A 103,685-nucleotide genomic window follows, 5' to 3' on the forward strand; every position below is an offset into this window, starting at 1 on the left:
GATGTGGCTGGACGCGGACAAGCTGGTCGCGGCGGCGCTGACGGACCTGGCCCACGGCAAGACCCTGTCCGTCCCGGACCCGCGGTACAAGGCGCTGATGGGCCTGGTGAAGGTGGCACCGCGCGGCCTGCTGGGCGGGATCACCTCGAAGACGGGCCGCAAGTACGGACCGCAGTGACGGTACGCAGGTGACGGTGCGGAGGTGACGGAGGCGCCCCGGTGGGAAAATGGCACCGACGGAACACCAGACCGGGCCAGGGGACCGGAGGCGCGTCATGACCTTCGTACAGCTCATCGACTGCAGGACGAGCCGATTCGAGGAGATGAACCGGCTGCTGGACGACTGGGTCGAGAAGACCGGGGGCAGGCGGACCGCGACACACACGGTCGTCGGCAAGGACCGGTCGGACGGGGCCCACGTCGTCGAGCTGGTGGAGTTCCCGTCGTACGAGGAGGCGATGCGGAGCTCGAACCTGCCGGAGACCGACGAGATCTTCCGGGGCCTGGTCGCCCTGTGCGACGAGATGCCCACGTTCACGGACCTGGACGTGGTGCGGGACGAGCAGCTCCACGAGATCGCCGTGCGCCGTTTCTACGGCACCCTGACGGCCGCCGGTGAGCTGCCGCCGCTCAACGACCTGATCGACGAGGACTGCCACAGCCACGACCCCGTCAACCCCCAGGTCACCATCGGCCTGGACGCCATCCGCCGCGACTTCCGGATGTGGCGCGACGCCTTCGACGCCTCGTTCACGGTCGAGGACCTGATGGCGCAGGGCAGCCGGGTCTGCGCCCGCTGGACCTGGACCGCCACGCACCGGGGCGAGTTCCTCGGCATCGCGCCCACCGGCCGGCAGGTCAGCATGACCGGCATGACCGTCTTCCGCTTCGGCGACAACGGCAAGGTCGCCGAGGCGTGGTGGCAGCACGACCAGCTGGGGCTGCTGCAACAGCTGGGGGCGCTGGACGAGTTGGAGCAGTAGACAGGTTGCCCCCGACCGGGTACTCCCGACCCGCCGCCAAAATCACCGGGTGGGGCGGAAGCGGACGGCGGCGTCGACGACCGCGATGAAGGGCGGTAAGGGGGCTCAACGGCTCCCTACCGCCCCTCGGCCACGTCAACCGTGTACGGCCATCCGCACGAACGCCGTCCACTGGTCGGCGGGAACGTTGAGAACCGCCGCGTCCGGCCGCTTGGAGTCGCGGATCAGCACTGCCGGACCGGCTCCCGCGATCTCGACGCAGTCACCGCCGCTGCCTGAGCTGTAGCTGCTCTTGTAGTGGGGCTACGGCACACCCGTCCACGACGCCGTGGAGCTGGTCGTCGCCGAGCTGGCCGCGAACGCCGTCACCCACGGCCGGGTCCCGGGCCGGGACGCCGAGCTGCGGCTGAGCAGGGAGGGCGACGGGTGTGTACGCGTCGAGGTCAGCGATGCCCGGGGTGAGCGGCTGCCCGCGGTATGGGACGCCGGAACCGGGGAGGACGGCGGCCGGGGGCTCCTCCTCGTCGTCTCCCTCGCCAAGGAGTGGGGAACGGTCCCGAGGCCCGGCGCCCCCGGCAAGACGGTCTGGGCCGTCGTGGCCACCGGGGCTCCGGAAACACCGGCACCGCCGACCTCGCCAGGGGACGACGAGCACGCCCGGCGTGCCGCGGCCGATGAACTCACCGCCCTGAGCCAGGAGATGAGGCTGATCTGACCGGTGGCGGCAAAGGCGCCGGACTGCGGCCGAGCCGGGGGAAGACCGAACACATGGACGTCAGTAGTGGTACCGGGCCTTGATGATCACGATTTCCTTCTCCGTGGCCCGGTAGACAAGGCGGTGCTCGTCGTCGATCCGGCGTGACCAGTAGCCCGACAGGTCGCCCTTCAGCGGCTCCGGTTTTCCGATACCGGTGAAGGGGTCGCGCTGGATCTCGCCGATCAGACGCACGAGCTTGCGGAACAGGTTCTTGTCGGCGGACTGCCAGTACAGGAGGTCCTCCCACCCGCTGGGGCGGAACCGTACGTCCCTCACTCCCCGTCCTCCGCCAGAGCCTCCAGCTCGTCCATGCTCTTGGTGATCATCGGGGTGTCGGCGGCCTTGTCCGCGGCGACGGCTGCCATGAGATGGGCGGCGTTGGCCGGCGAACGCAGCAGATAGACGGTCTCCTGCCAGGAACGGAAGTCGTCGGCGGACATCAGTATGGCGTTGCCGCCCCTGGAGGTAATCTCGACGGGCTCATGGTCGTCGTTGACCTGCTGGATCAGCGGGAAAAGCCTGGCTCGGGCCTCGCTGGCGGTGATGGACATGGGACCCCTCCTCCAGGTCTCGTACGGACTCGTACCGCCCCGTACAGGCTCGTATCGACTCGTACAGAAGAACCGTACCACTCGACCGGTACAAGTTCCTGGTACCAGTCGGGTGGACTCATGCTTCCCCGGCCCGGGTCGGCTCGCGTGCCGGAGGTCATCAAGGAGCGGGTGCCGAAGGCCACGCCGAGAAGGCGCCGTGTGACGGTTCCCAGACCGAGCAGTCGTGGGCGAAGAGCACGCGTCGGGGATCGAAGTCGGTGAGCCGGTCCAGCCAGGGCCGGTAGGCGGGAAGCGGTTGTTCGGCGGCGTCGAGTGCGGCCTGGCGAGCCAGGTGGTCCGACGCGAACTCGGACGCGAAGTCGTGTGCCTGGCCGGCAAGGACCACGGTGCCGTCGCCTTGGCGGAGAACCAGGGACTGGTGCCCCTCGGTGTGTCCCGGAGTCGGAACGATCCAGACTCCCGGCCAGATCTCGGCCTCGCCGGTGAGTTCCTCGTAGGTCGCGCCGGGAAAGTCGATCAGCTCGTCGAAGGTGTAGTCGCCTCGGCGGGCCGTGGCCAACTCCGAGTCCTGTACCAGGATGGGTTTGCCGCTCAGCAGAGGATTCCCGCCGCAGTGGTCGAAGTGCAGGTGGCAGTTGACCACGAGTGAGATGTCGCCGGGGGCCGCTCCCGCCGCCGCCAGGGCGTCTGGCAGCACACGGCGTCGGGGCCGGTAATGCGCTTCGGTCTCGGTGTCCGCGGAGCCCATCCCCGTGTCGAAGAGGATCAGACCCCGGTCGTGCTGCACGAGATAGGCCAGCACGGGCTCCACTCGCGGGTGCGGGGTCTCCGTCTCGACTGCGGGCCGGATGAAGTACCCCAGGTCCATTCGGCGCACGGGCATGTTCTTCCTCATGCCGTGATTCTGACGGCCCGTCATCCGTCGTCCAGGCGCTCTCTGCCGACAGCAGATGCAGCTGTACCTCTAAGGTTCGCAGGCGCCGTCCGTCGTGGTGATCGCGATCGAGTCGTAGCCCAGGGCCATTTTCTGTTTCAGGGCGAACACGTTGAGGCACAGGGTGGTGTCCGTGCCGTCTGCCGTGACGGTGTAGTCGGCTCGTTCCGGGCCACCGTTGAGGAGGTCGGGCTCCGGGCGCTGGGAGGCCCGGGTGACCGACAGGGTGTCGCGTGTGCCGGGACCGTGTTGGGCGATGGTGTCGCGCAGGACGTCCTCGAAGGGGGTGAAGCTGCTGGGGCCGAGGTACGCGTCACGTGACAGTTCCGCGCTCGCCGCGGCCACGGCGGACCGCAGTTCGCCGTCGTTCCATTTGCCGGAGTCCGTGAGCAGGTCCGGATGGTAGAGGAGGTACATCGCGGACACGGCGAAGATCAACGTGCCGACGATGAGGGCACGGCCCACGGGGTTGTGCGGGTTGTAGACGTAGCGGTTGGTGCCCCATCTGCTGCGGATGAACACACGGTCCGCGTGGTCGCGGTCGTCCGTCATGCTCCCCGCCGGAAATCTGCGTCCACCCGCATGCGCATGCGGATCACCATGTCCATGCCTATGTTCACGGCGGAAGTCAATCAGACGTCGGGCGTCAAAGCACCGGTGCCCGGCGCCCCCGTAGGGGCGCCGGGCACCGGTGGTTCGGCTCAGCTCAGCGGAGCGCTCAGTGGCCGTGGCCGTGGCCGTGGCCCGCGGCGGCCGGCTCTTCCTCTTCCTTCTTCTCGACGACCAGGGTCTCGGTCGTGAGCAGGAGGGAGGCGATGGAGGCGGCGTTCTCCAGGGCGGAGCGGGTGACCTTGACCGGGTCGATGACGCCGGCCTTGATCAGGTCGCCGTACTCGCCGGTGGCGGCGTTGTAGCCGCTGCCCTTCTCCAGCTCCGCCACCTTGGAGACGATGACGTAGCCCTCGAGGCCGGCGTTCTCGGCGATCCAGCGCAGCGGTTCGACGGCGGCGCGGCGGACGACCGCGACACCCGTGGCCTCGTCGCCGGTCTTGTCGAGGTTGCCCTCCAGGACCTTCACGGCGTGGACGAGCGCGGAGCCACCACCGGAGACGATGCCCTCCTCGACCGCGGCGCGGGTCGCGGAGATGGCGTCCTCCAGACGGTGCTTCTTCTCCTTCAGCTCCACCTCGGTGGCGGCGCCGACCTTGATCACGCACACGCCGCCGGCCAGCTTCGCGAGGCGCTCCTGGAGCTTCTCGCGGTCCCAGTCGGAGTCGGTGTTCTCGATCTCGGCCTTGATCTGGGAGATGCGGCCCTCCACGTCCTCCTTGTTGCCGGCGCCGTCGACGATCGTGGTGTCGTCCTTGGTGACGGTGACGCGGCGGGCGGAGCCGAGGACGTCAAGACCGGCCTGGTCGACCTTGAGACCGACCTCCTCGGAGATGACCGTGGCGCCGGTGAGGACCGCCATGTCCTGGAGCATCGCCTTGCGGCGGTCGCCGAAGCCGGGGGCCTTGACGGCCACGGCGTTGAACGTGCCGCGGATCTTGTTGACGACCAGGGTCGACAGGGCCTCGCCGTCGACGTCCTCGGCGATGATCAGCAGCGGCTTCGAGGCGTTGGCCTGGATGATCTTCTCGAGGAGCGGGAGCAGGTCCGCGATGGCGGAGATCTTGCCCTGGTGGATCAGGATGTACGGGTCGTCGAGGACGGCCTCCATACGCTCCTGGTCCGTGACGAAGTACGGGGACAGGTAGCCCTTGTCGAAGGCCATGCCCTCGGTGAAGTCCAGCTCCAGACCGAAGGTGTTGGACTCCTCGACGGTGATGACGCCGTCCTTGCCGACCTTGTCCATCGCCTCGGCGATGAGCTCGCCGACCTGCTGGTCCTGGGCGGACAGCCCGGCGACGGCGGCGATGTCGGACTTCTCGTCGATCGGGCGGGCCGAGGCGTGCAGATCGTCGGAGACGGCCTTGACCGCGGCGTCGATGCCCTTCTTCAGCGCGGCCGGGGAGGCGCCCGCGGCGACGTTCTTCAGGCCCTCGCGCACGAGCGCCTGGGCGAGCACGGTGGCGGTGGTGGTGCCGTCACCCGCGATGTCGTTGGTCTTGGTCGCCACCTCCTTCACCAGCTGGGCGCCGAGGTTCTCGTACGGGTCCTCGATCTCGACCTCGCGGGCGATGGTGACGCCGTCGTTGGTGATGGTGGGCGCGCCGAACTTCTTGTCGATGACGACGTTGCGGCCCTTGGGGCCGATCGTCACCTTGACCGTGTCGGCAAGCTTGTTGACGCCGCGCTCGAGGGCGCGACGGGCGTCCTCGTCGAACTTCAGGATCTTCGCCATGGCAGCGGGAGCCCTCTCGGAATCTGGTGGTAAGACACTGCGCCCCGGGCGCCCGGCTTCTTATCGGTCGCGGGGGGCCAGGGGCGCAGCTCAGAATTGCCTCTGCTTCGTGAAGAAGCGGGTGAACTACTTCTCGATGATCGCGAGGACGTCGCGAGCCGAGAGGACGAGGTACTCCTCGTTGTTGTACTTCACCTCGGTGCCGCCGTACTTGCTGTAGAGCACGACGTCGCCGACCTTCACGTCGAGCGGAAGACGGTTGCCGTCCTCGAAGCGGCCCGGGCCCACAGCCAGGACGACGCCCTCCTGGGGCTTCTCCTTCGCAGTGTCCGGGATGACCAGGCCAGAGGCCGTGGTCTGCTCGGCGTCCAGCGGCTGGACCACGATGCGGTCCTCGAGCGGCTTGATGGCAACCTTGGTGCTGGCGGTCGTCACGATCCGACCTCCCCCTTCGGAGATCTCACGGGGTTAACTGTCTGAGGTGGCGACCAGGTCGATCCGTCGTCGCGGGTGCCGGACCTGCCCGTCGCTGTGTTGGCACTCTCCAGGGGGGAGTGCCAGACCTGAGACTATGACCGTCGTTAGCACTCGGTCAAGCGGAGTGCCAATTGCCTCGTGGCGCGTCGGCGGTGGGGGGTGCTTTTTGCCCACGTCTGTGCAAGGTGCCCCCTGCTGTGGTGACCGGCCCTGGGGGCTGGCCCCCAGGGCCTCCTTCGGCCTGAACGGCCTTGTCCTCAATCTCCCCCAAGCTCTTCGAGCAGGGGGGACCCCCAGACGGGCTTGTTGATGCCGAACTCGGCCGAAAAGCTCAGAGGTAGTCCTGCAGGCGGCCCACCGTCAGGCCGCTCTCCTGGATTCTGCGGAGCAGGCGGGTCGTGCGGTCGCGCAGGGGCGGGCCGTCGAGGTCGTCGTCGCCCGAGGCGACGAGGAGGATGTCGCCGGCGCGCAGTTCGTGGGGGCCGTGCCGGAAGCGCAGGCCGTTGTCGGTCGTGACGCCGCGCCACAGGACCACCGCCGAGACCCCGCAGTCGGCGGCGGCGCGCAGGGTCGTCCTGTCGTACCTGCCGTAGGGCGGGCGGAAGAGGCGGGGGCTGACGCCGAAGCGGGAGCGGATCCTGTCCCGCTGGCCGCAGATCTCGGCGCGCTGTCCCCCGTAGGGCAGGCCGCGCAGCGAGGGGTGGTCCAGGGTGTGGTTCTGGAGGTCCGCGCCGGCCGACATCAGGCGCGCGAAGTGCCCGTACCCCGGCCCGACGACGCTGTCCGTGAGGAACATGCTGACCGGCAGCCGCAGTTCACGGACCATGTCGACGAACCGCGGGTCCTTCTCCGCGCCGTCGTCGTAGGTGAGGAAGACGACCGGGTCGGAGGTCGCGACGCGGTCCACGACCTCGGGCGGTCCGGCGGGCGGGGTGGCGCCTGCGGGCCGGGGTGGACGGTCCGGCGGCTTCGGCGGCGCCGGCAGCGGCGCCTCGAGTCCCCAGCGCCGGTAGGTCCGGTCGGCCGACGGGCTCGGCGGTCGTACGCCCTGCGCCGCCTTGCGACCGAGCCGTTCGATGGGGTCGACGGACGTGGCACAGCCGGCCAGCAGCGCGGCGGTGAGCAGGGCCGCGGCCAGCTGCCACGGCCGGGCGGGCCGCGGTCTCACAGGTAGTCCTCCAGCCGGGCCACCGCGTACCCGTCGGCCGTGACCCTGTTCAGGAACCGGCGCATGTCGTCGGCCATCGTGCCGTGCCACTGGCGGCGGCCCCGGAAGTGGGTGAGCACGATGTCGCCGTGCCGCAGCCGCTGGTCGCCCTGGCGGAACTCCCCGTGGTCGACGTCGACCTCCTCGTTCCAGATGGGCGTGTCCTCGATGCCGCAGGACTTGGCGGCGCGCAGGGTGTCCTGGTTGTAGTCGCCGTAGGGCGGGCGGAACATCCTCGGGCGCTTGCCGAACCGTTCCTCCATGATGTCCTGCATGCCGCAGATCTCGCTCTTCTGCTGGTCGTAGGACAGACCCGGCAGGTAGGGGTGGTGCAGGGTGTGGTTGTTGAGGGTGACCCCCTGGCCCTGCATCCTCCAGAAGTAGCCGTAGTCGCTCCTGATGAGGTCGTCGGTGAGGAACGCCGTGTAAGGGATCTTCAGGTCCCGCATCATCCGCAGGAACTCCGGATCCTTCTCCGCTCCGTCGTCGATGGTGAGGAAGACGACCTTGTCCTTGGTGGGGACCGTGGTGAAGACCGGGGGCAGGTTCCAGTCCCGCTGGTGTTTCACCTCGAAGCCGGCGCGGGCGGTGGCCTTCCGCTTCGTCCTGGGCGGCTGCGGGGGGACCAGCGGGACCCGCCGGCGAATCAAGAACCTTTCCGGGTAATTTTTATCATTTTGTACCACCACTCCCATGGTGCCGAATCCTCGCAGGCGACCGCCCCGAAGCCGGGGCGACACCGCGGCCGGAGGCACACCGTCCACCGACTGGCCCACAATGAGCCGGTGAACGACCACCTCCACGCCTTCGCCTCGCTGCTCACCCCCGAGGGCCGCGCCCTCCTCGACGAGGTGCGCGGCACCGGACCCGCCGACGAACTCGCCGTCGCCACCCGGCTGCGCCGTGAGCACCCCGCCGAACTGGTGTCGGCGGCGCTCGGCCAGGCCCGGCTGCGGCAGCGGGCGGCCGCGAAGTTCGGGGCCGAGGACGCGGGGCGGATGTTCTTCACGCCGAACGGGGTGGAGCAGTCGACGCGGGCGAGCGTGGCGGCGTACCGGGCGGGCCGGCTGCGGGAGTCGGGGGTGGCCTCGGTCGCGGACCTGTGCTGCGGGATCGGCGGCGACGCGATCGCCTTGGCCCGCGCCGGGATCCGGGTGCTCGCCGTGGACCGGGACCCGCTGACCGCCGCCGCGGCCCGCGCGAACGCCGAGGCGCTGGGGCTGGCGGACCTGATCGAAGTGCGGGAGGCGGACGTCACGGAGGTCGACACGGCGCCGTACGACGCGGTGTTCGTGGACCCGGCCCGCAGAGCGGGCGCAGGACGGGGTGGCGGCCGGATCTTCGACCCCGAGGCGTACTCGCCGCCGCTGTCCTGGGCCGTCGATGCCGCGCTCCGGGCACCCCGCGCGGCCCTGAAAATCGCCCCCGGCATCCCGCACGAGGTGGTCCCGCCGCAGGCCGAGGCCGAGTGGATCTCCGACGGCGGGGACGTGAAGGAGGCGGTGCTGTGGTTCGGCACCGAGCCGGGCCTGATCCGGGCCACCCTGCTGCCCGGCCCGCGCACCCTGCGCGGCCGCGGCCTGCCCGACCCCCCGGTGCGCACCCCGGGCCGCTACCTGTACGAGCCCGACGGCGCCGTCATCCGCGCCCACCTGGTCGCCGAGGTCGCCCGGGAACTCGACGGCGGTCTGCTCGACGAGACCATCGCCTACGTGAGCGCCGACGAGCTGCGCCCCACCCCGTACGCCTCGGCCTACGAGATCACCGACCGGCTGCCCTTCAACGTCAAGAAGCTCAAGGCCCTGCTGCGGGAGCGGGAGGTGGGCACGCTGACCGTGAAGAAGCGGGGCTCGGCGGTCGAACCGGAGGAACTGCGCAGGAAGGTCCTGCCGAAACCGCACGGCAGGAACGCGGTGACGGTGTTCCTCACCCGGGTCGCCGGGGCGCCGACCATGCTGCTCGGCCACCCGGCGGGCTGACGCCGCTCACCGCAGCGACGTCCACAGGTCGTCCGCGTCCGGCTCCTTCGCCACCACCCGGTTGGGGTTCCACGGGGCCGTCACCACCGGCATGGTCACCGTCTCCACGTTCTGCGCCGACAGGCCCCTGAGGCTCTGGCCGAGGGTCGTCAGTTCGCCCAGCGAGTCGAGTCCCGTGTCGGTGGTCAGGCTGCCGGTCACCGCGTCGGCGACCCGGTAGAGCCCGGCGGGGTCGTCCAGCAGGCCGGAGTCGGAGATCTCCTCCAGCAGCGCCTTGACCAGCGTCTGCTGGAGGCCTATGCGACCCAGGTCGCTGCCGTCGCCCACGCCGTACCGGGTGCGGGCCAGGGCGAGGGCCTCGGTTCCCTTCAGGTGGTGGGTGCCGGCCTTCAGATGCAGATGGCTCTTGTCGTCGTCGATGTCCTGCTCGGTGGTGACGGTGACCCCGCCCATCGCGTCCACCAGCTTCGCGAAGCCGGAGAAGTCGATCTCGACGTAGTGGTCCATGCGGATGCCGGTGAGCGTCTCGACCGTCTTGACCGCGCACACCGGTCCGCCCACCGAGTACGCGCTGTTGAACATGGTGTAGTGGGCCTCCGCCGTGGAGCCGCCGGAGTCCAGCGGGCAGGACGGGCGGGTCACCAGCGTGTCGCGCGGGATGCTCACCACGGTGGCCGAGGTCCGGCCCGCGTCGATGTGCACGATCATCGCGGTGTCGGAGCGGGCGCCCTCGCTGTCGCCGCCGCCGAGTCGCTTGTTCTGGTCGCCGCTGCGCGAGTCCGAGCCGAGGACCAGGATGTTGAGGGCTCCGCTGGGCAGGGTGGCCGTCCCGGCCGACGGTGCCGTGTCCGCCCTCGGCGGACGGTCGTCCCCGAGCGCGCTGTTGATGTCGACGCCCTTGATGTTCTGGTTCAGGTGCCAGTAGGCGAGGCCCGCCGCCGCGACGCCCAGTGCCAGGACGCCCGCCAGGCCGAGGCCCACGGCCTTCAGGGCCCGTGACCGCCGGCCGGCCCCTCCGCCCGCGTCCCCTCCACCCGCGTCCCCGCTGTCGCCGTCGCCCCGACCGCTGTCATGTCCCCTGTTGTGTCCCCTCACGGGGAGGAACATACGTCCGACTCATGAGGAGCCCGACAGGGGGAGGCGCCCACGACCGATTTCTTCGGAAAATCTCATCTTCTTTGAAACTTTCGGCACTTGGGCCTCACTTCGCGGGCGGCGCCGTGCTGCTGCGCACCACCAGGGTCGTGGCCAGCTCCACCCGGGTCGCCACCGACGCCTCCTCGCGCCCGAGGTCCAGCACCAGCTTCGCCGCCGCCTCCGCCATCTCCGTCAGCGGCTGGCGCACGGTCGTCAGCGGCGGCCCGACCCAGTGCGCCACCGGCAGGTCGTCGAAGCCGACCACGCTCAGATCCTCCGGGACGCGCAGGCCCAGTTCGCGTGCCGCCTCGTACACCCCGAGCGCCTGGAGGTCGTTGCCCGCGAACACGGCGGTCGGCCGGTCCTCACGGCGCAGCAGCTTCAGGCCCAGCCGGTAGCCGGCCTCGTGGTGGAAGTCGCCGGTCACGATCAGCGAGGGGTCCACCGGAAGTCCGGCCGTCTCCAGCGCGGCCCGGTAGCCGTCGACCCGGGCGCGGCTGCACATCATCCGGGACGGCCCGCTGATCGCGCCGATGCGGGTGTGCCCGAGTTCCACCAGATGCCGGGTGGCGGCCAGCCCGCCCTGCCAGTTGGTGGCGCCGATCGAGGGCACGTCGGCGCCCGGGTCACCGGCCGGGTCCATCACCACGAACGGGATGGAGCGGCTGGTCAGCAGCGCCCGCTGGGACTCGTCGAGCCCGGACAGTACGAGGATCACCCCGTGCGGGCGGCGGGCGGCGACCTGGTCGGCCCAGGTCCGCCCGGGGGTCAGCCGGCCCGCGCTCTCGGAGAGCACGACGCTCAGCCCCGCGTCCCGCGCCGCGTTCTCCACGCCCCGGATGACCTCCATCGCCCAGGCGCTCTCCAGCTCGTGGAAGACCACGTCGATCAGCGGCGAGCGGGTCGCCTCCGCCCGCCTTCGCCGGTAGCCGTGAGCGCGCAGCAGCTCCTCGACCCGAGAACGGGTGGTCGGGGCGACATCGGCACGGCCGTTGAGAACCTTCGAAACAGTCGGAGCCGACACCCCGGCCTCGCGGGCGATCTCGGCGAGCGTGGCAGTCTGCGTTGCTGCGGTCTTCGTCGGCTTCATGGCGGCGATCGTATCTCTGCGCGACCTCTTGACGAACCCCCTCCCCGGCCATAAGTTCCCGGAACATTCGAAGTACCACACGAAACATTCGGACATTCGGACACACGACATTCGTGAGAGGTGCCGTCAACATGGAGTCCTACAGCAGGCGCTGGTTCCTCGGCGCCGGCGCCACCACCCTCATCTCCGCCGCAGGACTCACCGCCTGCGGTTCAGGCAAAGGCTCCGGCAGCTCGGGCGACACGCTCACGGCGATCGTGTACGGCGACGACGAGGCGAAGCTGCAGGCCACGGCCGTCAAGCGGTTCAACGCCTCGGCCGAGGCCAAGAAGGCGAAGGGCACGGTCAAGCTGGAGAAGGTGCCGGCCTCGGACTACCCGGCCAAGCTGCGCACCGCGATGGGCTCGCCCCACGCCCCGGACATCTTCTTCAACTGGGGCGGCGGCTCCATCAAGGCGTACAAGGACGCCGGTCAGCTGATCGACCTCACCGACCTCATCGAGTCCGACGCGGTCCTCAAGGACGGCTTCCTGCCCTCCGTGCTCGCGGCCGGCGCGCTCAGCGGCCGCAACTACGGCATACCGATGCGCGGTATGCAGCCGGTGATGGTCTTCTACAACAAGACCCTCTTCGCCCAGCACAAGCTCCAGCCGCCCACCACCTGGAACCAGCTGCTCGACATCAACGCCAAGCTGAAGAAGGCGAACATCACCCCGTTCGCACTCGGCGGCGCCGACATCTGGCCCGAGCTGATGTGGCTCGAGTACCTCGTCGACCGCATCGGCGGCCCCGACGTCTTCGAGAAGATCAAGAACGGCGACTCCGCCGGCTGGGGCGACCCGGCCGTCCTCAAGGCCGCCGAGACGGTCAAGCAGCTCGTCGACGACGGCGCCTTCGGCAAGGGCTACAACTCGGTGGCGTACAACGACCACGGCGCGCCCGCGCTCCTCGCCAAGGGCAAGGCGGCCATGCACCTGATGGGCTCGTGGGAGTACTCCACGCAGCTCGGCGTGTTCCCGGACTTCGCCAAGAAGGACCTGGGCTGGTTCGCGTTCCCGGAGTACGAGGGCGGCGCCGGCGACATCCGCAACGTCGTCGGCAACCCGACCAACTACTGGTCGGTGAACTCCCGTACGTCCAACAAGGACGCGGCGATGGCCTTCCTGCGGACGTGCGCCTCCGAGGAGTACGCCAAGGAGCTGATCGCCAACGGCAGCATCCCGACCACGTCCAACGCGGCCAACCTGCTGGACGCCTCCCCCAACCCCGAGTTCGCCAAGTTCCAGTACCAGATGGTGCAGCAGGCGCCCGCCTTCACCCTGAGCTGGGACCAGGCGGTCGACCCGAACATCTCCACGCCGATGCTCACCGAGATCAACAAGCTGTTCGTGGGCAAGTCGAGCCCGAGCCAGTTCGTATCCGCGCTCCAGGGGCTGAAGTGAGCTTGACGGTCTCCACCCGGACGAAGGGCAGGCCCGGGAAGGGCGTGCGGGCCGGTCGCCCGCACGCCGCCTGGGCCCTGCCCGGCGTTCTGTTCTTCGCCTTCTTCGCCGTCGCCCCGATGGCCCTGGCCTTCTACCTGTCCTTCACCAAGTGGAACGGCCTGGGCGACCCCGAACCGGTGGGCCTGGACAACTGGCAGAAACTGCTGCACGACCCGCGCCTGACCCAGTCGCTGACGGTGACCGTGCTGCTCACCGTCGTCAGCTGGACCTTCCAGACGGTGATCTCGCTGCTGCTGGGCGTGTGGGCGGCGGGCCACCAGCGCAACCGGGCGGTGCTGTCGGCGATCTTCTTCACGCCATTCCTGCTGTCCTCGACGGCGATCGCGCTGCTGTTCTACGCCCTGCTCAACCCGAACTTCGGCATCATCCACGCGGACACGTTCGGCTCGACGTCCGGCGCCTTCCTCGCGATCGTCTTCGTCGGCGGCTGGCAGTTCATCCCCTTCCACACCCTGATCTACCAGGGCGGGGCCCGACAGATCCCCGAGGTCCTCTACCAGGCCGCGGCCATCGACGGCGCCGGCCGCTACCGCCAGTTCTTCTCGATCACCCTGCCCCAGCTGCGCAACACGGCGACCACGTCCAGCGTGCTGATGATCGTCGGCTCGCTCACGTACTTCGAGACCGTCCTGATCCTGACCCAGGGCGGCCCGGGCACGGACACCGCGATCCTGCCGTACCTGATGTACGAGGCGGGCTTCAAGAGCTACGACTTCGGCTACGCGAGCGCCGTCGCGTCCTTCCTCGTCGTGGCCGCCACCGCGCTGTCGCTGCTGCTGGTCCGGCTGACCGGCTTCGGCGCCATGCGCAGTACCAGGGAAGGAATGTGACGAGGTGTCACACGACACGCTGCCGCGCCCTCCGATGCGGAGCACCCGGACGCCGGTGACCTCGGGCCCCGCGCACCGGCGCCACCGCCACTGGACGAGGCGTCCCAACCCGCTGGCCGGCCTCGGCTCGATCGTCTGGCTGATCGTCGTGATCGTCCCGATCTACGCGATGATCGCGACGTCGCTGACCCACCAGGACGAGAGCCTGGGCGGCAGCGCCCTCGACCCGCCCAGGCACCCCACCCTGGAGAACTACAACACCGTCCTGCACAACGGCTTCGGCCACCTCCTCGCCAACACGATGATCGCCGCGGCGGCGGTCGTGGCCATCGTCCTCGTGCTGTGCGTCCCGCTCGCCTACGTGGCCGTCCGCACCCGCAGCTTCTGGTCGGGGGCGGCCTTCCGGCTGTTCCTGCTCGGGGTCGCGATCCCGGCCCAGGCGGTCGTCGTCCCGCTCTACCTGATGATCGCGAAGCTGGACCTCTACGACAGCCTGCTCGCGGTCATCCTGCCGACGGCGGCGTTCGCGATGCCGGTCTCGACGCTCATCCTCACCGGCACCCTGCGGGACATCTCCGAGGAGATGTACGAGGCGATGGCCCTGGACGGTGCCTCCCCCACGCGGATGCTGTTCCAGCTGGTCATCCCGATGTCCAAGGGCGGCATCAGCACGGTCGTCGTCTTCTCGGCCCTCCAGGCCTGGAACGGCTTCCTCTTCCCGCTGATCTTCACCCAGTCCGACGGCCCGCGCGTGCTGACCCTCGGCCTGTTCAACTACGTCAGCGAGTTCGGCGTGAACATCCCCGCCCTGCTCGCCTCCGTCGTCCTCTCCGGCATCCCGATCTTCGCCGTCTACCTGGTGGCCCGGCGTGCCCTCGTGGGCGGCCTGATGGGCGTGGGCGGCAAGTGACCGTGGCCGGACCGGGGCGGCCGAATCCCCCCTCTGCAACAGACCCGACAGGAGTTTCATGACCACCGCCCCCTGGCGCGACCCCGCCCTGCCGGCCGCCACCCGCGTCGACGACCTGCTCTCCCGGATGACCCTCGAGGAGAAGGTCGCCCAGCTGTACGGCGTGTGGGTGGGTGCCGCGACGGACGGCGGCGGTGTCGCTCCGCACCAGGAGCAGATGAACACGGACTACGACTGGGACGAGCTGATCACCCTCGGCCTGGGCCAGCTCACCCGCTCCTTCGGTACCGCCCCCGTGGACCCGACGCTGGGCGCGCAGGCACTGGCCCGCGCCCAGCGCCGGATCACGGAGGCCGGCCGCTTCGGCATCCCCGCGGTCGCCCACGAGGAGTGCCTGGCGGGCTTCACGGCCTGGGGCGCGACCGCCTACCCGGTCCCGCTGGCATGGGGCGCCACGTTCGATCCCGCGCTGGTGGAGGAGATGGCCGGCCGTATCGGCCGGGACATGCGCGCGGTGGGCGTGCACCAGGGGCTCGCGCCCGTCCTGGACGTGGTCCGCGACCTGCGCTGGGGCCGGGTCGAGGAGACCATCGGCGAGGACCCGTACCTGGTCGGCACGGTCAGCAGCGCCTACGTGCGGGGCCTGGAGTCGGCGGGCATCGTGTCCACCCTGAAGCACTTCGCCGGGTACGCCTCCTCGTCGGGCGCCCGCAACCTGGCCCCGGTCCGGGCCGGCACCCGGGAGTTCGCGGACGTCACGCTCCCGCCCTTCGAGATGGCGCTGCGCGAGGGCGGCGCGCGCTCGGTGATGGCCGCGTACACGGAGACGGACGGCGTCCCGGCCTCCGCGGACCCGTACCTGCTCACCGAACTCCTGCGCGATCAGTGGGGCTTCACCGGAACGGTGGTCTCCGACTACTTCGCCCTGGACTTCCTGCAGACCCTGCACCGGGTCGCCGGCACCCCCACCGAGTCCGCGCACCTGGCCCTGGCCGCCGGGATCGACGTCGAACTGCCGACGCTGAAGTGCTACGGCAAGGAGCTGGTGGCGGCGGTACGGGAAGGCGCGGTCGCCCCGTCGCTGGTGGACCGTGCGGCCCGCCGCGTACTGCTCCAGAAGTGCGAACTGGGCCTGCTGGACGAGGACTGGGCCGCGGACGCCCCGCCCGAGTCCGTCGACCTGGACTCGGCGGGGAACCGGGCCGTGGCCCGCCGCGTGGCCGAGGAGTCGGTGGTGCTGCTGACCAACCCGGACGGCCTGCTGCCGCTGGCGCCGGAGACCCGGATCGCGGTGGTCGGCCCGCGGGCGGCGGACGCCCTGGCGATGCTGGGCTGCTACTCCTTCCCCTCCCACGTGGGCACGCAGCACCCCGAGGTGCCCATGGGCATCGAGATCCCCACCGTGCTGGACTCCCTGCGCGGCGAACTGCCCGACGCGAAGGTGACGTTCACGGAGGGCTGCGGCGTCTTGGAGCCGGACACCTCCGGCTTCGAGGAGGCAGTCGCCAGGGCGCGGGAGGCGGACGTGTGCGTGGCCGTCCTCGGCGACCGCTCGGGCCTGTTCGGCCGGGGCACGTCGGGCGAGGGCTGCGACGTGGCGGACCTCGCCCTGCCCGGCGTGCAGGGCGCGCTGCTGGACGCGCTGGTGGAGACGGGCGTCCCCGTCGTCCTCGTCCTGCTCACCGGCCGCCCCTACGCGCTCGGCCGCTGGGACGGCCGGCTCGGCGCGGCCGTCCAGGCGTTCTTCCCGGGCGAGGAGGGCGGCCCGGCGGTCGCGGGCGTCCTGTCGGGCCGCGTGAACCCCTCGGGCCGGCTGCCGGTGAGCGTGCCGCGCGGGCCCGGCGGCCAGCCGTGGACGTACCTCCAGCCGCCGCTGGGCCTGGCGGGCGAGGTGAGCAGCCTCGACCCGACCCCGCTGTACCCGTTCGGACACGGGGTGTCCTACACGACGTTCGCGTGGTCGGACTTCCAGGGCAACGATGTCATCGGGACCGGCGCGGAGATCGGCACGGACGGCTCGTACGACGTGTCGCTCACCGTGCGCAACACCGGTGACCGGGCCGGGGCGGAGGTCGTGCAGCTGTACCTGCACGACCCGGTGGCCTCGGTGACCCGCCCGGACGTCCGCCTGGTCGGCTACCAGCGGCTGGAGCTGGACCCCGGCGAGTCCCGCCGGGTGACCTTCCGCTTCCACGCCGACCTGTCGGCGTTCACCGACCGCACGGGCCGGCGGGTGGTGGAGCCGGGCGCCCTGGAACTGCGGCTGGCCGCCTCGTCGTCGGACGTCCGCCACACGGCGCACCTGACCCTGACGGGTCCGGTGCGCGAAGTGGGCACGGAGCGCCGCCTGCACTGCGAGACGGACGTCTCGCCGACGCCCTGACCCACCCCTGGGGGCAGCCGCCCCCCGGACCCCCGCTTCGGCCTGAACGGCCTCGTCCTCCATCGCCGGACGGGCTGAAAAACCAGCCCACCCGGCGATGGAGACGGGCAGGGGAAGCGGGGGTGCAGGGACCAGAGCCCCCGCCGGGGCCGGGGGCGGGGCCCCGGGGGTGGGACCTCTCAGCCCACCGAGACGGGTGGGTGGGCGAGACCGTAACGAAAAACCCCGCCCCGGACGAACCGGAGGCGGGGTTTCATCGAGCGCCGGGCAGGCCTTGCACCTGCATTTCCCCGCAGGAAGCGGGGCGTCTTTCCTTGGACCACCAACGCACTGCTCGCGGGCCTTTGTTGGCCGCTTGCGTGTCATGATCATAGCCCACCGGGAGGGCAGCAGGCCAATCAGCCGCCCTGGCCCCCGCCGACCGACTCGAACCGCCACCGATGCACGGCCCGCGTGACCAACTCACCCTCCGGCTCGGGAAGTTCCGGCAGGGCGGCGGTGAACTCCGCGTCCCACCAGGTGATGACCAGGACCCGGTCCTGCGGGGCACGGAAGGTCTCCCGTCGCAGGGGCGGCGGCACGAGCTCCTTCCGCCGCGCCCAGGCGAGGAGTTCCTCCCCCCGGCCCGCGGCCGCCCGCGCCTCCCACATCAGCGCCACCGTCACGGGTACAGGTTCTCCTTGCTGACCTCGTGCACATGGTCGTGCGTGTGCCCGGTGCCGTGCCCGGTGCCCGGCACATGCGGATCCGTCACGGGCAGGGACGAGTCCGCCGACAGGTCCCAGTCGGAGGCCGCACGGCCCCGGCTGACCATCTCCGCGCCCAGCGCAGCCACCATCGCGCCGTTGTCCGTGCACAGCTTGGGCCGGGGCACCCGCAGCCGGATCCCGGCCGCCTCGCACCGCTCCTGCGCCAGGACCCGCAGCCGCGAGTTCGCGGCCACGCCGCCGCCGATCATCAGGTGGTCGACGCCCGCGTCCTTGCAGGCCCGTACGGCCTTGCGGGTCAGCACGTCCACCACCGCCTCCTGGAAGGACGCGGCCACGTCACGCACCGGCACCTCCTCGCCGGCCGCCCGCTTGGCCTCGATCCAGCGGGCCACCGCCGTCTTCAGACCGGAGAAGGAGAAGTCGTAGGCGGGGTCGCGCGGACCGGTCAGCCCGCGCGGGAAGGCGATCGCCCCCGGGTCGCCCTCCCGCGCGTACCGGTCGATGACCGGCCCGCCCGGGAAGCCCAGGTCCAGCACGCGCGCGATCTTGTCGAAGGCCTCGCCCGCCGCGTCGTCGATCGTCGCCCCCATGGGCCGTACGTCCGCGGTGATGTCCGTGGACAGCAACAGCGAGGAGTGCCCGCCGGACACCAGCAGCGCCATCGTGGGCTCCGGCAGCGGGCCGTGCTCCAACTGGTCCACGCAGATGTGCGAGGCGAGGTGGTTGACGCCGTACAGCGGCTTGCCCAGGGCGTAGGCGTACGCCTTGGCCGCCGAGACGCCGACGAGCAGGGCGCCGGCCAGACCGGGTCCCGCGGTGACCGCGATGCCGTCCAGGTCACGGGCGCTGACCCCCGCCTCCTTCAGCGCGCGCTCGATGGTCGGCACCATCGCCTCCAGATGGGCCCGGGACGCCACCTCCGGGACGACCCCGCCGAACCGCGCGTGCTCGTCCACGCTGGAGGCGACCGCGTCGGCCAGCAGGGTGGTGCCGCGGACGATGCCGACGCCGGTCTCGTCGCAGGAGGTCTCGATGCCGAGGACGAGCGGCTCGTCCCTCAAGTCAGTCATGGATCTCGGTTCCTTGTACACCGTTGACGGAGGTTGCCGGGTCGGACAGGCGCATCACCACGGCGTCCACGTTCCCCGGCTGGTAGTAGCCGCGCCGGAAGCCGATGGGCTCGAAGCCGAAGCGCTCGTAGAGCTTCTGCGCGCGGACGTTGTCCACGCGGCACTCGAGCATCACCTCCGCGCACTCGAAGGCGGTCGCGGCCCGCAGCAGCTCGGTCAGCAGCCGGGCGCCGAGCCCGGTGCCCCAGTGGTCGCGGGCGACGGCGATGGTCTGCACGTCGCCCTGCCCGCCGGAGGCGACCAGTCCGGCGTACCCGACGAGCCGGCCGTCCTCCTCGGCCACCAGGTAGCGCCGGGTCGCCTCCGGGCCCCTGGAGTGCGCCAGCTCGGACCAGAACATGCCCCGGGACCAGGCGTCCTCGGGGAACAGGTCCTTCTCCAGTTCCAGCACCGGGTCGATGTCCCACCAGCGCATCTCGCGCAGCACGCACCGGGCGGACCCGGTCGTCGTCTGTCCCGTCACTTCGGGGTGACCACCTTGTAGTTCTTGGGCACCTGGGCGTCCGGCCTGCGCAGGTACAGCGGCCGGGGCGCGGGCAGTTCCTGCCCGGCGGCCAGCCGCTCGGCGGCCAGTGAGGCGAGGGCGGCGGCCGACACGTGCTCGGGCTCGTGCGCCTGCGGGAAGGTCTCGGGGTACAGCAGCGCGCCCGCGCCGACCGCGGGCAGCCCCCTGACCCGGTCGGCGATGTCGGCGGGCCGGTCCACGGCCGGGTCGGTGACCCGGGTGCGCGAGTCGGTGTAGCGGGCCCAGTAGACCTCCTTGCGGCGGGCGTCGGTCGCCACGACGAAGGGGCCGGGGAGGTCGGCCGCGTAGGCGAGGCCGTCGAGCGTGCAGACGCCGTACACGGGCACGCCGAGGGCGAGTCCGAGGGTGTCGGCGGTCATCAGGCCGACACGCAGGCCGGTGTACGGGCCGGGCCCGACGCCGGCGACGACGCCCGTGACGGCGTCCAGCTTGAGCCCGGCCTCGGCGAGCACCCGGTCGACGGCCGGCAGCAGGAGCTCTCCGTGCCGGCGCGCGTCCACCTGGCTGGAGGAGGCGATGACGGCCGTGCCGTCGTGCAGGGCGACGGTGACGGCGGGGGTGGCGGTATCCAGAGCGAGCAAGAGCACGCAAACAGCCTACGGCTCCCGCGCCCGCGGCACGGCCGCCCCGGTCGGGCGGATCGCGGCTGCTACGGTCGCCGCGAGGCAGCTCGCACGACCGAGGCGGAGGTGGACGACCGTGGCACGGAGCAGTTCGGGGTTCGTGGCCGGGCTCACCGCCGCGGCCGTCGTCGTGGTCGGCTTCCTCGGCCACGAGGCGCAGGCGAACGCTCCGCGGAGCCTGAGCGGCCGGCCCGGCCCGACGGCGACGCACGCGGCGGGCGCCTCCAAGGCACCCCGGGACGAGCGGCACGCGGCCGCCCTGCCCGACGGCTCCGGGACCGGCGAGCGGGTCGTGTACTCGCTGGACGACGACCGGGTGTGGCTGGTCGGCGCGGACGGGACGGTCCAGAACACCTTCGGGGTCAGCCCCGGCAACGTCGACCCGGCGCCGGGGACCTACGCGGTCGCGTCCCGTTCGAAGTCGATCACCGGGACGGACGGCGTCCCGGTGGAGCACGTCGTGCGTTTCACCAGCGCGGACGGTGTGGCCGTCGGCTTCAGCGCGGCGGTGCACGGCTCCTTGCCGACGCCCGACCCGGCGCTCAAAACCGGCGGCATCCGTGAGTCCCGGACGGACGGCGAGACGATGTGGATGTTCGCGACGATCGGCCAGAAGGTCGTCGTCATTCGCTAGGGCCTGTCACGACCAGCCACCGGATCAGAGCCTCCACCGGAGCGCGCCTGCCGCCGGTTCGGACCCTCCGCGAGCGCGCGGTGCCCGCCGGGCGCGCCGCCGCCGGAGCCCGTCGGCCGACAGTCATCCGATCGGGTTACGCCGCTTCACGGGTCTCCTCCGCCGTGCGGGGACCGGCCGGCTCGGCCGGGTCCGGGGCGCGCGGCGGCAGGGAGACCGCGTCGGCGGCGGCGCAGGAGGCCAGCAGGTCCCGCATGGACACACCGCCCGCCGGATACGGCCGCGGTTTCGGCTGGTGCCGCCGCTGCTGCCGCTCGTTGTTCTCCATGGCCGACACGGACGCCTCCTGGGGGCCGGGGGCGGACGTGGTTAGGCACGCCTAACCACGAACTGAACACCATGTGACCACGCCCGGAGCACGCGCGCAAGGATTTACCGACGACCTGTCGGAAAGTCCGGCGGCGCTCAGGCGGTCAGAACGCCCAGGTCGGCGGTGGCCCAGCGGTCCCCGATCCCCGTCACCGTCACGTGCCGCACCTCGTCGGTGGTGTCCCCGACGGCCCGGTGGATCAGGACCTGGAGCCGCTCGTCGGTCAGTTCCTCGACCTTGCCCTCGCCCCACTCCACGACGACCACCGAGTCGGGCAGCGACACGTCGAGGTCGAGGTCCTCCATCTCGTCCAGCCCGCCGGACAGCCGGTAGGCGTCGACGTGGACGAGCGGCGGCCCGTCGCCCAGCGACGGGTGCACACGGGCGATCACGAAGGTCGGGGAGGTGACGGCGCCGCGCACGTCCAGCCCCTCGCCGAGGCCGCGGGTCAGCGTGGTCTTGCCCGCCCCCAGCTCCCCGCTGAGCATCACGAGGTCGCCCGCGCGCAGCAGCTTGGCCAGACGGCGGCCCAGCTCGCGCATCTGCTCGGGGGCGTTGACGGTGATCTCCACGGACCCGGGGTCAGCCGGGCTGTGCGGTGCTGCTGGTGCTTCCATGGTCCCCCACGGTAGTGCCTGCCGGGACGGCACCCGCGCGGGCGAGCAGGTCGGCGAGGCGGTCCGTGACGACCTCCGGACGCTCCAGGATCACCAGGTGCCCGGCGTCCGGGACCAGGACCAGCTCCGCGTCGGGGAGCAGTCCTGCGATGGCCTCGCTGTGCTCGCTGGGCGTGACCAGGTCCTGCACCCCGGCCAGGACCAGCACGGGCATGTCCGCGAAGAGGGCGAGGGCCTCGGTCTTGTCGTGGTCGGTGAAGGCCGGGTAGAACTCGGCGACCACGTCGATCGGCGTGCTCTCGATCATCCGCTCGGCGAAGCGGGCGACCGCCGGGTCGATGTCCCGGCCGGCGAACGAGTACCGCTTGATGATGCCGGCGAACAGGTCCGCGGTGGCCCGCCGTCCCCTCTCCACCAGCTCGGCGCGCTGCCCTAGCGCCTTGAGCACGCCGGGGAGCACCCGGCGCACCGCGTTGACGCCGGCCACCGGCAGTCCGAAGTTGACCTCGCCGAGCCGCCCGGAGGAGGTGCCCACGAAGGCGGTGGCGACGACCCGCTCGCGGATCAGCTCGGGATACTGGTCGGCCAGCGCCATCATCGTCATGCCGCCCATGGAGTGCCCGACCAGCACGATCGGCCCCTCGGGCGCGGCGGCGTCGATGACGGCCTTCAGGTCGCGGCCGAGCTGGTCGATGGTCAGTTCCACGCCGTCGCGGGCCTGGGCCATGCCGCGCGCGGACCGGCCGTGGCTGCGCTGGTCCCAGTGCACGGTGCGGACGACGCCGCGCAGGGCGGCGCGCTGGAAGTGCCAGGAGTCCTGGCCGAGGCAGTAGCCGTGGCTGAAGACGACGGTGACGGGGGCGGGGGCCTTGCGGCCGAAGAGCCGCCGGCGGCGTGGGCCGAGGTTCGCGGTGGAGTCGGGGTCGATGTCGTCGACCTCGTAGTGGAGCTCGGTGCCGTCGTCGGCCAGGGCCTTGCCGGGTGTGCCGCGCAGGGCGCCGTAGGGGCCCACCGAGTCCAGGGCGAGCCGGGCCCTGCGCCGTATCCCGCGGCCGACGGTCATCCGCTCGATGGCGACCCCGGCGGCGGCGCCCGCCGCCACCACGCCTATCGCGGCGCCCGCGATGCCGGTCGCCCGCCGCCAGCCGCCGGCCGCCTCCGCGGCAGAGGCGACGGCCGCCGTGGCGGCTCTCGCGACGCCCCCCGCACTGCTCTCGCTCACGTACCGCTCCTCTGTTGCCGTCCTGCTGCCGTACTGCTGTTCGCTTCCGTGGCCGGCACCGGTCCCGGTGGGTGGGGAGGGTGCCGCCGCCCCGCGCGGGGTGCCGTGCCGCGGCCGGGTGTCCGCGTGGTTCAGCCGTCCCGCGTGTCCCGCTCCCCGCCCTCTGCCCGCTCCGGCCGCTCGTCGACCGCGCCGACCTCGTCGACCTCGTTGACGTAGACGCGAGGGACGCGCGTGCCGATGCGCGTGACGATCTCGTACGCGATGGTGCCGGCGGCCTGCGCCCAGTCCTCGGCGGTCGGTTCGCCGCGGTCGCCGGGGCCGAAGAGCACGGCCTCGGAGCCGATCTCCGGCTCGTCCCCGCCCAGGTCGACCACGAACTGGTCCATGGCGACCCGTCCCGCGACCGTACGCCACTTGCCGCCGACCAGGACCGGCCCGGTACCGGAGGCGTGGCGCGGGACGCCGTCCGCGTAGCCGACGGGCACCAGGCCGAGGGTGGTCTCGCCGGGGGTGGCGTAGTGGTGCCCGTAGCTGACGCCGTGGCCGCCGGGCACGTGCTTCACGAGGGCCAGTGAGGCGGACAGGGTCATGGCGGGGCGCAGCCCGAAGTCGGCCGGGGTGCCGAGTTCGGCGCTGGGCGAGACGCCGTAGACGGCGATCCCGGCGCGGACGAGGTCGAAGTGGCTCTCGGGGAGGGTGAGCGCGGCGGGCGAGTTGGCGATGTGCCGCACGTCCGGGCGCAGACCGCGCTGTTCGGCGTGGGCGATCATGTCGCGGAAGAGGGCGAGCTGCGCGGCGACGGAGGGGTGGCCCGGTTCGTCGGCGCAGGCGAAGTGGGACCACAGCCCGGTGACCCGGATCAGCCCCTCGGCCTCGGCGCGCAGCGCCTCGGCGACGAGTTCGGGCCAGTCGGCGGGCTGGCAGCCGTTGCGGCCGAGTCCGGTGTCGGCCTTCAGCTGCACGCGTGCGGGACGGCCGGCCTGCCGGGCGGCCTCCCGGACCTCCGCGAGGGCCCACATGCCGCTCACGGACATGTCGAGGTCGGCCTCGATCGCCTCCCGCCAGGGCCCGCCCGGCGTCCACAGCCAGCACATGATCCGTGCCCGTGCGGGCGACAGACCGGCGGCGCGCAGGGCGAAGGCCTCCTCCGGCGTGGCGGTGCCGAGCCAGGTCGCCCCGGCTTCGACGGCCGCACGGGCGCACGGGACCGCGCCGTGGCCGTAGGCGTCGGACTTGACGACGGCCATGACGGCGGCGCCCGGCACGCGGCCGCGCAGGGCCCGCACGTTGGCGCGCACGGCGGCCAGATCGATCTCGGCACGGGCACGCAGCGGCGCCGTCGGTGGGTGTGCTGTGTCGTTCATCGCGCCCCCAGTGTCTCAGAGCCACCGGACGGCCTTTCGAGAACCGGGTCGGTGACCAACCCGCCCGCGTACCACAAGTCGCCCCTTCGACCCACCGTCACACCCCGTCGGCACCACGTCCGCGGCCCGTCCGCAGCTCAGCCCCGCACATCAGCGGCCCGTCCACGCCCCGCCCGCGGCCCGTCCGCGGCCCGTCCGCGGCTCAGTCGCGCACGTCCCGCACGTCCCGCCAGGCCAGCGGGATGGCCTCCGCCACGTCGTGGGCGCCGATCGGGGCGCCGTGGGCGGCGAGGCGGCCGGCCAGCCCGTGCAGATAGGCCGCCGCGCTGCCCGCGTCGCGGGCGCGGAGACCGGCGGCCAGCAGGGAGCCGGAGAGGCCTGACAGGACGTCACCGCTGCCGGCGGTGGCGAGCCACGGCGTGCCGGTCGGGTTGACCCGTACCGGGCCTCCGTCCGGGTCGGCGACGAGTGTGGTGGAGCCCTTGAGGAGCACCGTGGCCCGGTAGCCGGCGGCGAGTTCGCGTACGGAGGCCAGCCGGGCGCCCTCGACCTGCTCGCGGGACACGCCGAGCAGGGCTGCGGCCTCCCCGGCGTGCGGGGTCATCAGGGTCGGGGCGGTACGGGCGCGTACGGCGTCGCGGTCGGCCAGCCGCAGCCCGTCCGCGTCGATCAGTACGGGCACGTCGGTCTCCAGCACCTCGGCCACGGTGGCCGCGTCGTCCCCGGCGCCCGGTCCCACCACCCACGCCTGCACGCGGCCCGCCTTGTGCGGCCCCTGGTCGGACACGAGCGTCTCCGGGAAGCGGGCGATGACCGCGTGCCCGGCCGGCCCCACGTACCGCACCGCGCCCGCCCCGCCGCGCAGCGCGCCGGACACGGCGAGCACGGCCGCGCCCGGGTAGCGGGCCGAGCCCGCCGCGATGCCGACGACGCCCCGCCGGTACTTGTCGCTCTCGGCGGCGGGCCGCGGCAGCAGCGCGGCCAGGTCGGCGTGCTGGAGCGCCTCCAGTTCGGGTTCGGCGGGCAGCTCGGGGCCCAGGCCGATGTCGACGAGGCGGACGGTGCCGGCGTACTCGCGGGCCGGGTCGACGAGCAGCCCGGGTTTGTGGGTGCCGAAGGTGACGGTCAGGTCGGCGCGCACGGCGGCGCCCAGCACCTCGCCGGAGTCCGCCTCCACCCCGCTCGGCAGGTCCACGGCGACGACGGCCGCCCCGGAGCGGGCCGCGCGCTCGGCCAGCGGCGCGGCGTCGGCGCGCAGGCCGCCCTTGCCACCGATGCCGACGATGCCGTCGACGACGAGGTCGGCCCGGTCGATCGCCTCCTCGGCGCCGCCGGCCGGGGCCACGCCCCCGCCCGCCCGGCGCAGCGCGGCGAGGCCCGCGGGGTGGGTGCGGTCGGGCGCGAGCAGCACGGCGGTCACCCCGGCGCCGCGCCGGGCCAGCCGGGCCCCGGCGTACAGCGTGTCGCCGCCGTTGTCGCCGCTGCCGACCAGCAGCACCACCCGGCGCCCGTACACCCGCCCGAGCAAGTCCGCGCTCGCGGCTGCGAGTCCGGCGGCGGCCCGCTGCATGAGGGCGCCGTCGGGGAGCCTCGCCATGAGCGCGCGCTCGGCTGTCCTGACCGTCTCAACGCTGTACGCGGTACGCATGCCGTCGAGTCTGCCCCGGATCCGTCCGGTCCCGCACGCGGACCCGGCGGGCGCGCCGGCGCCGGGGCGTCAGCCCTCCGCGACCACCACGGCCGAGGCCACTCCCGCGTCGTGGCTCAGGGACACGTGCCAGGAGCGGACGCCCAGTTCCGCGGCCCTGGCGGCGACCGTGCCGGTCACCCGCAGCCTCGGCCGGCCGGAGTCCTCGACGTAGACCTCCGCGTCGGTCCACAGCAGTCCGGCCGGCGCGCCGAGCGCCTTGGCGAGCGCCTCCTTGGCGGCGAACCGGGCGGCCAGCGACGCCATGCCCCGGCGACCCCCGCCGGGCAGCAGCAACTCGCTCTCCACGAACAGCCGCTTCGCCAGCCCGGGCGTCCGCTCCAGCGACGCCGCGAACCGATCGATCTCGGCCACGTCGATACCGACCCCGATGATGCTCATGCGGAGCACCTTACGGGCCGCACCTCACCTACCGCAGTGCTCCCGAAGCGTGTGCACCACCAGGGCGTTGGCCTGCCCGTGCCCGGCGTTCACCACGTCACGTCCTCACCGTCAGTCGGCTCCAGAGGCCGGGAACAGCCCTGCGCCGCCGAACTCGAACGGCGTCCGCAGCAACACGCCCTGGCACACGTCTCCCGGCGCGAAGTCGCGGAAGTTGCGCGACACGTAGACCTCGGCCCGGGCGAGGATCGCGCACCCCAGGTGGATCGCGTCGAGCCCCTTGATCTTCGGCTTCTCGGCAGTGATGTCGTTGGCGATGAGGCCGACCCGGCGGGTCACTTCCACCAGCGTGATGTAGGGCTCCTGGAGCAGGGTCCGGATATGGAGCCGATGGACACTGGCAGTGGTGCCACGCGCCTCGGCAAGAGTGACGGTGGATGTGTAGAGCCGCACATACCCGGCTTTGGCGGCCCGCAGCATGCTTTCGGCCTCGCGCGCGCTGCCTGTGCCCTGCGCCCAGTCGATGAAGCAGTTGCTGTCCAAGTAGACCGACTCGGGGCGGTCAGTTTCCCCCACGCAGAGCCTCCACATAGTCCACCGCGTCCTGGCCGCCGGTCATGTCCGGCCAGAACCCCGCCCGCAGCTCGTCGTCCGAGAGCTGCGGCTCTGTCGGAAGGAGCTCGATCTCCGTCGCACGCACCTGCACCACCTGCCCGTGTGCGTTCTCGGTGATCTCGCCGGTGACCTCCACCCGGTCACGCCGCCAGGCCCGCCGCAGCTCGGTGTCCAGATCATCACCGAAGTAGACGGGAATCACTTCCCCTCCGACCTCGGTGCGCAGCACCGCCCGGGGACGGCGGTGCTTTCCCTCCACCAGCCCGCTGAGACGTCCCCGCCGCGAACCGAACATGCGCAGGCGGGCACGCGTGGCGGCTTGCAGGTTGAACGCGGTCCTCTGTGTGACCTCAGCCGTCCGGACTTCGACGCCGTCCGCACGTACCGCGACGAACATGCCAACATCCGGCGATGCTCCGAGGGAGCGGGCGACCTGTTGCCCCAGCGACGCCGCACGGGCGGTCCAACCGGTCGGAATGCGTTCTGCGATCTCGGCTTCGCCCAGCCCGGCCACGGCGGTACGCAGCACCCGTTCCACGACCTGGTAGTCGGAGTGCTCGGCGATGCGCAGCGGCTCAAGGACACAGGTCACGCTGCCCAGCCTGAGTTCGTTGAAGGACCAGCGGGTGCCATGGCGGCTCGACTGCGCGGTCTCACTGTTCTCCAGCTCGCGCAGCAGCGACAGCACACTCTGCACGGTGCGCAGCGACTCCTGGGCGTCCATGCCGGCGTGCGGACCCCGTAGCCTCAGTTCGAGCTCAACGCTCATGCCGCACCTCCTCCCCCTCATGGGCTAGCGACGTCACGGTACTCAGAGCCCGACTCCATGGTGCCGCTCACCCTCCACGTTTTCACCCGGAAGAGACGCCGTCGAGGAGGGGAGACGGCGCCTCCACTACGCGGCGACCAGTTCGCACCACACGACCTTGCCTCGGTTGCCCTCCCGCGCCAGCGGTTGCCAGCCCCACAGGTCCGCGCAGGCCCGGACCAGCGCCAGCCCCCGCCCCTCCTCCGACTCGGCCACCCGCTCCAAGGGCACCGGCGGCTCCGGGGGTGCGGGGTCGGCGTCCCACGCCCCGATCCGCAGCACCCCCGCGGCCCACCGCAGCCGGAGCGCGGCGGGCCCCTTGGTGTGCCGTACGGCGTTGGAGACCAACTCGGTCGCGAGCAGCTCGGCCACGTCGACCAGACGGATCAGCCCGTGCATGGTGAGGATCAGCCGGAGGGTCCGTCGGCTGACGGTTACGGCGCGGAGGTCGTTGGGGATGTAGAGGCAGTATTCCCAGGGTTCGGCAGCGGTTTCAGGCATGGCTCAACTCCGTTCGGGTGGCGAGGGTCGCAAACCGCTCCGCAGCGTGTGCGTTGCGTGACCGACGGTAGGGCTAATTATTTAAGTTCTGCAAGCCGGTCGCGTAGTCTGCCCCCGAACGAGTCGCGCAGGCGGACGTGTTGGGAGGAGCAGGCGGTGGCGTTGAGACACAGCCCAACGGCACGTCAGATGCGGCTGGCCATAGAGCTACGAAGACTCCGCGATGGTGCCGGCCTCACATCCCGCGAGGCGGCAGCACTACTCGGCGTGAGCCCCGCGCAGATCAGCCAAATCGAGGCCGGCCTCGCCGGCGTGAGCGAGAAGCGTCTGCGCCGGCTCGCAGCCCACTACGCCTGCACGGACGACGAGTTCGTCAATGCCCTCGTCCTCCTGGCCACCGACCGGACGCGCGGCTGGTGGGAGAAGTACGGAGGCATGCTTCCGACGATGTACTTGGACCTCGCCGAACTCGAACACCACGCCACGTACCGGGCTGACGTCGAGTTCCTCTACATCCCCGGCCTCCTCCAGACGGAGGACTACGCCCGTGCCGCCTTCTCCTACCAGGTACCAGCGCTACCCGAGGACGAGGTGGCTTTGCGGGTCCGGCACCGTATGGACCGCAAGGTCGTCATCGACGGGCCGACTCCCGTCCCGTACAAAGCAGTGATCCATGAGGCGGCGTTGCGTATCAGGGTCGGCGACCGCACTGCTGCACGGACCCAACTCGTCCGTGTGCTGGAGCTGTCCGAGGCGGACCACGTCAGCGTGCGGGTCGTCCCCTTCGACCTGGACGGTTTCGCGGGGGCCTGGAGCAACATGATGCTGGCGGGCGGCGCTGTACCCAGGCTGGACACAGCCGTTCGCGATGCACCCCACGGCACGGCATTCATCGATTCCGAGGCACAACTCAGCGTCTTTCGAACGCTCTTCCGTAAAGTGGAGGAGGTATCACTCGACCCCGACCGATCGCGTGACTTCATCCACAGGCTGGCCAAGGAATTGTGAGGCTCATCGTGACCACCCCGGTCAACTGGCGAAAGTCGTCCTACTCCGGCGGCGGCGAGGGCAACAACTGCGTCGAGATCGCCAGCTCCCCCACCCACATAGCCATCCGAGACTCCAAGACCCCTGCCCGTGCCACCCTCACTTTCCCGGCCGGAGACTTCACCGCCTTCGTCAAGGCCCTGAAGAGCACCGGCTTCCCGGAAGGCTGAGGCCTGCCGTGAGGACGCGCACGAGCAGTGGGATGGTCGCCGTCCCGCCGGGGCGGGTGACGCTGTCGGACCGCCGGACACAGCGGAGTTGGCCGGTCGACGTCGCGCCGTTCTGGATGTCGGCGTTCCCGGTCACGCAGGCGCTGTACGCACAGGTCATAGGTAAACGGCCGAGCACCGCCCATGGGGACCAGCTGCCCGTCGAAGGTGTGTCCTGGTGGGACGCGGTCCGGTTCTGCAATGCGTTGTCCCGGTCCGAGGGGCTGACACCCGCCTATCACCTGGGAATCCAGGACGACGAGTCGGCCGAATGGGACACCTCCGCCGACGGGTACCGGCTGCCGACCGAGGCCGAGTGGGAGCACGCGTGCCGTGCCGGTTCCACGGGCCCGCGGTACGGCCCGCTCGACGAGGTCGCCTGGTACCGGGGGAACTCGGACGAGCGGATCCACCCGGTGGGCGGCAAGCGACCCAACCGGTGGGGCCTGTACGACATGCTGGGCAACGTGTGGGACTGGTGCTGGGACGTCTACGACGCCGAGGTGTACGGCGCCTACCGGGTGCTCCGCGGCGGCGGCTGGTCCGACCAGCACTGGAGCTGCCGGGCGTCCGTACGGCGCCGCAGCCACCCCACCTTCCGGATCGACGACGTGGGATTCCGCATCGCGCGGCTGATCCGCCTCCGCCCCGGCACATATCTCTGAAACCGCAGAAACTGAACCGGTTTGGTGTCCTCGGTTCCGCGCACCACCCCCGTCGGCAGGGTTGCCGGCGGGAGGGTCCGGAAATGTTTGTCCGAGCACCGGCCAGTCCGGCGAGAATGAGCGGATGATCGCTACGTCGCCTCAGGGACCCGTCGAACCTCCTCGTGTCGTCATGGAGCTCGCGGCGGGAGGGCCGGTGCGAGCCGTGTGGAAGAACGAACTCGGTGGTCTGACGTTTCAACTGGGCCTGGGCGACACACGGCGGTTCGTGAAGTGGACACCGGCCGGCAGCGGTATCGACCTCTCGGCCGAGGCGGCACGCCTGCGCTGGGCAGCGAGGTTCACAGCGGTGCCGCACGTACTCGACGAGGGCGCTGACGAAACCGGTTCCTGGCTCGTCACACGCGGCCTGCCCGGACGCATGGCGGTGGACGACCGTTGGAAGGGCGACCCCGCCGCCGCGGTACGCGCGATCGGCAGCGGGCTACGCGCGTTCCATGACGCGCTGCCCGTGGTGGACTGCCCGTTCGACTGGTCCGCCGGAACGCGCCTGGAGACCGTGCGGTCACGAGCGGCGGCGTGTCGGATCGATCCGGCAGACTGGCATCAGGACCTTCAGCACGTCGGCACCGTGGAGCGCGCCCTCGGGGTGCTCCACGACATCCCGCCGGCCGACCGGCTCGTCGTCTGCCATGGCGACGCCTGTGCTCCCAACACCCTGGTCGGGGACGACGGCACGTGCAGGGGACACGTCGACCTCGGCGCGCTCGGTGTCGCCGATCGCTGGGCGGACCTCGCCGTCGCCACGTGGAGTACGCAGTGGAACTACGGCCCAGGGTGGGAGGAGCCGCTGCTCGACGCCTACGGAGTCGAGCAGGACCGGGACCGGATCACGTACTACCGGCTGCTGTACGAACTGTCAGCCTGAGCACCGCGTCGCGCGGCGATGTGGTGCGGTTCGGCCGGGCGCCGGAGCGTGAGGGTTACTCCACCGTCACCGACTTCGCCAGGTTGCGCGGCTGGTCCACCTCGTTGCCCCGCGCGGTGGCGAGTTCGCAGGCGAAGACCTGCAACGGGACCGTGGCGACCAGCGGTTGGAGCAGCGTCGGGGTGGCCGGGATGCTGATCAGGTGGTCGGCGTACGGGGCGACCGCCTCGTCGCCCTCCTCCGCGATCACGATCGTGCGGGCACCCCTCGCGCGGATCTCCTGGATGTTGGAGACGATCTTGTCGTGGAGGAGGGACCGGCCCTGCGGGGACGGCACCACCACGACCACCGGCAGGTCCTCGTCGATCAGCGCGATCGGCCCGTGCTTCAGCTCGCCCGCCGCGAAGCCCTCGGCGTGCATGTACGCCAGCTCCTTGAGCTTCAGGGCGCCTTCGAGGGCGACCGGATAGCCCACGTGCCGGCCGAGGAACAGCACCGTGTCCTTGTCCGCGAGCGAGCGCGCCAGTGCCCGCACCGGCTCCATCGTCTCCAGGACCCGCTCCACCGCGCCGCCGATCTGCGACAGGTCGCGGATCACCACCTGGATCTCGTCGCCCCACTTGGTGCCGCGGACCTGGCCGAGGTACAGCGCCACCAGGTAGCAGGCGACCAGCTGGGTCAGGAAGGCCTTGGTCGAGGCGACCGCGACCTCCGGGCCCGCGTGGGTGTAGAGGACCGCGTCCGACTCGCGCGGGATGGTGGAGCCGTTGGTGTTGCAGATGGCCAGCACCTTGGCGCCCTGCTCCCGGGCGTGCCGAAGCGCCATCAGCGTGTCCATGGTCTCGCCGGACTGGGAGATGGCGATGACGAGGGTCTGGGCGTCCAGGATCGGGTCCCGGTAGCGGAACTCGCTGGCGAGTTCCACCTCGCACGGGATCCGCGTCCAGTGCTCGATGGCGTACTTGGCGATCATGCCCGCGTGGAAGGCCGTACCGCAGGCGATGATGACGACCTTGTCCATCTCACGCAGCTCGGCGGCGGAGATGCGGACCTCGTCCAGCGTCAGGAAGCCGGCCGCGTCGATGCGGCCGAGGAGCGTGTCGGCGACCGCCTTGGGCTGCTCGGCGATCTCCTTGAGCATGAAGTAGTCGTAGCCGCCCTTCTCCGCGGCCGCCGCGTCCCAGTCGACGTCGTAGGAGCGGACCTCGGCGGGCCGCCCGTCGAACCCGGTGACCGTCACCCCGTCCCGGCGCAGCTCCACGACCTGGTCCTGGCCCAGCTCGATCGCGGAGCGGGTGTGGGCGATGAACGCGGCGACGTCGGAGGCGAGGAAGGCCTCGCCCTCGCCGACCCCCACGACCAGCGGGGAGTTGCGGCGGGCGCCCACGACCACGTCCGGCGCGTCGGCGTGCACGGCGACCAGCGTGAACGCGCCCTCCAGGCGGCGGCACACCAGCCGCATGGCCTCCGCGAGATCGGCGCTCGACGAGAACTCCTCGGCGAGCAGGTGCGCCACGACCTCGGTGTCGGTCTCGGAGTACAGTTCGTGCCCGCGCTCGGCCAACTCGGCCCGCAGCGCGGCGAAGTTCTCGATGATGCCGTTGTGGACGACGGCGACCCGACCGGAGTTGTCCAGGTGCGGGTGGGCGTTGCCGTCGGTGGGCCCGCCGTGGGTGGCCCACCGGGTGTGCCCGATGCCCGTGGAACCGGTCGGCAGCGGCCGGTCAGCGAGTTCCTTCTCCAGGTTGACCAGCTTGCCGGCCCGCTTCGCCGCCGCCAGCCCGCCGTCGGCGAGCACGGCGACACCGGCCGAGTCGTAGCCCCGGTACTCCAGGCGCTTCAGACCGGCCGTCACGACGTCGAGCGCCGACTGCGTCCCCACGTATCCCACGATTCCGCACATGGGCGGCAGCCTACGGGCCCACTCCCGCCGAAAGCGGCTACTTCGTGCCCGAAATCGGAGATTCCCACCGGGGCAGGAAGGGCCCCGGTGGGTCTCCCGGTCACTTCAGCTTGGCGAGCTGCGCGTCGACGATCTCCGTGGGGAAGTCGAAGTCCTCGCCCGAGGCGAGCGACGCGAGGTTGACGGCGGGGAAGTAGGCCAGGGTGGCGCCCTTGCGGACGACGACGCCCTTCACCGGCGCCTTGACGCCCTCGGCGTTCAGGGTCTGCGTCACGGCGAACGCCTCGTCGGAGCCCCCGGGCGTCTGGGTCACGGCCACCTTGTCGATCCCGGTCTTGTTGCCGGCCGCGGTGTAGGAGTACCCGCCGGCGCACTTCCCGGCGGCCGTTTGAAGGTCCTTCATCGCCTGCTCGGCGCCGCCGTCGTCGTAGGAGGCGAGGGTCACGACGACCTTCGACCGGTCGAGTCCGGCCAGCAGGACGGCCTGGGGGTCGGCGCCCGCCGCGGGCTTCTGCGCGTCGCCCAGCCACGACCGCTTCACGGTGGCCGCGGGCGTGCCCACGTAACTGCCGGCCTGGAGGAGGGCGAGCGGCGTGCAGGCGGTGTCGCCGGTCGTCACCTTGTCCTGTGCGACGTCGTCCGTCGCCGGCACCTTGACGGTGACCTTGCCGGTCCTGACGTCCGCCTGGGCGAGCGCGGCCTTCTCCAACTCGGCGGCGTCGAGCGCCTTGGCCGGGGCGGCAGTCTTGTCGGCCTGCGCGGTGCTGCCGTCACCGGCCTTCCCGTCTCCGCTGCCGGAGGAACCGCCGCAGGCGGTGGCGAGCAGGACCAGAGCGGCGGTGGACGCGGCGAGCGCGGTACGGCGGACCACGGGGGAACTCACGGAAGGGCACTCTTTCTCTTCACGACCGGCGGACGGTCTCCGCGGCGGGTTACCGCGCACCCTACGTGCCGCGAACCCGATGATGATCATGAATCGGCCGCCCGGTGCCCGACCGTGACACCGACGTGACCCGCGCTCCCCCGCCGACGTGACACACCCCACCCCGCACGCCGTTCAAACTCCGTTCACAATGGAATGTGATCTCTCCGGTCTCCTCGATGCCCCGGAGCGCCCACCGGTCCCGGCCGGAGGCGACTCCCTACGTCGACCTCACCCGCGCCGAATGGAGCGCGTTGCGTGACAAGACGCCACTGCCGCTCTCCGCCGCGGAGGTCGAACGGCTGCGCGGTCTCGGCGACGTGATCGACCTCGACGAAGTGCGCGACATCTACCTCCCGCTGTCCCGGCTGCTCAATCTCTACGTCGGCGCCACGGACGGGCTGCGCGGCGCGCTGAACACGTTCCTCGGCGAAAAGGGGTCCCAGTCGGGCACGCCCTTCGTGATCGGCGTGGCCGGTTCGGTCGCCGTGGGCAAGTCGACCGCCGCCCGGCTGCTCCAGGCCCTGCTGTCCCGCTGGCCCGAGCACCCCCGGGTCGAGCTGGTCACCACCGACGGGTTCCTGCTGCCCACACGGGAGTTGGAGGCGCGGGGGCTGATGTCGCGCAAAGGGTTCCCGGAGTCGTACGACCGGCGGGCCCTGACCCGGTTCGTCGCCGACATCAAGGCCGGCAAGGACGAGGTGACCGCGCCCGTCTACTCCCACCTCATCTACGACATCGTCCCCGACGAGAAGCTGACCGTACGGCGGCCCGACATCCTGATCGTCGAGGGCCTGAACGTCCTCCAGCCCGCCCTGCCCGGCACGGACGGCCGCACCCGGGTCGGACTCGCCGACTACTTCGACTTCAGCGTGTACGTCGACGCGCGCATCGAGGACATCGAGCGGTGGTACCTGGACCGGTTCGGCAAGCTGCGCACGACGGCCTTCCAGGACCCGTCCTCGTACTTCCGCAAGTACACCCAGGTGTCCGAGGGGGAGGCCCTCGACTACGCCCGCACGATGTGGCGGACGATCAACAAGCCGAACCTGGTGGAGAACATCGCCCCCACCCGGGGCCGTGCCACGCTCGTGCTGCGCAAGGGCCCCGACCACAAGGTGCAGCGGTTGAGCCTGCGCAAACTGTGACGTCTACGCTGCCGCCATGCTGCATCTGCGCCTGATCACACCGTCCGAACAGACCGACGACGTGGTGCGTCTGATCGAGACAACGGTCGGCACCGCGCACCTCGTCGTGCTGCCCTCCGCCGCCCGCAACCCGGCCGGTGACGTGGTCCTGTGCGACGTCGCGCGCGAAGCCGGCGACGAACTCCTGAACGGACTGCGGGCCTTGGGGATCGAACGGAGTGGCTCCATCTCCGTCGAGAGCCCTGATCTGACGCTCTCCGACCAGGCCGAGCGGGCGGAGAAGGCCGCCCCAGGCGAGGCCGCGGACGCGGTGCTGTGGGAGGAACTGACCGAGGCCACGCACGAGGAGTCGACCCTGTCGGTCACCTACCTCGCGTTCCTCACGCTGGCCACCATGATCGCCGCCTGCGGCGTGGTGCTCGACAACGCCGTCCTGATCGTCGGCGCGATGGCCGTGGGACCCGAGTTCGGCCCCCTGGCGGGCATCGGCACGGCACTCGTGCAGCGGGCCCCGCGGCTGGCCCTGCGCTCGCTGATCGCTCTGCTGGCCGGGTTCGCGCTGGCCATGGCGGTCACGGCGGGCTTCGCTGTGTTCATGGACGCCGTCGGGCTGTTCAGCAAGGCGAAACTGGAGGGCGCCCGGCCCAACACCGCCTTCGTCTACGCCCCCGACGCGTTCTCCTTCGTCGTGGCCGTCCTCGCCGGAGCCGCCGGCACGCTCTCGCTGACGTCCGCCAAGTCCGGCGCCCTGATCGGCGTGGCCATCTCGGTGACCACGGTCCCGGCCGCCGCCAACGCGGCCGTCGCGCTCGCCTACGGCGACACCGCCCAGACCAGGGGCTCGACGGTCCAGCTCCTGCTGAACATGCTCGGCATCGTCCTGGCCGGCACGCTCACACTGCTCGCCCAGAAGTGGTTCTGGGCGAGGCAGCGCGAGCGCCTGGCCAGGGCCGGCCAGAGCATGCTCTGAGACCGGCGGGGACTGCCGGCCGAGCGGGCGGGGACTGCCAGGGCCTGTTGCGAAAGTCCCGCCTGCCTCGCGACGCCATGCACGCACTCTCGCCGCACCGGGCCCTGACCCAAGTACATCCAGTACGAGAGCCAGGGCCCGGCACGCCGAGAGCACGCACCTGACGCCGCGAGGCCCGCCCTCCGGGCGGACGACAGGACTTTCGCAACAGGCCCTAGCCGAGCGCCGACTTCACCGAATCGGCCAGGCGGCCCGCCACCGAGCGGGCCTGCTCGATGTCCGCGGCCTCGACCATCACCCGGACCAGCGGCTCGGTGCCCGACGGGCGCAGCAGCACCCGACCGGTCCCGCCCAGCTCCCGCTCCGCCTCGACGACCGCGGCGGCGAGGTCGGCGGAGGTCTTCACCCGGGTCTTGTCCACGTCGGGGACGTTGACGAGGATCTGCGGCAGGCGCTCCATCACGGAGGACAGCTCCCGCAGCGTGCGGCCGGTCCCGGCGACCCGGGCGGCCAGCATCAGGCCGGTGAGCGTGCCGTCGCCGGTGGTGGCGTGGTCCAGGATGATGACGTGGCCGGACTGCTCGCCGCCGAGGGCGTAGCCCTTGTCCTTCATCTCCTCCAGGACGTAGCGGTCGCCGACGGCGGTCTGCACGAGCTGGATGCCCTCGCGCTCCATGGCCAGTTTGAAGCCCAGGTTCGACATCACGGTCGCGACGACGGTGTCGCAGCGCAGCGCGGAACGCTCCCGCATCGCCAGCGCGAGCACGGCCAGGATCTGGTCGCCGTCGACCTCCTCGCCGGTGTGGTCCACGGCCAGGCAGCGGTCGGCGTCGCCGTCGTGGGCGATGCCGAGGTCGGCGCCGTGCTCGACCACGGCGGCCTTGAGCTGGTCGAGGTGGGTCGAACCGCAGCCGTCATTGATGTTGAGGCCGTCCGGGTCGGCGCCGAGGGTGACGACGTCGGCCCCGGCCTGCCGGAACGCCTCCGGGGAGACGCCGGACGCGGCGCCGTGCGCCTCGTCCAGCACGATCTTCAGGCCGCCGAGCCGGTTCGGCAGGGCGCCGACGAGGTGGGCGACGTAGCGGTCGAAGCCCTCGCCGTAGTCGCGGACCCGGCCCACGCCGGCGCCCGTCGGGCGGCTCCAGGGCGCGCCGGTGCGGTGCTCCTCGTAGACGGACTCGATCCGGTCCTCCAGCTCGTCGGCGAGCTTGTGACCGCCCCGGGCGAAGAACTTGACACCGTTGTCCGGCATGGCGTTGTGGCTGGCCGACAGCATCACGCCGAGGTCGGCGCCGAGCGACCCGGTCAGGTACGCCACCGCGGGCGTCGGCAGCACGCCGACCCGCAGGACGTCCACACCCGCGCTCGCCAGACCCGCGACCACGGCCGCCTCCAGGAACTCCCCGGACGCGCGCGGATCCCGCCCGACCACCGCCGTCGGCCGATGGCCCTCGAAGGTGCCCGCCTCGGCCAGCACGTGCGCCGCGGCGACCGAGAGGCCGAGCGCCAGCTCGGCGGTCAGGTCCGCGTTGGCGACACCACGGACGCCGTCCGTGCCGAAGAGTCGTCCCACTTGTCCTCCTGAGGAAGCGTCAGTTCAAGAAGGGGGCCGGTCCGTGGGCCGGTCCATGGCATTCGACGCTCCGGGCATCCGATCACACCAGCCGTTGAGCACCTTGTGCCGTTATACGCCCCAGCTTTGCGATAAACGAACGCCCCGGAGGCACATAGGCGTGCCGCCGGGGCGTTCGGAGTACGTGCAGGGGCGCCGTTGAGATTAGCGCTTGCTGTACTGCGGGGCCTTGCGGGCCTTCTTCAGACCGGCCTTCTTGCGCTCGACCGCACGGTCGTCACGACGCAGGAAGCCCGCCTTCTTCAGCGCGCCGCGGTTGTTGTCGACGTCGGCCTCGTTCAGGGCGCGGGCGACACCGAGGCGGAGGGCGCCGGCCTGGCCGGAGACGCCGCCACCGGCGATGCGGGCCACGACGTCGTAACGGCCCTCGAGCTCGAGCACCTTGAAGGGCTCGTTGACTTCCTGCTGGTGCACCTTGTTCGGGAAGTAGTCCTCGAGGGTGCGGCCGTTGATCTTCCACTTGCCGGAGCCCGGGACGATCCGGACGCGGGCAATGGCGTTCTTGCGGCGGCCCAGGCCGGCGGCCGGCTGCGGCTCGCCGAAGTGGGAGGCCATCGACTCCGAGGTGTACTCGCCCTCGACGGGGACCTCGGACTCGGTGGTGTAGCTGTCGATGTCAAGCTCTTCGAGCGGCTGCTCGGCAGTGGTCTCGGCCACGATTCTCCTCAGATTCTCTTCAGTCTTAGGGGGTGGCCGGACTTACTGCGCGACCTGGGTGATCTCGAACGGCACCGGCTGCTGGGCGCCGTGCGGGTGCTGGTCACCCTTGTAGACCTTCAGCTTCGAGAGCATCTGACGGCCCAGGGAGTTCTTGGGGAGCATGCCCTTGACGGCCTTCTCGATGGCCTTCTCCGGGTTCTTGTCGAGCAGCTCGTCGTAGCGGACCGAGCGCAGACCACCCGGGTAGCCGGAGTGGCGGTACGCCATCTTCTGGGTCCGCTTGTTGCCGGAGAGGTGGACCTTGTCCGCGTTGATGATGATGACGAAGTCACCAGCGTCGACGTGCGGCGCGTAGATCGGCTTGTGCTTGCCCCGCAGAAGGGTGGCGGCGGTGGACGCCAGGCGACCCAGGACGACGTCCTGGGCGTCAATGACGTGCCACTGGCGCGTGATGTCGCCGGGCTTGGGGCTGTACGTACGCACGGTTCGTAGCCTTCGCTATCTTCAGTGAGTGGTCCTGACAAGGTCACCGAAGACGATCACGACAGCCCTGACCGCACCGCGGTGACGCAAACCGCGTGCTGGTCGCTGGTCATCGGCCCGGTGGACCGGTGTAAGGGCCCGTCCCGTGAGAATGAGCAAGCCAATACACAACGAAGATGCAGGATACCCGCGGCGCCCTGGTCGGGTCAAAACGGTGTGCGACCGCGGGTCCCGCCGGTTCCCGCCCGTGTTCCCCACGGGCATTACCGGCCGCCCGGCAACCGGTATCGGCCTTCGCCGCGCCGCTTTGTACCGTCGTGCACCTAAGGCCCCGGGCGGCCCGGCGGCAGGCGGGCCGGGGGCCCATCGACCCCGTCTAAGATGCGCCCCATGAGTTATGGGCAGGGGGGCTCGCAGTCCCAGTGGGATCCCTGGAAACCGAATTCTGAGCAGTCCTCGAACAGCGGTGGCAGCGGCCAGACCCCGGACTGGGCCGCGCTCGCCGAGGCCTCGGAGCAGCGGAACAGAAGGCGCCGGCTGCTGTACCTCGGCGGTGGCGTACTGGCCACCGCCGGGATCGGCGCGGCCGTCGCCATGGCCGTGATGTCGGCGAGCGGCGACAACGACGCGTCGGACGCCTCGAGCCGGCTGCCCGGCACCGCCGCCCTGCCGAGCGAGTCCGCCACGTCGCCGTCGTTCGCCCCGACCACCGCCCCGCCCCCGCTGGATCCGAAGGACTTCATATCCAGCGCGAAGAAGGACACGGCCCCGCTCAGCACGGACACCCTCTTCCCGGGCACCCAGCTGACCATGGGCGAGACCGTGTACAAGAAGGGCCCCACGGACGACAGCAAGAGCTGCGCCACGGCCGCCCAGGGCACGCTCGTCAAGGCCCTCACGGACAACGACTGCACCCGTCTGCTGCGGGTGACCTACAGCCAGGGCGGCGTCGCGGTCACCGTCGGCATCGCCGTCTTCGACACCGAGGCGCAGGCGCTCAAGGCGAAGAGCCAGACGGACCAGAAGAGCATCATCAAGCCGCTGTCCGGCAGCGGCGTCAAGGCCTTCTGCAACGGTGCCGTCTGCCGCTCCACGACCAACTCCTACGGCCGCTACGCCTACTTCACCCTCACCGGCTTCGCCAAGGGCACGAACGTGACGAAGGACGACACCGCGGCGTTCCGGGCCGGCGACGACCTCGCCGAGTTCTCCTTCCAGCAGATCCGGCGGCGCGGCGAGACGCAGGCGTCGGCCGCGGCCAGCCAGTAGCCGACCGGCCCGTCGCCGTACGGCGAAGGACGGCGACGGTCGGCCCACGGGAGGACGGCGGACGGCGGCTCAGCAGCAGCCGGCCGCCGGCAGGGACCGCTTGTTGCGCGCCTCCCGGCTCCGCGCGGCCAGCAGCTCGTCGGCCGGGTAGCCGACCTCCTCCAGGGCCAGCCCGTGCGGCCGCACGACGTGCACGGCCGAGTCCCGCACCCCCGCCGCCAGCACCTTCCCGGGCCAGTCCGGCGCACGGTGCCCGTCACCGACGAACAGCAGCGCCCCGATGAGCGAGCGCACCATGTTGTGGCAGAACGCGTCGGCCCGGACCGTGGCCGTGATGACGCCGTCGCCGCCTCGTTCGAGGCTCAGCTCCTGGAGCGTGCGGATGGTGGTCGCGCCCTCGCGCCTCTTGCAGTAGGCGGCGAAGTCGTGCTCGCCCAGCAGCCGGCGCGCGGCCTCGTTCATGGCGTCGACGTCGAGCGGCCAGTCGTGCCACAGGACGTGGCCCCGCAGCAGCGGGTCGACACCGCCGGGGTTGTCGGTGACGCGGTAGGCGTAGCGGCGCCAGACGGCCGAGAACCGGGCGTTGAAGCCGCTGGGCGCGGGCCGCAGCGCCCACACCCGCACATCCCTGGGCAGCCGCCCGGCGAGCCGCTTGAGCAGCTTCTCGTGGTGCTCGCGCCAGACGCGCTCGGGCAGGTCCACGTGGGCCACCTGGCCCCGCGCGTGCACCCCGGCGTCGGTCCGTCCGGCCACGGTCAGCTCGTACGTCTCCCCGGACCGCGTGACCGTGCGCAGCGCGTCCTCGATCTCCCCCTGCACGGTGCGCCGGCCGCCGGCCTGCTTGGCCCAGCCGTGGAAGGCGGTGCCGTCGTAGGACAGGTCGAGGCGGACACGGACATGACCGGGCTGTGCTTCGTCACTCACGTGCAGATCCTCTCAGGGCGCATCCCCTGCGGGAAACGCGGAACGGGCCCGCCCCGAGGGGCGGACCCGCTTGCGACGTCAGGCAGGGCCTCAGGCGTCCTTGGACTCCTCGGCCGGAGCCTCGGCGGCGTCCTCGGCCTTGGTCTCCTCGACCTTGGCCTCCTCGGCCTCCTTGACCGCACGCTTGGTGGCGGCCTCGGCCTCACCCACGGCGTTCTGCTGCACCGTCAGCGCCTCGACCAGCTCGATCACGGCCATGGGCGCGTTGTCGCCACGGCGGTTACCGATCTTGGTGATGCGGGTGTAGCCACCGGGACGGTTCTCGTACCGCGGGCCGATCTCGGTGAAGAGCGTGTGGACGATGCCCTTGTCCGTGATGACCTGGAGCACCTGACGGCGGTTGTGAAGGTCGCCCTTCTTCGCCTTGGTGATCAGACGCTCGGCGTACGGGCGCAGGCGGCGGGCCTTCGCCTCGGTGGTGGTGATGCGGCCGTGCTCGAACAGCGCCTTCGCGAGGTTCGCGAGGAGCAGCTTCTCGTGCGCGGCGCTGCCGCCCAGACGGGCACCCTTGGTGGGCTTCGGCATGGTTCTTCTCCTAGGTGTCTGCCCCGGCCGTACCAGGTACCGGGGTCAGTATCTGAGCAGACGGTTGTCTGTCAGAGATCCGGACAGAGCCCCGAAGGGGCCTGTCCGGAAGGGGCGCGGGGCGGTGTCGACAGCGACTCCGTCGCGTGGGCGCGACCAGTCACAACCGGCCCGCAGACACAATACGGCCTCCCCGCGGAGCGCTCAGTACTGCTCGGTCTCGACGAAACCGGCGTCCGCGTCGTCGTCGGCGCCGAAGGCGTCCGCCGCGGCGGTCGGGTCGAATCCGGGCGGGCTGTCCTTCAGAGCCAGGCTCATCCCGGCCAGCTTCGCCTTGACCTCGTCGATGGACTTCGCACCGAAGTTGCGGATGTCCAGCAGGTCGGCCTCGGAACGGGCGACGAGCTCACCCACGGAGTGGATGCCCTCGCGCTTGAGGCAGTTGTAGGAGCGGACCGTGAGCTCCAGCTCCTCGATCGGCAGCGCCAGGTCGGCGGCCAGGGCGGCGTCCGTCGGGGACGGGCCCATGTCGATGCCCTCGGCGTCGATGTTCAGCTCGCGCGCGAGACCGAACAGCTCCACCAGGGTCTTGCCGGCCGACGCCATGGCGTCACGCGGACGCATGGCCTGCTTGGTCTCGACGTCGACGATCAGCTTGTCGAAGTCGGTCCGCTGCTCGACACGCGTCGCCTCGACCTTGTACGTGACCTTCAGCACCGGCGAGTAGATCGAGTCGACCGGAATACGGCCGATCTCCTGGCCCACCTGCTTGTTCTGCACCGCGGAGACATAGCCGCGACCGCGCTCGACGGTCAGCTCCATCTCCAGCTTGCCCTTGCCGTTCAGCGTGGCGAGGACGAGATCGGGGTTGTGCACCTCGACACCCGCCGGCGGCGCGATGTCGGCGGCGGTGACCAGACCCGGACCCTGCTTGCGCAGGTACATCACGACCGGCTCGTCGTGCTCCGAGGAAACGACCAGCTGCTTGATGTTGAGGATCAGGTCGGTGACGTCCTCCTTGACACCCGGCACGGTGGTGAACTCGTGCAGGACACCGTCGATGCGGATGCTGGTGACAGCAGCGCCGGGGATCGACGACAGGAGGGTACGGCGAAGGGAGTTGCCGAGGGTGTAGCCGAAGCCCGGCTCCAGCGGCTCGATCACGAACCGGGAGCGGAACTCGTCGACGACCTCTTCGGTCAACGAGGGTCGCTGAGCGATCAGCATGAGTGGATCAGATCCTTCAGTCGTGGGCGCCCGCTATATGACGCCCGACCAGGCCGCACCCTGAAGGGTGCGGGTACTGCAAGGGTACGGGCGGCACGACCCGAAAGGGCCGTACCGCCCGGAGACCTGCGCGAAGCAGCCGTGCGTCAGACGCGGCGGCGCTTCGGCGGGCGGCAGCCGTTGTGCGGGGTCGGGGTGACGTCCTGGATGGAGCCGACCTCGAGGCCCGTGGCCTGCAGGGAGCGGATCGCGGTCTCACGGCCGGAGCCCGGACCCTTGACGAACACGTCGACCTTGCGCATGCCGTGCTCCTGAGCGCGGCGGGCGGCCGACTCGGCGGCCATCTGCGCGGCGAACGGCGTGGACTTCCGGGAGCCCTTGAAGCCGACGTGGCCGGCGGAGGCCCAGGAGATCACGTTGCCGGACGGGTCGGTGATCGAAACGATCGTGTTGTTGAACGTGCTCTTGATGTGCGCGTGGCCGTGAGCGACGTTCTTCTTTTCCTTGCGGCGCACCTTCTTGGCAGCGCCCTGACGTCCCTTGGGGGGCATGTCGAAAACTCCTACGGGAGGTGGTCGGTCCTACAGCGAAGACCGCTGGACGGCGAGTGTCGCTGCGGACTACTTCTTGCCCGGCTTCTTCTTGCCGGCAATGGCGCGACGCGGGCCCTTGCGGGTGCGGGCGTTGGTGCTGGTGCGCTGACCGCGGACGGGAAGGCCGCGGCGGTGGCGCAGACCCTGGTAGCAGCCGATCTCGACCTTGCGGCGGATGTCGGCCTGGATCTCGCGACGGAGGTCACCCTCGGTCTTGATGTTGTTGTCGACGTACTCGCGGATCGCGACGAGCTGCTCCTCGGAGAGCTCGCGGACGCGGGTGTTCGGGTCGATGTCGGTGGCGGCCAGCGTCTGCTGGGCCAGGGTCCGGCCGATGCCGAACACGTAGGTGAGGGCGACCTCCACGCGCTTTTCGCGCGGGATGTCAACACCGGAAACGCGTGCCATTCAATGGCTCCAGTTGATCTTCGGAGGTCTTCCGCAGGACCGACTCCCGGCCGCCGTACCAGGTACGAACCGGGTCCCCGGCCTCCGAACCGGGGGTGTCGAGCCGCACTGCGGCTCGGGTCCTGCGTATGAACAATTCAGCTCGCGTCGCGCGAATCTCTGCGAAGAAGGTGCAGAGGGTTCGGTCGGTTGTGCGTCAGCCCTGGCGCTGCTTGTGGCGCGGGTTGTCGCAGATGACCATGACCCGGCCGTGACGGCGGATCACCCTGCACTTGTCGCAGATCTTCTTGACGCTCGGCTTGACCTTCATGGGGTGAGGTTCTCCGGGTCAGTTGCCGGCGGCCCCTCGGTGGAACGTGGGGCCTGGGCAAGATCTACTTGTACCGGTAGACGATCCGGCCACGCGTGAGGTCGTAAGGAGAAAGCTCCACCACGACCCGGTCGTCAGGGAGGATGCGGATGTAGTGCATGCGCATCTTGCCGCTGATGTGTGCCAGGACCTGGTGGCCGTTCTGGAGCTCGACCCTGAACATGGCGTTCGGCAGAGACTCGACGACAGTGCCCTCGATCTCGATGGCACCTTGCTTCTTGGCCACGCTTCGCCCTTCGAATCGACTACCTTGATCGACTCCAGGTCCCGCATGCGGACATGCGAATACATGAGAGCCGACGAGTCAGTCTACGCCAGCGCTCTGCGAAAGACGAATCGGGAAAGTCTGCCCCAGCTCCGAGATCATCATGCGACCGGGTCCGAACCGAACCGGATCGGACCGGAGGACGCCGGCGGGCGAGGCCGTCAGGCCAGCGGGTCCGGCGCGGCCGTGATGCCGTACTCGGCCAGCTTCGCCCTGCCGCCGTCCGGGGCGGTCAGGACCAGGGGCCCCTGCTCGGTCAGGGCCACCGAGTGCTCCCAGTGGGACGACCAGGTGCCGTCCGTGGTGATGACCGTCCAGTCGTCCTGGAGGACCTGGGTCTTCGGGGTGCCCAGGGAGACCATGGGCTCGATGGCCAGGCAGAAGCCGGGAACCAGCTTCGGGCCCTTGCCGCGCCGCCGCTCGACGTAGTTCAGCAGGTGCGGGTCCATGTGCATCTCGGTGCCGATGCCGTGGCCGCCGTAGTCCTCGATGATCCCGTAACGGCCGCCGCCCGGCTTCGGCTGGCGGCGGATGTACGTCTCGACGGCCCGGGAGATGTCGACCAGCCGGTTGCCCTGCTTCATGGCCGCGATGCCGGCCCACATCGACTCCTCGGTCACCCGGGAGAGCTCGATCAGCTCCGGCGAATGACCGGAGCCGACGAACGCGGTGAAGGCCGCGTCGCCGTGCCAGCCGTCGATGATCGCGCCGCAGTCGATGGAGATGACGTCCCCGTCCTTGAGGACGACGTCGTCGGACGGGATGCCGTGGACGACGACCTCGTTCACCGAGGTGCAGATCGTCGCCGGGAAGCCGCCGTAGCCGAGGAAGTTCGGCTTGGCGTTGTGCTCGGCGAGCACCTTGCGGGCCACCTGGTCCAGATCCTTCGTGGTCGCCCCGGGCACGGCCGCCTCGCGGGTGGCCGCGTGGATGGCGGCGACGACCAGCCCCGCCTCACGCATCTTGGCGATCTGCTCGGGGGACTTGATCTGCACCATGGGCACGACGGCCTTTCTCGGACCGGAAGGAGGACGGACACCCACAACAATACGGGGAAGCGGAACCCGGCCCGTCCGGCGTGTGCGGACGGGGCCGTGACGAGGCCTTTCGGGCCGCGACGAGACCGTTCGGGTTCGGGGCGGCGGTTCAGGGGGCCTGCCCGCGGACGGCGCACCGGCGCCGTGCACGCGTCGGCCGCGGCCCCCGTGGGGAACCGCGGCCGAACTGCGTGGTCAGTCGCGCTTCAGCGCCTCGAGCGCGCGCTGCGTGATCTCGTCCACCGGACCGAGCGAGGAGATCGTCACGACCAGGTCCTGCGCCCGGTAGTAGCCGATGATCGGCTCGGTCTGCGTGTGGTAGACCTCGAGCCGCTTGCGCACGGTCTCCTCGGAGTCGTCGTCCCGCTGGTACAGCTCGCCGCCGCAGACGTCGCAGACGCCTTCCTTCTTGGGCGGGCTGTACGTCTCGTGGAAGACGTGCGCCGAGTCGTTGCGGCAGGTGCGGCGACCCGCGATGCGCTTGACGACCTCGTCCTCGGGAACCTCCAGGTCGAGGACCGCGTCCAGGTTCATGCCCTCGCCCTGGAGCAGCTTGTCCAGTGCCTCGGCCTGCGACACGTTGCGCGGGAAACCGTCCAGCAGGAAGCCGCCCTCGGCGTCGGGCTGCTCCATGCGGTCCTTCGCCATGGCGATGGTGACCTCGTCGGGCACCAGGTTTCCGGCGTCCATGTAGGACTTCGCGAGCTTGCCGAGCTCCGTCTGCCGGCTGATGTTGGCGCGGAACAGGTCACCCGTCGAGATGTGCGGGATGCGCAGCTTCTCGGCCAGGCGTGTGGCCTGCGTTCCTTTGCCGGCACCCGGCGGTCCGACGAGGACGATTCGCATCAGCGGAGGAACCCTTCGTAATTGCGCTGCTGGAGCTGGCTCTCGATCTGCTTCACCGTCTCGAGTCCGACACCCACGATGATGAGGATGCTGGTCCCTCCGAAGGGGAAGTTCTGGTTCGCCCCGAAGCCGACCAACGCCATGGTCGGTACGAGAGCGATCAGGCCCAGATACAGCGAACCCGGCCAGGTGATCCGGTTGAGCACGTACGAGAGGTACTCAGCGGTCGGTCGGCCAGCCCGGATGCCCGGGATGAAGCCACCATACTTCTTCATGTTGTCGGCGACTTCTTCGGGGTTGAAGGAGATCGCCACGTAGAAGAAGGCGAAGAACACGATCAGCAGGAAGTACAGGGTGATGTAGATCGGGTGATCGCCCTTGGTCAGGTTCTGCTGGACCCAGGTCTTCCATCCGGAGTTGCCACCGGAGAACTGTGCGATCAGTGCCGGAATGTAGAGCAGCGAAGAAGCGAAGATGACGGGGATCACGCCCGCCTGGTTGACCTTCAGCGGAATGTACGTCGACGTACCACCGTAGGAACGGCGACCGATCATGCGCTTGGCGTACTGCACCGGAATGCGGCGCTGGGCCTGCTCGACGAAGACGACCAGACCGACCATGACCAGGCCGACGAGGATGACGGTGCCGAACTCGATCCAGCCCTCGGCGAGCTTGCCCTGCTTCTTGATCGCCCACAGCGCGGACGGGAAGGTGGCGGCGATCGAGATGAACATCAGGATCGACATGCCGTTGCCGATACCGCGGTCGGTGATGAGCTCACCGAGCCACATGACCGTGGCCGTACCGGCGGTCATGACGATCACCATGACGATCGTGTTGAAGATCGCCTGGTTCGGGACGATGTTCCCGGCCGCCGAGCACCCGGAGAACAGGGCACCGCTGCGGGCGGTGGCCACCAGGCCCGTGCCCTGGAGGATGGCGAGCGCCACCGTCAGGTAACGGGTGTACTGGGTGATCTTCGCGGTGCCGGACTGGCCCTCCTTCTTGAGGGCCTCCAACCGCGGGATCACCACGGTCAGCAGCTGAAGGATGATGCTCGCCGTGATGTACGGCATGATGCCGAGGGCAAAGATCGTGATCTGCAGCAGCGCGCCACCGCTGAACATGTTCACCAGGCCGAAGAGGCCCTGGTTGCCCGAGGCCTCGCTGACACACTGCTGAACGGCCTTGTAGTTGACACCCGGGATCGGAATGTGGGTACCGACGCGGTACACCACGATGATGCCGAGCGTGAAGAGCAGCTTCTTGCGCAGGTCGGGCGTCCTGAACGCCCGGGCGAAGCCGGTGAGCACGGTGCCTCCTGCGACCCCCGCGCAAGTGCGTCAGGGTGACGGTCTTGAGGTTCGACGATAAACAACGGTGCAGGCCACCTTACCGGCGACACTGCCTCCCTGAGAACGACCAACCGGGGATACCTCAATGTGAGGTACCCCCGGTCGGGACCGCTTACGTCATCGCGCTCAGACGAGCTCGGTGACAGAACCGCCGGCGGCGGTGATCTTCTCCTTGGCGGAGCCGGAGACGGCGTCCACCGTCACCTGCAGCGCCACGGAGACCTCGCCCTGGCCCAGGACCTTGACGAGGCTGTTCTTGCGAACGGCACCCTTGGCCACCAGACCCTCGACGGTGACCTCGCCACCCTCGGGGTAGAGCTCGGCCAGCCTGTCGAGGTTCACGACCTGGTACTCGGTCTTGAACGGGTTCTTGAAGCCCTTCAGCTTCGGGAGGCGCATGTGCAGCGGCATCTGGCCGCCCTCGAAGCGCTCCGGAACCTGGTAGCGGGCCTTGGTGCCCTTGGTACCACGACCGGCCGTCTTACCCTTGGACGCCTCACCACGACCGACACGGGTCTTGGCGGTCTTCGCGCCCGGGGCGGGACGGAGGTTGTGGATCTTGAGCGGGTTCTGCTCCGCCATGATCAGTCGACCTCCTCGACCGTCACGAGGTGGCGGACGGTGTGCACCATGCCGCGGAACTCGGGGCGGTCCTCCTTGACGACCACGTCGCCGAGCTTCTTGAGCCCGAGCGAACGCAGGGTGTCACGGTGGTTCTGCTTGCTGCCGATGTAGGACTTGACCTGCGTGACCTTGAGCTGTGCCATCACGCACCCGCCCCGGCACGCGCACGCAGCAGGGCCGCGGGGGCGACGTCCTCGAGCGGCAGACCGCGGCGGGCCGCGACCTCCTCGGGACGCTGCAGGCCCTTCAGGGCCTCCACGGTCGCGTGCACGATGTTGATCTGGTTGTCGGAGCCGAGCGACTTCGACAGGATGTCGTGGATACCGGCGCACTCGAGCACGGCGCGCACCGGGCCACCGGCGATAACGCCGGTACCGGGGGACGCGGGCTTGAGCAGCACGACGCCGGCAGCCTTCTCACCCTGGATCGGGTGCGGGATGGTGCCCTGGATCCGGGGGACCTTGAAGAAGTGCTTCTTGGCCTCCTCAACACCCTTGGCGATGGCGGCCGGCACCTCCTTGGCCTTGCCGTATCCGACACCCACGGTGCCGTCACCGTCGCCCACCACGACCAGCGCGGTGAAGCTGAAGCGACGACCACCCTTCACAACCTTGGCGACGCGGTTGATCGCGACGACGCGCTCAACGTACGCGGTCTTCTCGGCGGCAGCTGCGCCGCCGTCACGGCCCTTCCGGTCCCGCCGCTCGCCGCCACCGGCACCGCCACCGCGGCGCTGGGGTCCAGCCATTGGAATTACCTCTCTCTGTTTCCGCTAGCTCGCAGCAACGAAAAGTCGCTGCCGCGACGGGCGACTCAGAACTTCAGTCCGGCCTCGCGGGCGGCGTCCGCCAGAGCGGCGATGCGCCCGGCGTACTGGTTGCCACCGCGGTCGAACACGACGGCCTCGACACCGGCGGCCTTGGCGCGCTCGGCGACCAGGGCGCCGACCTGCTTGGCCTGCGCGGACTTGTCGCCCTCGCCACCGCGGACCGACGTGTCCAGCGTGGACGCCGACGCCAGGGTGTGGCCCTTGAGGTCGTCGATCACCTGCGCCACGATGTGGCGGTTGGAACGGGTCACGACCAGACGGGGGCGCTCCGCCGTACCGGCGATCCGCTTGCGGATCCGGATGTGACGGCGCTTGATCGCGGCGCGCTTGTAGGCGTCGCCCTTGAGGATCTTCTGCCCGTATGCCATGGCTTACTTACCCGCCTTTCCGACCTTGCGGCGGATGACTTCGCCCTCGTACTTGACACCCTTGGCCTTGTACGGGTCGGGCTTGCGCAGCTTGCGGATGTTGGCCGCAACCTCGCCGACCTTCTGCTTGTCGATGCCCTCGACCTGGAAGCGGGTCGGGGTCTCCACCTTGAAGGTGATGCCCTCGGGCGCCTCGACGGTGATCGGGTGGCTGTAGCCGAGCGCGAACTCCAGGTTCGAACCCTTGGCCGTCACGCGGTAACCGACACCGCTGATCTCGAGCTTCTTCACGTAACCCTGGGTCACGCCGGTGATCATGTTCGCCACCAGCGTGCGGGACAGGCCGTGCAGGGCCTTGTTCTGACGCTCGTCGTTGGGGCGGGACACCTGCAGGGTGCCGTCCTCGCCCTTGGCGATCTCGATCGGCGCCACGACGGTGTGGGTCAGCGTGCCCTTGGGGCCCTTGACCGCGACCGTACGGCCGTCGATGGTGACGTCCACGCCGGCGGGAACCGCGATGGGGAGCTTGCCGATGCGCGACATAGCTGTTTCCTCCGTTCCCTTCCGCTACCAGACGTAGGCGAGGACTTCCCCACCCACGCCCTTCTTGCCGGCCTGCTTGTCGGTGAGGAGCCCGTAGGACGTGGAGATGATCGCCACGCCGAGGCCGCCGAGCACCTTCGGCAGGTTGGTGGACTTCGCGTACACCCGGAGACCGGGCTTGGAGATCCGCTTGATGCCCGCGATGGAGCGCTCACGGTTGGGGCCGAACTTCAGCTCCAGGACGAGGTTCTTGCCGACCTCGGCGTCCTCGACCTTCCAGCCCGTGATGAAGCCCTCCTGCTGGAGGATCTCCGCGATGTGCGACTTGATCTTCGAGTGCGGCATCGACACGCTGTCGTGGTATGCCGAGTTCGCGTTCCGCAGACGCGTGAGCATGTCTGCGATCGGATCAGTCATGGTCATGAATTGGCCTTCGGCCTCTCTCGCCGGGGTTTCCTGGTGCGCCATCCCTCTCCCCGATCCGAGACGGGACGGGTGCGGCGCGGTGGACCTACGGCGTAGTAAGTCGTAAGGGCGCGGCGGGCGCCCAACCCCACAAGCCTAAGGCATGTGAGGTGGGCCTCCTGCCGACCCCGGTTCCTTACCGAGAGTCCTGGTTCAACCCAAGTGGGTTGTTACCAGGAGCTCTTGGTCACGCCCGGCAGCTCGCCACGGTGAGCCATCTCACGAAGGCACACGCGGCACAGGCCGAACTTGCGGTACACGGAGTGCGGACGGCCACAGCGCTGGCAGCGGGTGTAGCCACGCACACCGAACTTGGGCTTGCGAGCAGCCTTAGCGATCAGAGCCTTCTTCGCCATCTCGCTCACGCCTCCTTGAACGGGAAGCCGAGGTGACGAAGGAGCGCGCGGCCCTCAGCGTCGTTGGTCGCCGTGGTGACCACGGTGATGTCCATGCCCCGGGTACGGTCGATCTTGTCCTGGTCGATCTCGTGGAACATGACCTGCTCGGTGAGACCGAAGGTGTAGTTGCCACGGCCGTCGAACTGCTTGGGGGACAGACCGCGGAAGTCGCGGATGCGCGGCAGCGCGAGCGACAGGGTGCGGTCCAGGAACTCCCACATGCGGTCGCCACGGAGCGTGACGTGGGCACCGATCGGCTGGCCCTCACGCAGCTTGAACTGCGCGATGGACTTGCGGGCCTTGGTGACGGCCGGCTTCTGACCGGTGATCGTGGTGAGGTCGCGGATGGCGCCCTCGATCAGCTTGGAGTCGCGGGCGGCGTCGCCCACACCCATGTTGACCACGATCTTGACGAGGCCGGGAACCTGCATGACGTTCTCGTACTTGAACTCGTCACGCAGCTTGCCCGCGATCTCCTCGCGGTACTTCTGCTTCAGACGCGGAGTGGTGGTGGTAGCCATCAGATGTCCTCACCCGTCCGCTTGGCAACGCGGATCTTGTTGCCTTCGTCGTCGAAGCGGTAACCGACACGCGTGACGACCTTGTTGCCGTCCTTCTCAACGACCAGCTGGACGTTGGAGACGTGGACGGGCGCCTCGGTCGTGACGATGCCGCCGGCCTGCGAACCGCGAGCGGTCGGACCGGCCTTGGTGTGCTTCTTGACCCGGTTGACACCCTCGACCAGGACCCGGTCCTCGCGGGGGTAGGCCGCGATGACCTTGCCCTGCTTGCCCTTGTCCTTACCGGTGATGACCTGGACCAGGTCGCCCTTCTTGATCTTCATGCTTACAGCACCTCCGGCGCGAGCGAGATGATCTTCATGAACTTCTTCTCGCGCAGCTCACGGCCGACCGGGCCGAAGATGCGGGTGCCGCGAGGGTCGCCGTCGTTCTTCAGAATGACGGCGGCGTTCTCGTCGAAGCGGATGTACGAGCCGTCCGGACGGCGGCGCTCCTTGACGGTGCGAACGATGACCGCCTTGACGACGTCACCCTTCTTCACGTTGCCACCGGGGATCGCGTCCTTGACGGTGGCGACGATGACGTCACCGATGCCCGCGTAGCGGCGACCGGAGCCACCGAGCACACGGATGCAAAGGATTTCCTTCGCACCAGTGTTGTCGGCGACACGCAGTCGCGACTCCTGCTGGATCACGTCTATCTCCTGATTGTCTGCCGGTTCCCGGCGAGCTTTGCGAGTGACTCACGAAGCTCCGCCGAGCCTGGCGGAACCGTCCTGCGAGTAGCTCCCGCAGGAAATTACTGGTGTCTCGGAAGGCGGGAACCCGCGCCGGGGACTTCGCCGGGTCCGGGCCGGGGCCCGGGGCGTCGCCCCCAGCGGGGGTCAGCGGGGGCGGTGCCCCCGCTTCTTACTTCGCCTTCTCGAGGATCTCGACGACGCGCCAGCGCTTCGTCGCGGACAGCGGCCGGGTCTCCATCAGGAGGACGCGGTCGCCGACGCCCGCGGCGTTCTGCTCGTCGTGCGCCTTGAGCTTCTCGGTACGGCGGATGACCTTGCCGTACAGCGCGTGCTTGACGCGGTCCTCGACGGCGACGACGACGGTCTTGTCCATCTTGTCGCTGACGACGAGACCCTCACGGGTCTTGCGGAAGCCGCGCGCCTCTGCAGTCTCAGTCACGTTCTTCTCGCTCATCAGGCGTTCTCCACCGTTTCGATGCCCAGCTCACGCTCGCGCATCAGGGTGTAGATCCGCGCGATGTCCTTGCGGACCGCCTTCAGACGGCCGTGGTTCTCGAGCTGGCCCGTCGCCGCCTGGAAGCGGAGGTTGAACAGCTCTTCCTTGGCCTCGCGGAGCTTGCCAAGAAGCTCCTCGTTGCCCAGCTCGCGCAGCTCGGACGCCTTGGTACCGGCCGACATCACGCTTCACCTGCCTCGCGCTTGACGATCCGGCACTTCATCGGCAGCTTGTGGGCCGCACGGGTCAGCGCCTCACGGGCGATCTTCTCGTTCGGGTAGGACAGCTCGAACATCACCCGACCGGGCTTGACGTTCGCGATCCACCACTCCGGCGAACCCTTACCGGAACCCATGCGGGTCTCGGCGGGCTTCTTGGTCAGCGGACGGTCCGGGTAGATGTTGATCCAGACCTTGCCGCCACGCTTGATGTGGCGGGTCATCGCGATACGAGCCGCCTCGATCTGGCGGTTCGTCACGTAGGCCGGGGTCAGCGCCTGGATGCCGTACTCGCCGAACGCAACCTGCGTTCCACCCTTGGACATACCGTTGCGCTTCGGGTGGTGCTGCTTGCGGTGCTTGACCCTACGGGGGATCAGCATGTCGGTCAGGCCTCCGTTCCGGTGCTCTCAGCCGGAGCGGCAGCGGCCGGGGCGTCGGCCTTGGGGGCCTCGGCGGCCGGAGCCGACTGCTGCTGCGGCTTGCGACCGCGCCGCTCGCCACCACGGCCACCACGGGCCGGGCGGTCGGCGCCACCACGGGCCGGGCGGTTGCCCGCACGGGCGGCGGCGTTCTCGGCGCGGACCTCGGCGATGTTCTTGACGTCGCCCTTGTAGATCCAGACCTTCACACCGATGCGGCCGAAGGTCGTCTTGGCCTCGAAGAAGCCGTAGTCCACGTTCGCGCGGAGCGTGTGCAGGGGCACACGGCCCTCGCGGTAGAACTCCGAGCGGGACATCTCGGCGCCGCCGAGGCGGCCACCGCACTGGATCTTGATGCCCTTGGCGCCGGCCTTCATCGCCGACTGCATGCTCTTGCGCATGGCACGGCGGAAGGAGACGCGGGAGGAGAGCTGCTCGGCAACGGCCTGGGCCACCAGCTGAGCGTCCGTCTCGGGGTTCTTGACCTCGAGGATGTTCAGCTGGACCTGCTTGCCCGTGAGCTTCTCGAGGTCGCCGCGGATGCGGTCGGCCTCGGCGCCACGACGGCCGATGACGATGCCCGGACGCGCGGTGTGGATGTCCACACGGACGCGGTCACGGGTGCGCTCGATCTCCACCTTGGAGATGCCGGCGCGCTCCATGCCGGACGTCATCATCCGACGGATGGCGACGTCTTCCTTGACGTAGTCCTTGTACAGCTTGTCGGCGTACCAACGCGACTTGAAGTCGGTGGTGACACCGAGCCGGAACCCATGCGGGTTTACCTTCTGGCCCATTACCGGGTTCCTTCCTTGCTGCTGACGACCACGGTGATGTGGCTGGTCCGCTTGCGGATCCGGTAGGCACGACCCTGGGCACGCGGACGGAACCGCTTCAGGGTCGGGCCCTCGTCGACGAACGCCTCGGAGATGAACAGCGAGTCGGCGTCGGAGTGGTCGTAGTTGTGCGCGGCGTTGGCAATGGCGCTGTCGAGCACCTTGCCGACCGGAACCGAGGCTGCCTGCGGGGCGAATCGCAGAACAGCCTGGGCCTCCGTGGCGTCCATGCCACGGATGAGGTCCACCACACGGCGGGCCTTCATGGGCGTGACGCGGATGTACCGCGCCTGGGCCCTGGCTTCCATGGTTGTCCCTTCAGAGTTACTTACGTGTCTGAATGCGATCCGCGATTAGCGGCGCTTCGACTTCCGGTCATCCTTGACGTGACCCCGGAAGGTGCGCGTCGGCGAGAACTCGCCGAGCTTGTGGCCGACCATCGACTCGGTGACGAACACCGGGATGTGGGTCTTGCCGTTGTGCACCGCCAGCGTGTGGCCCAGCATGGCCGGGACGATCATCGAGCGGCGGGACCAGGTCTTGATGACGTTCTTGGTGCCGGCTTCGTTCTGCGAGTCCACCTTCTTGATCAGGTGGTCGTCGACGAAGGGCCCCTTCTTCAGGCTACGAGGCATCTCAACCCGTCCTTAGCGCTTCTTGTTCGTCTTGCGGCGGCGGACGATGTACTTGTTCGACGCCTTCTTGGGCGAACGAGTACGGCCTTCCTTCTTGCCCCACGGGGACACCGGGTGGCGGCCACCGGAGGTCCGGCCCTCACCACCACCGTGCGGGTGGTCGACCGGGTTCATGACGACACCACGGACGGTCGGGCGAACGCCCAGCCACCGCTTGCGGCCCGCCTTGCCCCAGTTGATGTTGCTCTGCTCGGCGTTGCCGACCTCGCCGACCGTGGCGCGGCAGCGCTGGTCGACCAGGCGGATCTCACCGGAGGGCATGCGGAGGTGGGCCATCGTGCCCTCCTTCGCGAGCAGCTGCACGGAGGCACCGGCGGAGCGGGCGAACTTGGCACCGCCACCGGGACGGAGCTCGATCGCGTGGATCGTGGTACCGACCGGGATGTTGCGGAGCGCCAGGTTGTTGCCCGGCTTGATGTCGGCCCCGGGACCGTTCTCCACGCGGTCGCCCTGCTGCAGGTTGCGCGGGGCGAGGATGTAGCGCTTCTCGCCGTCGGCGTAGTGCAGCAGCGCGATGCGCGCGGTGCGGTTGGGGTCGTACTCGATGTGCGCGACCTTCGCCGGCACGCCGTCCTTGTCGTGACGACGGAAGTCGATCACGCGGTAGGCGCGCTTGTGTCCGCCACCCTGGTGGCGAACGGTCACACGACCGGAATTGTTACGGCCGCCCTTGCTGTGCAGGGGACGGACCAGCGACTTCTCCGGCGTGGACCGCGTGACCTCGACGAAGTCGGCGACGCTGGCGCCACGACGGCCCGGCGTAGTCGGCTTGTACTTGCGGATTCCCATTTCTCAGTCCTCGTCCGATATCGGACGATCCGGACCGCCGTCAGGCGGTCGGACCGCCGAAGATGTCGATACGGTCGCCCTCGGCAAGGGTCACGATCGCGCGCTTGGTGGCGGCACGCTGACCGAAGCCGGTCTTCGTCCGCTTGCGCTTGCCCTGACGGTTGATCGTGTTGACCCCGGTGACCTTGACCTCGAAGACCGCCTGGACGGCCTGCTTGATCTGGGTCTTGTTGGCGTTCGGGTCGACGATGAACGTGTACTTGTTCTCGTCGAGGAGCGCGTAGCTCTTCTCGGAGACGACCGGCTTGAGCAGGACGTCACGGGGGTCCGTGTACGACTTGCTCAGCGGGGTCTCGACGGTGTTCTTGCCCTCGGCGGCGTGGCGGCGCGCCTTGGCGACACGCGCGGCCTTGGCGGCCTTGGCGGCCTTCGAGGCGATGCTCGGGTGACGCGTAGCCATCAGGCCTCGCTCCCTTCGGTGTCGTTGGCCTGCGGGCCGGCGACGAAGGACTCGAAAGCGGCCTTGGTGAAGACCACGTCGTCCGAGACGAGAACGTCGTACGTGTTCAGCTGGCCCGGCTCCAGGATGTGGACCTGGGGCAGGTTGCGGGCGGACAGCCACGCGGCCTCGTCAGCGCGGTCGACGATCAGGAGCAGGTTCTTGCGCTCCGAGATCTTGCCGAACAGCGACTTGGCGGCCTTCGTGGAGGGGGTCTCGCCCTCGACCACGCCGGAGACGACGTGGATGCGGTCGTGGCGGGCCCGGTCAGTGAGGGCGTGGCGCAGGGCCGCGGCCTTCATCTTCTTCGGGGTCCGCTGCGAGTAGTCACGCGGCTGCGGGCCGTGGACGACGCCACCACCGGCGAACTGCGGCGCGCGGGTCGAACCCTGACGGGCGCGACCGGTGCCCTTCTGGCGGTACGGCTTCTTGCCGCCACCACGGACTTCACCGCGACGCTTGGTCTTGTGCGTGCCCTGGCGGGCAGCGGCGTTCTGCGCGACGACGACCTGGTGGATCAGCGGGATGCTGATCTTCTCCACGCCGAAGATCTCCGCGGGGAGCTCGACGCTTCCGGTCTTCTCGCCGGCAGGCGAAAGGATGTCAACAGTGCTCATCGGTTACCTCAGGCCCCCTTGGCCGCGGTGCGGACCAGGACGAGGCCGCCGTTCGGACCGGGAACCGCGCCCTTGATGAGCAGCAGACCCTTCTCCGCGTCAACGGCGTGGACGGTCAGGTTCTGGGTGGTGACCCGCTCGTTGCCCATGCGACCCGCCATGCGGAGGCCCTTGAACACGCGGCCCGGCGTGGCGCAGCCGCCGATGGAACCGGGCGAGCGGTGCTTGCGCTGGGTGCCGTGCCCGGCGCCGAGGCCACGGAAGTTGTGGCGCTTCATGACACCGGCGAAGCCCTTGCCCTTGCTCTTGCCGGTGACGTCGACCTTCACGCCGGCCTCGAACACCTCAGCGGTGACCTGCTGGCCGAGGGTGTACTCGGCGGCGTCCGCGGTGCGGATCTCGACGAGGTGACGACGGGGGGTGACGTCGGCCTTGGCGAAGTGGCCCTTGAGGGGCTTGTTCACCTTGCGCGGGTCGATCTCGCCGAAGGCGATCTGGACCGACTCGTAGCCGTCGACGTCGTTCGTACGAACCTGGGTGACGACGTTGGGGCCGGCCTTGACGACGGTGACCGGAACAACACGGTTGTTCTCGTCCCACACCTGCGTCATGCCGAGCTTCTCGCCCAGGATGCCCTTGATCTGCTTTGTCATCTCTCAGATCACCGGCCTCAGAGCTTGATCTCGATGTCGACACCGGCCGGGAGGTCGAGTCGCATCAGAGAGTCAACGGTCTTGGGGGTCGGGTCGAGGATGTCGATCAGGCGCTTGTGCGTGCGCATCTCGAAGTGCTCGCGCGAGTCCTTGTACTTGTGCGGCGACTTGATGACGCAGTACACGTTCTTCTCAGTGGGCAGCGGCACCGGGCCCGCGACCGACGCACCAGTACGGGTCACCGTCTCGACGATCTTCTTCGCCGAGGAGTCGATGACCTCGTGGTCGTAGGCCTTGAGCCGGATGCGGATCTTCTGTCCCGCCATGGCTACTCCGTAGTCCTGTCTCTCTATACGCTCCGGAACCCGGTGTTCCCTTGGAACTCTCCGACCCACGCGGTCGGGCGTGTCGCGCTCCCGCTGACATGGATGCCCCTTGTTCGAACATCCTTCGGGATTGCACACGGCCCCACCGGATACCGCGAGCCGGGGGCGAAGGCCCACCGGGTGCCTGGTCGGTGTCGCACCCACACTTCCCGGAAGATTCCCGTACGTCCGCCCCAGCGCTGCCGTGAGGCAGTTAGGGCGACGAGTACCGTGGGACTCGCTTCCGGTCCTCCCGGCGGGAGGCGCGCAGCATCAACGCTCGACCGAGCAACTCGGACAGTCTGCCACAGTGGGCGGCGGCCTGGCCAATCGAGCCGGGGATATTACCCCGGGCGTGACACAGGTCAAACCAGGGGCCGCCGGGCAACGCGGTCGGTGATCATCCCGCTAGGGTCTGGCGGCGGCGGAACAGGCTCACACCGACACGGGGGACGGGATGACGACAGCCGACGCGCAGGGCACCGGGGAGACGGCCGGGGACACCGGGATACCGCGGCGCGGCGGGGCCGACGAGATGTCCCGGGACGCGGAGCGCATGGAGAAGTGGTCGATCGCCTGGGTGCTGCTCGCGCTGGCGATGTGGGGCGTCGTCGTGATCCTGATGGTCTCCTCGTACGGCCCCGACGCCAACCTCTGGTCCTCCACCAGCAACCCGCGCTGCGAGGGGCCGCTGCTCGCCCCCTTCCAGCGGGACAGCTACGCCTGCCACAGCGAACTGCGCCAGTGGCCGGCCCTCCTCGGCTTCCTGGCCCTGGCCGTCATCCCGACGATCATCGCGGCGGCGGTCACCGTCTACGCCAAGGTCCTGTCCCGCCTGGCCAGGACGCTCGGCGAGAAGGACGGCGAAAGGAACCACGGCACGACCTGAGCCCAAGACCGAGACCGCGGCCGAGCCGGACTCCCAGCTCCCCGACTTCACCGTGCTGCTGTCTCCACACCGCGAGGCGCCCGCCGCGCCCGGCTGCTCGCCGAGACGCAACTGCGCCGCTGGGGACTGCCGACGGAGACCGCGAGCCACATCGTGGCCGAACTGGCGGCCAACGCCGCGACGCACGGCCGCGTACCGGGCCGCGACTTCCGCCTGACGCTGTACGTGATCGGCGGCACCCTCCGTATCAAGGTCACCGACACGCGCGATGAACGGCTCCCCGAGGTCCGGCATCCCGCGGACATCGCCGAGTCCGGCCAGGGCCTGCTCCTCGTGGACCGCTGGGGAGTGGCCGAGGACCGCTTCCCGCGCAAGACCGTACGGGCCGAACTGCGCTGCGGGCCGCGCGGAAGGTATTCCACCCAGCCGCGCGCGGGCGGAGGTCGCCGTCAGCCGGCGGAGACGGTCATGGTGGCGAGGATCTCGCGGACCGCGTCGAGGGTGACATCAGGGTGGAGGAAGGCGAAGCGGGCCACCGTCTCGCCTTCCCAGACGGTGGGCGTCACGAAGGCGATCTGGCGCTCCAGCAGCTCCTTCGACCAGGCGTAGTAGTCGTCCTGGGTCCAGCCGGTGCGGCGGAACAGGACGACGGAGAGCTCGGGATCGCGGATCAGTTCGAGGCCGTCGGTGGCGCGTATCAGGCCGGCCGACTCCAGGGCGATGCGGCGGGTCGCGTCGACGGCGTCACGGTAGGCGTCGGTGCCGTGGACGGCCAGGGAGAACCACAGCGGCAGGCCGCGAGGACGCCGGGTGAGGTGGTAGGCGTAGTCGCTTGGGTTCCACTCCTGCGGGGCGTCGGTGTGGATGCAGTCCAGGTAGGAGGCGTCCTGGGTGTGCACCGCGCGGGCCAGGGCCGGGTCGCGGTAGAGCAGGGCGCCGCAGTCGAAGGGCGCGTACATCCACTTGTGCGGGTCGACGACCAGGGAGTCGGCCTGCTCGATCCCGGCGAACTTCCCGCGCAGCTCCGGGGAGAAGAGCGCGCCACCGCCGTAGGCCGCGTCGACGTGGAACCAGAGGCCGCGTTCCCGGGCGACCTCGGCGATGCCGGTGAGGTCGTCGATGATGCCGGCGTTGGTGGTGCCGGCCGTGGCGACGACGGCGATGACGTCCTCGGGGGACGGGTCGGCGGCGAGGGCGGCACGCACGGCCTCTCCGGTGAGGCGGTGGTCGTCGACCGGGACGACCAGGGCCTCCACGCCGATGATGCGCAGCGTGTTGCCGATCGAGGAGTGGGCCTGGGAGCTGACCGCGATCCGCGGCCGGACCACCGGTTCACCGGTCGCGGTGCGGGCGGTGTCGCGGGCGACGACGAGACCGGAGAGGTTGCCCGCCGAGCCGCCGCTCACGAAGCAGCCGCCCGCCTGGGCAGGCAGTCCGGCGAGGTCGGCGAGCAGCCGGAGCACCTGGTTCTCTGCGGCGATGGCGCCAGAGGCCTCCAGCCAGGACACGCCGTGCAGGGAAGAGGCCGACAGCACCATGTCGAAGAGGGCGGCGGCCTTGGTGGGGGCTCCGGGAATGAAGGAGAGGAAGCGCGGGCTGTCGCAGGAGACGACGGTGGGCTCGATGTGCTCGGCGTACAGACGCAGCACGTCGTCGGCGGCCGCGGGGCCGCTGCCGATGACCTCCTTGAGGGCGGTCTCCAGTTCCGAGGCGTCGCCGAGCCTGCCCAGCGGCACCGGGTCGAGGGCCAGTCGGTGCTGGACGTGGTCGATGACCACCTTGGTGAGCGCTTCGTCATGGCTGTGCACGGTGCCTCCGAGGGAACACAACAGTAATGGATCCCATCGGATCCATTACTGAAGTTAAGCCCGCACCGCACTCCGGGTCAACAAGGGCTCAGTGGACGCCCTCTTCGTAGTGGTCCAGCAGGGCCAGGAACTGGTTGCACGCGCCGGTCAGGTGCTCGCGCATCCGCGCCCCGGCCGCCTCGGAGTCGCCGGCCAGGATCGCCAGCGCGATGGCACGGTGCTCGTCCCGGAAGACCTGGGCCAGATCCTCGCCGCCCTGGTAGACCACGGACCAGTCCGAGTCCAGCCACAGCGAATTGGCCCGGACGAACATCTCCGTGCGGGCCCTCTCGACCGCCTCGCACAGCACCTCGTTGCCCCCGGCGGCGGCGATGGCCAGGTGGAAGCGCGAGTCGACCCGGTGATAGGCCCCGAGGTCGGCGACCTCCTCGTCGAGCATCCGCACCAGCGCGCGACGGTCAGCGGTGGAGCCGCGCAGCGCGGCGAACGAGGCCGCGGCCGGCTCGATGGTCTGCCGGTACTCCATGTAGTCACGGATGGTCGCGCGGAAGTCCGCGGCGACGGCCGCCCGCTCCTGGACGGCAGTGGACGACGAGGCAGGCCGTACTCTGGTGCCACCGGAGCGTCCATGGGTGGTGACCACCAGACCCTCTTCGACAAGCTGCCGCACGGCCTGGCGCACGGTGTTGCGGCCCACGCCGAGGGCGGTGGCGAGGTCGCGTTCGGTGGGCAGCCTGCTGCCGGGTTCGAAGCCGCCGAGCGCGATGCGCTTGCGCAGGATGTCGGTGACCACCTCCCAGGACGGAGGCCGCTGGGTCTGCTCGGCGAGCACCGGCTGCCCCGCCCGGGTCTCCTTGGCCATCTGCGCCAACTCCGTCCTCGGGTAAATCCCCGCTCAAGGAAATGGAATCGACTCAGACCCTATTGACACCCCTGGGTGGCGACAATAGCGTCCCGGGCTATGGGTTCGGACGGACCCATTGGCGGGTGCGCCTTCCCACCCAGCCGGGCGTCGCTCGTACCCCCTCCCCACGTCGGAGACGGGCCGCCCCTTCTCGCAAAGGAACCGGCCCATGAGCACAGCCCTTGGCAGACCACCCGGAACCGACGGTCCCGGCAGGCGTCGCAGCCCGCTGCGGATCGCCACCGCCACCCTCATCGGCACCAGCGTGGAGTGGTACGACTTCGGCATCTACAGCACGGCGGCGGCCCTGGTCTTCCCCAAGCTGTTCTTCCCCGAGATGAACCACGCGCTGGCCGTGCTCAGCTCGTTCGCCACCCTGGCCGTCGGCTCCCTGGGACGGCCGCTCGGCGCGGTCCTCTTCGGCCACATCGGCGACCGCTACGGGCGCAAGAAGGCGCTGATCGGCTCCCTGCTGCTGATGGGCGTCTCCACCTTCCTCATCGGCCTGCTCCCCGGCTACGCCTCCGCCGGCGCCCTCGCCCCCGCGCTGCTGCTGGTCGTGCGCATCCTGCAGTCGCTGGCGGTCGGCGGCGAGTGGGGCGGCGCCGTGCTGTACGCGGTCGAAAGCGCACCGCCCAGGCGCCGGGCCCTGTACGGCTCGTTCCCGCAGATCGGTGACGGCGTCGGCTTCTTCCTCGCCACCGGCGTCTTCGCCCTGGCCTCCCTTGCCGGTCATGACGCGCTGCTCAGCTGGGCCTGGCGGATCCCGTTCCTCCTCTCCAGCCTGCTGGTGATCACCGGGCTGCTGATCCGCAGCCAGTTGGAGGAGTCCCCGGAGTTCAGCGAGGCGCAGCAGCGCGCCGACAAGGAGAAGGAATCCGCCCGGCAGATCCCTCTGGTCGGCGTGATCCGCACCGCATGGCGCCCCTGGCTCCTGGCCTCGGGAGCCTTCCTGGTCACCGTCGGCGGCTACTACGTCATCGTCACCTTCATGTCCGTCTACGCCCTCGACCACCTGCACTTCAGCGAGACGCAGGTCTCCACCGCCGGGATCTTCTGCTCGCTCGTGGTGATCGTCTTCACGCCGGTCTCCGCGATACTGGCGGACCGGTTCGGGGTCCGCAGGGTGACCCTGATCGGGCTCCTCTCGCACCTGCTGGTGGCGTTCCCGATGTTCTGGCTCGCCGACACCGGCACTATTCCGGGCCTCTGGGCGGGCATGGGTCTGGGCATGCTGGCCAGCACCGTCGCCTACGCCACCATCGGCACCATGATCACCACCTGGTTCGCACCCCGGATCCGCTACACCGGCCTGTCCCTCGGCTACCAGCTCGCCGGCCTGGTGGGCGGCGGCGCCACCCCAGCCCTCGCCCAGTGGCTGGCCGGCCCCTCCGGCACCGACTGGACGCCGGTGGCCCTGCTCTTCCTCGGCATGGCGGCGGTCAGCGTGGCCTGCGTCCTGCTGCACCGGGCGCCCGAGGAGTCCGAGGGCGCCGAGCTCACCGCCACACCCACCCTGATGGAGGCCTGATGTCAGAGACAGCCGTCACCCCCACGGCGAGCGCCGCGGGCCGCGCGCACCTGGAGGAACTGGCCCGCAAGGCCGCCGGCGCGGCCGAACGGGCCACCGCCTGGAAGTCCCCGCACACCGGTGCCGACGAGAAGCTGCACGCCCGGATCGACGCCGCCGTCGCCGAGGAACGGGAGGCCCTGCTCACGCTGAGCCACGCCCTGCACCAAGACCCCGAGCCCGGCTTCGAGGAGCACCGCGCGGTGGCGCGCGTCGCCGAACTGCTGCGGTCGCACGGCATCGAGGCCGAGACCGGGGTGTACGGCCTGCCCACCGCGCTGCGCGCCACCGCGGGCACCGGGCAGGGGCCCACCGTGGCGGTGCTGGCGGAGTACGACGCCCTGCCCGGGCTCGGGCACGCCTGCGGCCACAACATCATCTGTGCGTCCGCCGTCGGCGCCTTCCTGGCGCTGGCCCGGGTGATGCCCGCGCTCGGCGGCACGGCGGTGCTGCTGGGCACCCCCGCGGAGGAGAACGGCACCGGAAAGGAGACCATGGCCCGCGCCGGGGCGTTCGACGGGGTGGACGCCGCGGTCATGATCCACCCGTTCGCCGGCGGCGACCTGACGGACTCGCCCTACCTGGGACTGCGGGAGGTCGTCGTGGAGTACCGCGGCCTTGCCGCGCACGCCGCCGCCACACCGTTCATGGGCGTCAACGCACTGGACGCGGTGGTCGCCGCCTACCAGGGGATCGCCGCGCTGCGGCAGCACATCCCGCCCACCGACCGGATCCACGGTGTGATCACGGACGGCGGGACCCGTCCCAACGTGGTGCCCGACCGGGCGGCCGCGCACTTCTATCTGCGGGCCCGCACCGTCGAGGCGCTCGCGGAGCTCTCCGAGCGGGCCCAGCGGGTCTTCGAGGGCGCCGCCACGACGACCGGGACCGAGGTCACCGTGCGCTGGGACGACTGCCCGCCCTGCATGCCGGTGCGCAGCAACGAGGCCCTGGCCACCCACTTCGCCCTGCACCTCACCGGGCGGGGCCGCGCGGTCCTGCCCGGCAGCGCCGCGCCGGACGCCGTGTCCGGATCCACCGACCTCGGCAACGTCAGCGTGCGGGTCCCCGCCATCCACCCGATGCTGTCGGTGGCACCGGCCGGGACGGCCCTGCACACGGCGGACTTCGCCGCGTGCACGGCGGGTGCCGAGGCCGACCGCACGGTGCTGGACGGCGCCGCCGCCCTCGCCCGCACCGCCGCGGACTTCCTGGCCGACCCTGAACTGCGCGCCGAGGTGGCCCGCGAGTTCATCGCGGCCGGCGGCGCACTCGACGTGGAACGGCTGCTGGGCACCCCGGGGGCCACCCGCTGACCGTCGGGTCCGGAGGAACCGGCCCCGGCACGCGGCGGTTCCACGTTCCCACCGCGGCCCGCGACCGTCCGTCGGCGCACCGGACGATCGCGGGCCGGGGGACGAGCGTCAGATGACGCCCTGGGCGAGCATCGCGTCGGCGACTCGTTCGAAGCCGGCGATGTTCGCGCCGGTCACGTAGTCGCCGGGGGCGCCGTAGCGCTCGGCGGTCTCGTGGCAGGTGGTGTGGATGTCGCCCATGATCAGGGCCAGCTCCCGCTCCACCTGGGCGGCCGTCCAGGAGGTACGGGAGTGGTTCTGCGCCATCTCCAGGCCGCTGACCGCGACCCCACCCGCGTTCGCCGCCTTGCCGGGGCCGAAGGCCACCCCGGCCTGCTGGAACAGGCGCACGGCCTCGGGCGTCGCCGGCATGTTCGCGCCCTCGGACACGGCCTTCACCCCGTTGCGGACGAGCGTCTCCGCGTCCTTCTCGTCCAGCTCGTTCTGCGTCGCCGAGGGCAGCGCGACATCGGCCGGGACGTCCCAGACCCGCCCGCCGGGCACGAACCGCGCGGAGCTGCCGCGGCGCTCGGCGTACTCGCTGATCCGGCCGCGCTCGACCTCCTTGACCTGCTTCAGCAGCTCCACGTCGACGCCCTTGTCGTCGACCACGTACCCGCTGGAGTCCGAGCAGGTCAGCGGGTTCGCCCCGAGGGCGGCCAGCTTCTCGATGGTGTAGATCGCGACGTTCCCGGAGCCGGAGACGACCGCGGTCTGGCCGTCCAGCTCCTCACCGCGCTCGCGCAGCATCGCCTCCGCGAACAGCACGCTGCCGTACCCCGTGGCCTCCGGCCGGATCAGCGAGCCGCCCCAGTGCGGGCCCTTGCCGGTGAGCACACCGGCCTCCCAGCGGTTGGTGATCCGCCGGTACTGGCCGAACAGGTAGCCGATCTCGCGGGTGCCGACGCCGATGTCACCGGCCGGCACGTCGGTGTGCTCGCCGATGTGCCGGTGCAGCTCCGTCATGAACGACTGGCAGAACCGCATGACCTCCGCGTCACTGCGCCCGTGCGGGTCGAAGTCGCTGCCGCCCTTGCCGCCGCCGATGCCGAGCCCGGTCAGTGCGTTCTTGAAGATCTGCTCGAAGCCGAGGAACTTGATGACCCCCAGATCGACGGACGGGTGGAAGCGCAGGCCGCCCTTGTACGGGCCCAGCGCGCTGTTGAACTCCACCCGGAAACCGCGGTTGACGTGCACCCGGCAGTGGTCGTCCTGCCACGGCACCCGGAAGACGATCTGCCGCTCCGGCTCGCACAACCGCTCCACGAGCCCCGCCTCCGCGTACTCCGGCCGAGCCGCGAGCACCGGCGCCAGCGTCTCCAGCACCTCGTGAGCGGCCTGGTGGAACTCGGGCTGGGCCGGATTGCGGCGCTCGATCTCGGCGAGCAGGGAGGCGAGCTGGGTCTTGGTGTCGGGTCGGGTCGTCACAGGGTCCCCTTCTGGCACGGCTACTACCGGTGTCAAAACCGGTGATGAACGCTCGGCGCCGTTGCCGCGCGCAGGAACTCGGCCGCCCCGGGAGTGGGCATCCGGAAAACGGCCGACTCTTTAGTGTTACTCCTGTGTAAAGCCGGTGGCCAGTGGCCGGGCACCTTCGGTCCACGATGTGAGATAAAGATTCCGAAAAGACGGCTGGTACGAGCACCCGGGGTGGCTACGCCAGGGGCCAGTGGTGCAGGAGTTCGCCCGCGAGGTACAAGACCACGGCCAGCAGGACGGCCCACCGGGCGATCCCCGTACCGATCGCCCCCCGCTCGACCCGCGCCGTGGGACGCAGGTCACTGTGCAGAGCCATGGCACTCAGCGTGTCGGCCGCCCGGCTGCCGCGGTCGGAGCGGACGGCACGGCTCAGCCAGGGCGGCGCGAACAGACCGGCCATGGGCTCCGGCGTGTGACGGCCGAAGAACTCCAGCTGCCCGTCGTGCCGCATCTCCACCCGGGTGATCGTCGACCACGGCAGGAGCCGTGTGGACCACAGACGGCGGATGTACACGCCGTCCCGGTCCGCGGTGACGCGCCACAGCGCGAGCATGCAGCACGCCCAGCCCATGCACAGCGACGACCACACCGCGAAGAACAGGCCACCCGGCCGCGGATGCGCCAGGCTCCCCCCGTCCGGATGCTCGGCCAGCAGGACGAACACGGCACAGACGACCGCGCTCGCCACCTTCCCGCCCCACCCGGCACCCCATACCAAGGGCGCCTCCGGCGCCGTCATCACCCCGGCGAGCTCCTCGACCCGGTCCCGGCGCTCCTTGCGCGCCTGCCGCCGCCGCTCCGCCCGGCCCGCTCTCATCCCCACCCCTGCCCCCGCCGCCGTTCGCCGCGGCGAGCCTACCGACCGGGCGGTGCCCCCTCGGCCTCGGCCGGTGCGGGGCGGATGCCCCCGCACCGGCCTGGCGGACCGTCGCTCGGCGGTTCGGGGCGGATGGACCGCCCTACCGCCCTACGCCCGCCGGCTCTCCAGCGGTCCCAGATAGGTCTCCGGCAGACCGCCCGTGTCGATCAGCAGGCGCTGCAGGACCATCGTCGGGTCGACCGTCCAGAACTTCAGGCGGTGCGTTCCGGCGCGGGTGATCGTGTGCCGGGTCGCGGTGCGGTTCACGTTGTCGGAGGTGTTGCGGGCCCACTCCATGTTCATCGTGCCGTCGTCCGCGCCCGTGGCCGCGACGATGTCCACCGTCTGCGGCGCGGCGTCGTCGAAGGAGATCCCGTAGCTCAGGCCGCCTCTCGCAAGGGCCGGGTTCCTCGGGGACACCTCCGCCCACACCGTCACCTCGCCCGCGGAGAGCAGGGTCACCTCGTACTCCAGACGCGGGGAGTTCGAGGCGCCGGGGGTGCGGCGCGGGGCCGTCACCGGCCAGGGGGTCATGCCCGACGTGGTGCGGCCGACGCCGTCCAGGCGGCGCCACTCCCCCACCGCGCGGTCGTGGTGCTCGGCGTCGATCGCCACATAGCCGCCCGCCTCCACGAAGCCCTGCACCAGACGGGGCGAGGTGTTCTCCGCCGTGCAGGAGACCGTCACCGTCCTGCCCGCGCCCGAGATCGTCAGCTTCGCCTCCGCCCGGCCGCTCGGCACCCGGCGCCAGTCCACCCGGACCTCGACCCGCACCTGCTGCTCCACCCGGCCCCGGGCGCGGTCGACCAGCAGCCACGGGGCGGAGGACTCGATCCGGTACGCGAAGGGGGTGCGGCCGCGGTTGAAGAGCTCCACGTACTGCTGCGGGCGGGTCTGGTACGGGCTGAAGGAAGGCAGCCGGGCCGCGCCCGCCGCTCCTCCCGGCCACCAGCTGCCCGCGTCCTCCGCGCCGTCCACCGAGACGCCCAGTTCGGCGGCGCGCGGCACCTCGATCCGCCGGACCGCGGGGAAGAGGACGTCCTCGATCGCCACGTCGTTGATCTCCGGCTGCTGCCAGGGCGCGTTCGGGCCGTAGCGTTCGACGTCCCCGTAGTCGATGTGCGGCTGGGTCTGGAAGCCGTTCCACTTGCCGCCGGCCACCTCGTGGTTGAAGCGGTCGGCGAGGACGAAGTCACGCTTCAGGCCCGCCTCCGCCTGGGCCGCCAGGTCGTTGGTCGCCGCCCGGCCCTGCTCGGCGTAGAGGAGGTTGGTGAACTCGGCCTGCCGCAGGTCGTAGAGGTTCGAGGTCGCCTCCACCTCGTAGCCGACGAGTTCGTACCAGGCGTCCTGGCTGCGCGCGGGCAGCTTGCGGGCGACGCGGTCGGCCTTGCGCGCCAGCGCCTTCCACTCGTCGGTGACCCGTTCCAGCTCGCGGTGGGCGAAGTGGAACGGTGTCTGCTCGTCGTCGTAGACGACCTTGCCGCCTTCGAGGGTGATCCGGCGGTTGAGCAACTCCGGTTTGCGGCGGGCCTGGAGCCGGCCGTACTCCGCCAGGACCTCCGCGATCGGCCCGGAGTCCGCCTCGCCGAAGTTCTGGGCGGCGTAGCGGCGTTCCCACTCCGGCAGCCGCTCCTGCGGCCAGCCGTCCGGGTTCCAGGCGTAGTTCAGGAAGAACTCCGTGGGCAGTTCGTTGCCCTTCAGGTCGCCGACGTTGGTGACCCACAGACCGTGGTTGCCGTAGGCGTGGGCCTGGTGGAGCTGGTCCCAGAGGTTGGTGAGGTTGGCCGTGTCGACCCACTTGTAGTTGCGGCCGGCGCCCACGTAGTCGAAGTGGTAGTACAGGCCGTACCCGCCGGCCCGGGCGGGCTCCGCGGGGTCCGGGTGCTTGCGGATGTTGCCCCAGTTGTCGTCGGTGAGGACGACCGTGACGTCGTCCGGGGCGCGCAGGCCGCGGTCCCAGTAGCGCTGCACCTCCTTGTAGAGGGTCCACACCTGCGGGGTCTCGGCGGCCGGCCGGCCGGTGACCTCCTCGATGATGCGGCGCTGGTCGGCGATGATCTCCTGCATCAGCTCGATGCCGTCGCCGTCGGGCAGGCTGGTGTCGCCGTTGCCCCGCATGCCGAGGGTCACCACGCCCTCGAAGCCCTCGTCCACCATCCGCTGGATGCCGTCCCGCCAGTACGCCCTGAGCGCGTCGGCGTTGCGGAGGTACGACCACTCGCCGGTGCCGCCGTAGGGATCGCTGCCCCCGCTCGCGTGGCGGTTCCACTCCTCGATGCCGCGCATCATGGGGGCCTCGTGGGAGGTGCCCATGACGATGCCGTACTCCGACGCGCGCCGGTGGTTCTCCGGGTCGTCCTCCGCGAAGGCGCGCCCCCACACCGCCGGCCAGAGGTAGTTGCCCTTCAGGCGGAGCAGGAGCTCGAAGACCTTGGCGTAGAAGTCGGCGTTGAAGCCGCCGGGCTGGCCGGGGGCCTTGCCGGGGCCGAAGTACGCGGGCGCCCAGGTGCCCAGGGCCGGGTTCTCGTCGTTGATGAAGACACCGCGGTACCTCACCACCGGGGTGCCCTGCGTGTGGCAGCCGGGCAGGATCCAGACGCTGTTGCGGCGCACCGGGGACACGTCGTCCCACCAGTACCAGGGCGAGACCCCGATGCCGTACGAGACGTCGTACACCCCGAAGATCGTGCCGCGCGGGTCGCTGCCCGCGATGACGAGCGCGCGGTCGACGCCGGGCATCGGATGGTCGACCACTGCCTGGAGCGAGGTCTCCCAGCGGCCGCGCACCCCGGTGACGTCCAGCTTCCCGGACTTCACCAGGCCGTCGATCAGCGGGCTGCGGCCGATCGTCCCCACCAGCACCGCGTTGCGGGCGATGGTCTGCCCGGGGCGTACGCCCGTGACCCGCTGGATGTCGGCGCGCAGGTCCCCCGCCGCCCGGACGACTCCGGAGTGGTCGTCGGCACTGACCACGATCGGGGCGCCGACCAGGGAGAAGGAGCCCGGTTTCGGCTCGTGGGACGCGAAGGAGACGTACGCACCCGGGTCGGTGACCTGGGGCCCGCCGCTGCCGTTGCGGTTACCGTTGCCGTCCTCGTTCTGGTTGCCGTTCCCGTTCTCGTTCTGGTTGCCGTTCTCGTCCCCGGCCGCCCACGCGGAACCCGCCCCACCCACAGCACCCGACGACAGCACCGGCACCGCGGCGAGGCTCGCGCCCAGGACGGCTCTCCGGCTGACGTGCGCAGACATGGCACACCCCTCTACCCACCTGAATTTGGTCACTGGCATGACAAATGTTGGAGGAGGGGTCTGCGGGGAACCAGGGGTCGTGCACGCCGAATAGTTTCGTAACAGCTCACCCCGTCACCCGGGCCCTCGCACGCGCGCCCGCGCCCGTGGCACGGGCTGAAGACGACCTACGGCGGCGCCACCCACCGCTGCCTCCAGGGCCGCCAGGCCCAGCCGGGCTGGGAGCCCCCGCACGCGCCGGCGCTGTGGCAGCGCCCGTGAAGCCCTGAACCCCTGACCGGGGGAACGCGAAAGGGCCCGTACGACAGGAGTCGTACGGGCCCTTTCGGTGCTCGCGAGGGAGCTACCGGGTCGGGGGACCCTTCGGCAAGCCGGAGAGCTTACTTCAGGATCTTGGTGACCTGGCCGGCGCCCACGGTGCGACCACCCTCACGGATGGCGAACTTCAGGCCCTCTTCCATGGCGATGGGCTGGATGAGCTCCACCTTCATCTCGGTGTTGTCACCCGGCATGACCATCTCGGTGCCCTCGGGGAGGGTCACCACGCCGGTCACGTCCGTCGTGCGGAAGTAGAACTGCGGACGGTAGTTGTTGAAGAACGGCGTGTGGCGGCCACCCTCGTCCTTGGACAGGATGTAGGCCTGGGCCTCGAAGTCGGTGTGCGGCGTGACCGAACCCGGCTTGATGATGACCTGGCCGCGCTCGACGTCCTCGCGCTTGATGCCGCGGAGCAGCAGACCGACGTTCTCACCGGCCTGGCCCTCGTCGAGCAGCTTGCGGAACATCTCGATGCCGGTGACCGTGGTGGTGGTCTTCTCCGTCTTGATGCCGATGATGTCGACGGTCTCGTTGACCTTGAGGACACCACGCTCGATACGGCCGGTGACGACCGTACCGCGACCGGTGATCGTGAAGACGTCCTCGATCGGCATCAGGAACGGCTTGTCGATGTCGCGCTCCGGCTCCGGGATCGCCTCGTCGACGGCCTTCATCAGGGTGAGGACCGAGTCCACCCACTGCTTCTCGCCCTCGAGGGCCTTCAGCGCGGAGACCTTGACGACCGGAACGTCGTCGCCCGGGAACTCGTACTCGGTGAGGAGCTCACGGACCTCGAGCTCGACGAGCTCCAGGATCTCCTCGTCGTCCACCATGTCGGCCTTGTTCAGGGCGACGACGATGTACGGCACGCCGACCTGGCGGGCCAGGAGCACGTGCTCCTTGGTCTGCGGCATCGGGCCGTCGGTCGCGGCGACCACCAGGATCGCGCCGTCCATCTGGGCGGCACCGGTGATCATGTTCTTGATGTAGTCAGCGTGACCGGGGCAGTCGACGTGGGCGTAGTGACGCGCCTCGGTCTGGTACTCGACGTGCGAGATGGAGATGGTGATACCACGCTGACGCTCTTCGGGCGCCTTGTCGATGTTGTCGAACGGGGTGGCCTCGTTCAGCTCCGGGTACGCGTCGTGCAGCACCTTGGTAATGGCGGCCGTGAGGGTCGTCTTACCGTGGTCGATGTGACCGATGGTGCCGATGTTGACGTGCGGCTTAGTCCGCTCGAACTTCGCCTTCGCCACTGGGTTCCTCCTGTGGAGTGGTTCTGTACGCCTTACTCATCGGCGCCAGGTGATCTTTGCTGGATGGCCCGGATCTCCGGGGCATTCCTCCGGGTGCGCGGCGAATGGCCGCGAATCCGTGGAATGCCCCGAGAGGCTCCGGAGTCAAGCCTAAAGGCAGGAACTCGGGTGAGTTACTCGCCCTTGGCCTTCGCGATGATCTCCTCGGCGACGTTCCGCGGAACCTCGGCGTAGGAGTCGAACTGCATCGAGTAGCTTGCGCGACCCGACGTCTTGCTGCGGAGGTCGCCGACGTAGCCGAACATCTCCGAGAGGGGCACGAGGCCCTTCACGACACGGGCACCGGCCCGCTCCTCCATGGCCTGGATCTGGCCACGGCGGGAGTTGATGTCGCCGATGACCTCACCCATGTAGTCCTCGGGCGTGGTGACCTCGACGGCCATCATCGGCTCGAGCAGCACGGGGCTGGCCTTGCGCGCGGCCTCCTTGAAGGCCTGCGAACCGGCGATCTTGAACGCGAGTTCGGAGGAGTCGACCTCGTGGTAGCCACCGTCGAGAAGCGTGACGCGGACGCCCGTCATCTCGTAGCCGGCCAGGATGCCGAACTGCATCGCTTCCTGGGCGCCGGCGTCGACCGAGGGGATGTACTCCTTCGGCACGCGGCCACCGGTGACCTTGTTCACGAACTCGTACGAGGCGTCGCCGCCCTCGATCGGCTCGATCGCGATCTGCACCTTGGCGAACTGGCCGGTACCACCAGTCTGCTTCTTGTGCGTGTAGTCGACCCGCTCGACCGCCTTGCGGATGGTCTCACGGTAGGCGACCTGCGGCTTGCCGACGTTGGCCTCGACCTTGAACTCACGGCGCATGCGGTCGACCAGCACCTCGAGGTGCAGCTCGCCCATACCGCCGATGATGGTCTGGCCGGTCTCCTCGTCCGAGTGGACCTGGAAGGACGGGTCCTCCTCGGCCAGGCGCTGGATCGCGACGCCCAGCTTCTCCTGGTCGCCCTTCGACTTGGGCTCGATGGCGACCTGGATGACCGGCGCCGGGAAGTCCATGGACTCCAGGATGACCGGCTTCTTGTCGTCGGACAGCGTCTCACCGGTGGTGGTCTGCTTCAGGCCCATGACGGCGACGATGTCACCGGCGCCCACCGACGGGATCTCCTCACGCTTGTTGGCGTGCATGCGGTAGATCTTGCCGATGCGCTCCTTCTTGCCCTTGACGGAGTTCAGCACCTGCGTGCCGGACTCCAGGCGGCCCGAGTAGACCCGGACGAAGGTGAGCTTGCCGAGGTGCGGGTCGCTCATGATCTTGAACGCAAGAGCGGCCAGCGGCTCGTCCTCGGACGGCTTGCGCGTGATGATCTCCTCGGCGTTGCCCACGGCGTGGCCCTCGATGGCCTCGACGTCGAGCGGCGTGGGGAGGTAGCGCACGACCGCGTCGAGCAGGGGCTGAACGCCCTTGTTCTTGAACGCGGTGCCACAGAACACCGGGGTGACGGTGGTCTCGCTGGCCTTGCCGGACGCGATGGTGATGCGACGGATCGCGGCGTGCAGCTGCTCCTCGGTGGGCTCGTTGCCCTCCAGGTACAGCTCCATGATCTCTTCGTCGTTCTCCGCGACGGCCTCGACCAGCTTGCCGTGCCACTCCTCGGCGGCCTCGGTGTGCGTGGCCGGGATGTCGACGACGTCGTACATCTCGCCCTTGGCGGCCTCGGCGGACCACACGAGCGCCTTCATGCGGACCAGGTCCACAACGCCCTTGAAGTCGGCCTCGGCACCGATCGGCAGCTGCATGACCAGCGGCTGCGCGCCCAGGCGGTCCTTGATCATGTCGACGCAGCGGTGGAACTCGGCACCGGTGCGGTCGAGCTTGTTCACGAAGCAGATGCGCGGAACGCCGTAGCGGTCCGCCTGACGCCACACCGTCTCGGACTGGGGCTCGACACCGGCGACGCCGTCGAACACCGTCACGGCACCGTCGAGCACGCGCAGGGAGCGCTCCACCTCGACGGTGAAGTCGACGTGGCCCGGCGTGTCGATGATGTTGATCGTGTGGTCGATGTTGTCCAGCGGCCAGTGACAGGTGGTGGCAGCAGAGGTGATCGTGATGCCACGCTCCTGCTCCTGCTCCATCCAGTCCATCGTGGCGGAACCCTCGTGGGTCTCACCGATCTTGTAGGACACGCCGGTGTAGAACAGGATCCGCTCGGTGGTGGTCGTCTTGCCCGCGTCGATGTGGGCCATGATCCCGATGTTGCGGACATGGGCCAGGTCAAGTGAAGTGGTAGCCATAAGGCTTCAGTCTTCTCTCGGTTCTCGATGGGGTAGCGACTACCAGCGGTAGTGCGCGAAGGCCTTGTTGGACTCGGCCATCTTGTGCGTGTCCTCGCGCTTCTTCACAGCGGCACCGAGGCCGTTGGAGGCGTCGAGGAGCTCGTTGAGCAGACGCTCGGTCATGGTCTTCTCGCGACGGGCGCGGGAGTAACCGACCAGCCAGCGCAGCGCCAGGGTGTTGGCGCGACCGGGCTTGACCTCGATCGGAACCTGGTAGGTGGCGCCACCGACACGGCGGGACTTGACCTCGAGGGTCGGCTTGATGTTTTCCAGAGCGCGCTTCAGCGTGATGATCGGGTCGTTGCCCGTCTTCTCACGCAGGCCCTCCATGGCGCCGTAGACGATGCGCTCGGCGGTGGAGCGCTTGCCGTTCAGCAGCACCTTGTTGATCAGGGAGGTCACCAGAGGAGAGCCGTAGACCGGGTCGATGATGACCGGGCGCTTCGGGGCGGGGCCCTTACGAGGCATTCTTACTTCTCCTTCTTGGCGCCGTAACGGCTGCGAGCCTGCTTGCGGTTCTTGACACCCTGGGTGTCGAGCGAACCGCGGATGATCTTGTAGCGAACACCCGGCAGGTCCTTCACACGGCCGCCGCGCACGAGCACGATGGAGTGCTCCTGCAGGTTGTGTCCCTCACCCGGAATGTAAGCCGTGACCTCGATGCCGCTGGTCAGACGCACACGCGCGACCTTACGGAGGGCCGAGTTCGGCTTCTTCGGAGTGGTCGTGAACACACGCGTGCAGACGCCACGACGCTGGGGCGAACCCTCGAGTGCGGGCGTCTTGTTCTTTTCGACCTTGTCCTGCCGGCCCTTGCGGACCAGCTGCTGGATCGTAGGCACTACTTCTCCGGTTTCTGTGTGCCGATGGGTACAGCTAACCTGGAACGTCGCCGACCCACGCGGTCGGGTGTGTCGAATCCCGCAGACTCCCACCGCAAGGCAGAAAGAGGCGCAGATCACGGTGGCCGTCAGAGGCTCCCAGTACGGTTTGCAGGCACGCACGAAAGCCAGGGCACACCCCAGGCACAAGGTCTGAGCGTACCTACCTCATTCGCTGCGGTCAAAACAAATGGGCCCCGCCCGCCGCGCCCCGTGGCGCTTGTCAAGCCCCGGACCCTCGGGCGATCTTCGAATCCACGGAATGTGATCTTCGAACACCGGACGTCCGCACGCGTCATCACACCCCCGCGAATCCCGCGACGACGAGCAGGGTCAGCAACACCGCCCAGCCCGCCACGGACAGCCAGCCCAGGACCAGCCCGGTCAGCGCGAGGGCGTCACCGCTCTCTCCGGTGCGGCTCATCTCCCCGCGGGCGGCGTGTCCCAGGACCACCGCCGGCAGGCCCGTCAGACCGGCAGTCATCAGGGTGAGCACCCCGCAGACCAGGGAGCCGACCGCCTTGCCGTTGGTGGGCGGCGGGGTCTTCGGAAGGAACGTGGACGGCACGGCCACAGCCGCCGAGGTGAGCGGCACCGGTCCCTGCGGCAGATCCGCCACCAGCAGCGCCAGCTCCCCGACCGTGCGCGTCTGGTACGCCCGTGCGACACGCTGGTCGAGTTCCCGCTCGTCCAGGCGGCCCTCGCTGAAGCCCGCCCTGAGCACGTCCACGGCGCGCTCGCGGTCGGCGTGGGACGCGAGCATCGACGGGGCACCCTGGCCCTGCCACGGCTGCGGAACGCCCTGTCCCCCCTGCCAGCGCTGCGTCGGCTGCCATGACGGGTATGACGGGTATGACGGTTGGTACGACACTGAGACCTCCCCCGGATCGCGTGTGTCCCTCCATCATGCGCCAAGGGCGGCCATCCCGTGAGGGGATGGCCGCCCTTCAGCGCGTCACGCGGACGCTCGCCCGCTTACTGGTTGTACGGACCGTAGTCGTAGTCCTCCAGCGGAACGGCCTGGCCGGAGCCGGAGCCGAACGGCGAGTAGTCGATGTCGTCGTAGCCCACGGCCGAGTACATCGCGGCCTTGGCCTCCTCGGTCGGCTCGACCCGGATGTTGCGGTAGCGGGACAGGCCCGTACCGGCCGGGATGAGCTTACCGATGATGACGTTCTCCTTGAGGCCGATCAGGGAGTCGGACTTGGCGTTGATCGCCGCGTCCGTCAGGACCCTGGTCGTCTCCTGGAAGGACGCCGCCGACAGCCAGGACTCGGTCGCCAGCGAGGCCTTGGTGATACCCATGAGCTGCGGACGACCGGAGGCCGGGTGACCGCCCTCCTGGACCACACGACGGTTCTCGGTCTCGAACTTCGAGCGCTCGACCAGCTCGCCGGGCAGCAGCTCGGCGTCGCCGGACTCGATGATCGTCACACGGCGCAGCATCTGCCGGATGATGATCTCGATGTGCTTGTCGTGGATCGACACACCCTGCGAGTTGTAGACCTTCTGGACCTCGCCGACCAGGTGGACCTGGACGGCCCGCTGACCCAGGATGCGCAGCACGTCGTGCGGGTTGGTGGCACCCACGGTGAGCTTCTGGCCCACCTCGACGTGATCGCCCTCGCCGACCAGCAGACGGGCACGCTTCGAGATCGGGAACGCCGTCTCGTCGCTGCCGTCGTCCGGGGTGACGACGATCTTCTTGGTCTTCTCGGTCTCCTCGATCCGGACGCGGCCGGAGGCCTCGGAGATCGGGGCGACACCCTTCGGCGTACGGGCCTCGAAGAGCTCGACGACACGCGGCAGACCCTGGGTGATGTCGTCACCGGCCACACCACCGGTGTGGAAGGTACGCATCGTCAGCTGGGTGCCGGGCTCACCGATGGACTGGGCGGCGATGATGCCGACCGCCTCACCGATGTCGACCAGCTTGCCGGTGGCGAGCGAGCGGCCGTAGCACATGGCGCAGGTGCCGACCGCGGACTCGCAGGTCAGGACCGAGCGGGTCTTGACCTCGGCGACGCCGCGGGAGACGAGCTCCTCGATGAGCACGTCGCCCAGGTCGGTACCGGCCGGGGCCAGCACCTGGCCGTCGACGACGATGTCCTCGGCGAGGCAGCGCGCGTACACGGACGTCTCGACGTTGTCCGCCTTGCGCAGCACGCCGTCCGCACCGCGCTCCGCGATGTGCAGCTTGAGGCCGCGGTCGGTGCCGCAGTCCTCCTCACGGATGATGACGTCCTGGGAGACGTCGACCAGACGACGGGTGAGGTAACCCGAGTCGGCGGTACGCAGGGCGGTGTCGGCCAGACCCTTACGGGCACCGTGCGTGGAGATGAAGTACTCCAGCACGGACAGACCCTCACGGAACGACGCCTTGATGGGCCGCGGGATGGTCTCGTTCTTGGCGTTCGACACCAGACCGCGCATACCGGCGATCTGACGCATCTGCATCATGTTTCCTCGGGCGCCCGAGGAAACCATCATGAAGATCGGGTTGGTCTTCGGGAAGTTGTCGTTCATCGCCTCGGCGACCTCGTTGGTCGCCTTGGTCCAGATCGCGATGAGCTCCTGGGTGCGCTCGTCCTTGGTGATCAGACCGCGCTCGTACTGCTTCTGGACCTTCTCGTCCTGCGCCTCGTAGCCCTTGACGATCTCCTTCTTCGCCTCGGGAACGACGACGTCGGAGATGGCGACGGTGACACCGGAACGGGTGGCCCAGAAGAAGCCGGCCGCCTTCAGGTTGTCGAGCGTGGCCGCCACGATGACCTTCGGGTAGCGCTCGGCGAGGTCGTTGACGATCTCGGAGAGCTGCTTCTTGCCCACCTCGTAGTCGACGAACGGGTAGTCCTCGGGCAGCAGCTCGTTGAAGAGCGCGCGGCCCAGGGTCGTCTTCAGGCGGAAGGAGTCACCCTGCTGCCACTCCGGCTCACCCTCCTCACGGGCCGGCGGGGTCCAGCCGCGCGGCGGGATGGTGCCCACCGGGAAGCGGACGTCCACCCGCGACTGGAGCGAGAGCTCGCCGGCGTCGAACGCCATGATCGCCTCGGCGACCGACGCGAAGGAGCGGTCCTCGCCCTTGGCCGCGCGGCCCTCGCCGTCGGTGGTGAGGAAGTACAGACCGAGGACCATGTCCTGGGTCGGCATCGTCACCGGACGGCCGTCGGCCGGCTTGAGGATGTTGTTCGAGGACAGCATCAGGATGCGGGCCTCGGCCTGCGCCTCCGCGGACAGCGGCAGGTGCACGGCCATCTGGTCACCGTCGAAGTCCGCGTTGAACGCGGTGCACACGAGCGGGTGGATCTGGATGGCCTTGCCCTCGACCAGCTGCGGCTCGAAGGCCTGGATGCCGAGGCGGTGCAGGGTGGGCGCGCGGTTCAGCAGAACCGGGTGCTCCGCGATGACCTCTTCGAGGACGTCGTACACGACCGTGCGGCCGCGCTCGACCATGCGCTTGGCCGACTTGATGTTCTGCGCGTGGTTCAGGTCGACCAGGCGCTTCATCACGAACGGCTTGAAGAGCTCCAGCGCCATCGCCTTCGGCAGACCGCACTGGTGCAGCTTCAGCTGCGGGCCGACGACGATCACGGAACGGGCCGAGTAGTCGACACGCTTGCCGAGCAGGTTCTGACGGAAGCGGCCCTGCTTGCCCTTGAGCATGTCGGACAGCGACTTCAGCGGACGGTTGCCGGGGCCCGTGACCGGGCGGCCGCGGCGGCCGTTGTCGAAGAGCGCGTCGACGGCCTCCTGGAGCATGCGCTTCTCGTTGTTCACGATGATCTCGGGCGCGCCGAGGTCGAGAAGCCGCTTCAGGCGGTTGTTGCGGTTGATGACACGGCGGTACAGGTCGTTCAGGTCGGAGGTCGCGAAGCGGCCACCGTCCAGCTGCACCATCGGACGCAGGTCCGGCGGGATGACCGGGACGCAGTCCAGGACCATGCCCTTGGGGCTGTTGGACGTCTGCAGGAACGCGGAGACGACCTTCAGGCGCTTCAGGGCGCGGGTCTTCTTCTGGCCCTTGCCGGTGCGGATGATCTCGCGGAGCTTCTCGGCCTCTTCCTCGAGGTCGAAGGACTCCAGGCGCTTCTGGAGCGCCGCGGCACCCATCGAGCCGTCGAAGTACGTGCCGAACCGGTCGCGCAGCTCGCGGTAGAGCAGCTCGTCACCCTCGAGGTCCTGGACCTTGAGGTTCTTGAACCGGGTCCACACCTCGTCGAGGCGGTCGATCTCGCGCTGCGCGCGGTCGCGCAGCTGCTTCATCTCACGCTCGGCACCCTCGCGCACCTTGCGGCGCACGTCGGCCTTGGCACCCTCGGCCTCCAGCTCGGCGAGGTCCGCCTCGAGCTTCTTGGCACGGGCCTCCAGGTCGGCGTCGCGGCGCTGCTCGATCTGCTGGCGCTCGACGGAGACGTGGGCCTCCAGCGACGGCAGGTCGCGGGTGCGGCGCTCGTCGTCGACGTACGTGATCATGTACGCCGCGAAGTAGATGACCTTCTCCAGGTCCTTCGGGGCCAGGTCGAGCAGGTAGCCCAGGCGCGACGGGACGCCCTTGAAGTACCAGATGTGGGTGACAGGCGCGGCCAGCTCGATGTGGCCCATCCGCTCACGGCGCACCTTGGCGCGGGTGACCTCGACGCCGCAGCGCTCGCAGATGATGCCCTTGAAGCGGACACGCTTGTACTTGCCGCAGTAGCACTCCCAGTCCCGGGTGGGACCGAAGATCTTCTCGCAGAAGAGCCCGTCCTTTTCCGGCTTGAGGGTGCGGTAGTTGATCGTCTCGGGCTTCTTGACCTCGCCGTGGCTCCACTGACGGATGTCGTCAGCGGTGGCCAGGCCGATCCGGAGCTCGTCGAAGAAGTTGACGTCGAGCACTATGCGTCAATCCCTCTCAGGGTTGTAAGTCTGTGGTCTGAAACGGGGGCCTGGGGGTCGGTGGGCCTCCTGGTCAGGAGGCCCACCGGACTCCCGTCAGACCTCTTCGACGCTGCTCGGCTCGCGCCGGGACAGGTCGATGCCGAGCTCCTCCGCGGCGCGGAAGACATCCTCGTCGGTGTCACGCATCTCGATGGACATACCGTCGCTGGACAGCACCTCCACGTTCAGGCACAGGGACTGCATCTCCTTGATGAGCACCTTGAAGGACTCGGGGATGCCGGGCTCGGGGATGTTCTCGCCCTTGACGATGGCCTCGTAGACCTTCACGCGGCCGGTGACGTCGTCGGACTTGATGGTCAGCAGCTCCTGGAGGGCGTAGGCGGCGCCGTAGGCCTCGAGGGCCCACACCTCCATCTCGCCGAAGCGCTGGCCACCGAACTGGGCCTTACCACCCAGCGGCTGCTGAGTGATCATCGAGTACGGACCGGTCGAGCGGGCGTGCAGCTTGTCGTCGACCAGGTGGTGCAGCTTCAGGATGTACATGTAGCCGACCGAGATCGGCTCCGGGAACGGCTCACCGCTGCGGCCGTCGAACAGCCGCGCCTTGCCGGACGGAAGGACCATGCGGTCGCCGTCGCGGTTCGGGATGGTGTGCTGGAGCAGACCCGCCAGCTCGTCCTCGCGGGCACCGTCGAAGACCGGGGTGGCCACGTTGGTGCCGGGGGCGACCTGGTCGGCGCCGATGACCTGGAGGCGCTCCGCCCACTCGTCCGCGAGGCCGGAGACGTCCCAGCCGCGGCTGGCGAGCCAGCCGAGGTGGATCTCCAGGACCTGTCCCGGGTTCATTCGGGACGGCACACCCAGCGGGTTGAGGATGATGTCGACCGGGGTGCCGTCCTCCAGGAACGGCATGTCCTCGATCGGCAGGATCTTGGAGATGACGCCCTTGTTGCCGTGGCGGCCGGCGAGCTTGTCACCGTCGGTGATCTTGCGCTTCTGGGCCACGTAGACGCGGACCAGCTGGTTCACGCCCGGCGGCAGCTCGTCGCCCTCCTCGCGGTCGAAGACGCGCACGCCGATGACCTTGCCGGTCTCGCCGTGCGGCACCTTCAGCGAGGTGTCACGGACCTCACGGGCCTTCTCACCGAAGATCGCGCGCAGCAGGCGCTCCTCGGGGGTCAGCTCGGTCTCGCCCTTCGGGGTCACCTTGCCGACGAGGATGTCGCCGGCGATGACCTCGGCGCCGATGCGGATGATGCCGCGCTCGTCGAGGTCGGCGAGGACCTCCTCGGAGACGTTCGGGATGTCCCGGGTGATCTCCTCGGGGCCGAGCTTGGTGTCACGGGCGTCGACCTCGTGCTCCTCGATGTGGATCGAGGAGAGGACGTCGTCCTGCACGAGGCGCTGCGACAGGATGATCGCGTCCTCGTAGTTGTGGCCCTCCCACGGCATGAACGCGACCAGCAGGTTCTTGCCGAGCGCCATCTCGCCGTTCTGGGTGGCCGGACCGTCGGCGAGGACCTGGCCCTCGATGACGCGGTCGCCCTCGTTGACGATGACCTTCTGGTTGACCGAGGTGCCCTGGTTGGAGCGGGCGAACTTGGCCAGGCGGTACGTGATGTACGTGCCGTCGTCGTTGGTCGTGGTGATGTAGTCGGCGGAGATCTCCTGGACCACGCCGGCCTTCTCGGCCTTGACGACGTCGCCGGCGTCGACGGCGGAGCGGTACTCCATGCCGGTGCCGACGAGCGGGGCCTCCGACTTGATGAGCGGAACGGCCTGGCGCATCATGTTCGCGCCCATGAGGGCACGGTTGGCGTCGTCGTGCTCCAGGAACGGGATCATGGCGGTCGCGACCGACACCATCTGGCGCGGCGAGACGTCCATGTAGTCGACGTCCTCGCCACCGACGTAGTCGACCTCGCCGCCACGGCGGCGGACCAGCACGCGGGCCTCGGCGAACCGCAGTTCGTCGGTGAGCGGCGCGTTGGCCTGCGCGATGACGAAGCGGTCCTCCTCGTCGGCGGTCAGGTAGTCGACCTCGTCGGTGACCTGGCCGTCGATGACCTTGCGGTACGGGGTCTCGACGAAACCGAACGCGTTGACCCGGCCGTAGGAGGCGAGCGAGCCGATCAGACCGATGTTCGGGCCTTCCGGCGTCTCGATCGGGCACATGCGGCCGTAGTGCGAGGGGTGCACGTCACGGACCTCGAAGCCGGCCCGCTCACGGGAGAGACCACCCGGGCCGAGCGCGGACAGACGACGCTTGTGCGTCAGCCCGGACAGCGGGTTGTTCTGGTCCATGAACTGGGACAGCTGGCTGGTGCCGAAGAACTCCTTGATGGAGGCGACGACCGGCCGGATGTTGATCAGGGTCTGCGGCGTGATCGCCTCGACGTCCTGCGTGGTCATGCGCTCGCGCACGACGCGCTCCATACGCGCCAGACCCGTGCGGACCTGGTTCTGGATGAGCTCGCCGACGCTGCGCAGACGACGGTTGCCGAAGTGGTCGATGTCGTCGGTCTCGACGACGATCGTCTGACCGCTGTCGCCGACCGTCTCCATCTCGCCCGCGTGCAGCTTCACCAGGTACTTGATCGTCGAGATGACGTCCTCGACGGTCAGCACGCCGGCGTCCAGCGGAGCGTCCGCACCCAGCTTCTTGTTGACCTTGTAGCGGCCGACCTTGGCCAGGTCGTAGCGCTTGGGGTTGAAGTAGAGGTTCTCGAGCAGCGTCTGCGCGGCCTCACGCGTGGGGGGCTCGCCCGGGCGCAGCTTGCGGTAGATGTCCAGCAGCGCGTCGTCCTGGCCCTGGGTGTGGTCCTTCTCCAGGGTGGCGCGCATCGACTCGTACTCGCCGAACTCCTCGAGGATCTGCTCGTTGGTCCAGCCGAGCGCCTTCAGCAGAACGGTGACCGACTGCTTGCGCTTGCGGTCGATGCGGACACCGACCATGTCGCGCTTGTCGATCTCCATCTCCAGCCAGGCACCCCGGGACGGGATGATCTTGGCGGAGAAGATGTCCTTGTCGGACGTCTTGTCGATGGAGGAGTCGAAGTAGACACCGGGGGAACGGACCAGCTGCGACACCACGACACGCTCGGTGCCGTTGATGACGAAGGTGCCCTTGTTCGTCATGAGCGGGAAGTCGCCCATGAAGACGGTCTGGGACTTGATCTCGCCGGTCTCGTTGTTGGTGAACTCGGCCGTGACGAAGAGCGGGGCCGCGTACGTGAAGTCGCGCTCCTTGCACTCGTCGATCGAGTTCTTGGGCGGCTCGAAGCGGTGGTCGCGGAACGTCAGCGACATCGACCCGGAGAAGTCCTCGATCGGGGAGATCTCCTCGAAGATCTCCTCGAGACCGGACTTGGTGGGGACGTCCTGACCGGACTCCAGAGCGTCCTCGACGCGAGCCTTCCACGCGTCGTTGCCGAGCAGCCAGTCGAAGCTCTCGGTTTGCAGCGCGAGAAGGTTCGGAACCTCGAGGGGCTCCTTGATCTTTGCAAAGGAGATGCGCAGCGGGGCGGTGCTGGCGCCGTTGTTCGTATTCGCGGTCGAGGCGTTGCGCGAGGCGGCCAAGAGGGGGTCCTTCCGAGGGCTCGGACTCACTACGCGCGTACCGGCCCCCCGCCGCTGCTTGAGGACAGGTCGTCCTGATCGGGCCGAAAGGCCAGGTCAAAGATGATCTGGTCGACGTTGCTGAGGCGAGGGCATGCCCCTGGTGACGGGCAGGGGACAGCTAACAGGCAGCGCAAAGGGTCAGTGTAGCCACATGGCACACTGATGTCCAGTGCGGGTTTTTGAGACCCTCTTAGTTGTCAACGTCTGCGGCATACCTGCCCTCAACGCACCTTGATACTGCCCTCTTCGTCGCCGATCCATGCCTCGGATTCGGATCGTTGTGACGACGCGTCCTGAGAATTGCGCGCTGCGTGCGGTTCGTCAAGGCCTCCCATGGCCAAGCCGGATGCTGCCATCGTCACGTGCAGCCCGCCACCGGAGCTCTGGAGGCACGACGAAGATCACCATACCCCTCCCCGCCACGGGTGCAAGGCAGCCGCCGCCGGCCCCCTCGAACGCCGAAGAGCGACCACCCGGATGGATGATCGCTCCTCGGTGCGTTCGCGTTACAGCCCTACCGGGCCGTGTTCAGCGCGCGGGAGTCCTTCGCGGACCGTGGGGTCTTACTTGACCTCGACGGAGGCGCCGGCGCCCTTGAGGGACTCGGCGGCCTTCTCCGCGGCGTCCTTGGCGACCTTCTCGAGGACGGGCTTCGGCGCACCGTCGACCAGGTCCTTGGCCTCCTTCAGGCCCAGGGAGGTCAGCTCGCGCACGACCTTGATGACCTGGATCTTCTTGTCGCCGGCGCCGGTGAGGATGACGTCGAACTCGTCCTTCTCCTCGGGGGCCTCGGCAGCCGGGGCGCCCGGGCCGGCCATCATGACCGGGGCGGCCGCGGCGGCGGTGACGTCGAACTTCTCCTCGAAGGCCTTCACGAACTCGGAGAGCTCGATGAGGGTCATCTCCTCGAACTGCGCGAGCAGGTCGTCCTGGCTGAGCTTCGCCATGATGGCGGTCCTTCCACTCAAATCGGCGGGTGCCGGATGTACGGGGTGTGGCGGGCGTACGTCGGCCCGCTGCGATCCTTGCCGCGTCAGACGGCGCGGATCAGAAAGCGAGCCGAGTTACTCGGCACCGCCCTGCTCGTCCTGCTTGGCGCGCAGCGCGTCCACGGTGCGGACGAGCTTCGACGGCAGCGCCTGGAAGACGGAGGCAGCCTGGGACTGCTTCCCCTTGAAGGCACCGGCCAGCTTGGAGAGCAGAACCTCGCGGGACTCGAGGTCCGCAAGCTTCTTGATCTCGTCGGCGGACAGCGCCTTGCCGTCAAGGACACCGCCCTTGATGACGAGATTCGGGTTGTCCTTGGCGAAGTCACGGAGACCCTTCGCCGACTCCACCGGGTCACCGGTGACGAAGGCGACGGCCGTCGGACCAGCGAAGAGCTGGTCGTCCAGCGTGATCCCGGCCTCGTTGGCCGCAATCTTGGTCAGCGTGTTCTTCACCACGGCGTACTGGGCGTTCTCACCGAGCGACCGGCGCAGCGTCTTGAGCTGCGCCACGGTGAGACCGCGGTACTCGGTCAGCACGGCGGCGTTGGAGCTGCGGAACTTGTCCGTCAGCTCCGCAACCGCGGCAGCCTTGTCGGGCCTCGCCATAGAGCCTCGGCCTCCTTCCGGGTGATTCGGACCGCGCGGACCCGAAGGAGGACTGGGGAAAACGAAACGCCCCGTCGCAGGCGCTCGGGGCGGACTCGACCGGTCGCACACACGGGGATCGACGCGTGCTCCGGGAGTACTTCCACAATCACCTGCGCGGGTCGTCCGCAGTTTCAGCGGATCCTTCGGCCACCGCGCCCTCGTTCGAGCGCACGGCAACGACCAGCGGTCTTTGGCTTCTGTGGGAGCGTACGGGAAGGTGTCAGCGCAAAGCAAATCCGCCCCCGGGGAGCGCGCAGGGGGTGGGCCACGACGAGGCCCACCCCCGCCCCGGGAGCGCGGCTCAGGTGCCGCTGCCGCTGCCGCCCGCGGCGGCGGCGCCCTGGGACGCCATCAGGTCCTTGAAGTCCCCGGTGTCGCCGGCCGGGGGCGCCTGGACGGCGGTCTTGACGCCGTAGTCGCTGTAGTAGGCGGTGTTGGTCATGGTGCCGGTCGCCATGTCCGCCTTCTCGACCTTCTTGACCAGCAGGTTCTTGTCGTTGACCCAGATGTCGACGGACTCCGTGGTGACGCCTGCCTCGTCGAGCTGCTTCTTCAGATCGTCCATCTGACGCTTGGGCAGGTTCGAGGTCCTGTCGGCGAAGTCGGCGACGTTCAGCGTGCCCGCGTAGTGGGTGGTGTGCTCGCCGCGCACCGTCGCCTCGCCGACCTTCCTGACGTCGCCGGAGGCCAGCAGCAGCTTCACCGACTGGTTCGGCGTGGCGGTCTTCAGCTGCTCCTGCATGTACGCGCCGGAGCCGCCGGCGAGGTTCGCGAGGTCGTCGTAGCGGTACCGGATCCAGTGCTTGCCGCCCGTCTGCTCGGCGTAGGCGTCGGGCATGTGGGCGTAGTAGGCGTCGGGCAGGTACCGCGCCTCCATCGTCGTCGCCCCGATCTGGCGCATCGCCTCGGCGACCGTGCCGCCGGTGTAGGTGAGCGTGAGCCTGCCGGTCAGGCCGTCGGCCCAGTCGAGGGTGCCGTTGCCCTTCATCGACATCAGGGTGCCGATGCTGGTCGTCATCGACACCCTGGCGGAGTGGGCCTCGGCGGTGGAGGTGTCGGCGGAGCGCAGGGCCGCGACGGGGCTCACGTGGACGACCCCCCGGCCGGCCGCGCCGTCGTCCTTGCCCGAGGCCTTGGGGGAACCGGAGGAGTCCCCGGGGGAGCAGGCGACCACTGCCCCCAGCGTGGTCACCGCCACGACGGAGAGCGTGATTCTGCGCGCGGTCGTGCTCTTCATTCGTCCCACCCCTATGCGGTTGCTGTGATCATCACGCTGACGCAGGCCTGTGCCAGGCGTACGAGTCGCGCGGGGCGCGTCCCGTACGGACGTACGGAAGACGTTGTACAGGAGTCCCACAGAAAAGGGACGAGCCCCGCACCCCAAAAGGTTGCGGGACTCGTCCTTTGATTGTGCGAGCCGTGGGGCTCAGACCGCGGCCGGGTCCTCCTCGACGAGGAGGTTGCGGGTGCGGTTCGGGTCGAGCGGGATGCCGGGGCCCATCGTGGTGGTGATGGCGGCCTTCTTGATGTAGCGACCCTTGGCGGCGGACGGCTTCAGACGGAGGATCTCCTCCAGCGCCGCGCCGTAGTTCTCCACCAGCTTGGTGTCGTCGAACGACGTCTTGCCGATGATGAAGTGCAGGTTCGAGTGCTTGTCGACGCGGAACTCGATCTTGCCGCCCTTGATCTCGGTGACGGCCTTGGCCACGTCGGGGGTGACGGTGCCGGTCTTCGGGTTCGGCATCAGACCACGCGGGCCGAGGACGCGGCCGAGGCGGCCGACCTTGCCCATGAGGTCCGGGGTGGCGACGACGGCGTCGAAGTCCAGACGGCCCTTCGACACCTCGTCGATCAGCTCGTCCGAGCCGACGATGTCGGCGCCGGCGGCACGCGCGGCCTCGGCACGGTCACCGGTCGCGAAGACCAGGACCCGGGCGGTCTTACCGGTGCCGTGCGGAAGGTTCACGGTGCCACGGACCATCTGGTCGGCCTTGCGCGGGTCGACACCCAGACGGAAGGCGACCTCGACGGTGCCGTCGAACTTGGTCGTGGAGGTCTCCTTGGCGAGACGGACGGCCTCGAGCGGGGCGTACTGCTTCTCCCGGTCGATCTTGGCGTCCGCAGCGCGGAGAGCCTTGCTGCGCTTGCTCACAACTGCTCCTGTGTGTTCTGAAAGGAGTCGTGGTACGGGCCGAGCGGGCCCTGCCACGTGCGGCCTCAGCCGCATGTTCTACGAAGGTGGGGTTCAGCCCTCGACCGTGACGCCCATGGAACGCGCGGTGCCGGCGATGATCTTCGCGGCGGCGTCCAGGTCGTTGGCGTTGAGGTCGGGCATCTTGGTCTGGGCGATCTCGCGGACCTGCGCCTCGGTGATCTTGGCGACCTTGGTCTTGTGCGGCTCGCCGGAGCCCTTCTCCACGCCCGCGGCCTTGAGGATCATCTTGGCGGCCGGCGGCGTCTTGGTGATGAAGGTGAAGGAACGGTCCTCGTAGACCGTGATCTCCACCGGGATGACCCAACCGCGCTGCGACTCGGTCGCGGCGTTGTAGGCCTTGCAGAACTCCATGATGTTGACGCCGTGCTGACCCAGCGCCGGGCCGACCGGCGGAGCCGGGTTGGCGGCACCGGCCTGGATCTGGAGCTTGATGAGCCCCGTGACCTTCTTCTTCTTGGGAGGCATTACTCTCCGGGTCCTTTCGATTCGGGTCCTGCCGGCGCCCGGGTACCACCCGAACGCAGGCATACCGCACAACGATAACGGGTATCGCTGCACGGCTGAAAACCGGGCAGGTCAGGCGCCGCTCGGGAGCGAATCACCTGACCTGCACGGAAGCGGTACGTCCAGAGAGAACCGCGGCGAGCTAGTTCTTCTGGATCTGGTCGAAGCTCAGCTCGACCGGGGTCTCTCGGCCGAAGATCTCGACGAGGCCCTTGACCTTCTTGGAGTCCGGGTTGATCTCGTTGATCGTGGCCTGGAGCGTGGCGAACGGGCCGTCGGTGACGGTGACCGAGTCGCCGACCTCGAAGTCCAGCACCTGGACCTCGACCTTGCGCTGCGGGGCCGGCTTGCCCTCGGCCTCGGCGGCCTCGCGGGCGGCCTTCTCCTCCGCCTCGGGGGCGAGCATCTTCACGATCTCGTCCAGGGACAGCGGGTAGGGGTCGTAGGCGTTGCCCACGAACCCGGTGACGCCCGGGGTGTTGCGCACGACGCCCCAGGACTCGTTCGTCAGGTCCATGCGGACGAGGACGTAGCCGGGCAGCTTGTTCTGCCGGACGGTCTTGCGCTCGCCGTTCTTGATCTGGACGATCTCTTCCTCGGGCACCTCGGCCTGGTAGATGAAGTCCTCGACGTTCAGCGAGACGGCACGCTGCTCCAGGTTCGCCTTCACGCGCTTCTCGTAGCCGGCGTAGGTGTGGATGACGTACCACTCGCCGGGCAGCGTGCGCAGTTCCTCGCGGAGCTTGGTGACCGGGTCGACCTCGGCCTCCGGCTCCTCCTCCTCGGCCTCACCCCCGGGTGCCTCGTCCACGACGTGGACGGCGGCCTCCTCGGCCGGCTCGCCCGCGGCGGCCTCGGCAGCCTCGGCCTCGTCGACCTCGTCCGCACCTTCGACGATGTCGAGCTCGTCATCCACGGACTCGGTCGGCTCGATGGCGTCGTTCAGGTTCGGGTCAGACACGGTGGCTGCTTCTTCCTGGATACATAGGGGTGGAACATGCGAAAAGGGGCGCCGGTAACCGCGGCGCCCTTCGCTCTTGGCTCAGCCAAAGACGTACTTGGCCGCGTGGTTGAGCCCATAGTCAATCACGGTCACCAGGCCGATCATGATGACGACGAAGACAATCACCACGGTGGTGTACGTCGTCAGCTGATTGCGGGTCGGCCAGACGACCTTGCGGAGTTCCGCGATGATCTGACGGTAGAAGAGAGCAAGGCGCTTCAGCGGGCCCTTCTTGCCCCGCTTGCCACCCTTGCGGGCCTTCTTGGATTCCGTCACCTCGTCCTGGGCATCAGGCGTGTCGAGGGAGCCCACGGCGTCCGTCATTCGTCCTCACCTGATTCCGGGTCGTGGCCGTGCCGCGCCCGGTCGAGCCGCACGGCGGTGCATTGCTGTACGTACATGCGCACACATCCTGGCGAAGGTGTGTGTAGCAGGGCCGGAGGGACTCGAACCCCCAACCGCTGGTTTTGGAGACCAGTGCTCTACCAATTGAGCTACGACCCTTTGTGTGTCCCCCAACGTACCGCATACGACCGGGTGCTCGGTGTGCACCAGGTGCGACAGCGGCTGCTGAAGGCCAACGAGGTGAGAGTGTACGTGTTCCGGCGCCGGTCGTCGAACAGAAAGCAGCCAACCCGCCCCGATCGCTGGAAGATCGGCTGGCCGGGGACGGGATCCGAACGGATGTCCGGAGGTTCCACCGGGCTTGTTCACCCTGTGAAACCCGTGTGCCCCGGGCGTTTCCTGTCTGAAACGATGGACGGTATGAGCGCTGCAACCCCTCCCACCGAGCGCCGGGTCTCCGCCCGCATCGGCGCGATCTCCGAGTCCGCCACCCTCGCCGTGGACGCCAAGGCCAAGGCCCTCAAGGCCGCCGGTCGTCCCGTGATCGGCTTCGGTGCCGGCGAGCCGGACTTCCCGACCCCGGACTACATCGTCGAAGCCGCCGTCGAGGCCTGCCGGAACCCCAAGTACCACCGCTACACCCCGGCCGGCGGCCTGCCCGAGCTGAAGGCCGCCATCGCCGCGAAGACGCTGCGCGACTCCGGCTGGGAGCCGGACGTCTCGCAGATCCTGGTCACCAACGGCGGCAAGCAGGCCATCTACGAGGCGTTCGCCGCGATCCTCGACCCGGGCGACGAGGTCATCGTGCCGGCGCCGTACTGGACCACGTACCCGGAGTCGATCCGCCTGGCGGGCGGTGTCCCGGTCGAGGTCGTCGCGGACGAGACCACCGGCTACCGCGTGTCGGTCGAGCAGCTGGAGGCCGCCCGCACGGAGAAGACCAAGGTCGTCCTCTTCGTCTCCCCGTCCAACCCGACCGGCGCGGTCTACTCCGAGGCCGAGACCGAGGCGATCGGCCGCTGGGCCCTCGAGCACGGCCTGTGGGTGCTGACCGACGAGATCTACGAGCACCTGGTCTACGGCGACGCCGTCTCGGTGTCCCTGCCGGCCCTCCTGCCCGAGCTGCGCGACAAGTGCGTCGTCGTCAACGGCGTGGCGAAGACGTACGCCATGACCGGCTGGCGCGTGGGGTGGGTCATCGGCCCGAAGGACGTGGTCAAGGCCGCGACCAACCTCCAGTCGCACGCCACGTCGAACGTGGCGAACGTCTCCCAGGCCGCGGCCCTGGCCGCCGTCTCCGGTGACCTGGAGGCGGTCGCGAAGATGCGCGAGGCCTTCGACCGGCGGCGGAAGACCATCGTGCGGATGCTCAACGAGATCGACGGCGTGCTCTGCCCGGAGCCGGAGGGCGCGTTCTACGCCTACCCGTCGGTGAAGGCGCTGATCGGCAAGGAGATCCGCGGCAAGCGCCCGCAGAACTCGGTGGAGCTGGCCGCGCTGATCCTGGAGGAGGCCGAGGTCGCGGTCGTCCCGGGCGAGGCCTTCGGCACGCCGGGCTATCTGCGCCTGTCCTACGCCCTCGGTGACGAGGACCTGGTGGAGGGCGTGAGCCGGATCCAGAAGCTGCTGGCGGAGGCGCGGGACTGAGGTCCCGCTTCCGCCCAGGGGCGCGCCGGGCCGGCTCACATGAGCGGCCCGGCGCGCCCCTTCGTTTGTGCGAGCAAGACCACGAATAGGGAAACGACTACCGGGGCGCGGGGGACGTGCGGCACCATCCAGGAATGGAGCGTGTACGTGATGTCTCTGAGCTGCCGAAAGCCCATCTGCACCTGCACTTCACCGGGTCGATGCGGCCCACCACCCTGCTGGAGCTGGCCGACAAGTACCGCGTGCGGCTGCCCGAGGCGCTGACGGAGGCCCTGGTCAGCGGGGAGCCGCCGCGGCTGCGGGCCACGGACGAGCGGGGCTGGTTCCGCTTCCAGCGGCTGTACGACGCGGCACGCTCCTGTCTGCGGGAGCCGGAGGACATCCGGCGGCTGGTGCGGGAGGCCGCCGAGGAGGACGTCAAGGACGGCTCGGGGTGGCTGGAGATCCAGGTCGACCCGACCTCGTACGCACCGCGCCTGGGCGGCCTGATCCCGGCGCTGGAGATCATCCTGGACGCGGTGGAGACGGCCTCGCGCGAGACGGGCCTCGGGATGCGGGTCCTTCTCGCCGCGAACCGGATGAAGCACCCCCTGGACGCCCGCACGCTGGCCCGCCTCGCGGTGCGCTACCGGGACCGCGGCGTGGTCGGCTTCGGCCTGTCGAACGACGAACGCCGCGGCATGGCGCGGGACTTCGACCGGGCGTTCGCGATCGCACGGGACGGCGGCCTGTTCGCGGCCCCGCACGGCGGCGAGCTGACCGGCCCCGCCTCCGTCCGCGACTGCCTGGACGACCTCCAGGCCCACCGGGTGGGTCACGGGGTGCGCGCGGCGGAGGACCCGCGGCTGCTGAGCCGTCTGGCCGACCGGGGCGTGACCTGCGAGGTGTGCCCGGCCTCGAACGTGGCCCTCGGTGTGTACGACAAGCCCGAGGACGTCCCCCTGCGCCGGCTGTACGAGGCGGGTGTCCCGATGGCCCTGGGCGCCGACGACCCGCTGCTCTTCGGCTCCCGCCTGGCGGCGCAGTACGACATCGCCCGCCGCCACCACTCGTTCACGGACGCCGAACTGGCGGAACTGGCCCGCCAGTCGATCCGCGCGTCGGCGGCCCCCTCGGACCTGCGCGCGAAGCTGCTGTCGGGGGTGGACGACTGGCTGGCGAACTGACGGTGGACTGACGACAGGCTGACGACGGTTTGACGGCGCGGCGGTCAGGACCGGGCCATGGCGCCGATCACCAGGGGCAGCGTCTCCTTGTCGAAGATGCCGCCGGCCAGGGAGTCGTCGATGGTCCTGCCGTCGACCTTCATGGTGGGCGTGCCGGTCACGCCCGACGTGTCGAAGGCCTTCTCGGAGGCGGTCACGAAGTCGCGGTGCTTCATGCCCTTGACCGCCGCGTCGAACTCCTCGCCGCGCAGGCCCGGGACCTCGGAGGCCATGTCCAGCAGGAAGGCGTCGGTGTAGCCGTCGACCTCCTCCTCGGGCTGGTTCGCGAAGAGCACCTCGTGGTACTCGACGAACCTGCCCGCGTCCAGGGCGACCCGCAGGGCGTTGGCGGCCTTCTTCGAGCCCTCGCCGCCGAGCCGGTCGTCGAGGAACGACGCCAGGGTGTACTCGGCCCGCACCTCGCCGGACAGGATCAGCTCGTGCAGGCCCTCGCCGCCGCCCTCCGTCTCGAACTCGGCGCAGACCGGGCAGCGCAGGTCCTCGTACAGGTGAACGACGGTGGGCGCGCCGGGGGAGCCCACGCGGACGGTGGTGCCGTCCGGTGCGAGCGTCTCGTCGATCTCCCCCGCGCTGCGGTACGGCGCCGCCGACTGCGATTCCCCGCCTCCGGCCCGTGCGGCGCCCTTGCCGCATCCCGTGGCGAGCACGCCCACCAGGACGGCGGCGGCCACGACCGCCACGGCACGCCGGCCGCGTCTCTCCCCCATGCTCTTCCTCTCCCCTTGTGCCCCGTTGTGTTCTGCCGCGTTCTGCTGTGTCCTGCCGAGCCCAGCCCCGTGTCCGGCCGTGTCATGCGGCTACAGGCTGACGCCGACCGTCACCGGCTCGTTGACCAGGGTGACGCCGAAGGCCTCGCGGACCCCGGCCACCACCTCGCGGGCCAGTGCCAGCAGGTCCTCCGTGGTCGCGCCGCCGCGGTTGGTCAGGGCCAGGGTGTGCTTGGTGGAGATGCGGGCCGGTCCGGTGCCGTAGCCCTTGGTGAAGCCCGCCCTGTCGATCAGCCAGGCCGCGGAGGTCTTGGTGTGCCCCTGGCCCGCCGGATAGGCGGGGGGCTCGACGCCGTCGCCGAGCCGCTTCCGCACGCGCGTACGGAAGACGGCGAAGTCGGCGTCCGTGAGGATCGGGTTGGTGAAGAAGGAGCCGGCGGACCAGGTGTCGTGGTCCTCGGGGTCCAGCACCATGCCCTTGCCCGCCCGCAACTTCAGCACGGTCTCGCGGGCGGTGGCGAGCGGCACCCGGTCGCCCGCCTCGACGCCCAGGACGCGGGCGGTCTCGGCGTACTTGACCGGCGCCGACAGCCCGTCCGCGTCCTCCAGACCGAAGCGGACGCGCAGGACGACGTACCGCTCGGGGTCGGCCTTGAAGCGGCTGTGCCGGTAGGAGAACGCGCACTCCTCGTTGGCGAGGGTCACCGTGCGGCCCGCCCGGCGGTCGTAGGCGACGACCTCGGTGATCGTCGAGGACACCTCCTGGCCGTACGCCCCGACGTTCTGGATCGGGGTGGCGCCCGCGGAGCCGGGGATGCCGGACAGGCACTCGATGCCGGCGAGACCGGCCTCGACGGTGCGCGCGACCGCGTCCGTCCACACCTCTCCGGCGGCCAGCTCCAGCGTCGTACCGGTGAGTTCGACGCCGCGGGTGGCAATGCGCAGCGCGGTGCCGTCGAAGCCCTTGTCGCCGATGACGAGGTTGGAGCCGCCGCCGACGACCAGCAGCGGCGTGCCGTGGGCGTCGGCCTCGCGGACGGCTTCGATCACCTCGGCGTCGGTGGTCGCGGTGATCAGCCGGGTCGCGGGGCCGCCGAGCCGGAAGGTGGTCAGCGGGGCGAGGGGCGCGTCGTGGAGTTCCTGCACGCGCCCAAGACTACGAGACCCCACTGACGGTCCCGCACCTCGGCGAGTGCGGGACCGCGGTGGCCGTCAGGCCAGGCGTACGACGGCCCGGGACATCCCGAGGACCTTCTGCCCGTTGCTCATGGCGGTCAGGTCGACCCGCACGGTGTTGTCGTCGAGCTTGACCGCGACCTTGCCGGAGACCTCGATCACGGCCCCCTCGTCGTCGTTCGGGACGACGACGGGCTTGGTGAAGCGGACGCCGTACTCGACGACGGCGCCGGGGTCGCCCGTCCAGTCGGTGACCACGCGGATCGCCTCGGCCATGGTGAACATGCCGTGCGCGATCACGTCCGGGAGCCCGACCTCCTTGGCGAACTTCTCGTTCCAGTGGATGGGGTTGAAGTCCCCGGAGGCGCCCGCGTACTGGACGAGGGTGGCCCGGGTCACGGGGAAGGTCTGCGCCGGCAGCTCGGTGCCGACCTCGACGTCGTCGTAGGCGATCTTCGCCGTCATCGGATTCCTCACGCCTCCTTGGCCGCGCGGGCCACGAGCTTGGTCCAGGCGGTCACGACGTGCTCGCCCACCTCGTCGTGCACCTCGCCGCGGATGTCCAGGACGTCGTTGCCGGCCAGGGACTTGATCGACTCGATGGTGGAGGTGACGGTGAGCCGGTCGCCGGCGCGCACGGGCCGGGTGTAGGCGAACTTCTGGTCGCCGTGCACCACGCGGCTGTAGTCGAGGCCGAGCTGCGGGTCCTGGACGACCTGTCCGGCGGCCTTGAAGGTGATCGCGAAGACGAAGGTCGGCGGGGCGATCACGTCGGAGTGGCCGAGTTCCTTGGCGGCTTCCGGGTCCGTGTACGCCGGGTTGGCGTCGCCCACCGCCTCCGCGAACTCACGGATCTTCTCCCGACCCACCTCGTAGGGGTCGGTGGGCGGGTAGGACCGCCCCACGAAGGACTGGTCGAGCGCCATGGCTCGGCACCTCCTGGTGTCGCTGGGTTGGACGTCGCCCGACGTGCGGGCCCCGGCTGTCACCGGGCCGCTGCCGGACTTCGCCGGGCTTTCGCACATGAAACAACATGAGGCCGCCCCCAGGGTGCGGGGGCGGCCTCATGTCCGAGTCTGATCAGCGCGTCTCGCGATGCGCGGTGTGCGCGTTGCAACGCGGGCAGTGCTTCTTCATCTCGAGCCGGTCGGGGTTGTTCCGCCGGTTCTTCTTGGTGATGTAGTTCCGCTCCTTGCACTCCACGCAGGCCAGCGTGATCTTCGGGCGGACGTCGGTGGCAGCCACGTGAGTGCTCCTTGACGAACGGGTAGGCTAGTTCAACGCAAGAAAGAGTAGCCGATCGAAGGACCGACCCCGCAATCGGCTACTGTGAGTAGCGGTGACCGGACTTGAACCGGTGACACAGCGATTATGAGCCGCTTGCTCTACCGACTGAGCTACACCGCTGCGATGCGATCGGGCCCCGTCTTTCGACGGGTACCTCTCACACCAGAGCCCCAAAACGGAATCGAACCGTTGACCTTCTCCTTACCATGGAGACGCTCTGCCGACTGAGCTATTGGGGCGAGCGAGGAAGACATTACACGCTCTGCGGCCGTTCACCCAAATCCGTTTCCCGGCGCCGCCGGGGTCCCTCGGCCACACCGGTACGACTATTGCGCTCCTCCCTCGTCCGGCCCGGCGGCCGCCCTAGGCTCGACTCACTCTGCGTGATCTTGCGTGGCCCGCGCGGCCCCGCAGTCCGTGTCCCGAACCCACCCGTCGCCTTTCGTACCTGGAGCGCGATGCCCCCCGGACAGCCGCCGCCCCCCTCGTCCTCCTCGCCGGCCCCGTCCGGACGCACGGACCCGGACGGACTGCTGCTGTGCGGGGCCCGGCTGACCGACGGACGGACCGTGGACGTGCGGCTGGCCGGGGAGCGCATCGAGGCGGTCGGCACCGCCGGCAGCCTCGGCGCGGACGGTCCGCGGGGCGGCGCGCCGCGCGTCGACCTCAGCGGCTACCTGCTCCTGCCGGCGCCCACCGAGCCCCACGCGCACGCCGACACGGCCCTGACCGCCGACAGCGGCGGACCGGTGTCGTACGAGCCGGAGGACGTCCAGCGCCGGACCACCGAGGCCGCGCTGCTGCAACTGGGCCACGGCGCGACGACCGTGCGCGCACACGTACGCGTGGGCGACGTCCAGGGGCTCGGCGTCCTGACGGCGGTCCTGCGGGCCCGGCGGTCGCTGCGCGGTCTCACCGAACTGACGACGGTGGCGGTGCCGCGCGTCCTGACCGGGGCGGCCGGTGCGGACGGTCTGGCGATGCTGCGGGACTCGCTGAAGATGGGCGCGTGCGTCGTGGGCGGCTGCCCGGACGTGGACCCCGACCCGACGGGCTACGTCGAGGCGGTCCTGGAGGTCGCCTCCGAGCACGGCTGCCCCGTCGACCTGCACACCGACGGCGCCGACCCGGCCCGTCTGGCGCGCATCGCGGCGATGGCGGGCGGGCTGCGCCCGGGAGTGACGCTGGGCCCGTGCGGCGGCCTGTCCCGGCTGCCCGCCGGAGCCGCAGAGCGGGCCGCGGACCAACTGGCCGCGGCCGGGGTGAGGGTGGTGTGCCTGCCCCAGGGCGGCTGCGGTGGCGCCGAGGGGCACGGGACGCCGCCGGTGCGGCTGCTGCGGGCCGCCGGGGTCCGGGTGGCCGCGGGCAGCGGCGCCCTGCGCGACGTGTCGAACCCGGTGGGGCGCGGCGACCCGCTGGAGGCCGCGTACCTGCTGGCCTCGCGGCACGGGCTGCGCCCCGAGGAGGCCTACGACGCGGTGAGCGCGTCGGCCCGCGCGGTGCTCGGCCTGCCCGAGGTGCGGGTGGAGGCGGGTTTCCCCGCCGAACTGCTCGCGGTACGCGGCGACCGGCTCGCCGGGGCCCTGTCGCTCGCGTACAGCCGGATCGTGGTGCACCGGGGGCGCGTGGTGGCACGCACCAGCGCGGTACGGGAGTTCTGCGACTCCGCGGCCACGGTGGAACTGGGGCTGCCACGACAGGGGCGGGGGGAGCTGTCCTGACGCCGGCGGGGCGGGGACGGAGACAGGCCCGCCGGGGGGGCACCTGAGGCGCCTGAGGCGCTCGAAGCGCTTCCGCAAGGCATACCGCAGGCACGCCGGAGGACATGCCGCAGGCGGGCCCACGCACCGCCGGAAGACGTACCGCAAGGGTGCCAGAAGCGCCGCCGGAGGGGCGTGGGCCCGCGGCGTGCCCAGGCACCGCCGGAGGCCCGCCGGGGCGCCACCGGACGGGCGTGCCGCGAGGCGTGCCGCAGGCGCCGCCGGAGGGACGTGCCGCGGGGCACCGCCGGGCGCGGCGGAGGGTGTGCCGGACAGGGCCGAAGTCGTACGGCGAATACGGCCGTCCGGGCGTACGGTCGGAAGCATGCGGATTGTCATCGCTGGTGGTCATGGTCAGATCGCGCTGCGGCTGGAGCGGCTGCTCGCCGCGCGCGGGGACGAAGTGGCGGGCATCATCCGCCGCGCCGAGCAGAGCGAGGACCTGCGGGAGGCCGGCGCCGAACCCGTCGTGCTCGACCTGGAGTCGGCGTCGGTCGAGGAGGTCGCGCAGTCGCTGCGGGGCGCCGACGCGGCGGTGTTCGCGGCGGGCGCGGGCCCGGGCAGCGGCGCGGCACGCAAGGACACGGTGGACAAGGGCGCGGCGGTGCTGTTCGCGGACGCGGCCGTGCGCGCGGGCGTGCGCCGCCACCTCGTGGTGTCCTCGATGGGCGCGGACGCGGCACACGAGGGCGACGAGGTCTTCGACGTCTACCTGCGCGCCAAGGGCGAGGCGGACGACCACGTCCGCCGTCAGGAGGCCCTGGACTGGACGATCCTGCGCCCCGGTTCGCTGACGAACGACGCCGGTACCGGCCAGGTGCGCTTGGAGGCCCATACCGGCCGCGGCCCGATCCCGCGCGACGACGTGGCCGCCGTCCTGGCCGAACTGGTGGAGACTCCGGCCACGGCCGGCCTGACCCTGGAACTCGTCAGCGGCTCGGCACCGGTGTCCGTGGCGGTGAAGTCGGTGGCGGGCAACTGAGCGCGTCCGGGCGCCTTCCCACGCCGACAACCGCTCAGAACAAGGGCATCTGCCCGGGACACTCCGGAACGGCGTAACCGTCCAACGACGGCTGCACGGCGCCGAGTTGCGCCATCCGGCGCGATCCGGAGCAGGAGGTCAGCCCACCGCTAGCCCGCGTCCCGGGCGGATCGTGCCGCGCGAACCGCCCGGCCACAACGGCGATCTCCCGACGGCACACGGGACAGAGTCTGCGACGCAAGGACATGGCCCCAGTGTGCACGGCACCACCGACACCGCCCTTCGCGCCCACACGCAAAACCCCGCAGCCACGCTGGCGGCAACCGCCCTGCACATCGCCATGCCAGCACGCTGAGGTCAGTGGTCTCGCCTAGACGAGTAGTTCCGAATGCCCAGGCGAGTGATCGTGCACGACGCGCTGTACGAGGTCAGAGGACTGGCGGGATGAGCAGCAGGTTCATCGTGCCTGCTCGCGCCATTGCGCGAAGCTGCCCTGAACCTCGGCGATGCTGGGGTGGCGCACGGCGTCGAGCCCGTCATCGGCGAGAAGGTCGGCGATCAGGGCCGGAGGACCGAAGACCTCGGTCGCGCTCAGGTCCCAGTCGGTCAGGACGAACCAGGAGCCCTCCACGGGCCACCAGTGCGCGGGAAACTGGGTGCGTACGGTTCGGGCGGGCCATGCGCAGGCATCGTGGTGAGCAAGTGCCTCCTCCAGCCGGCCTCGGCGGGCCGGGATCGGGCGGCCCGTGTCCTCGATCCCCGCCTGGGCCCAGTAGCAGTCCGTCCGCGGCCCGTCAGGGCTGTGGCGGGCGAGGACCTCGACCAGGCGGGCCAGGCTGTCGCGGTCGATTTCGCCCAGGTCCGGGCCTTCGAGGTCTTCGGGCAGGTCCAGCCCCTCGAAGACCCGGAACGAGGGGGTGTGCTGCCAGTCCTCCAGGCGCTTGCCGACGTGCGCCAGCACGTCGCCCCACCGGACCCGTTCCTCACTCACGGTGACGGCGTGCAGAACCCAGCAGCGATCCGGGAACTCCTCCTGGGGCTCGTAGCCCAAGACGGCCTCGCCCCGCTCCAGAAGTTGCCGGACACCACCCAGCGAATCGTCATCCGGCACAAGCTCCACCGTGAAACCCCTCGACTAGTCAGATGTCACCCTGGACCAGGGCGTGCAGATGCTGGTCGTGCCACCCGTCCTCATGCAGCAGCGCACTGCGCATCGTGCCTTCGACGGAGAAGCCGGCCTTCGCCGCTACTCGGCACGATGCCGGGTTGGCCACCGCGTGGCACAGCCGGAGCCGGTGCAGGCCAAGGTCGTCAAATGCCCACTGGCTGAGGCGCTTCGTGGCCTCGACCATTACGCCGCGGCCGCGTCCTGCGGGCAGGATCCAGTACAGGATTTCGGCGCTGCCGCCAGTGAGGTCGATGTCACCCCAGCCGATCAAGCCCACGGCATGGCCGCTGTCAGGGTCGGCGATGGCCCATATCGCGCTCTGCTCGTTCTGCCAGCGCTCGTGCATACGCTCGATTCGCTTGCGCGCTTCCTCCATCGAGGTCACAACCAGTCGGTTCCACTGGCGAATCGCCGGATCCTGGCCAGCGGCCACCAAGGTGCCGGCGTCGCTGACGCGCCAGGGGCGCAACTCCAGGCCGCTGGAAAGGGCTGCCACGGGTTGCTCCAGCTTGGCCATACGGCCCGCGGGAACGACAGGCGGTATGGGTGAGGTGATCACCGCGGCATCGTGCCACAGCCCGACAACGGACAGAACCGGTTATCTGGCACCGCGACTATCAACCCAGCGCTAACGCCGTGACCAGTTGTCATCGTCTGTCCACGTCGATCCGCCTCGGACGACCCAGAGACGGCCCAGGTCTCAATGGGCCGCCGGCGCCTCTGCCCGATCGGGCACACCACCCGTAATCTGTCCGGCTGGGGGTGGGCGGATGCTCGGCTTCTTCTGGATGTACCTGGTGATCGCATCCGTGGTCAGCCTTGTCTTCTTGATCGCCGGTTCGAGTTGGCGTGCCAGCGTCCTGTGGGGGCTGGGGCTTGGCATCCTGCTCGTGCCGCTGTCGATCTTCGCCTTCTTCCGTTTCGTCATGGGGGTCTAGCTCGTGGCGTCACACCAGGTCGGCGGAACGGCTGTTGGGGTACAAACGAGCAGGCGAACGTGGCGGGCCGGGTCACAGGCGCACGATGACCAGGGCGGTGTCGTCGGTGGCGTCACCGGGTGGGAGTAGGTCGTTGAGCACGGCATCGGCGAGGGCTTCGGGGTCGTCTGCCTGGTGGCGGGCCAGGGAGTCGGCGAGCCGGGCGAGGCCGGTGTCGATGTCTTCGCCGCGGCGTTCGATCAGGCCGTCGGTGTAGAGCACGAGAACGGCACCCTCGCGGAAGGCCTCGACAGCCTGGATCCGGGGGGCGTGTTCAGGGCGGGCGGCCAGTGGCGGGTCGGTGGCCTGGTCCAGGAACTCGACGGTCCCGTCCCTCTGGAGGAGCCCAGGTGGAGGGTGGCCGGCGCTGCTATAGGTGATGGTGCGGGTCTCCCAGTCGATGAATGCCGTGGCCACGGTGGTGTTCTCGGCGCCGTCGACGGTGCGGGCGTACAACCCGAGGGCTTCCAGGGCGCGGGCGGGGCCTTCGGCGACGAGGGAGGCGGCGGTGAGGGCGCTGCGCAGTTGTCCCATGACGCCGGCCGCGGGCAGGCCGTGGCCGACGACGTCGCCGACGGCGACGGCGATGCGGTCGCCGGGCCGGTCGACCAGGTCGTACCAGTCGCCGGCCACATGTAGTGCTTCGGCGGCGGGCCGGTAGCGTACGGCCGCCTGATGTCGGCCGACCGGGCGGAAAGCGGGCAGCATGGATTCCTGCAAGGTCAGCGCGACTTCACGGGCGTGGATGAGTTCGGTGACGTCCTCCACCCGGTGCAGCAGCAGAGTCACCCGCCCATCAGATCCGAACACGGGGATGTTGGTCATGTTGAGGTACCGCTCTTGCCACACTCCGGGCTGGTCGGGGTGCTCCGTGACGTAGCGCTGCACCGCCACGATGCTGCGCTCACCGGTGCCCGCCGCCCGGCGCAGTGACGCCAGAACTCTGAGCAGGACAGGCTCGACGGGGTCCCTTTCGGGGTAGTCCTCGGGCACGAAGGAACCGACCACTTGCTCGCGGGTGACGCCCCGCAGGCGCAAGAACTCCGTGTTGGCGTCCGCGTAGATCAGCTGCGGAGTCACCAGCGCCACCGCCCCGGGAAGGGCCTGGAACACCGCCGCGTAGTCGACCTCCGGCACCTTCATGACTTTCCTGCCTTGCCGCGCAGTTCTGTCTCTTTTTCACCATACGAGCGGGGAGTCACTGCTCGCCCCATGATGTTGTCGGCCCAAGGGCGGCGTCTCCAGGAATGCGACCTGCCCCGTCGTGGGTGGGGCACTCTGCGACTCCGAGAGACCCGTCCGCGCTCGGGATCTGCCTGGACCGATAGCGGCGAAGCGCACGACCGACGCGGACTCAAGCACCGGTCACGGAAAGCAGTCCGCACCATGCCGATCCCGCCCGATCTCGTGAAACCTGCTGCGCTGGCACGTCACGGCGTACGGCGTCGCCCCCCGACGGGCGGCTCTTCCGGACGCAACGCGGCGGACTCATCCAGGACACCGGATACGGCGAGGTGTGGGCGGAAGCCCGCGCACGTGCCCTCACGCCCGCTCAGTGCGCGTCACTGCTGGCGAAGCGTCCATATGATCTTCGCCACGCCGCCGTGTGCACGTGGCTCAGCTCCGGGGTGGAACCACAGGAGGTGGCCGCGCGCGCCGGCCACAGCGTGGCCGTGCTGTTCCGGGTGTACGCGAAGTGCCTGGACGGCGGCACCGCCACGGCGAGCTCCCGAATCGAGCGGGCGCTGAAGAACGGCAGCCAGGAGGGCCGGAAGCTGCCCCACGCCTGCCCCACACGGGCTGGTCAGCACCCGAATCAGGGTGAGACACACTGGGAAAAAGGGCCCATAACAACCAGGCCGCACCCGTGAACGCCGAAAGGGTCTGCGATCAGCATTGCTGCTGTTCACAGACCCTTTCGGTCCAGTGGCGGCGCCAGGATTCGAACCTGGGAAGGCTGAGCCGGCAGATTTACAGCGGGCTCCGTCCACCATCTGTGGCCTGCGTCTTCTCCTGTGGCTCCCGCGGCTGGGGGACGACTGGGGGAAACAAGGCCGGTGTGTCAGGCTCTTCGCTGGCCACCGTCTTGCCGACCGGAGTCCGATAGGCGTAGGAGATCACCGTCAGGTCCTCGTCCTGCACGACTCTTCGGCCAAGTGGGGCCAAGTGGCCAATAGCGAGGGGCCGCTGAAAGACGTCACAGTCAGCCGGCTACGTCGGCCGGTCACGACCGGCCCGCAGGCCCTTCGTGAGAGATCGGACGGCCTTCTCCGCGGCCCGCCGCCGTGGACGGCGCAGGGCCGGGCCAGGACTCGAGGCGGGCGAAGGCGACGACGTTGTAGTCGTATTCCCTGCGATCGCGGTCGTAGCTGCCACCGCAGGTGATCAGCCGCAGCTGCGGGCCGGGGGTGTCGCCGTACACCTCCTGGTCCGGGAAACGGTCCTTGGCGTAGGTCCGCACCGCAGTGACCCTGAAGACCGCGGTACTGCCGTCCGCCCGGGTGACATTGATCAGGGCACCGGGCCTGAGCGTGCTGAGCCGCTGGAAGACCGCCGGTCCGGTCCGGGTGTCGAGATGGCCCACGACCACGGACGTACCGTCCTGACCCGGTGCCACACTGCCCCGGTACCAGCCCACCAGATTCGGGGTGCTGGCGGGCGGGGTACTGACCGCACCCGAATCGTCCAGGCCCAGCTGCGTGAACGGCGCGTCCACCTGGATCTGCGGGATCCGCAGCCGGACCGGCGGCGAATAAGCCAGCCCCGGCCGGCGGGGGGCAGCGGAAGCAGAACCGGACCTGGCCCCGAGCGGCAGAGGGCCGGCAGAGACGGGAGCGTTGTAGGCCGTGGCCAACTCCCGCTGGATCATCAGTACACCGAGGAGGAGAACGGCCAGACCAAAACAGAGAATCCAGCGCCACCCGCGGATACCACCATGGCACGCTGCACCCTGGGCGCTGTCCCCAGCCGGGGGCGCAGGCTGCTCTTTCATACCTATACACCTTCTGTTGCTGACTGCCGGGAACTGCCGCCGCTGCGGTAAACCGCCTCGCGGCCATCACCGACGAACGGTCAGACACCTTGTGGCCACCGCCAGTGGGCGGTGGCCACAAGCGGTCTGCTTCACGCGGCAGGCAGGTCAGACCGCGTCACGGCGTCCACGACGGCGATGCAGCGCAAAACCGCTGATACCGAGTCCGCCCAGAACCAGAGCCGTGCCGCCAGCCATACCGGCCGACGAAGGCTGAGCGAGGCCACCGCTACCGGCATGGACGCCACCGTGCGGCTTCCGACCGTGATGCGGTTCCTCCCCACCCCTGTGGTGCGGCTTGTGCCCCCCACCCCACTGGTGCTGTTCCTCCCCTCTACCTCCGTGGTCGTGCTCCCCTCCACCCCAGTGGCCGTGCTCCCCTCCACCCCAGTGGCCGTGCTCCCCTCCACCCCAGTGCTCCTGCTGTTCTTCCCGTCTGTCCGAGTGATGCTGCTTATTGATCAGCTCGATCTTGTTCGCCGACCGGTTCTTGTTCGTCGACTCCTGCTCCTGCTTCTGCTTATTCGTCAGCCACAGCTGCACCTTCGTGTCCTGCCTAGGCTTGACCACGATCTCGGGCTTGACCACGATCTCGGGCTTCACCACGATCTCGGGGCTGGACTCAGCCTTGGCCGAGCTGTCGTTGTGGACCTTCACGTCCTGCTCGGGCTCCGCCTCGGCCTCCGCCTCGGGGCTGGACTCAGCCTTGGCCGAGCTGTCGTTGTGGACCTTCACGTCCTGCTCGGGCTCCGCCTCGGCCTCCGCCTCGGGGCTGGACTCAGCCT

The 103,685-nt window shown here is 69.8% G+C and carries 112 protein-coding genes, 3 tRNA genes and 5 pseudogenes (1 of these 120 only partly in view); 27 read left to right on the forward strand and 93 right to left on the reverse strand.

Annotated elements, in window-relative coordinates; genetic code table 11:
* Window positions 1-178 carry the end of an SDR family NAD(P)-dependent oxidoreductase gene (locus tag ACIHCX_RS24305; RefSeq protein ID WP_400032827.1) on the forward strand. It extends 596 nt beyond the left edge of the window, so only the last 178 of its 774 coding nucleotides appear in the window; its start codon lies beyond the left edge, outside the window; its stop codon occupies window positions 176-178.
* A gap of 97 nt (window positions 179-275) precedes the next feature.
* Entirely contained in the window at window positions 276-983 is a 708-nt protein-coding gene (locus ACIHCX_RS24310; RefSeq protein ID WP_400032829.1) for an ester cyclase, read from the forward strand.
* 135 nt (window positions 984-1,118) lie between these two features.
* Here the strand turns inward: ACIHCX_RS24310 and ACIHCX_RS24315 are convergent.
* Window positions 1,119-1,265 (reverse strand): annotated as a pseudogene (locus ACIHCX_RS24315) (DUF397 domain-containing protein); the annotation flags it as partial.
* A gap of 46 nt (window positions 1,266-1,311) precedes the next feature.
* Between ACIHCX_RS24315 and ACIHCX_RS24320 the strand changes: the two are divergent.
* Entirely contained in the window at window positions 1,312-1,698 is a 387-nt protein-coding gene (locus ACIHCX_RS24320) for an ATP-binding protein (protein ID WP_400032831.1), read from the forward strand.
* Window positions 1,699-1,758: 60 nt separating this feature from the next.
* Here the strand turns inward: ACIHCX_RS24320 and ACIHCX_RS24325 are convergent, their stop codons facing one another.
* From ACIHCX_RS24325 to ACIHCX_RS24360, 8 genes are all read right to left on the reverse strand, one after another.
* Window positions 1,759-2,016 carry a Txe/YoeB family addiction module toxin gene (locus ACIHCX_RS24325; protein ID WP_400032833.1) on the reverse strand — a complete coding sequence of 86 codons (258 nt, stop codon included), beginning with the start codon at window positions 2,014-2,016 and terminating at the stop codon, window positions 1,759-1,761.
* Window positions 2,013-2,291, reverse strand: coding sequence for a type II toxin-antitoxin system Phd/YefM family antitoxin (locus ACIHCX_RS24330; protein ID WP_358733949.1), 279 nt, complete (start codon window positions 2,289-2,291; stop codon window positions 2,013-2,015). Before ACIHCX_RS24330 ends, ACIHCX_RS24325 begins: the two co-directional genes overlap by 4 nt.
* A 160-nt stretch (window positions 2,292-2,451) precedes the next feature.
* Window positions 2,452-3,189: an MBL fold metallo-hydrolase gene (locus ACIHCX_RS24335; RefSeq protein ID WP_400032836.1), complete on the reverse strand. Its 738-nt coding sequence runs from the start codon at window positions 3,187-3,189 to the stop codon at window positions 2,452-2,454.
* 69 nt (window positions 3,190-3,258) lie between these two features.
* The gene (locus ACIHCX_RS24340) at window positions 3,259-3,780 is read right to left on the reverse strand and encodes a hypothetical protein (protein WP_400032838.1); all 522 of its coding nucleotides are present in this window, start codon (window positions 3,778-3,780) and stop codon (window positions 3,259-3,261) included.
* A 166-nt stretch (window positions 3,781-3,946) separates the two neighbouring features.
* Complete coding sequence (groL, locus tag ACIHCX_RS24345; RefSeq protein ID WP_400032840.1) at window positions 3,947-5,572, reverse strand: chaperonin GroEL; 1,626 nt, start codon at window positions 5,570-5,572, stop codon at window positions 3,947-3,949.
* Window positions 5,573-5,698: 126 nt separating this feature from the next.
* Window positions 5,699-6,007: a co-chaperone GroES gene (groES, locus tag ACIHCX_RS24350; protein ID WP_100569792.1), complete on the reverse strand. Its 309-nt coding sequence runs from the start codon at window positions 6,005-6,007 to the stop codon at window positions 5,699-5,701.
* 373 nt (window positions 6,008-6,380) lie between these two features.
* A complete protein-coding gene (locus ACIHCX_RS24355) occupies window positions 6,381-7,217 on the reverse strand; it encodes a polysaccharide deacetylase family protein (protein ID WP_400032842.1) in 837 nt (278 codons plus the stop codon).
* Complete coding sequence (locus tag ACIHCX_RS24360) at window positions 7,214-7,951, reverse strand: polysaccharide deacetylase family protein (RefSeq protein ID WP_400032844.1); 738 nt, start codon at window positions 7,949-7,951, stop codon at window positions 7,214-7,216. The genes ACIHCX_RS24355 and ACIHCX_RS24360 overlap by 4 nt, the downstream gene beginning before the upstream one ends.
* On the opposite strand from ACIHCX_RS24360, the gene ACIHCX_RS24365 reads away from it, so the two are divergent.
* Entirely contained in the window at window positions 7,934-9,235 is a 1,302-nt protein-coding gene (locus ACIHCX_RS24365) for a methyltransferase domain-containing protein (protein ID WP_400032846.1), read from the forward strand. The genes ACIHCX_RS24360 and ACIHCX_RS24365 overlap by 18 nt on opposite strands.
* Window positions 9,236-9,241: 6 nt before the next feature.
* Here the strand turns inward: ACIHCX_RS24365 and ACIHCX_RS24370 are convergent, their stop codons facing one another.
* Window positions 9,242-10,342: an LCP family protein gene (locus ACIHCX_RS24370; RefSeq protein ID WP_400032848.1), complete on the reverse strand. Its 1,101-nt coding sequence runs from the start codon at window positions 10,340-10,342 to the stop codon at window positions 9,242-9,244.
* A gap of 94 nt (window positions 10,343-10,436) precedes the next feature.
* On the reverse strand, window positions 10,437-11,462 hold the full coding sequence (locus ACIHCX_RS24375) for a LacI family DNA-binding transcriptional regulator (protein ID WP_400032850.1): 1,026 nt from the start codon (window positions 11,460-11,462) through the stop codon (window positions 10,437-10,439).
* A 131-nt stretch (window positions 11,463-11,593) separates the two neighbouring features.
* Here ACIHCX_RS24375 and ACIHCX_RS24380 point away from each other — a divergent pair, with 131 nt between their 5' ends.
* The 4 genes from ACIHCX_RS24380 to ACIHCX_RS24395 are packed head-to-tail and all read left to right on the forward strand — an operon-like array spanning window position 11,594 to window position 17,090.
* Complete coding sequence (locus ACIHCX_RS24380; protein ID WP_400032852.1) at window positions 11,594-12,904, forward strand: ABC transporter substrate-binding protein; 1,311 nt, start codon at window positions 11,594-11,596, stop codon at window positions 12,902-12,904.
* On the forward strand, window positions 12,901-13,797 hold the full coding sequence (locus tag ACIHCX_RS24385) for a carbohydrate ABC transporter permease (RefSeq protein WP_400032854.1): 897 nt from the start codon (window positions 12,901-12,903) through the stop codon (window positions 13,795-13,797). The genes ACIHCX_RS24380 and ACIHCX_RS24385 overlap by 4 nt, the downstream gene beginning before the upstream one ends.
* A 4-nt stretch (window positions 13,798-13,801) precedes the next feature.
* The gene (locus ACIHCX_RS24390; protein WP_400032856.1) at window positions 13,802-14,707 is read left to right on the forward strand and encodes a carbohydrate ABC transporter permease; all 906 of its coding nucleotides are present in this window, start codon (window positions 13,802-13,804) and stop codon (window positions 14,705-14,707) included.
* A 58-nt stretch (window positions 14,708-14,765) separates the two neighbouring features.
* Entirely contained in the window at window positions 14,766-17,090 is a 2,325-nt protein-coding gene (locus ACIHCX_RS24395; protein ID WP_400032858.1) for a glycoside hydrolase family 3 N-terminal domain-containing protein, read from the forward strand.
* A gap of 398 nt (window positions 17,091-17,488) precedes the next feature.
* Here the strand turns inward: ACIHCX_RS24395 and ACIHCX_RS24400 are convergent, their stop codons facing one another.
* Genes ACIHCX_RS24400 through tsaB form a run of 4 tightly spaced genes read right to left on the reverse strand, consistent with a single transcriptional unit; the run spans window position 17,489 to window position 20,043 of the window.
* Window positions 17,489-17,755: a hypothetical protein gene (locus ACIHCX_RS24400; protein ID WP_400032860.1), complete on the reverse strand. Its 267-nt coding sequence runs from the start codon at window positions 17,753-17,755 to the stop codon at window positions 17,489-17,491.
* Window positions 17,752-18,870: a tRNA (adenosine(37)-N6)-threonylcarbamoyltransferase complex transferase subunit TsaD gene (gene tsaD / locus ACIHCX_RS24405; RefSeq protein ID WP_400032862.1), complete on the reverse strand. Its 1,119-nt coding sequence runs from the start codon at window positions 18,868-18,870 to the stop codon at window positions 17,752-17,754. Before tsaD ends, ACIHCX_RS24400 begins: the two co-directional genes overlap by 4 nt.
* Complete coding sequence (rimI, locus tag ACIHCX_RS24410; protein WP_400032864.1) at window positions 18,863-19,393, reverse strand: ribosomal protein S18-alanine N-acetyltransferase; 531 nt, start codon at window positions 19,391-19,393, stop codon at window positions 18,863-18,865. Before rimI ends, tsaD begins: the two co-directional genes overlap by 8 nt.
* A complete protein-coding gene (gene tsaB, locus ACIHCX_RS24415; RefSeq protein ID WP_400032866.1) occupies window positions 19,390-20,043 on the reverse strand; it encodes a tRNA (adenosine(37)-N6)-threonylcarbamoyltransferase complex dimerization subunit type 1 TsaB in 654 nt (217 codons plus the stop codon). Before tsaB ends, rimI begins: the two co-directional genes overlap by 4 nt.
* Window positions 20,044-20,155: 112 nt before the next feature.
* Between tsaB and ACIHCX_RS24420 the strand changes: the two genes are divergently transcribed.
* Complete coding sequence (locus ACIHCX_RS24420) at window positions 20,156-20,713, forward strand: hypothetical protein (protein WP_400032868.1); 558 nt, start codon at window positions 20,156-20,158, stop codon at window positions 20,711-20,713.
* Between the two features lie 136 nt (window positions 20,714-20,849).
* On the opposite strand, the gene ACIHCX_RS24425 is transcribed toward ACIHCX_RS24420, so the two are convergent.
* From ACIHCX_RS24425 to ACIHCX_RS24465, 9 genes are all read right to left on the reverse strand, one after another.
* Complete coding sequence (locus ACIHCX_RS24425; protein ID WP_400033299.1) at window positions 20,850-21,041, reverse strand: hypothetical protein; 192 nt, start codon at window positions 21,039-21,041, stop codon at window positions 20,850-20,852.
* Between the two features lie 137 nt (window positions 21,042-21,178).
* On the reverse strand, window positions 21,179-21,700 hold the full coding sequence (gene tsaE / locus ACIHCX_RS24430) for a tRNA (adenosine(37)-N6)-threonylcarbamoyltransferase complex ATPase subunit type 1 TsaE (protein ID WP_400032870.1): 522 nt from the start codon (window positions 21,698-21,700) through the stop codon (window positions 21,179-21,181).
* Window positions 21,666-22,922: an alpha/beta fold hydrolase gene (locus ACIHCX_RS24435; protein WP_400032872.1), complete on the reverse strand. Its 1,257-nt coding sequence runs from the start codon at window positions 22,920-22,922 to the stop codon at window positions 21,666-21,668. Before ACIHCX_RS24435 ends, tsaE begins: the two co-directional genes overlap by 35 nt.
* 131 nt (window positions 22,923-23,053) lie before the next feature.
* Window positions 23,054-24,289 (reverse strand): alanine racemase, encoded by a 1,236-nt coding sequence (gene alr / locus ACIHCX_RS24440; protein ID WP_400032874.1) that lies wholly within the window; start codon window positions 24,287-24,289, stop codon window positions 23,054-23,056.
* Window positions 24,290-24,491: 202 nt separating this feature from the next.
* Window positions 24,492-25,937 (reverse strand): NAD(P)H-hydrate dehydratase, encoded by a 1,446-nt coding sequence (locus ACIHCX_RS24445; RefSeq protein ID WP_400032876.1) that lies wholly within the window; start codon window positions 25,935-25,937, stop codon window positions 24,492-24,494.
* Between the two features lie 69 nt (window positions 25,938-26,006).
* Window positions 26,007-26,378 (reverse strand): holo-ACP synthase, encoded by a 372-nt coding sequence (locus ACIHCX_RS24450; RefSeq protein WP_400032878.1) that lies wholly within the window; start codon window positions 26,376-26,378, stop codon window positions 26,007-26,009.
* A gap of 111 nt (window positions 26,379-26,489) precedes the next feature.
* Window positions 26,490-26,954 carry a type II toxin-antitoxin system VapC family toxin gene (locus tag ACIHCX_RS24455; RefSeq protein ID WP_400032880.1) on the reverse strand — a complete coding sequence of 155 codons (465 nt, stop codon included), beginning with the start codon at window positions 26,952-26,954 and terminating at the stop codon, window positions 26,490-26,492.
* Entirely contained in the window at window positions 26,941-27,762 is an 822-nt protein-coding gene (locus tag ACIHCX_RS24460; protein ID WP_400032882.1) for a hypothetical protein, read from the reverse strand. The genes ACIHCX_RS24455 and ACIHCX_RS24460 overlap by 14 nt, the downstream gene beginning before the upstream one ends.
* Before the next feature lie 126 nt (window positions 27,763-27,888).
* Window positions 27,889-28,302: an ATP-binding protein gene (locus ACIHCX_RS24465; protein WP_400032884.1), complete on the reverse strand. Its 414-nt coding sequence runs from the start codon at window positions 28,300-28,302 to the stop codon at window positions 27,889-27,891.
* 156 nt (window positions 28,303-28,458) lie between these two features.
* Here ACIHCX_RS24465 and ACIHCX_RS24470 point away from each other — a divergent pair, with 156 nt between their 5' ends.
* The 4 genes from ACIHCX_RS24470 to ACIHCX_RS24485 all read left to right on the forward strand — a co-directional run bounded on the left by ACIHCX_RS24470 (window position 28,459) and on the right by ACIHCX_RS24485 (window position 31,151).
* Window positions 28,459-29,310: a helix-turn-helix domain-containing protein gene (locus tag ACIHCX_RS24470; RefSeq protein WP_400032886.1), complete on the forward strand. Its 852-nt coding sequence runs from the start codon at window positions 28,459-28,461 to the stop codon at window positions 29,308-29,310.
* Window positions 29,311-29,318: 8 nt separating this feature from the next.
* The gene (locus ACIHCX_RS24475) at window positions 29,319-29,519 is read left to right on the forward strand and encodes a DUF397 domain-containing protein (protein ID WP_400033301.1); all 201 of its coding nucleotides are present in this window, start codon (window positions 29,319-29,321) and stop codon (window positions 29,517-29,519) included.
* 32 nt (window positions 29,520-29,551) lie between these two features.
* Window positions 29,552-30,223, forward strand: a complete 672-nt coding sequence (locus ACIHCX_RS24480; RefSeq protein WP_400033303.1) for a formylglycine-generating enzyme family protein — start codon at window positions 29,552-29,554, stop codon at window positions 30,221-30,223.
* A gap of 196 nt (window positions 30,224-30,419) precedes the next feature.
* Entirely contained in the window at window positions 30,420-31,151 is a 732-nt protein-coding gene (locus tag ACIHCX_RS24485) for an aminoglycoside 3'-phosphotransferase (protein WP_400032888.1), read from the forward strand.
* 55 nt (window positions 31,152-31,206) lie between these two features.
* On the opposite strand, the gene glmS is transcribed toward ACIHCX_RS24485, so the two are convergent.
* On the reverse strand, window positions 31,207-33,054 hold the full coding sequence (gene glmS / locus ACIHCX_RS24490; protein WP_400032890.1) for a glutamine--fructose-6-phosphate transaminase (isomerizing): 1,848 nt from the start codon (window positions 33,052-33,054) through the stop codon (window positions 31,207-31,209).
* 100 nt (window positions 33,055-33,154) lie between these two features.
* Window positions 33,155-33,937 carry a hypothetical protein gene (locus tag ACIHCX_RS24495; RefSeq protein WP_400032892.1) on the reverse strand — a complete coding sequence of 261 codons (783 nt, stop codon included), beginning with the start codon at window positions 33,935-33,937 and terminating at the stop codon, window positions 33,155-33,157.
* A 218-nt stretch (window positions 33,938-34,155) separates the two neighbouring features.
* Between ACIHCX_RS24495 and coaA the strand changes: the two genes are divergently transcribed.
* Both coaA and ACIHCX_RS24505 read left to right on the forward strand, forming a co-directional pair.
* The gene (gene coaA, locus ACIHCX_RS24500) at window positions 34,156-35,124 is read left to right on the forward strand and encodes a type I pantothenate kinase (protein ID WP_400032894.1); all 969 of its coding nucleotides are present in this window, start codon (window positions 34,156-34,158) and stop codon (window positions 35,122-35,124) included.
* A gap of 16 nt (window positions 35,125-35,140) precedes the next feature.
* The gene (locus tag ACIHCX_RS24505) at window positions 35,141-36,094 is read left to right on the forward strand and encodes a DUF389 domain-containing protein (RefSeq protein ID WP_400032896.1); all 954 of its coding nucleotides are present in this window, start codon (window positions 35,141-35,143) and stop codon (window positions 36,092-36,094) included.
* A gap of 214 nt (window positions 36,095-36,308) precedes the next feature.
* On the opposite strand, the gene glmM is transcribed toward ACIHCX_RS24505, so the two are convergent.
* The 3 genes from glmM to rplM all read right to left on the reverse strand — a co-directional run bounded on the left by glmM (window position 36,309) and on the right by rplM (window position 38,870).
* Window positions 36,309-37,667: a phosphoglucosamine mutase gene (gene glmM / locus ACIHCX_RS24510; protein WP_400032898.1), complete on the reverse strand. Its 1,359-nt coding sequence runs from the start codon at window positions 37,665-37,667 to the stop codon at window positions 36,309-36,311.
* A 204-nt stretch (window positions 37,668-37,871) separates the two neighbouring features.
* On the reverse strand, window positions 37,872-38,384 hold the full coding sequence (gene rpsI / locus ACIHCX_RS24515) for a 30S ribosomal protein S9 (RefSeq protein WP_400032900.1): 513 nt from the start codon (window positions 38,382-38,384) through the stop codon (window positions 37,872-37,874).
* 42 nt (window positions 38,385-38,426) lie between these two features.
* On the reverse strand, window positions 38,427-38,870 hold the full coding sequence (rplM, locus tag ACIHCX_RS24520; RefSeq protein WP_030173943.1) for a 50S ribosomal protein L13: 444 nt from the start codon (window positions 38,868-38,870) through the stop codon (window positions 38,427-38,429).
* Window positions 38,871-39,260: 390 nt separating this feature from the next.
* Here rplM and ACIHCX_RS24525 point away from each other — a divergent pair, with 390 nt between their 5' ends.
* Window positions 39,261-40,139, forward strand: a complete 879-nt coding sequence (locus ACIHCX_RS24525; RefSeq protein WP_400032903.1) for a hypothetical protein — start codon at window positions 39,261-39,263, stop codon at window positions 40,137-40,139.
* Between the two features lie 69 nt (window positions 40,140-40,208).
* Here ACIHCX_RS24525 and truA read toward each other — a convergent pair whose 3' ends face one another.
* From truA to rpsJ, 31 genes are all read right to left on the reverse strand, one after another.
* Window positions 40,209-41,063, reverse strand: a complete 855-nt coding sequence (truA, locus tag ACIHCX_RS24530) for a tRNA pseudouridine(38-40) synthase TruA (protein ID WP_400032905.1) — start codon at window positions 41,061-41,063, stop codon at window positions 40,209-40,211.
* A gap of 90 nt (window positions 41,064-41,153) precedes the next feature.
* Window positions 41,154-41,648, reverse strand: a complete 495-nt coding sequence (rplQ, locus tag ACIHCX_RS24535; RefSeq protein WP_400032907.1) for a 50S ribosomal protein L17 — start codon at window positions 41,646-41,648, stop codon at window positions 41,154-41,156.
* A 204-nt stretch (window positions 41,649-41,852) separates the two neighbouring features.
* The gene (locus ACIHCX_RS24540; protein ID WP_228993327.1) at window positions 41,853-42,875 is read right to left on the reverse strand and encodes a DNA-directed RNA polymerase subunit alpha; all 1,023 of its coding nucleotides are present in this window, start codon (window positions 42,873-42,875) and stop codon (window positions 41,853-41,855) included.
* A gap of 146 nt (window positions 42,876-43,021) precedes the next feature.
* Entirely contained in the window at window positions 43,022-43,426 is a 405-nt protein-coding gene (gene rpsK / locus ACIHCX_RS24545; RefSeq protein ID WP_003956432.1) for a 30S ribosomal protein S11, read from the reverse strand.
* Window positions 43,427-43,495: 69 nt separating this feature from the next.
* A complete protein-coding gene (rpsM, locus tag ACIHCX_RS24550; RefSeq protein ID WP_400032910.1) occupies window positions 43,496-43,876 on the reverse strand; it encodes a 30S ribosomal protein S13 in 381 nt (126 codons plus the stop codon).
* A gap of 196 nt (window positions 43,877-44,072) precedes the next feature.
* Entirely contained in the window at window positions 44,073-44,186 is a 114-nt protein-coding gene (gene rpmJ / locus ACIHCX_RS24555) for a 50S ribosomal protein L36 (protein WP_003974245.1), read from the reverse strand.
* Window positions 44,187-44,250: 64 nt separating this feature from the next.
* The gene (gene infA / locus ACIHCX_RS24560) at window positions 44,251-44,472 is read right to left on the reverse strand and encodes a translation initiation factor IF-1 (RefSeq protein ID WP_004927214.1); all 222 of its coding nucleotides are present in this window, start codon (window positions 44,470-44,472) and stop codon (window positions 44,251-44,253) included.
* A 200-nt stretch (window positions 44,473-44,672) separates the two neighbouring features.
* On the reverse strand, window positions 44,673-45,509 hold the full coding sequence (gene map, locus ACIHCX_RS24565) for a type I methionyl aminopeptidase (RefSeq protein WP_400033305.1): 837 nt from the start codon (window positions 45,507-45,509) through the stop codon (window positions 44,673-44,675).
* A gap of 234 nt (window positions 45,510-45,743) precedes the next feature.
* Window positions 45,744-46,394 (reverse strand): adenylate kinase, encoded by a 651-nt coding sequence (locus ACIHCX_RS24570; protein ID WP_400032912.1) that lies wholly within the window; start codon window positions 46,392-46,394, stop codon window positions 45,744-45,746.
* Window positions 46,394-47,707, reverse strand: a complete 1,314-nt coding sequence (gene secY, locus ACIHCX_RS24575) for a preprotein translocase subunit SecY (protein ID WP_400032914.1) — start codon at window positions 47,705-47,707, stop codon at window positions 46,394-46,396. The genes ACIHCX_RS24570 and secY overlap by 1 nt, the downstream gene beginning before the upstream one ends.
* A gap of 168 nt (window positions 47,708-47,875) precedes the next feature.
* Entirely contained in the window at window positions 47,876-48,331 is a 456-nt protein-coding gene (gene rplO, locus ACIHCX_RS24580) for a 50S ribosomal protein L15 (RefSeq protein ID WP_400032916.1), read from the reverse strand.
* A gap of 2 nt (window positions 48,332-48,333) precedes the next feature.
* Window positions 48,334-48,516: a 50S ribosomal protein L30 gene (gene rpmD, locus ACIHCX_RS24585; protein WP_100569752.1), complete on the reverse strand. Its 183-nt coding sequence runs from the start codon at window positions 48,514-48,516 to the stop codon at window positions 48,334-48,336.
* The gene (gene rpsE / locus ACIHCX_RS24590) at window positions 48,516-49,121 is read right to left on the reverse strand and encodes a 30S ribosomal protein S5 (protein WP_073725073.1); all 606 of its coding nucleotides are present in this window, start codon (window positions 49,119-49,121) and stop codon (window positions 48,516-48,518) included. Before rpsE ends, rpmD begins: the two co-directional genes overlap by 1 nt.
* A gap of 65 nt (window positions 49,122-49,186) precedes the next feature.
* The gene (gene rplR, locus ACIHCX_RS24595) at window positions 49,187-49,570 is read right to left on the reverse strand and encodes a 50S ribosomal protein L18 (protein WP_356189295.1); all 384 of its coding nucleotides are present in this window, start codon (window positions 49,568-49,570) and stop codon (window positions 49,187-49,189) included.
* A 3-nt stretch (window positions 49,571-49,573) separates the two neighbouring features.
* Window positions 49,574-50,113 carry a 50S ribosomal protein L6 gene (rplF, locus tag ACIHCX_RS24600; protein WP_400032920.1) on the reverse strand — a complete coding sequence of 180 codons (540 nt, stop codon included), beginning with the start codon at window positions 50,111-50,113 and terminating at the stop codon, window positions 49,574-49,576.
* Between the two features lie 24 nt (window positions 50,114-50,137).
* A complete protein-coding gene (gene rpsH / locus ACIHCX_RS24605) occupies window positions 50,138-50,536 on the reverse strand; it encodes a 30S ribosomal protein S8 (protein ID WP_100569749.1) in 399 nt (132 codons plus the stop codon).
* Window positions 50,537-50,748: 212 nt separating this feature from the next.
* The gene (locus ACIHCX_RS24610; RefSeq protein WP_003948630.1) at window positions 50,749-50,934 is read right to left on the reverse strand and encodes a type Z 30S ribosomal protein S14; all 186 of its coding nucleotides are present in this window, start codon (window positions 50,932-50,934) and stop codon (window positions 50,749-50,751) included.
* 5 nt (window positions 50,935-50,939) lie between these two features.
* A complete protein-coding gene (gene rplE / locus ACIHCX_RS24615) occupies window positions 50,940-51,497 on the reverse strand; it encodes a 50S ribosomal protein L5 (RefSeq protein WP_061920719.1) in 558 nt (185 codons plus the stop codon).
* Window positions 51,497-51,820, reverse strand: coding sequence for a 50S ribosomal protein L24 (rplX, locus tag ACIHCX_RS24620; RefSeq protein ID WP_030967306.1), 324 nt, complete (start codon window positions 51,818-51,820; stop codon window positions 51,497-51,499). Before rplX ends, rplE begins: the two co-directional genes overlap by 1 nt.
* Window positions 51,821-51,822: 2 nt before the next feature.
* A complete protein-coding gene (gene rplN / locus ACIHCX_RS24625; protein WP_003998823.1) occupies window positions 51,823-52,191 on the reverse strand; it encodes a 50S ribosomal protein L14 in 369 nt (122 codons plus the stop codon).
* Between the two features lie 214 nt (window positions 52,192-52,405).
* Window positions 52,406-52,690 carry a 30S ribosomal protein S17 gene (gene rpsQ / locus ACIHCX_RS24630; RefSeq protein ID WP_400032923.1) on the reverse strand — a complete coding sequence of 95 codons (285 nt, stop codon included), beginning with the start codon at window positions 52,688-52,690 and terminating at the stop codon, window positions 52,406-52,408.
* Window positions 52,690-52,914: a 50S ribosomal protein L29 gene (rpmC, locus tag ACIHCX_RS24635; RefSeq protein WP_018564811.1), complete on the reverse strand. Its 225-nt coding sequence runs from the start codon at window positions 52,912-52,914 to the stop codon at window positions 52,690-52,692. The genes rpsQ and rpmC overlap by 1 nt, the downstream gene beginning before the upstream one ends.
* The gene (gene rplP, locus ACIHCX_RS24640; protein ID WP_009190136.1) at window positions 52,914-53,333 is read right to left on the reverse strand and encodes a 50S ribosomal protein L16; all 420 of its coding nucleotides are present in this window, start codon (window positions 53,331-53,333) and stop codon (window positions 52,914-52,916) included. The genes rpmC and rplP overlap by 1 nt, the downstream gene beginning before the upstream one ends.
* A gap of 5 nt (window positions 53,334-53,338) precedes the next feature.
* Window positions 53,339-54,169 (reverse strand): 30S ribosomal protein S3, encoded by an 831-nt coding sequence (gene rpsC / locus ACIHCX_RS24645; protein ID WP_100569745.1) that lies wholly within the window; start codon window positions 54,167-54,169, stop codon window positions 53,339-53,341.
* Window positions 54,169-54,516: a 50S ribosomal protein L22 gene (rplV, locus tag ACIHCX_RS24650; protein WP_400032925.1), complete on the reverse strand. Its 348-nt coding sequence runs from the start codon at window positions 54,514-54,516 to the stop codon at window positions 54,169-54,171. The genes rpsC and rplV overlap by 1 nt, the downstream gene beginning before the upstream one ends.
* Before the next feature lie 45 nt (window positions 54,517-54,561).
* A complete protein-coding gene (rpsS, locus tag ACIHCX_RS24655; RefSeq protein WP_400032927.1) occupies window positions 54,562-54,843 on the reverse strand; it encodes a 30S ribosomal protein S19 in 282 nt (93 codons plus the stop codon).
* Between the two features lie 12 nt (window positions 54,844-54,855).
* Complete coding sequence (rplB, locus tag ACIHCX_RS24660) at window positions 54,856-55,692, reverse strand: 50S ribosomal protein L2 (protein ID WP_100569743.1); 837 nt, start codon at window positions 55,690-55,692, stop codon at window positions 54,856-54,858.
* 40 nt (window positions 55,693-55,732) lie between these two features.
* Window positions 55,733-56,152, reverse strand: a complete 420-nt coding sequence (gene rplW, locus ACIHCX_RS24665) for a 50S ribosomal protein L23 (RefSeq protein WP_356189308.1) — start codon at window positions 56,150-56,152, stop codon at window positions 55,733-55,735.
* Window positions 56,152-56,808: a 50S ribosomal protein L4 gene (gene rplD, locus ACIHCX_RS24670; RefSeq protein WP_400032930.1), complete on the reverse strand. Its 657-nt coding sequence runs from the start codon at window positions 56,806-56,808 to the stop codon at window positions 56,152-56,154. Before rplD ends, rplW begins: the two co-directional genes overlap by 1 nt.
* Window positions 56,809-56,816: 8 nt before the next feature.
* Window positions 56,817-57,461, reverse strand: coding sequence for a 50S ribosomal protein L3 (rplC, locus tag ACIHCX_RS24675; RefSeq protein WP_400032932.1), 645 nt, complete (start codon window positions 57,459-57,461; stop codon window positions 56,817-56,819).
* A gap of 17 nt (window positions 57,462-57,478) precedes the next feature.
* Complete coding sequence (gene rpsJ, locus ACIHCX_RS24680; RefSeq protein ID WP_003948644.1) at window positions 57,479-57,787, reverse strand: 30S ribosomal protein S10; 309 nt, start codon at window positions 57,785-57,787, stop codon at window positions 57,479-57,481.
* 496 nt (window positions 57,788-58,283) lie between these two features.
* Here rpsJ and ACIHCX_RS24685 point away from each other — a divergent pair, with 496 nt between their 5' ends.
* Together ACIHCX_RS24685 and ACIHCX_RS24690 are read left to right on the forward strand one after the other, a co-directional pair.
* Complete coding sequence (locus tag ACIHCX_RS24685; protein WP_400032934.1) at window positions 58,284-58,715, forward strand: hypothetical protein; 432 nt, start codon at window positions 58,284-58,286, stop codon at window positions 58,713-58,715.
* Window positions 58,716-58,767: 52 nt separating this feature from the next.
* A pseudogene (locus ACIHCX_RS24690) lies at window positions 58,768-59,120 on the forward strand (ATP-binding protein); the annotation flags it as partial.
* Window positions 59,121-59,164: 44 nt separating this feature from the next.
* Here the strand turns inward: ACIHCX_RS24690 and ACIHCX_RS24695 are convergent.
* Together ACIHCX_RS24695 and ACIHCX_RS24700 are read right to left on the reverse strand one after the other, a co-directional pair.
* The gene (locus ACIHCX_RS24695; RefSeq protein ID WP_400032936.1) at window positions 59,165-60,523 is read right to left on the reverse strand and encodes a pyridoxal phosphate-dependent decarboxylase family protein; all 1,359 of its coding nucleotides are present in this window, start codon (window positions 60,521-60,523) and stop codon (window positions 59,165-59,167) included.
* 88 nt (window positions 60,524-60,611) lie between these two features.
* Complete coding sequence (locus ACIHCX_RS24700) at window positions 60,612-61,385, reverse strand: FadR/GntR family transcriptional regulator (RefSeq protein ID WP_400032938.1); 774 nt, start codon at window positions 61,383-61,385, stop codon at window positions 60,612-60,614.
* Between the two features lie 211 nt (window positions 61,386-61,596).
* On the opposite strand from ACIHCX_RS24700, the gene ACIHCX_RS24705 reads away from it, so the two are divergent.
* Window positions 61,597-62,958 (forward strand): MFS transporter, encoded by a 1,362-nt coding sequence (locus ACIHCX_RS24705; protein WP_400032940.1) that lies wholly within the window; start codon window positions 61,597-61,599, stop codon window positions 62,956-62,958.
* The gene (locus tag ACIHCX_RS24710) at window positions 62,958-64,313 is read left to right on the forward strand and encodes a M20 family metallopeptidase (RefSeq protein ID WP_400032942.1); all 1,356 of its coding nucleotides are present in this window, start codon (window positions 62,958-62,960) and stop codon (window positions 64,311-64,313) included. The genes ACIHCX_RS24705 and ACIHCX_RS24710 overlap by 1 nt, the downstream gene beginning before the upstream one ends.
* Before the next feature lie 108 nt (window positions 64,314-64,421).
* Here ACIHCX_RS24710 and gdhA read toward each other — a convergent pair whose 3' ends face one another.
* The 3 genes from gdhA to ACIHCX_RS24725 form a co-directional block, all read right to left on the reverse strand.
* Entirely contained in the window at window positions 64,422-65,780 is a 1,359-nt protein-coding gene (gdhA, locus tag ACIHCX_RS24715) for an NADP-specific glutamate dehydrogenase (RefSeq protein WP_400032944.1), read from the reverse strand.
* Between the two features lie 226 nt (window positions 65,781-66,006).
* A complete protein-coding gene (locus ACIHCX_RS24720) occupies window positions 66,007-66,648 on the reverse strand; it encodes a PH domain-containing protein (protein WP_400032946.1) in 642 nt (213 codons plus the stop codon).
* Between the two features lie 150 nt (window positions 66,649-66,798).
* Window positions 66,799-69,939 (reverse strand): glycosyl hydrolase 115 family protein, encoded by a 3,141-nt coding sequence (locus ACIHCX_RS24725; protein WP_400032949.1) that lies wholly within the window; start codon window positions 69,937-69,939, stop codon window positions 66,799-66,801.
* Between the two features lie 153 nt (window positions 69,940-70,092).
* Between ACIHCX_RS24725 and ACIHCX_RS24730 the strand changes: the two are divergent.
* Window positions 70,093-70,200, forward strand: a pseudogene (locus ACIHCX_RS24730) (carbohydrate-binding protein); the annotation flags it as partial.
* 119 nt (window positions 70,201-70,319) lie between these two features.
* Here the strand turns inward: ACIHCX_RS24730 and tuf are convergent.
* From tuf to ACIHCX_RS24805, 15 genes are all read right to left on the reverse strand, one after another.
* On the reverse strand, window positions 70,320-71,513 hold the full coding sequence (tuf, locus tag ACIHCX_RS24735; protein WP_400032951.1) for an elongation factor Tu: 1,194 nt from the start codon (window positions 71,511-71,513) through the stop codon (window positions 70,320-70,322).
* A gap of 173 nt (window positions 71,514-71,686) precedes the next feature.
* Window positions 71,687-73,813: an elongation factor G gene (gene fusA, locus ACIHCX_RS24740; RefSeq protein ID WP_400032953.1), complete on the reverse strand. Its 2,127-nt coding sequence runs from the start codon at window positions 73,811-73,813 to the stop codon at window positions 71,687-71,689.
* 39 nt (window positions 73,814-73,852) lie between these two features.
* Complete coding sequence (gene rpsG / locus ACIHCX_RS24745; RefSeq protein WP_003992340.1) at window positions 73,853-74,323, reverse strand: 30S ribosomal protein S7; 471 nt, start codon at window positions 74,321-74,323, stop codon at window positions 73,853-73,855.
* A 2-nt stretch (window positions 74,324-74,325) separates the two neighbouring features.
* Window positions 74,326-74,697 carry a 30S ribosomal protein S12 gene (rpsL, locus tag ACIHCX_RS24750; RefSeq protein ID WP_003948652.1) on the reverse strand — a complete coding sequence of 124 codons (372 nt, stop codon included), beginning with the start codon at window positions 74,695-74,697 and terminating at the stop codon, window positions 74,326-74,328.
* Between the two features lie 337 nt (window positions 74,698-75,034).
* On the reverse strand, window positions 75,035-75,499 hold the full coding sequence (locus tag ACIHCX_RS24755; RefSeq protein WP_400032955.1) for a DUF1707 and DUF4190 domain-containing protein: 465 nt from the start codon (window positions 75,497-75,499) through the stop codon (window positions 75,035-75,037).
* Window positions 75,500-75,711: 212 nt separating this feature from the next.
* On the reverse strand, window positions 75,712-79,611 hold the full coding sequence (locus ACIHCX_RS24760; RefSeq protein ID WP_400032957.1) for a DNA-directed RNA polymerase subunit beta': 3,900 nt from the start codon (window positions 79,609-79,611) through the stop codon (window positions 75,712-75,714).
* Between the two features lie 96 nt (window positions 79,612-79,707).
* A complete protein-coding gene (gene rpoB / locus ACIHCX_RS24765) occupies window positions 79,708-83,193 on the reverse strand; it encodes a DNA-directed RNA polymerase subunit beta (RefSeq protein WP_400032959.1) in 3,486 nt (1,161 codons plus the stop codon).
* Between the two features lie 605 nt (window positions 83,194-83,798).
* Window positions 83,799-84,182: a 50S ribosomal protein L7/L12 gene (rplL, locus tag ACIHCX_RS24770; RefSeq protein ID WP_400032961.1), complete on the reverse strand. Its 384-nt coding sequence runs from the start codon at window positions 84,180-84,182 to the stop codon at window positions 83,799-83,801.
* 117 nt (window positions 84,183-84,299) lie between these two features.
* Window positions 84,300-84,830 (reverse strand): 50S ribosomal protein L10, encoded by a 531-nt coding sequence (gene rplJ, locus ACIHCX_RS24775; protein WP_100569727.1) that lies wholly within the window; start codon window positions 84,828-84,830, stop codon window positions 84,300-84,302.
* Window positions 84,831-85,173: 343 nt separating this feature from the next.
* Window positions 85,174-86,109 carry a hypothetical protein gene (locus tag ACIHCX_RS24780; RefSeq protein WP_400032963.1) on the reverse strand — a complete coding sequence of 312 codons (936 nt, stop codon included), beginning with the start codon at window positions 86,107-86,109 and terminating at the stop codon, window positions 85,174-85,176.
* Window positions 86,110-86,298: 189 nt separating this feature from the next.
* Entirely contained in the window at window positions 86,299-87,024 is a 726-nt protein-coding gene (gene rplA, locus ACIHCX_RS24785; RefSeq protein WP_400032965.1) for a 50S ribosomal protein L1, read from the reverse strand.
* Between the two features lie 93 nt (window positions 87,025-87,117).
* The gene (gene rplK / locus ACIHCX_RS24790; RefSeq protein WP_055493153.1) at window positions 87,118-87,552 is read right to left on the reverse strand and encodes a 50S ribosomal protein L11; all 435 of its coding nucleotides are present in this window, start codon (window positions 87,550-87,552) and stop codon (window positions 87,118-87,120) included.
* Between the two features lie 181 nt (window positions 87,553-87,733).
* Entirely contained in the window at window positions 87,734-88,552 is an 819-nt protein-coding gene (nusG, locus tag ACIHCX_RS24795; RefSeq protein ID WP_225078007.1) for a transcription termination/antitermination protein NusG, read from the reverse strand.
* Window positions 88,553-88,633: 81 nt separating this feature from the next.
* Window positions 88,634-88,918, reverse strand: coding sequence for a preprotein translocase subunit SecE (gene secE, locus ACIHCX_RS24800; protein WP_141359395.1), 285 nt, complete (start codon window positions 88,916-88,918; stop codon window positions 88,634-88,636).
* Window positions 88,919-89,025: 107 nt separating this feature from the next.
* Window positions 89,026-89,098, reverse strand: a tRNA-Trp gene (locus ACIHCX_RS24805).
* A gap of 261 nt (window positions 89,099-89,359) precedes the next feature.
* On the opposite strand from ACIHCX_RS24805, the gene ACIHCX_RS24810 reads away from it, so the two are divergent.
* Window positions 89,360-90,586, forward strand: coding sequence for a pyridoxal phosphate-dependent aminotransferase (locus ACIHCX_RS24810; protein WP_400032968.1), 1,227 nt, complete (start codon window positions 89,360-89,362; stop codon window positions 90,584-90,586).
* A gap of 134 nt (window positions 90,587-90,720) precedes the next feature.
* Window positions 90,721-91,752 (forward strand): adenosine deaminase, encoded by a 1,032-nt coding sequence (locus ACIHCX_RS24815; RefSeq protein WP_400032970.1) that lies wholly within the window; start codon window positions 90,721-90,723, stop codon window positions 91,750-91,752.
* 44 nt (window positions 91,753-91,796) lie between these two features.
* Here ACIHCX_RS24815 and ACIHCX_RS24820 read toward each other — a convergent pair whose 3' ends face one another.
* The 7 genes from ACIHCX_RS24820 to ACIHCX_RS24850 all read right to left on the reverse strand — a co-directional run bounded on the left by ACIHCX_RS24820 (window position 91,797) and on the right by ACIHCX_RS24850 (window position 95,221).
* Window positions 91,797-92,519: a DsbA family protein gene (locus ACIHCX_RS24820; RefSeq protein WP_400032972.1), complete on the reverse strand. Its 723-nt coding sequence runs from the start codon at window positions 92,517-92,519 to the stop codon at window positions 91,797-91,799.
* A 90-nt stretch (window positions 92,520-92,609) separates the two neighbouring features.
* Window positions 92,610-93,665 carry a UDP-N-acetylmuramate dehydrogenase gene (locus ACIHCX_RS24825; protein WP_400032974.1) on the reverse strand — a complete coding sequence of 352 codons (1,056 nt, stop codon included), beginning with the start codon at window positions 93,663-93,665 and terminating at the stop codon, window positions 92,610-92,612.
* Between the two features lie 66 nt (window positions 93,666-93,731).
* On the reverse strand, window positions 93,732-94,160 hold the full coding sequence (locus tag ACIHCX_RS24830; protein WP_400032976.1) for a MaoC family dehydratase: 429 nt from the start codon (window positions 94,158-94,160) through the stop codon (window positions 93,732-93,734).
* Window positions 94,161-94,168: 8 nt separating this feature from the next.
* Complete coding sequence (locus ACIHCX_RS24835; RefSeq protein WP_400032978.1) at window positions 94,169-94,621, reverse strand: MaoC family dehydratase N-terminal domain-containing protein; 453 nt, start codon at window positions 94,619-94,621, stop codon at window positions 94,169-94,171.
* Between the two features lie 154 nt (window positions 94,622-94,775).
* Window positions 94,776-94,940, reverse strand: a complete 165-nt coding sequence (gene rpmG, locus ACIHCX_RS24840) for a 50S ribosomal protein L33 (protein WP_003948671.1) — start codon at window positions 94,938-94,940, stop codon at window positions 94,776-94,778.
* Window positions 94,941-95,029: 89 nt separating this feature from the next.
* Window positions 95,030-95,102 (reverse strand) — tRNA-Met (locus ACIHCX_RS24845).
* 46 nt (window positions 95,103-95,148) lie between these two features.
* Window positions 95,149-95,221, reverse strand: a tRNA-Thr gene (locus ACIHCX_RS24850).
* A gap of 219 nt (window positions 95,222-95,440) precedes the next feature.
* Between ACIHCX_RS24850 and ACIHCX_RS24855 the strand changes: the two genes are divergently transcribed.
* Both ACIHCX_RS24855 and ACIHCX_RS24860 read left to right on the forward strand, forming a co-directional pair.
* A complete protein-coding gene (locus tag ACIHCX_RS24855) occupies window positions 95,441-96,703 on the forward strand; it encodes an amidohydrolase family protein (RefSeq protein WP_400032980.1) in 1,263 nt (420 codons plus the stop codon).
* Between the two features lie 364 nt (window positions 96,704-97,067).
* Entirely contained in the window at window positions 97,068-97,724 is a 657-nt protein-coding gene (locus tag ACIHCX_RS24860) for an SDR family oxidoreductase (RefSeq protein WP_400032982.1), read from the forward strand.
* 34 nt (window positions 97,725-97,758) lie between these two features.
* On the opposite strand, the gene ACIHCX_RS24865 is transcribed toward ACIHCX_RS24860, so the two are convergent.
* The 3 genes from ACIHCX_RS24865 to ACIHCX_RS24875 form a co-directional block, all read right to left on the reverse strand.
* Window positions 97,759-97,971, reverse strand: coding sequence for a hypothetical protein (locus tag ACIHCX_RS24865; RefSeq protein WP_400032984.1), 213 nt, complete (start codon window positions 97,969-97,971; stop codon window positions 97,759-97,761).
* A 210-nt stretch (window positions 97,972-98,181) separates the two neighbouring features.
* Complete coding sequence (locus tag ACIHCX_RS24870) at window positions 98,182-98,835, reverse strand: hypothetical protein (protein ID WP_400032986.1); 654 nt, start codon at window positions 98,833-98,835, stop codon at window positions 98,182-98,184.
* 28 nt (window positions 98,836-98,863) lie between these two features.
* Entirely contained in the window at window positions 98,864-99,409 is a 546-nt protein-coding gene (locus ACIHCX_RS24875; RefSeq protein WP_400032988.1) for a GNAT family N-acetyltransferase, read from the reverse strand.
* 253 nt (window positions 99,410-99,662) lie between these two features.
* On the opposite strand from ACIHCX_RS24875, the gene ACIHCX_RS24880 reads away from it, so the two are divergent.
* Window positions 99,663-99,830, forward strand: a complete 168-nt coding sequence (locus tag ACIHCX_RS24880; protein WP_400032990.1) for a hypothetical protein — start codon at window positions 99,663-99,665, stop codon at window positions 99,828-99,830.
* A 72-nt stretch (window positions 99,831-99,902) separates the two neighbouring features.
* On the opposite strand, the gene ACIHCX_RS24885 is transcribed toward ACIHCX_RS24880, so the two are convergent.
* Window positions 99,903-101,012: a PP2C family protein-serine/threonine phosphatase gene (locus ACIHCX_RS24885; protein WP_400032992.1), complete on the reverse strand. Its 1,110-nt coding sequence runs from the start codon at window positions 101,010-101,012 to the stop codon at window positions 99,903-99,905.
* A gap of 87 nt (window positions 101,013-101,099) precedes the next feature.
* Between ACIHCX_RS24885 and ACIHCX_RS24890 the strand changes: the two are divergent.
* A pseudogene (locus tag ACIHCX_RS24890) lies at window positions 101,100-101,629 on the forward strand (site-specific integrase); the annotation flags it as partial.
* Between the two features lie 464 nt (window positions 101,630-102,093).
* Here the strand turns inward: ACIHCX_RS24890 and ACIHCX_RS24895 are convergent.
* Together ACIHCX_RS24895 and ACIHCX_RS24900 are read right to left on the reverse strand one after the other, a co-directional pair.
* Window positions 102,094-102,861 carry a class F sortase gene (locus tag ACIHCX_RS24895; RefSeq protein ID WP_400032994.1) on the reverse strand — a complete coding sequence of 256 codons (768 nt, stop codon included), beginning with the start codon at window positions 102,859-102,861 and terminating at the stop codon, window positions 102,094-102,096.
* Window positions 102,862-103,008: 147 nt separating this feature from the next.
* A pseudogene (locus ACIHCX_RS24900) lies at window positions 103,009-103,685 on the reverse strand (hypothetical protein); the annotation flags it as partial.

Source organism: Streptomyces sp. NPDC052043 (assembly GCF_044548235.1).
GTDB lineage: Bacteria > Actinomycetota > Actinomycetes > Streptomycetales > Streptomycetaceae > Streptomyces.

Excerpts from the sequence above, each read along its gene's own strand:
- ACIHCX_RS24310 (WP_400032829.1), top strand. The coding sequence starts at position 276 with ATGACCTTCGTACAGCTCATCGACTGCAGGACGAGCCGATTCGAGGAG.
- ACIHCX_RS24330 (WP_358733949.1), bottom strand. The coding sequence starts at position 2,291 with ATGTCCATCACCGCCAGCGAGGCCCGAGCCAGGCTTTTCCCGCTGATC.
- ACIHCX_RS24335 (WP_400032836.1), bottom strand. The coding sequence starts at position 3,189 with ATGAGGAAGAACATGCCCGTGCGCCGAATGGACCTGGGGTACTTCATC.
- ACIHCX_RS24340 (WP_400032838.1), bottom strand. The coding sequence starts at position 3,780 with ATGACGGACGACCGCGACCACGCGGACCGTGTGTTCATCCGCAGCAGA.
- groL (WP_400032840.1), bottom strand. The coding sequence starts at position 5,572 with ATGGCGAAGATCCTGAAGTTCGACGAGGACGCCCGTCGCGCCCTCGAG.
- ACIHCX_RS24360 (WP_400032844.1), bottom strand. The coding sequence starts at position 7,951 with ATGGGAGTGGTGGTACAAAATGATAAAAATTACCCGGAAAGGTTCTTG.
- ACIHCX_RS24370 (WP_400032848.1), bottom strand. The coding sequence starts at position 10,342 with ATGTTCCTCCCCGTGAGGGGACACAACAGGGGACATGACAGCGGTCGG.
- ACIHCX_RS24375 (WP_400032850.1), bottom strand. The coding sequence starts at position 11,462 with ATGAAGCCGACGAAGACCGCAGCAACGCAGACTGCCACGCTCGCCGAG.
- ACIHCX_RS24380 (WP_400032852.1), top strand. The coding sequence starts at position 11,594 with ATGGAGTCCTACAGCAGGCGCTGGTTCCTCGGCGCCGGCGCCACCACC.
- ACIHCX_RS24395 (WP_400032858.1), top strand. The coding sequence starts at position 14,766 with ATGACCACCGCCCCCTGGCGCGACCCCGCCCTGCCGGCCGCCACCCGC.
- tsaD (WP_400032862.1), bottom strand. The coding sequence starts at position 18,870 with ATGACTGACTTGAGGGACGAGCCGCTCGTCCTCGGCATCGAGACCTCC.
- ACIHCX_RS24425 (WP_400033299.1), bottom strand. The coding sequence starts at position 21,041 with ATGGAGAACAACGAGCGGCAGCAGCGGCGGCACCAGCCGAAACCGCGG.
- tsaE (WP_400032870.1), bottom strand. The coding sequence starts at position 21,700 with ATGGAAGCACCAGCAGCACCGCACAGCCCGGCTGACCCCGGGTCCGTG.
- alr (WP_400032874.1), bottom strand. The coding sequence starts at position 24,289 with ATGAACGACACAGCACACCCACCGACGGCGCCGCTGCGTGCCCGTGCC.
- ACIHCX_RS24445 (WP_400032876.1), bottom strand. The coding sequence starts at position 25,937 with ATGCGTACCGCGTACAGCGTTGAGACGGTCAGGACAGCCGAGCGCGCG.
- ACIHCX_RS24450 (WP_400032878.1), bottom strand. The coding sequence starts at position 26,378 with ATGAGCATCATCGGGGTCGGTATCGACGTGGCCGAGATCGATCGGTTC.
- ACIHCX_RS24460 (WP_400032882.1), bottom strand. The coding sequence starts at position 27,762 with ATGAGCGTTGAGCTCGAACTGAGGCTACGGGGTCCGCACGCCGGCATG.
- ACIHCX_RS24465 (WP_400032884.1), bottom strand. The coding sequence starts at position 28,302 with ATGCCTGAAACCGCTGCCGAACCCTGGGAATACTGCCTCTACATCCCC.
- ACIHCX_RS24480 (WP_400033303.1), top strand. The coding sequence starts at position 29,552 with ATGGTCGCCGTCCCGCCGGGGCGGGTGACGCTGTCGGACCGCCGGACA.
- glmS (WP_400032890.1), bottom strand. The coding sequence starts at position 33,054 with ATGTGCGGAATCGTGGGATACGTGGGGACGCAGTCGGCGCTCGACGTC.
- coaA (WP_400032894.1), top strand. The coding sequence starts at position 34,156 with ATGCCCCGGAGCGCCCACCGGTCCCGGCCGGAGGCGACTCCCTACGTC.
- ACIHCX_RS24505 (WP_400032896.1), top strand. The coding sequence starts at position 35,141 with ATGCTGCATCTGCGCCTGATCACACCGTCCGAACAGACCGACGACGTG.
- ACIHCX_RS24525 (WP_400032903.1), top strand. The coding sequence starts at position 39,261 with ATGAGTTATGGGCAGGGGGGCTCGCAGTCCCAGTGGGATCCCTGGAAA.
- rplQ (WP_400032907.1), bottom strand. The coding sequence starts at position 41,648 with ATGCCGAAGCCCACCAAGGGTGCCCGTCTGGGCGGCAGCGCCGCGCAC.
- ACIHCX_RS24540 (WP_228993327.1), bottom strand. The coding sequence starts at position 42,875 with ATGCTGATCGCTCAGCGACCCTCGTTGACCGAAGAGGTCGTCGACGAG.
- rpsK (WP_003956432.1), bottom strand. The coding sequence starts at position 43,426 with ATGCCCCCCAAGGGACGTCAGGGCGCTGCCAAGAAGGTGCGCCGCAAG.
- rpsM (WP_400032910.1), bottom strand. The coding sequence starts at position 43,876 with ATGGCACGCGTTTCCGGTGTTGACATCCCGCGCGAAAAGCGCGTGGAG.
- rpmJ (WP_003974245.1), bottom strand. The coding sequence starts at position 44,186 with ATGAAGGTCAAGCCGAGCGTCAAGAAGATCTGCGACAAGTGCAGGGTG.
- map (WP_400033305.1), bottom strand. The coding sequence starts at position 45,509 with ATGGTGCAGATCAAGTCCCCCGAGCAGATCGCCAAGATGCGTGAGGCG.
- ACIHCX_RS24570 (WP_400032912.1), bottom strand. The coding sequence starts at position 46,394 with ATGCGAATCGTCCTCGTCGGACCGCCGGGTGCCGGCAAAGGAACGCAG.
- rplO (WP_400032916.1), bottom strand. The coding sequence starts at position 48,331 with ATGGCGGAGCAGAACCCGCTCAAGATCCACAACCTCCGTCCCGCCCCG.
- rpmD (WP_100569752.1), bottom strand. The coding sequence starts at position 48,516 with ATGGCACAGCTCAAGGTCACGCAGGTCAAGTCCTACATCGGCAGCAAG.
- rpsE (WP_073725073.1), bottom strand. The coding sequence starts at position 49,121 with ATGGCTGGACCCCAGCGCCGCGGTGGCGGTGCCGGTGGCGGCGAGCGG.
- rplR (WP_356189295.1), bottom strand. The coding sequence starts at position 49,570 with ATGGCATACGGGCAGAAGATCCTCAAGGGCGACGCCTACAAGCGCGCC.
- rplF (WP_400032920.1), bottom strand. The coding sequence starts at position 50,113 with ATGTCGCGCATCGGCAAGCTCCCCATCGCGGTTCCCGCCGGCGTGGAC.
- rpsH (WP_100569749.1), bottom strand. The coding sequence starts at position 50,536 with ATGACCATGACTGATCCGATCGCAGACATGCTCACGCGTCTGCGGAAC.
- ACIHCX_RS24610 (WP_003948630.1), bottom strand. The coding sequence starts at position 50,934 with ATGGCGAAGAAGGCTCTGATCGCTAAGGCTGCTCGCAAGCCCAAGTTC.
- rplE (WP_061920719.1), bottom strand. The coding sequence starts at position 51,497 with ATGGCTACCACCACCACTCCGCGTCTGAAGCAGAAGTACCGCGAGGAG.
- rplX (WP_030967306.1), bottom strand. The coding sequence starts at position 51,820 with ATGAAGATCAAGAAGGGCGACCTGGTCCAGGTCATCACCGGTAAGGAC.
- rpsQ (WP_400032923.1), bottom strand. The coding sequence starts at position 52,690 with ATGAGCGAGAAGAACGTGACTGAGACTGCAGAGGCGCGCGGCTTCCGC.
- rpmC (WP_018564811.1), bottom strand. The coding sequence starts at position 52,914 with ATGTCGGCCGGTACCAAGGCGTCCGAGCTGCGCGAGCTGGGCAACGAG.
- rplP (WP_009190136.1), bottom strand. The coding sequence starts at position 53,333 with ATGCTGATCCCCCGTAGGGTCAAGCACCGCAAGCAGCACCACCCGAAG.
- rpsC (WP_100569745.1), bottom strand. The coding sequence starts at position 54,169 with ATGGGCCAGAAGGTAAACCCGCATGGGTTCCGGCTCGGTGTCACCACC.
- rplV (WP_400032925.1), bottom strand. The coding sequence starts at position 54,516 with ATGGAAGCCAGGGCCCAGGCGCGGTACATCCGCGTCACGCCCATGAAG.
- rpsS (WP_400032927.1), bottom strand. The coding sequence starts at position 54,843 with ATGCCTCGTAGCCTGAAGAAGGGGCCCTTCGTCGACGACCACCTGATC.
- rplB (WP_100569743.1), bottom strand. The coding sequence starts at position 55,692 with ATGGGAATCCGCAAGTACAAGCCGACTACGCCGGGCCGTCGTGGCGCC.
- rplW (WP_356189308.1), bottom strand. The coding sequence starts at position 56,152 with ATGGCTACGCGTCACCCGAGCATCGCCTCGAAGGCCGCCAAGGCCGCC.
- rplD (WP_400032930.1), bottom strand. The coding sequence starts at position 56,808 with ATGAGCACTGTTGACATCCTTTCGCCTGCCGGCGAGAAGACCGGAAGC.
- rplC (WP_400032932.1), bottom strand. The coding sequence starts at position 57,461 with ATGACAAAGCAGATCAAGGGCATCCTGGGCGAGAAGCTCGGCATGACG.
- rpsJ (WP_003948644.1), bottom strand. The coding sequence starts at position 57,787 with ATGGCGGGACAGAAGATCCGCATCCGGCTCAAGGCCTACGACCACGAG.
- ACIHCX_RS24685 (WP_400032934.1), top strand. The coding sequence starts at position 58,284 with ATGACGACAGCCGACGCGCAGGGCACCGGGGAGACGGCCGGGGACACC.
- ACIHCX_RS24700 (WP_400032938.1), bottom strand. The coding sequence starts at position 61,385 with ATGGCCAAGGAGACCCGGGCGGGGCAGCCGGTGCTCGCCGAGCAGACC.
- ACIHCX_RS24705 (WP_400032940.1), top strand. The coding sequence starts at position 61,597 with ATGAGCACAGCCCTTGGCAGACCACCCGGAACCGACGGTCCCGGCAGG.
- ACIHCX_RS24710 (WP_400032942.1), top strand. The coding sequence starts at position 62,958 with ATGTCAGAGACAGCCGTCACCCCCACGGCGAGCGCCGCGGGCCGCGCG.
- ACIHCX_RS24720 (WP_400032946.1), bottom strand. The coding sequence starts at position 66,648 with ATGAGAGCGGGCCGGGCGGAGCGGCGGCGGCAGGCGCGCAAGGAGCGC.
- ACIHCX_RS24725 (WP_400032949.1), bottom strand. The coding sequence starts at position 69,939 with ATGTCTGCGCACGTCAGCCGGAGAGCCGTCCTGGGCGCGAGCCTCGCC.
- fusA (WP_400032953.1), bottom strand. The coding sequence starts at position 73,813 with ATGGCTACCACTTCACTTGACCTGGCCCATGTCCGCAACATCGGGATC.
- rpsG (WP_003992340.1), bottom strand. The coding sequence starts at position 74,323 with ATGCCTCGTAAGGGCCCCGCCCCGAAGCGCCCGGTCATCATCGACCCG.
- ACIHCX_RS24755 (WP_400032955.1), bottom strand. The coding sequence starts at position 75,499 with ATGCTCGCGTCCCACGCCGACCGCGAGCGCGCCGTGGACGTGCTCAGG.
- rplL (WP_400032961.1), bottom strand. The coding sequence starts at position 84,182 with ATGGCGAAGCTCAGCCAGGACGACCTGCTCGCGCAGTTCGAGGAGATG.
- rplJ (WP_100569727.1), bottom strand. The coding sequence starts at position 84,830 with ATGGCGAGGCCCGACAAGGCTGCCGCGGTTGCGGAGCTGACGGACAAG.
- ACIHCX_RS24780 (WP_400032963.1), bottom strand. The coding sequence starts at position 86,109 with ATGAAGAGCACGACCGCGCGCAGAATCACGCTCTCCGTCGTGGCGGTG.
- rplK (WP_055493153.1), bottom strand. The coding sequence starts at position 87,552 with ATGCCTCCCAAGAAGAAGAAGGTCACGGGGCTCATCAAGCTCCAGATC.
- secE (WP_141359395.1), bottom strand. The coding sequence starts at position 88,918 with ATGACGGACGCCGTGGGCTCCCTCGACACGCCTGATGCCCAGGACGAG.
- ACIHCX_RS24810 (WP_400032968.1), top strand. The coding sequence starts at position 89,360 with ATGAGCGCTGCAACCCCTCCCACCGAGCGCCGGGTCTCCGCCCGCATC.
- ACIHCX_RS24815 (WP_400032970.1), top strand. The coding sequence starts at position 90,721 with ATGGAGCGTGTACGTGATGTCTCTGAGCTGCCGAAAGCCCATCTGCAC.
- ACIHCX_RS24820 (WP_400032972.1), bottom strand. The coding sequence starts at position 92,519 with ATGGGGGAGAGACGCGGCCGGCGTGCCGTGGCGGTCGTGGCCGCCGCC.
- ACIHCX_RS24830 (WP_400032976.1), bottom strand. The coding sequence starts at position 94,160 with ATGACGGCGAAGATCGCCTACGACGACGTCGAGGTCGGCACCGAGCTG.
- ACIHCX_RS24835 (WP_400032978.1), bottom strand. The coding sequence starts at position 94,621 with ATGGCGCTCGACCAGTCCTTCGTGGGGCGGTCCTACCCGCCCACCGAC.
- ACIHCX_RS24855 (WP_400032980.1), top strand. The coding sequence starts at position 95,441 with ATGCCCCCCGGACAGCCGCCGCCCCCCTCGTCCTCCTCGCCGGCCCCG.
- ACIHCX_RS24860 (WP_400032982.1), top strand. The coding sequence starts at position 97,068 with ATGCGGATTGTCATCGCTGGTGGTCATGGTCAGATCGCGCTGCGGCTG.
- ACIHCX_RS24865 (WP_400032984.1), bottom strand. The coding sequence starts at position 97,971 with ATGTCCTTGCGTCGCAGACTCTGTCCCGTGTGCCGTCGGGAGATCGCC.
- ACIHCX_RS24875 (WP_400032988.1), bottom strand. The coding sequence starts at position 99,409 with ATGGCCAAGCTGGAGCAACCCGTGGCAGCCCTTTCCAGCGGCCTGGAG.
- ACIHCX_RS24880 (WP_400032990.1), top strand. The coding sequence starts at position 99,663 with ATGCTCGGCTTCTTCTGGATGTACCTGGTGATCGCATCCGTGGTCAGC.
- ACIHCX_RS24885 (WP_400032992.1), bottom strand. The coding sequence starts at position 101,012 with ATGAAGGTGCCGGAGGTCGACTACGCGGCGGTGTTCCAGGCCCTTCCC.
- ACIHCX_RS24895 (WP_400032994.1), bottom strand. The coding sequence starts at position 102,861 with ATGAAAGAGCAGCCTGCGCCCCCGGCTGGGGACAGCGCCCAGGGTGCA.